General features: G+C 67.6%; 107 protein-coding genes and 3 tRNA genes (2 of these 110 only partly in view). 57 read left to right on the top strand and 53 right to left on the bottom strand.

What is annotated here, in order from left to right:
• Both uraH and ACFX59_RS01540 read left to right on the top strand, forming a co-directional pair.
• A protein-coding gene (gene uraH, locus ACFX59_RS01545; RefSeq protein WP_387428956.1) for a hydroxyisourate hydrolase crosses the window boundary here: on the top strand, nt 1-68 show its 3' end. The gene continues 274 nt to the left of window position 1, outside the view; the window shows 68 of its 342 coding nt (coding positions 275-342); the start codon falls outside the window, past its left edge; it ends in the stop codon at nt 66-68.
• Nucleotides 69-96: 28 nt separating this feature from the next.
• Nucleotides 97-1095 (top strand): bile acid:sodium symporter family protein, encoded by a 999-nt coding sequence (locus ACFX59_RS01540; RefSeq protein ID WP_387428954.1) that lies wholly within the window; start codon nt 97-99, stop codon nt 1093-1095.
• 5 nt (nt 1096-1100) lie between these two features.
• Here ACFX59_RS01540 and ACFX59_RS01535 read toward each other — a convergent pair whose 3' ends face one another.
• Complete coding sequence (locus ACFX59_RS01535) at nt 1101-2006, bottom strand: LysR family transcriptional regulator (RefSeq protein ID WP_387428951.1); 906 nt, start codon at nt 2004-2006, stop codon at nt 1101-1103.
• 77 nt (nt 2007-2083) lie between these two features.
• A complete protein-coding gene (dcd, locus tag ACFX59_RS01530) occupies nt 2084-2638 on the bottom strand; it encodes a dCTP deaminase (RefSeq protein ID WP_007405039.1) in 555 nt (184 codons plus the stop codon).
• A gap of 113 nt (nt 2639-2751) precedes the next feature.
• On the opposite strand from dcd, the gene ACFX59_RS01525 reads away from it, so the two are divergent.
• Nucleotides 2752-3531 (top strand): MerR family transcriptional regulator, encoded by a 780-nt coding sequence (locus ACFX59_RS01525; protein ID WP_387428948.1) that lies wholly within the window; start codon nt 2752-2754, stop codon nt 3529-3531.
• A gap of 129 nt (nt 3532-3660) precedes the next feature.
• Here the strand turns inward: ACFX59_RS01525 and ACFX59_RS01520 are convergent, their stop codons facing one another.
• Genes ACFX59_RS01520 through ACFX59_RS01510 form a run of 3 tightly spaced genes read right to left on the bottom strand, consistent with a single transcriptional unit; the run spans nt 3661 to nt 5272 of the window.
• The gene (locus tag ACFX59_RS01520) at nt 3661-4119 is read right to left on the bottom strand and encodes a cytidine deaminase (protein ID WP_387428945.1); all 459 of its coding nucleotides are present in this window, start codon (nt 4117-4119) and stop codon (nt 3661-3663) included.
• Entirely contained in the window at nt 4116-4790 is a 675-nt protein-coding gene (locus ACFX59_RS01515; protein WP_309701400.1) for a GH25 family lysozyme, read from the bottom strand. Before ACFX59_RS01515 ends, ACFX59_RS01520 begins: the two co-directional genes overlap by 4 nt.
• Nucleotides 4790-5272, bottom strand: a complete 483-nt coding sequence (locus tag ACFX59_RS01510) for a UPF0262 family protein (RefSeq protein ID WP_307100270.1) — start codon at nt 5270-5272, stop codon at nt 4790-4792. Before ACFX59_RS01510 ends, ACFX59_RS01515 begins: the two co-directional genes overlap by 1 nt.
• A 97-nt stretch (nt 5273-5369) precedes the next feature.
• Here ACFX59_RS01510 and ACFX59_RS01505 point away from each other — a divergent pair, with 97 nt between their 5' ends.
• Both ACFX59_RS01505 and ACFX59_RS01500 read left to right on the top strand, forming a co-directional pair.
• Entirely contained in the window at nt 5370-6863 is a 1494-nt protein-coding gene (locus ACFX59_RS01505) for a replicative DNA helicase (protein WP_387428941.1), read from the top strand.
• A 101-nt stretch (nt 6864-6964) separates the two neighbouring features.
• Nucleotides 6965-8065 carry a helix-turn-helix transcriptional regulator gene (locus ACFX59_RS01500; protein WP_387428938.1) on the top strand — a complete coding sequence of 367 codons (1101 nt, stop codon included), beginning with the start codon at nt 6965-6967 and terminating at the stop codon, nt 8063-8065.
• Between the two features lie 9 nt (nt 8066-8074).
• Here ACFX59_RS01500 and ACFX59_RS01495 read toward each other — a convergent pair whose 3' ends face one another.
• On the bottom strand, nt 8075-8713 hold the full coding sequence (locus tag ACFX59_RS01495) for a phosphoadenylyl-sulfate reductase (protein WP_387428935.1): 639 nt from the start codon (nt 8711-8713) through the stop codon (nt 8075-8077).
• A gap of 330 nt (nt 8714-9043) precedes the next feature.
• Between ACFX59_RS01495 and ACFX59_RS01490 the strand changes: the two genes are divergently transcribed.
• Entirely contained in the window at nt 9044-9664 is a 621-nt protein-coding gene (locus ACFX59_RS01490) for a hypothetical protein (RefSeq protein WP_387428933.1), read from the top strand.
• Between the two features lie 163 nt (nt 9665-9827).
• Here ACFX59_RS01490 and ACFX59_RS01485 read toward each other — a convergent pair whose 3' ends face one another.
• The 6 genes from ACFX59_RS01485 to cobA all read right to left on the bottom strand — a co-directional run bounded on the left by ACFX59_RS01485 (nt 9828) and on the right by cobA (nt 14181).
• The gene (locus tag ACFX59_RS01485) at nt 9828-10211 is read right to left on the bottom strand and encodes an STAS/SEC14 domain-containing protein (protein ID WP_387428930.1); all 384 of its coding nucleotides are present in this window, start codon (nt 10209-10211) and stop codon (nt 9828-9830) included.
• A gap of 67 nt (nt 10212-10278) precedes the next feature.
• A complete protein-coding gene (locus ACFX59_RS01480) occupies nt 10279-11016 on the bottom strand; it encodes a phosphoadenylyl-sulfate reductase (RefSeq protein ID WP_387428928.1) in 738 nt (245 codons plus the stop codon).
• Complete coding sequence (locus ACFX59_RS01475) at nt 11009-11467, bottom strand: DUF934 domain-containing protein (protein WP_309696848.1); 459 nt, start codon at nt 11465-11467, stop codon at nt 11009-11011. The genes ACFX59_RS01480 and ACFX59_RS01475 overlap by 8 nt, the downstream gene beginning before the upstream one ends.
• Complete coding sequence (locus ACFX59_RS01470) at nt 11460-13085, bottom strand: nitrite/sulfite reductase (RefSeq protein WP_307100262.1); 1626 nt, start codon at nt 13083-13085, stop codon at nt 11460-11462. The genes ACFX59_RS01475 and ACFX59_RS01470 overlap by 8 nt, the downstream gene beginning before the upstream one ends.
• Nucleotides 13086-13096: 11 nt before the next feature.
• Nucleotides 13097-13393, bottom strand: coding sequence for a DUF2849 domain-containing protein (locus tag ACFX59_RS01465; RefSeq protein ID WP_309701408.1), 297 nt, complete (start codon nt 13391-13393; stop codon nt 13097-13099).
• Complete coding sequence (gene cobA / locus ACFX59_RS01460) at nt 13390-14181, bottom strand: uroporphyrinogen-III C-methyltransferase (RefSeq protein ID WP_387428925.1); 792 nt, start codon at nt 14179-14181, stop codon at nt 13390-13392. Before cobA ends, ACFX59_RS01465 begins: the two co-directional genes overlap by 4 nt.
• Nucleotides 14182-14399: 218 nt before the next feature.
• Between cobA and ACFX59_RS01455 the strand changes: the two genes are divergently transcribed.
• Entirely contained in the window at nt 14400-17387 is a 2988-nt protein-coding gene (locus tag ACFX59_RS01455) for a TonB-dependent receptor domain-containing protein (RefSeq protein WP_387428922.1), read from the top strand.
• 41 nt (nt 17388-17428) lie between these two features.
• Here the strand turns inward: ACFX59_RS01455 and astD are convergent, their stop codons facing one another.
• Both astD and ACFX59_RS01445 read right to left on the bottom strand, forming a co-directional pair.
• The gene (gene astD / locus ACFX59_RS01450; protein WP_387428919.1) at nt 17429-18835 is read right to left on the bottom strand and encodes a succinylglutamate-semialdehyde dehydrogenase; all 1407 of its coding nucleotides are present in this window, start codon (nt 18833-18835) and stop codon (nt 17429-17431) included.
• Nucleotides 18836-18845: 10 nt separating this feature from the next.
• Entirely contained in the window at nt 18846-20222 is a 1377-nt protein-coding gene (locus ACFX59_RS01445) for a protein adenylyltransferase SelO family protein (protein ID WP_387428917.1), read from the bottom strand.
• A gap of 37 nt (nt 20223-20259) precedes the next feature.
• Between ACFX59_RS01445 and ACFX59_RS01440 the strand changes: the two genes are divergently transcribed.
• From ACFX59_RS01440 to ACFX59_RS01425, 4 genes are all read left to right on the top strand, one after another.
• Nucleotides 20260-21120, top strand: a complete 861-nt coding sequence (locus ACFX59_RS01440) for an alpha/beta fold hydrolase (protein WP_387428914.1) — start codon at nt 20260-20262, stop codon at nt 21118-21120.
• Nucleotides 21121-21354: 234 nt separating this feature from the next.
• A complete protein-coding gene (locus tag ACFX59_RS01435) occupies nt 21355-22491 on the top strand; it encodes a glycosyltransferase (RefSeq protein ID WP_309696836.1) in 1137 nt (378 codons plus the stop codon).
• A 100-nt stretch (nt 22492-22591) separates the two neighbouring features.
• Nucleotides 22592-23995: an NAD(P)H-dependent flavin oxidoreductase gene (locus ACFX59_RS01430; protein WP_387428911.1), complete on the top strand. Its 1404-nt coding sequence runs from the start codon at nt 22592-22594 to the stop codon at nt 23993-23995.
• Nucleotides 23996-24003: 8 nt separating this feature from the next.
• Nucleotides 24004-24489, top strand: coding sequence for a hypothetical protein (locus ACFX59_RS01425; RefSeq protein ID WP_387428909.1), 486 nt, complete (start codon nt 24004-24006; stop codon nt 24487-24489).
• A gap of 2 nt (nt 24490-24491) precedes the next feature.
• Here ACFX59_RS01425 and ACFX59_RS01420 read toward each other — a convergent pair whose 3' ends face one another.
• Nucleotides 24492-24683: a hypothetical protein gene (locus ACFX59_RS01420; RefSeq protein WP_307100247.1), complete on the bottom strand. Its 192-nt coding sequence runs from the start codon at nt 24681-24683 to the stop codon at nt 24492-24494.
• A gap of 258 nt (nt 24684-24941) precedes the next feature.
• The gene (locus ACFX59_RS01415; protein ID WP_387429610.1) at nt 24942-25940 is read right to left on the bottom strand and encodes a 2-hydroxyacid dehydrogenase; all 999 of its coding nucleotides are present in this window, start codon (nt 25938-25940) and stop codon (nt 24942-24944) included.
• Nucleotides 25941-26093: 153 nt separating this feature from the next.
• On the opposite strand from ACFX59_RS01415, the gene ACFX59_RS01410 reads away from it, so the two are divergent.
• Nucleotides 26094-26582 carry an SH3 domain-containing protein gene (locus ACFX59_RS01410; RefSeq protein ID WP_387428906.1) on the top strand — a complete coding sequence of 163 codons (489 nt, stop codon included), beginning with the start codon at nt 26094-26096 and terminating at the stop codon, nt 26580-26582.
• 207 nt (nt 26583-26789) lie between these two features.
• On the opposite strand, the gene ACFX59_RS01405 is transcribed toward ACFX59_RS01410, so the two are convergent.
• Nucleotides 26790-27971, bottom strand: a complete 1182-nt coding sequence (locus tag ACFX59_RS01405) for an acetyl-CoA C-acyltransferase (RefSeq protein ID WP_387428903.1) — start codon at nt 27969-27971, stop codon at nt 26790-26792.
• Between the two features lie 90 nt (nt 27972-28061).
• Here ACFX59_RS01405 and ACFX59_RS01400 point away from each other — a divergent pair, with 90 nt between their 5' ends.
• The 8 genes from ACFX59_RS01400 to ACFX59_RS01365 all read left to right on the top strand — a co-directional run bounded on the left by ACFX59_RS01400 (nt 28062) and on the right by ACFX59_RS01365 (nt 41540).
• Entirely contained in the window at nt 28062-28823 is a 762-nt protein-coding gene (locus ACFX59_RS01400) for a prepilin peptidase (RefSeq protein ID WP_387428900.1), read from the top strand.
• Complete coding sequence (locus ACFX59_RS01395; RefSeq protein WP_354295481.1) at nt 28820-29242, top strand: hypothetical protein; 423 nt, start codon at nt 28820-28822, stop codon at nt 29240-29242. The genes ACFX59_RS01400 and ACFX59_RS01395 overlap by 4 nt, the downstream gene beginning before the upstream one ends.
• 108 nt (nt 29243-29350) lie before the next feature.
• The gene (locus tag ACFX59_RS01390; RefSeq protein ID WP_387428897.1) at nt 29351-31588 is read left to right on the top strand and encodes a BamA/TamA family outer membrane protein; all 2238 of its coding nucleotides are present in this window, start codon (nt 29351-29353) and stop codon (nt 31586-31588) included.
• On the top strand, nt 31588-35820 hold the full coding sequence (locus tag ACFX59_RS01385) for a translocation/assembly module TamB domain-containing protein (protein ID WP_387428894.1): 4233 nt from the start codon (nt 31588-31590) through the stop codon (nt 35818-35820). The genes ACFX59_RS01390 and ACFX59_RS01385 overlap by 1 nt, the downstream gene beginning before the upstream one ends.
• A 71-nt stretch (nt 35821-35891) precedes the next feature.
• The gene (gene argE / locus ACFX59_RS01380) at nt 35892-37061 is read left to right on the top strand and encodes an acetylornithine deacetylase (protein ID WP_387428891.1); all 1170 of its coding nucleotides are present in this window, start codon (nt 35892-35894) and stop codon (nt 37059-37061) included.
• A gap of 319 nt (nt 37062-37380) precedes the next feature.
• Complete coding sequence (locus tag ACFX59_RS01375) at nt 37381-38661, top strand: GGDEF domain-containing phosphodiesterase (RefSeq protein WP_307100226.1); 1281 nt, start codon at nt 37381-37383, stop codon at nt 38659-38661.
• On the top strand, nt 38648-41083 hold the full coding sequence (locus tag ACFX59_RS01370; RefSeq protein WP_387428888.1) for an ATP-binding protein: 2436 nt from the start codon (nt 38648-38650) through the stop codon (nt 41081-41083). The genes ACFX59_RS01375 and ACFX59_RS01370 overlap by 14 nt, the downstream gene beginning before the upstream one ends.
• Nucleotides 41084-41150: 67 nt before the next feature.
• Nucleotides 41151-41540: a response regulator gene (locus tag ACFX59_RS01365; RefSeq protein ID WP_307100223.1), complete on the top strand. Its 390-nt coding sequence runs from the start codon at nt 41151-41153 to the stop codon at nt 41538-41540.
• A 255-nt stretch (nt 41541-41795) separates the two neighbouring features.
• Here the strand turns inward: ACFX59_RS01365 and ACFX59_RS01360 are convergent, their stop codons facing one another.
• Entirely contained in the window at nt 41796-42641 is an 846-nt protein-coding gene (locus tag ACFX59_RS01360; protein WP_307100221.1) for a class I SAM-dependent methyltransferase, read from the bottom strand.
• 58 nt (nt 42642-42699) lie between these two features.
• Here ACFX59_RS01360 and ACFX59_RS01355 point away from each other — a divergent pair, with 58 nt between their 5' ends.
• From ACFX59_RS01355 to ACFX59_RS01335, 5 genes are all read left to right on the top strand, one after another.
• Nucleotides 42700-43461, top strand: coding sequence for a ComF family protein (locus tag ACFX59_RS01355; RefSeq protein ID WP_387428885.1), 762 nt, complete (start codon nt 42700-42702; stop codon nt 43459-43461).
• Between the two features lie 31 nt (nt 43462-43492).
• Nucleotides 43493-43750 carry a glutaredoxin 3 gene (gene grxC / locus ACFX59_RS01350; protein WP_307100218.1) on the top strand — a complete coding sequence of 86 codons (258 nt, stop codon included), beginning with the start codon at nt 43493-43495 and terminating at the stop codon, nt 43748-43750.
• A complete protein-coding gene (locus ACFX59_RS01345) occupies nt 43747-44571 on the top strand; it encodes a carbon-nitrogen hydrolase family protein (RefSeq protein ID WP_387428880.1) in 825 nt (274 codons plus the stop codon). The genes grxC and ACFX59_RS01345 overlap by 4 nt, the downstream gene beginning before the upstream one ends.
• Nucleotides 44568-44999, top strand: a complete 432-nt coding sequence (locus ACFX59_RS01340) for a DUF1178 family protein (RefSeq protein WP_307100214.1) — start codon at nt 44568-44570, stop codon at nt 44997-44999. Before ACFX59_RS01345 ends, ACFX59_RS01340 begins: the two co-directional genes overlap by 4 nt.
• Nucleotides 45000-45069: 70 nt before the next feature.
• Nucleotides 45070-45146: transfer RNA gene (locus tag ACFX59_RS01335), tRNA-Arg, on the top strand.
• 95 nt (nt 45147-45241) lie between these two features.
• On the opposite strand, the gene ACFX59_RS01330 is transcribed toward ACFX59_RS01335, so the two are convergent.
• A complete protein-coding gene (locus ACFX59_RS01330; RefSeq protein WP_387428876.1) occupies nt 45242-45439 on the bottom strand; it encodes a hypothetical protein in 198 nt (65 codons plus the stop codon).
• Nucleotides 45440-45586: 147 nt separating this feature from the next.
• Here ACFX59_RS01330 and ACFX59_RS01325 point away from each other — a divergent pair, with 147 nt between their 5' ends.
• Entirely contained in the window at nt 45587-46003 is a 417-nt protein-coding gene (locus ACFX59_RS01325; RefSeq protein ID WP_307100210.1) for a DUF2721 domain-containing protein, read from the top strand.
• A gap of 28 nt (nt 46004-46031) precedes the next feature.
• On the opposite strand, the gene asd is transcribed toward ACFX59_RS01325, so the two are convergent.
• A complete protein-coding gene (asd, locus tag ACFX59_RS01320) occupies nt 46032-46892 on the bottom strand; it encodes an archaetidylserine decarboxylase (RefSeq protein WP_354295500.1) in 861 nt (286 codons plus the stop codon).
• Nucleotides 46893-46930: 38 nt separating this feature from the next.
• On the opposite strand from asd, the gene ACFX59_RS01315 reads away from it, so the two are divergent.
• A complete protein-coding gene (locus tag ACFX59_RS01315) occupies nt 46931-48607 on the top strand; it encodes an aminotransferase class III-fold pyridoxal phosphate-dependent enzyme (RefSeq protein WP_387428872.1) in 1677 nt (558 codons plus the stop codon).
• Nucleotides 48608-48764: 157 nt separating this feature from the next.
• On the opposite strand, the gene ACFX59_RS01310 is transcribed toward ACFX59_RS01315, so the two are convergent.
• The 3 genes from ACFX59_RS01310 to ACFX59_RS01300 all read right to left on the bottom strand — a co-directional run bounded on the left by ACFX59_RS01310 (nt 48765) and on the right by ACFX59_RS01300 (nt 51671).
• Nucleotides 48765-49388: a hypothetical protein gene (locus ACFX59_RS01310; RefSeq protein WP_309701458.1), complete on the bottom strand. Its 624-nt coding sequence runs from the start codon at nt 49386-49388 to the stop codon at nt 48765-48767.
• Nucleotides 49385-50038, bottom strand: coding sequence for a class I SAM-dependent methyltransferase (locus ACFX59_RS01305; protein ID WP_387428869.1), 654 nt, complete (start codon nt 50036-50038; stop codon nt 49385-49387). The genes ACFX59_RS01310 and ACFX59_RS01305 overlap by 4 nt, the downstream gene beginning before the upstream one ends.
• 283 nt (nt 50039-50321) lie before the next feature.
• Nucleotides 50322-51671, bottom strand: coding sequence for a methyl-accepting chemotaxis protein (locus tag ACFX59_RS01300; protein WP_387428866.1), 1350 nt, complete (start codon nt 51669-51671; stop codon nt 50322-50324).
• A gap of 160 nt (nt 51672-51831) precedes the next feature.
• Here ACFX59_RS01300 and ACFX59_RS01295 point away from each other — a divergent pair, with 160 nt between their 5' ends.
• The gene (locus ACFX59_RS01295; protein ID WP_387428863.1) at nt 51832-52299 is read left to right on the top strand and encodes a hypothetical protein; all 468 of its coding nucleotides are present in this window, start codon (nt 51832-51834) and stop codon (nt 52297-52299) included.
• Nucleotides 52300-52362: 63 nt separating this feature from the next.
• Here the strand turns inward: ACFX59_RS01295 and ACFX59_RS01290 are convergent, their stop codons facing one another.
• Nucleotides 52363-52623, bottom strand: coding sequence for an SWIB/MDM2 domain-containing protein (locus ACFX59_RS01290; protein WP_307100197.1), 261 nt, complete (start codon nt 52621-52623; stop codon nt 52363-52365).
• 56 nt (nt 52624-52679) lie between these two features.
• Nucleotides 52680-52883, bottom strand: coding sequence for a DUF2945 domain-containing protein (locus ACFX59_RS01285; protein WP_058734057.1), 204 nt, complete (start codon nt 52881-52883; stop codon nt 52680-52682).
• Nucleotides 52884-52990: 107 nt separating this feature from the next.
• On the opposite strand from ACFX59_RS01285, the gene ACFX59_RS01280 reads away from it, so the two are divergent.
• From ACFX59_RS01280 to ACFX59_RS01240, 9 genes are all read left to right on the top strand, one after another.
• Nucleotides 52991-54103, top strand: coding sequence for an S-(hydroxymethyl)glutathione dehydrogenase/class III alcohol dehydrogenase (locus ACFX59_RS01280; RefSeq protein WP_387428860.1), 1113 nt, complete (start codon nt 52991-52993; stop codon nt 54101-54103).
• Nucleotides 54103-54489 carry a VOC family protein gene (locus tag ACFX59_RS01275; protein ID WP_261270950.1) on the top strand — a complete coding sequence of 129 codons (387 nt, stop codon included), beginning with the start codon at nt 54103-54105 and terminating at the stop codon, nt 54487-54489. The genes ACFX59_RS01280 and ACFX59_RS01275 overlap by 1 nt, the downstream gene beginning before the upstream one ends.
• Nucleotides 54490-54511: 22 nt before the next feature.
• Nucleotides 54512-54901 carry a VOC family protein gene (locus tag ACFX59_RS01270; protein WP_387428856.1) on the top strand — a complete coding sequence of 130 codons (390 nt, stop codon included), beginning with the start codon at nt 54512-54514 and terminating at the stop codon, nt 54899-54901.
• Nucleotides 54898-55761: a formyltetrahydrofolate deformylase gene (gene purU, locus ACFX59_RS01265; protein ID WP_387428853.1), complete on the top strand. Its 864-nt coding sequence runs from the start codon at nt 54898-54900 to the stop codon at nt 55759-55761. The genes ACFX59_RS01270 and purU overlap by 4 nt, the downstream gene beginning before the upstream one ends.
• On the top strand, nt 55758-56600 hold the full coding sequence (gene fghA / locus ACFX59_RS01260) for an S-formylglutathione hydrolase (RefSeq protein WP_387428850.1): 843 nt from the start codon (nt 55758-55760) through the stop codon (nt 56598-56600). Before purU ends, fghA begins: the two co-directional genes overlap by 4 nt.
• A 190-nt stretch (nt 56601-56790) precedes the next feature.
• Nucleotides 56791-57417 (top strand): GTP cyclohydrolase I FolE, encoded by a 627-nt coding sequence (gene folE / locus ACFX59_RS01255; RefSeq protein WP_307100183.1) that lies wholly within the window; start codon nt 56791-56793, stop codon nt 57415-57417.
• Nucleotides 57414-58160: an SDR family oxidoreductase gene (locus ACFX59_RS01250; RefSeq protein WP_387428848.1), complete on the top strand. Its 747-nt coding sequence runs from the start codon at nt 57414-57416 to the stop codon at nt 58158-58160. Before folE ends, ACFX59_RS01250 begins: the two co-directional genes overlap by 4 nt.
• On the top strand, nt 58157-58510 hold the full coding sequence (locus tag ACFX59_RS01245) for a dihydroneopterin aldolase (RefSeq protein WP_387428846.1): 354 nt from the start codon (nt 58157-58159) through the stop codon (nt 58508-58510). Before ACFX59_RS01250 ends, ACFX59_RS01245 begins: the two co-directional genes overlap by 4 nt.
• A 142-nt stretch (nt 58511-58652) precedes the next feature.
• Complete coding sequence (locus ACFX59_RS01240) at nt 58653-60113, top strand: porin (RefSeq protein ID WP_387428843.1); 1461 nt, start codon at nt 58653-58655, stop codon at nt 60111-60113.
• A 3-nt stretch (nt 60114-60116) separates the two neighbouring features.
• On the opposite strand, the gene ACFX59_RS01235 is transcribed toward ACFX59_RS01240, so the two are convergent.
• Both ACFX59_RS01235 and leuA read right to left on the bottom strand, forming a co-directional pair.
• Entirely contained in the window at nt 60117-60899 is a 783-nt protein-coding gene (locus tag ACFX59_RS01235) for a hypothetical protein (protein ID WP_309701479.1), read from the bottom strand.
• An 84-nt stretch (nt 60900-60983) separates the two neighbouring features.
• Nucleotides 60984-62642, bottom strand: coding sequence for a 2-isopropylmalate synthase (gene leuA / locus ACFX59_RS01230; protein WP_387428840.1), 1659 nt, complete (start codon nt 62640-62642; stop codon nt 60984-60986).
• A gap of 303 nt (nt 62643-62945) precedes the next feature.
• On the opposite strand from leuA, the gene ACFX59_RS01225 reads away from it, so the two are divergent.
• Entirely contained in the window at nt 62946-63347 is a 402-nt protein-coding gene (locus ACFX59_RS01225; protein ID WP_307100169.1) for a BLUF domain-containing protein, read from the top strand.
• Nucleotides 63348-63397: 50 nt separating this feature from the next.
• On the opposite strand, the gene ACFX59_RS01220 is transcribed toward ACFX59_RS01225, so the two are convergent.
• From ACFX59_RS01220 to miaA, 5 genes are all read right to left on the bottom strand, one after another.
• Nucleotides 63398-64012: a YceI family protein gene (locus tag ACFX59_RS01220; protein WP_387428838.1), complete on the bottom strand. Its 615-nt coding sequence runs from the start codon at nt 64010-64012 to the stop codon at nt 63398-63400.
• A 291-nt stretch (nt 64013-64303) separates the two neighbouring features.
• Complete coding sequence (ilvC, locus tag ACFX59_RS01215) at nt 64304-65323, bottom strand: ketol-acid reductoisomerase (RefSeq protein WP_307100165.1); 1020 nt, start codon at nt 65321-65323, stop codon at nt 64304-64306.
• A gap of 126 nt (nt 65324-65449) precedes the next feature.
• The gene (ilvN, locus tag ACFX59_RS01210) at nt 65450-65965 is read right to left on the bottom strand and encodes an acetolactate synthase small subunit (protein WP_307100162.1); all 516 of its coding nucleotides are present in this window, start codon (nt 65963-65965) and stop codon (nt 65450-65452) included.
• 148 nt (nt 65966-66113) lie between these two features.
• Nucleotides 66114-67859 (bottom strand): acetolactate synthase 3 large subunit, encoded by a 1746-nt coding sequence (locus ACFX59_RS01205; protein ID WP_387428835.1) that lies wholly within the window; start codon nt 67857-67859, stop codon nt 66114-66116.
• 85 nt (nt 67860-67944) lie between these two features.
• Nucleotides 67945-68877: a tRNA (adenosine(37)-N6)-dimethylallyltransferase MiaA gene (gene miaA / locus ACFX59_RS01200; RefSeq protein WP_387428833.1), complete on the bottom strand. Its 933-nt coding sequence runs from the start codon at nt 68875-68877 to the stop codon at nt 67945-67947.
• On the opposite strand from miaA, the gene serB reads away from it, so the two are divergent.
• Entirely contained in the window at nt 68876-69754 is an 879-nt protein-coding gene (gene serB, locus ACFX59_RS01195; RefSeq protein WP_387428831.1) for a phosphoserine phosphatase SerB, read from the top strand. The two genes, miaA and serB, sit on opposite strands and share 2 nt — an antisense overlap.
• 47 nt (nt 69755-69801) lie before the next feature.
• Here the strand turns inward: serB and ACFX59_RS01190 are convergent, their stop codons facing one another.
• On the bottom strand, nt 69802-70908 hold the full coding sequence (locus ACFX59_RS01190; RefSeq protein ID WP_387428829.1) for an SPOR domain-containing protein: 1107 nt from the start codon (nt 70906-70908) through the stop codon (nt 69802-69804).
• A gap of 188 nt (nt 70909-71096) precedes the next feature.
• On the opposite strand from ACFX59_RS01190, the gene ACFX59_RS01185 reads away from it, so the two are divergent.
• Complete coding sequence (locus ACFX59_RS01185) at nt 71097-72398, top strand: tetratricopeptide repeat protein (protein WP_387429607.1); 1302 nt, start codon at nt 71097-71099, stop codon at nt 72396-72398.
• 39 nt (nt 72399-72437) lie between these two features.
• On the opposite strand, the gene ACFX59_RS01180 is transcribed toward ACFX59_RS01185, so the two are convergent.
• The 3 genes from ACFX59_RS01180 to ACFX59_RS01170 all read right to left on the bottom strand — a co-directional run bounded on the left by ACFX59_RS01180 (nt 72438) and on the right by ACFX59_RS01170 (nt 74625).
• A complete protein-coding gene (locus ACFX59_RS01180; RefSeq protein ID WP_387428827.1) occupies nt 72438-72734 on the bottom strand; it encodes a hypothetical protein in 297 nt (98 codons plus the stop codon).
• A gap of 68 nt (nt 72735-72802) precedes the next feature.
• The gene (locus ACFX59_RS01175) at nt 72803-73990 is read right to left on the bottom strand and encodes an NAD(P)/FAD-dependent oxidoreductase (protein ID WP_387428825.1); all 1188 of its coding nucleotides are present in this window, start codon (nt 73988-73990) and stop codon (nt 72803-72805) included.
• Nucleotides 73991-74163: 173 nt separating this feature from the next.
• Nucleotides 74164-74625, bottom strand: coding sequence for a GreA/GreB family elongation factor (locus ACFX59_RS01170; protein WP_387428823.1), 462 nt, complete (start codon nt 74623-74625; stop codon nt 74164-74166).
• Between the two features lie 208 nt (nt 74626-74833).
• Here ACFX59_RS01170 and ACFX59_RS01165 point away from each other — a divergent pair, with 208 nt between their 5' ends.
• Nucleotides 74834-76573, top strand: coding sequence for a DEAD/DEAH box helicase (locus tag ACFX59_RS01165; protein WP_307100146.1), 1740 nt, complete (start codon nt 74834-74836; stop codon nt 76571-76573).
• A 214-nt stretch (nt 76574-76787) separates the two neighbouring features.
• Here ACFX59_RS01165 and ACFX59_RS01160 read toward each other — a convergent pair whose 3' ends face one another.
• From ACFX59_RS01160 to ACFX59_RS01140, 5 genes are all read right to left on the bottom strand, one after another.
• On the bottom strand, nt 76788-78005 hold the full coding sequence (locus ACFX59_RS01160; RefSeq protein ID WP_387428821.1) for a dihydroorotase family protein: 1218 nt from the start codon (nt 78003-78005) through the stop codon (nt 76788-76790).
• Nucleotides 78002-78985 (bottom strand): aspartate carbamoyltransferase catalytic subunit, encoded by a 984-nt coding sequence (locus ACFX59_RS01155; RefSeq protein ID WP_294238564.1) that lies wholly within the window; start codon nt 78983-78985, stop codon nt 78002-78004. The genes ACFX59_RS01160 and ACFX59_RS01155 overlap by 4 nt, the downstream gene beginning before the upstream one ends.
• Before the next feature lie 92 nt (nt 78986-79077).
• Complete coding sequence (locus ACFX59_RS01150) at nt 79078-81447, bottom strand: TonB-dependent receptor (protein WP_387428817.1); 2370 nt, start codon at nt 81445-81447, stop codon at nt 79078-79080.
• Nucleotides 81448-81584: 137 nt separating this feature from the next.
• Nucleotides 81585-82049, bottom strand: a complete 465-nt coding sequence (ruvX, locus tag ACFX59_RS01145; RefSeq protein WP_167345377.1) for a Holliday junction resolvase RuvX — start codon at nt 82047-82049, stop codon at nt 81585-81587.
• Nucleotides 82046-83152 carry a DUF3089 domain-containing protein gene (locus tag ACFX59_RS01140; protein WP_387428813.1) on the bottom strand — a complete coding sequence of 369 codons (1107 nt, stop codon included), beginning with the start codon at nt 83150-83152 and terminating at the stop codon, nt 82046-82048. The genes ruvX and ACFX59_RS01140 overlap by 4 nt, the downstream gene beginning before the upstream one ends.
• A 138-nt stretch (nt 83153-83290) precedes the next feature.
• Here ACFX59_RS01140 and gatC point away from each other — a divergent pair, with 138 nt between their 5' ends.
• The 4 genes from gatC to gatB are packed head-to-tail and all read left to right on the top strand — an operon-like array spanning nt 83291 to nt 86947.
• Entirely contained in the window at nt 83291-83578 is a 288-nt protein-coding gene (gene gatC / locus ACFX59_RS01135) for an Asp-tRNA(Asn)/Glu-tRNA(Gln) amidotransferase subunit GatC (RefSeq protein WP_037568622.1), read from the top strand.
• The gene (gatA, locus tag ACFX59_RS01130) at nt 83578-85059 is read left to right on the top strand and encodes an Asp-tRNA(Asn)/Glu-tRNA(Gln) amidotransferase subunit GatA (protein WP_309696733.1); all 1482 of its coding nucleotides are present in this window, start codon (nt 83578-83580) and stop codon (nt 85057-85059) included. The genes gatC and gatA overlap by 1 nt, the downstream gene beginning before the upstream one ends.
• Nucleotides 85053-85469 carry a hypothetical protein gene (locus tag ACFX59_RS01125; protein ID WP_387428808.1) on the top strand — a complete coding sequence of 139 codons (417 nt, stop codon included), beginning with the start codon at nt 85053-85055 and terminating at the stop codon, nt 85467-85469. Before gatA ends, ACFX59_RS01125 begins: the two co-directional genes overlap by 7 nt.
• A complete protein-coding gene (gatB, locus tag ACFX59_RS01120; RefSeq protein ID WP_387428806.1) occupies nt 85466-86947 on the top strand; it encodes an Asp-tRNA(Asn)/Glu-tRNA(Gln) amidotransferase subunit GatB in 1482 nt (493 codons plus the stop codon). The genes ACFX59_RS01125 and gatB overlap by 4 nt, the downstream gene beginning before the upstream one ends.
• A gap of 281 nt (nt 86948-87228) precedes the next feature.
• On the opposite strand, the gene ACFX59_RS01115 is transcribed toward gatB, so the two are convergent.
• Both ACFX59_RS01115 and ACFX59_RS01110 read right to left on the bottom strand, forming a co-directional pair.
• Nucleotides 87229-87471, bottom strand: coding sequence for a hypothetical protein (locus ACFX59_RS01115; RefSeq protein WP_307100131.1), 243 nt, complete (start codon nt 87469-87471; stop codon nt 87229-87231).
• Nucleotides 87472-87479: 8 nt separating this feature from the next.
• A complete protein-coding gene (locus ACFX59_RS01110; RefSeq protein ID WP_307100127.1) occupies nt 87480-87638 on the bottom strand; it encodes a hypothetical protein in 159 nt (52 codons plus the stop codon).
• Between the two features lie 121 nt (nt 87639-87759).
• Here ACFX59_RS01110 and ACFX59_RS01105 point away from each other — a divergent pair.
• The 3 genes from ACFX59_RS01105 to ACFX59_RS01095 all read left to right on the top strand — a co-directional run bounded on the left by ACFX59_RS01105 (nt 87760) and on the right by ACFX59_RS01095 (nt 90685).
• Nucleotides 87760-87844, top strand: a tRNA-Leu gene (locus ACFX59_RS01105).
• Nucleotides 87845-87903: 59 nt separating this feature from the next.
• Nucleotides 87904-89559: a trigger factor gene (gene tig, locus ACFX59_RS01100; RefSeq protein ID WP_387428803.1), complete on the top strand. Its 1656-nt coding sequence runs from the start codon at nt 87904-87906 to the stop codon at nt 89557-89559.
• Nucleotides 89560-89752: 193 nt separating this feature from the next.
• Nucleotides 89753-90685 carry a glycosyltransferase family 2 protein gene (locus tag ACFX59_RS01095; RefSeq protein ID WP_387428801.1) on the top strand — a complete coding sequence of 311 codons (933 nt, stop codon included), beginning with the start codon at nt 89753-89755 and terminating at the stop codon, nt 90683-90685.
• On the opposite strand, the gene ACFX59_RS01090 is transcribed toward ACFX59_RS01095, so the two are convergent.
• Nucleotides 90649-91989 (bottom strand): hypothetical protein, encoded by a 1341-nt coding sequence (locus tag ACFX59_RS01090; RefSeq protein ID WP_387428800.1) that lies wholly within the window; start codon nt 91987-91989, stop codon nt 90649-90651. The genes ACFX59_RS01095 and ACFX59_RS01090 overlap by 37 nt on opposite strands.
• A gap of 216 nt (nt 91990-92205) precedes the next feature.
• On the opposite strand from ACFX59_RS01090, the gene ACFX59_RS01085 reads away from it, so the two are divergent.
• From ACFX59_RS01085 to ACFX59_RS01070, 4 genes are all read left to right on the top strand, one after another.
• The gene (locus ACFX59_RS01085) at nt 92206-92892 is read left to right on the top strand and encodes an ATP-dependent Clp protease proteolytic subunit (protein WP_307100119.1); all 687 of its coding nucleotides are present in this window, start codon (nt 92206-92208) and stop codon (nt 92890-92892) included.
• A gap of 112 nt (nt 92893-93004) precedes the next feature.
• Nucleotides 93005-94276, top strand: a complete 1272-nt coding sequence (gene clpX / locus ACFX59_RS01080) for an ATP-dependent Clp protease ATP-binding subunit ClpX (RefSeq protein ID WP_307100117.1) — start codon at nt 93005-93007, stop codon at nt 94274-94276.
• Nucleotides 94277-94351: 75 nt separating this feature from the next.
• On the top strand, nt 94352-94945 hold the full coding sequence (locus tag ACFX59_RS01075; protein ID WP_387428799.1) for a GNAT family N-acetyltransferase: 594 nt from the start codon (nt 94352-94354) through the stop codon (nt 94943-94945).
• Nucleotides 94946-95139: 194 nt separating this feature from the next.
• Nucleotides 95140-96267, top strand: a complete 1128-nt coding sequence (locus ACFX59_RS01070; RefSeq protein WP_309696714.1) for an ionic transporter y4hA — start codon at nt 95140-95142, stop codon at nt 96265-96267.
• 128 nt (nt 96268-96395) lie between these two features.
• Here the strand turns inward: ACFX59_RS01070 and ACFX59_RS01065 are convergent, their stop codons facing one another.
• Nucleotides 96396-98153 carry a M1 family metallopeptidase gene (locus ACFX59_RS01065; protein WP_387428797.1) on the bottom strand — a complete coding sequence of 586 codons (1758 nt, stop codon included), beginning with the start codon at nt 98151-98153 and terminating at the stop codon, nt 96396-96398.
• Nucleotides 98154-98290: 137 nt separating this feature from the next.
• Between ACFX59_RS01065 and lon the strand changes: the two genes are divergently transcribed.
• From lon to ACFX59_RS01045, 4 genes are all read left to right on the top strand, one after another.
• Nucleotides 98291-100717, top strand: coding sequence for an endopeptidase La (gene lon / locus ACFX59_RS01060; protein WP_387428795.1), 2427 nt, complete (start codon nt 98291-98293; stop codon nt 100715-100717).
• 200 nt (nt 100718-100917) lie between these two features.
• Nucleotides 100918-101190: an HU family DNA-binding protein gene (locus ACFX59_RS01055; protein WP_042489856.1), complete on the top strand. Its 273-nt coding sequence runs from the start codon at nt 100918-100920 to the stop codon at nt 101188-101190.
• Nucleotides 101191-101254: 64 nt separating this feature from the next.
• A tRNA-Val gene (locus ACFX59_RS01050) sits at nt 101255-101329 on the top strand.
• A gap of 420 nt (nt 101330-101749) precedes the next feature.
• Nucleotides 101750-102520: an EAL domain-containing protein gene (locus ACFX59_RS01045; protein ID WP_307100107.1), complete on the top strand. Its 771-nt coding sequence runs from the start codon at nt 101750-101752 to the stop codon at nt 102518-102520.
• A gap of 10 nt (nt 102521-102530) precedes the next feature.
• On the opposite strand, the gene ACFX59_RS01040 is transcribed toward ACFX59_RS01045, so the two are convergent.
• The 8 genes from ACFX59_RS01040 to ACFX59_RS01005 all read right to left on the bottom strand — a co-directional run bounded on the left by ACFX59_RS01040 (nt 102531) and on the right by ACFX59_RS01005 (nt 110610).
• The gene (locus tag ACFX59_RS01040) at nt 102531-103565 is read right to left on the bottom strand and encodes a c-type cytochrome (RefSeq protein WP_387428790.1); all 1035 of its coding nucleotides are present in this window, start codon (nt 103563-103565) and stop codon (nt 102531-102533) included.
• Nucleotides 103562-104140, bottom strand: coding sequence for a cytochrome c oxidase assembly protein (locus ACFX59_RS01035; RefSeq protein WP_387428787.1), 579 nt, complete (start codon nt 104138-104140; stop codon nt 103562-103564). Before ACFX59_RS01035 ends, ACFX59_RS01040 begins: the two co-directional genes overlap by 4 nt.
• Entirely contained in the window at nt 104137-104514 is a 378-nt protein-coding gene (locus ACFX59_RS01030) for a hypothetical protein (RefSeq protein WP_307100101.1), read from the bottom strand. Before ACFX59_RS01030 ends, ACFX59_RS01035 begins: the two co-directional genes overlap by 4 nt.
• Nucleotides 104511-107021, bottom strand: a complete 2511-nt coding sequence (gene ctaD / locus ACFX59_RS01025; RefSeq protein ID WP_387428785.1) for a cytochrome c oxidase subunit I — start codon at nt 107019-107021, stop codon at nt 104511-104513. Before ctaD ends, ACFX59_RS01030 begins: the two co-directional genes overlap by 4 nt.
• Entirely contained in the window at nt 107018-107986 is a 969-nt protein-coding gene (gene coxB, locus ACFX59_RS01020; protein ID WP_387428782.1) for a cytochrome c oxidase subunit II, read from the bottom strand. Before coxB ends, ctaD begins: the two co-directional genes overlap by 4 nt.
• Nucleotides 107987-108038: 52 nt before the next feature.
• On the bottom strand, nt 108039-108557 hold the full coding sequence (locus tag ACFX59_RS01015) for a TspO/MBR family protein (RefSeq protein WP_387428780.1): 519 nt from the start codon (nt 108555-108557) through the stop codon (nt 108039-108041).
• Between the two features lie 71 nt (nt 108558-108628).
• Nucleotides 108629-110071, bottom strand: coding sequence for a PepSY-associated TM helix domain-containing protein (locus tag ACFX59_RS01010; RefSeq protein WP_387428777.1), 1443 nt, complete (start codon nt 110069-110071; stop codon nt 108629-108631).
• A 95-nt stretch (nt 110072-110166) separates the two neighbouring features.
• Nucleotides 110167-110610: a hypothetical protein gene (locus ACFX59_RS01005; RefSeq protein WP_387428774.1), complete on the bottom strand. Its 444-nt coding sequence runs from the start codon at nt 110608-110610 to the stop codon at nt 110167-110169.
• 184 nt (nt 110611-110794) lie between these two features.
• Between ACFX59_RS01005 and ACFX59_RS01000 the strand changes: the two genes are divergently transcribed.
• A protein-coding gene (locus ACFX59_RS01000; RefSeq protein WP_387428772.1) for a PAS domain-containing protein crosses the window boundary here: on the top strand, nt 110795-111464 show its start. It continues 1898 nt past the right edge of the window; the window shows 670 of its 2568 coding nt (coding positions 1-670); its start codon is at nt 110795-110797; its stop codon lies off the right edge, out of view.

Raw genomic sequence — 111464 nt, 5'->3', positions numbered from 1 at the left:
AGGGGGGGCATTATCACGTGCCGCTGCTCGTCTCGCCCTACAGCTATTCCACCTATCGGGGCAGTTGATCCCGTTCCTTCCCGCCGGAGTGCCCCGATGATCCGTCGCCTGCTCGCCACGATCGAGCCCTATGTCCTGATGCTACTGGCGACCGTGCTGATCGCCACGCTGCTGCCGCCGCGCGGTGTCGGCGTGCGGGTCTTCGACCTTGCCGCCGATACCGCGATCGTCGCGCTGTTCTTCGTCCATGGCGCGAAACTGTCGCGCAGCGCCCTGCTGGCGGGGGCGCGGCACTGGCGGTTGCATGCGGCGATCCTGGCGACCAGCTTCGTACTGTTCCCGCTGCTGGGGCTCGCCATCGCGGGCAGCGGCCTGCCGTCGCCCAGCCTCGCCACCGGCCTGTTGTTCCTGACCCTGCTGCCCTCGACCGTGCAATCCTCAATCGCCTTCACCGCGATCGCGCGCGGCAATGTCGCGGCGGCGGTGTGCAGCGCCTCGCTGTCCAACCTGCTGGGTATCGCCGTCACGCCCGCGCTGGCCGCCCTGCTGCTTCCGGGCACCGGGGGCGTCGAGCTGTCGTTCGGCAGCGTGCGGGCGATCGTGCTGCAATTGCTGGTGCCGTTCGCGGCGGGGCATATGTTGCGCCCCTGGATCGGCGCGTGGATCGCGGCGCGCAAGCGGCTGGTGACGACGCTCGATCGCGGATCGATCCTGCTGGTCGTCTATACCGCCTTCGGTGCGGCGGTGAGCCAGGGCCTGTGGTCACAGGTCGGCGCGCTGGAGCTGGCGGAACTCGTCGGCTGGTGCGCGCTGCTGCTGACGGTGGTGCTGGTGCTGACCGGCGTGATGGCGCGGGCGATGAAGCTGGCGCCCGAGGATGCGGTCGTGATGCGCTTCTGCGGGTCGAAGAAGAGCCTGGCGACGGGCGTGCCGATGGCGGGCGTGCTGTTCCCGCCCGCGCAGGTCGGCGTCGTCCTGCTGCCGGTCATGGTGTTCCACCAGTTGCAGCTGATCGCCTGCGCCTTCCTCGCGCGGCGGCTGGCGGACGCGGTGGAGGCGGAGCCCGCCATGCCGGGCGCGGTGGCGTCGGGTTAAGTCGACTATTCGCCCAGCCGGGCGAACTCCTCCTTCAGCATGTCGACAAAGGTGCTGAGATAGATGGGCAGCACCCGGCCGCGTTGAAGCAGCATCGACACGCTGGCCGGGCGGACGATCCCCTCGGCCAGCGGAATCCAGCAGAGTTCGCCCGCCGCCAGCTCGCGCTCCAGCCCGATGCGCGAGAGAAAGGCGATGCCGACCCCGGCGCGCACCAGATTCTTCAGCGTATCGATCCGCTCGACCGTGGCGACCCGCTTGAGCGGCACGTCGCTCATGTCGAACAGATCGTGCAGCACGCTCTGCTTCAGCCAGTCGTCATGCGGCGTCACCACCGCATGGGGAACGCAGTCGGACAGGGTCACACGGTCCAGCAGGGAAAGGGGATGGCCCGGCGGGGTGATGACGCCGATCGGCGTCTGGACATGCGCCACCGTCGCGGTGCGCGCGGTGCCCGTCAGGTCGAAGGCGCAGATGACATCCGCCTCCTTGGACAGCAATTCCGCCTTCACCCGGTGATTGTCGCCCGCCAGCAGCGAGAATTCGATCAGCGGGAAGCGCTCCTTGTAGCGGACGATGGTGCGCGGCACGAGGTCGTCGGCCAGGCTCTCGGCGGCGGCGATCCGGATATGGCCACGCTCCCCGCCGCGCAGCCGCAGCATCTCGTGGCGCAGCGCGACGCTCTCGCGCTTCCAGCGGCGGATATAGGCCAGCAACGCCTCGCCCGCAGCGGTGGGGCGTATCCCGCGCGGCATGCGGACGAACAGTTGCACGTCCAGCTCCTCTTCGAGCTGCAACAGCTGCCGGTTGACCGCCGAGGATGCGATGTTGAGCGATTCCGCCGCCTTGCGGATCGAGCCGTGGCGGATCGCCTGATCGAAATAGATCAACCCGGTCTTGATGAGGGCCATCATCGTCCTCGTGTCGCCATCCGGGTCGCAACCGACGGTCGAGGCCCGTGAGCTTTGGGAGCGTTACGGTTGCCCGGTCACAGCCGGGGCAGGGTGACGCCGCGCTGGCCCATATATTTGCCCGCGCGGTCGGCATAGCTGGTCTCGCAGGGCTCGTTGCCCTTCAGGAACAGGAACTGGCAGGCGCCTTCATTGGCATAGATTTTCGCAGGCAGCGGCGTGGTGTTGGAAAATTCCAGCGTCACATGCCCCTCCCAACCCGGCTCCAGCGGCGTGACGTTCACGATGATACCGCAGCGCGCATAGGTCGACTTGCCCAGGCAGATGACCAGCACGTCGCGCGGCACCCGGAAATATTCGACCGTCCGCGCCAGCGCGAAGCTGTTGGGCGGGATGATGCACACATCGGTCTTGCGATCGACGAAGCTGTTCGACGCGAAGTCCTTGGGATCGACGACCGCGCTGTCGACATTGGTGAAGATCTTGAACTCGTCCGCCACCCGCGCGTCATAGCCATAGGAGGACAGGCCATAGCTGATACAGCCGTCGCGGCGCTGGTTCTCGACAAAGGGCTCGATCATCCCTTGGGTCTGCGCGGCTTCGCGAATCCAGCGGTCGGACAGGATCGACATCTTCATTCCCCTTAAGCGTTGCCGCTCATTGCCGGATCGCCCGGACAGGGCAAGCGTGGAAACGCAAAATGGGGCTTGCGGTTGACGTTGCGTCAAGCGGTAGGCTGCTCCGCATGACGAAGATGCTGGATATTGCCGAGATCGCGAAGGCCACGGGGCTCAGCAGCCGGGCGTTGCGCTTTTACGAGGCGCGCGGGCTGATCCGGCCGCTGCGCAGCGAGGGCGGGCGGCGCATCTTCGGTGCAGGGGAACTCGAGCGGCTGCACGCGATCGTCGCGCTGAAACGGGCCGGGTTCACGCTGGCGGCGATCGGGCGGATGCTCGACCTGCCCGATGCGCGGCTGGGACCGATGGTCGCGGCGCAACTGGCGGTGGTCGAGGCGCAAGCCGCCGTGCTGGCCGATACGGCGACCCTGCTTCATTCCATCCAGTCCCGCATCGATGCCGGCGAGCGCATCGACGTCGCGACGCTCTGCTCGCTGATTCGCAAGGGAAACAGCATGACGACGACCCAATGGAAGGCCGTGGCCGACCAGCATTTCACCAAGGAGGAACAGGCCCATTGGGCCGAGCGGATGGCCGCGCTCTCCCCCGATTTCGATCAGGACGCCTATCAGGCGCAATGGGCCGATCTGGGCCAGCGGATCGCCGCCGCATTGCCGCTCGACCCCGGTTCGGAGGCGGCGCAGGCTTTTGTACGCGAGTGGTTCGCGTTGCTGGCGCCGTTCCGCGCGGTGGCCTCGCCGGAGATGTGGGCGGGCGCGACGCGGCTGCATCAGAACCGGGCGGCGTGGGACGGGCAGGCCGATCCGGGCTTTTCGGCCGATGTGTGGCAGTTCATCCAGGCGGCCGCTGCCGCGATGCGGGTGCGGGGCGAAGAGCCGGGCAGCTGAGGCGAAGTGTTCGCGCGGAGGCGAAGAGACGGGGAATCCGCTCACGGCGATGAGGCAGGCAAGGCCGGAACGTCTACTCTGCGTCTCTGCGCGAACACATCTTCGTGTCTTCGCGGCGTCGCGCGAAGTTCAGCCGATCCCCAGATCCGCCGGACCAAAGGCATCCGGCAGCAATTCGGACAGCCGATAGCTGCGCACCGCATCGCCTTCCGCCGCGCCGCAATGGACGGGCAGGTCGCGGCCGCCCATCTGCGCGGCCTCGTTGATGACCTGCCGACACCGGCCGCAGGGGCCGACCGGGGCGGTGCCGGTGGGCACGCCGTTCGCGTCCATCGCGCCGCCGATCACGCCGACCGCGACGATCTCGCGCAGCCGCCCGGCGGCCGAGGCGGTGGCGATCGCGACCGTCTCGGCGCAGAGCGACAGGCCATAACTGGCGTTCTCGAAGTTCGCGCCGGTGATGACCGACCCGTCCTCCATCAACAAGGCGGCGCCCACCGCGAACCGGCTATAGGGCGCATGGGCGTGGCGCGCGGCGGCGCGGGCGGCGGCGATCAGGCGCTCGGCGGTCGGATCGATCTGGCTCATGGTGTGACGACGTCCCAGTTGACGGGGCCTTCCACCCCCTCGACCCGGCGGAAATCGCTCGCGCGCCACATCCGCCAGGGGCGGGCGGCATAATCGGGTTTGAACATATTGCCGACCGCCCAGATCGGGCGGTCGAACGCGGTGGTGATGCTGTATTCGGACTCGAACGGCTTGGCGACGCGCAGCATCACCGGCTTGCGCGTATGCGTCTCGACCATCGTCACGAACCGGGTCAGGTCGGCGACCAGCGTCGCGCGATCGGGGCGCGCGGTGCAATCGTCGTGAAAGGACAGGTCGATCGCGGCGGGCAGCGCATCCCCGGCGCGCGGCACGAAGATATTGAAGGCATCCGCCTGCGCTGCGGCGGGCTGGCACAGCGAATAGATATGGATCGCCCCGCGCCGCAGCCCCGCCTCGGGCAGCGCGGCCCAGTTCGCCTCGAACGCGGGATCGCGGCGGTCCGCACCCGAGGTGGCGACGATATAGGCGAAGTCGGCGCCGCCCGCGCGCAGCGTCCGCCACTCCACCGGCGGCGGATTTTCGGCCAGGTCGATACCCTGCAACGCATAATGGTCCGCCGAGGGGCGCCAATGCGTCGCCCAGTGCCAGCCGCCCATGCCCGCCGCACCGAGCGCGAGCAGCCCGGCACCGATTTTCCAGAGAATCGCCATCAGTTGCGGATATGCAGGACGCACAGCAGTGTGAAGAGGCGGCGTGCGGTATCGAAGTCCACCTCGATCTTGCCGGTCAGCCGGTCCTTCAGCATTTCGGCGGCGTCGTTATGGATGCCGCGCCGGGCCATATCGATCGTTTCGATCTGTTGCGGCGTGGCGGCGCGGATCGCCTGGTAATAGCTGTCGCAGATCGCGAAATAGTCCTTGATCGGCCGCCGGAACCGGCCGAGCGCCAGCACCAGCGTCTCGATATGCGTGCCGTCCTCGCGGTACATATGGATGCCCAGGCGACCTTCCTCGGACTCCAGCTTGATCCGATAGGGCCCGGCATAGCCGTCCGCCTGCGGCCGTTGCGGCGCGAAATAATTTTCCTCGATCAGGTCGAAGATCGCGATCCGTCGCTCCTGCTCGACATCGGCCGACCGCCAGCCGAGGCTGCGTTCGTCGAGATCGATGGATATGATCCGCGGATCGGCCATCCGGCAGGGATAGTCGCGAAGCGCGTGCGCCGCAAATCCCCCGCTGATCGACGCAATGCGTTTTCATCCGGCGCCACTCCGCGCTAACGCCGAAGAAATGGCCACCCTCGCATTTCCGAACACCGCTGCCGCCACCGAGCCGCAGCAGCTCCCCCGCAATATCGAGGCGGAGGCCGCGCTGCTGGGCGCGATGATGATCGACAACCGGCTGGCCGACGATTTGGTCGACCGGCTGGACCCGGACCATTTCTTCGAGCCGGTCCATGGTCGCGTCTTCGCCGCGATCAAGAATCTGCGCGCCACCGACATGCTGGCGACCCCCGTCACGCTGCGCCCGATGTTCGAGGCGGACGAGGGGATGAAGGCGCTGGGCGGCCCGGCCTATCTGGCGCAGCTGACCGGATCGGGCGCGGGGCTGATCGGTGCGCGGCAGTTCGCGACGCAGATCTATGACCTGGCGATGCTGCGCGCACTGGTGACGGTGGGGCGGACGCTGGTCGACCGGGCGATGGATACCTCGGAGGAGGTCAATCCGCGCGCGCAGATCGAACTGGCCGAGAACGAGCTGTTCAAGGTCGCGGCGGACGGCGGCTCCGAAAATGCGGTGAAGAGCTTTGCCCAGGCCACCACCATGGCGGTCAAGAATGCCGAGCGCGCGCTGAATTCGGGCGGCCATGTCTCGGGCATCACCACCGGCCTCGACTCGGTCAATGCCAAGATCGGCGGTATGCACCGCTCCGACTTGATGATCCTGGCGGGCCGTCCGGGCATGGGCAAGACCTCGCTCGCCACCAACATCGCGTTCAATGCCGCGCGGCGCTGGATGCGCGACATGCAGGACGGCATCCCGCCGTCCGAGTCGGTCGGCGCCAAGGTCGCCTTCTTCAGCCTGGAAATGTCCGCCGACCAGCTGGCGACGCGTATTCTGGCCGAGCAATCGGGGATCAGCTCCGAGGCGCTGCGCATGGGCAAGATCAGCCGCAACGAGTTCGCGCAGCTGGCCGCCGCCGCCGCCGAGCTGGAGCAGCTGCCGCTGTTCATCGACGATACCGGCGGCCTGTCCATCTCGGCGCTGCACACCCGCGTCCGGCGGTTGCAGCGGCGGCATAACAACGAGATCGGGCTGGTCGTGGTCGACTATCTCCAGCTGCTGACCGGCTCGGGCAAATCGTCGGAGGGCAACCGCGTGCAGGAAATCTCGGAGATTTCGCGCGGGCTCAAGACGCTGGCCAAGGACATGAACGTGCCGGTGCTGGCCCTGTCGCAGCTGTCCCGCGCGGTCGAGCAGCGCGAGGACAAGCGGCCGATGCTGTCCGACCTTCGCGAATCGGGCTCGATCGAGCAGGACGCCGACATGGTCTGGTTCGTGTTCCGCGAAGACTATTACATGATGCAGCGCGAGCCCAAGCGCCCGATGGAAGGCGATGACGGCAAGGTCTTCGAGGACCACGCGAAATGGGCGACCGAGGTGGAGCGGGTCTACGGCCTGGCCGAACTGATCGTCGCGAAACAGCGTCACGGTGCGACCGGCAAGGTGGTGATGAAGTTCGACCCGACGATCACGCGGTTCACCGACTTCGCGGGGTATTGATGCCCCTTTGCCCCTGACCGGGTCGGAACATGACGTAAAGGATGGACTCAGCCCTTTTTCTTACCGCATCTTAAGTCTGCGCAGGCAAGGATGCGGCCGATATGGGCGTCGATTTACGAATAGCGATTGAGGGCGCCTATGCGGCGGCGCTGGACGAAAGCCTATGGGCCGAATGGACATGGCAGACCGCGCATATGCTCGGCGGTGTCTGTGGCACTTTCTATGTGGTCGAAGCGCCGGGCCGTATCCGGCTTCAGCATATACGGCATGAAAATTCGGGTTTGGTGGAACGCTATATCTCGGAAAACATCATGCGCTTCGACCCGCAAATCTCCTATGCTGCCAGTCGGCGCTCGCCCCATATCTATACCGATACCGATCATGCCGACCGGGATGACCCGGCCACGCGGGAATATTTTGCCTGGCAGGCGTCGAATGGAAAGATGCAGCATTATCTGACGGCTGCGGCACCACTGGATGGCGGCCGTATCTATGCGGGCCTGTCCATCCACCGACATGTGGATGATGGGCCGACCCCCGATGAAATGCGCCGACGACTGGACAAGCTGTTGCCCGATATCCACAGGGCGCTCGACCTAGGTTTCGTTCATGCCGAGAAGATGGCCAGCGCATATTGGGACGGCCTTCTGTCCAGGCGGACGGAACCCTGTCTGTTGTTGGACGAACAGGGAAAGGTGCTTCGGACTACCCCCGAAATGGAGGCGTTGCTCGTTCGGGGCGACGGGTTGCGATGCGTGCGGAGGCGACTGACCTGTGGCGGCGGCATCGCCGACGCTGCGCTGGACCGATTCGTCGGCCTGCTGACGGGGGGATCGGACGTGCCGGGCCTATGTCGGATCGATCGCCCGTCCGGCAAGGCGGCCTATATTCTCAACGGTTATCCCTTGCCCGGACGAGCGCGTATCATGGCGCCGATGGAGGCGGTCGCGATGGTTACGCTGATCGATCCCGCCGCCGTGCCACCATCATCGGCGCATAGCTGGCAACTGGCCTATGGCTTGACCCCACGGGAAAGGGAAATGGCCGAGCTTATGGTGGCGGGCCAGTCCCTGGATGATGCGGCGACCATTCTCGCGATCAGCAAGGCGACCGCGCGGGTTCATCTGCGCCAGATATTCGCCAAGACCGACACCAATCGACAGGCGGAAATGATCCAGCTTCTGTCCCGGATCGGCGCCTGACGCGGCTCTTCAGGACATCGTCGTCGGCCGGTGTATCCCGCATTCCACCTTGTCGAACCCGCGCCATCTTCCCGCACGCGGGTCTTCGCCGGGCTTGACCTTGCTGGTGCAGGGCGCGCAGCCGATCGATAGATAGCCCTGCGCCTCCAGTGGATGGCGCGGCAGGTCGTGTTCGGCGAAATAGCCGTCCAGCGCCGCCTTGTCCCAATCCGCCAGTGGGTTGAGCTTCAACCGGCCATCCTCGACCTCGAACCGGGGCAGCGCACGGCGGGTGCCGGCCTGGAAGCCCTTGCGACCCGAAATCCAGGCCTCGAACGGGGCGAGGCCACGCGCCAGCGGCTCGACCTTGCGCAGGCCGCAGCAGCCATCGGGATCATAGCCATGGCGGATGCCCTCCGGGTCCTTCGCCGCCAGCAGTGCGGGGTCGGGCTGGATGACGCGCATATCGAGCAGGCCCAGCCGCGCGACCAGCGTATCGCGATAGGCGAGCGTCTCGGGAAACATCTTCAGCGTGTCGGTGAAGACCACCGGCGTCGCGGGATCGGCCTGCGCGACCATGTGCAGCAGCACGGCGGACTCGGCGCCGAAGGAAGACACCGCCACGATTTGTCCGCGCAGCTCGCGGGTTAGTAGACTGATCGTCACCATGCAATGCGACGGTGCGACCGGCAAGCTCGTGTGAGATTCGACCCGATAATCACGATTCACCGGCTTCGCGGTGTGGTGAAGATCCGTGATACACATACCGCAGTCAATGTAAGTCCTAGAACAATTTATAAATAAATTCATGCAACATAGGCTTACCTAGGCCGCAAACGGGCGCATTTCCTCGGCCGTATCGGAATGATGGGGGAAAGCATGAATTGCGTTAGGATTGCCGCCTTGTGCTCGGCATTTTCAGTTGTGATGGTCGCGGTGCCAAGCACCGCCCAGACGGTAGCGGCAGTAGGAAACTCTCCTGAGATGGAGGTTCGCCCCGTGGTTGCCCATGACGATGGTCCACGCGTGACCGCCGCATTGACAGGGGGCACATTGGGTGTCGGGCCCGAACTGGGGCTGCGGATCAGCGACCATTTCGGCGTTCGTGGCAGTGCGGCTTTTCTTAAGGTGTCGCCGAGCTTTGACTCGAAAGACATTCACTATAATAGTGATTTCAAGCTTCACTCCTATGGTGCCATGGCCGATATTTATCCGTTTGGCGGGGCGTTCCGCATCTCGGCAGGGGCGCGGATCAATCGAACGCGCGTCGGGCTGGTGGGAACACCCCTGAACAGTACGGCAGAGGTCAAGGTCGGCGGCCAGACCTATTTGGTGCCGCAGGTTGGCATCCTCACGGGCCGAGCGGAGCCGAAGCGTTTTGCACCTGCGCTGACGCTGGGTTGGGCAGGCAAGAAGCGTCGCGGCTTTTTTGTCGGCATCGAAGGGGGGGTGCTGTTTCAAGGCTCCTTCCAGCTGAAGGATTTCCGCGCCAGCGGTCCGATCAATAGCAACGCCGCGTTTCAGACGGTACTGGAACGCGAGCGTATCGATTTACAGGAAGACGTGGATAAGGTGAAAGTGTGGCCGATTCTTCAGGCCTCGGTCGGTTGGCGCTTTTGAGCCCCGACTGACGTTCTGGTGACTCCCCAACGCCAAATCAGGGCGGCATCGGTCTATCCCCACTCGATCGTCAACATGTAATGACGCATGAATGGCCGAGTAGGAACCAGACCGGTGCCGCTTTTATATGAGCGGATGATGAAAACGGATGCGCCGCACAGCTTTATGCTTGCGGCGCGAACAGCCAGGCGCGGGCTTCGTCCTTGTCGGTGAAGAAGCGGAATTCGTCGTGCTTCTGATTGGCCCGCTCCGCCTGGAATTTGGTGAGCGCGCCCTTGGTATAGACCGCGACGCGGCCGGAGCGGACGGCCGGGCTTTCCATCATCTGGACAAAGGCCGCTACGACCTCCTGGCTCTGCACCATCGCGTTGGAATAGTCACACAGGCTGACGGGCGACCGGCCGGTGGCGCGGATGCGGCGGATGGTCTGCTCCAGCTCGCGGGTGAAGTCGGCCATGGTGTCGAGGGTCCAGAACCCGTGGGTCGTGACCTCGAAATAGCCGCGTTCCAGGTCGACCGTCACCTTGTACATCGAATGCACCTTCATCCTGCCCGGTGCCTTGTGTCGCGGCGCGGTTAAGACAGGATAAATTGCGGGCCTGTTCTGACCTTGCTTATCTCGCCGAAACCGGCCGGTGTATCCCGCATTCGACCTTGTCGAACCCGCGCCATCTTCCCGCACGCGGGTCTTCGCCGGGCTTGACCTTGCTGGTGCAGGGTGCGCAGCCGATCGATAGATAGCCCTGCGCCTCCAGTGGATGGCGCGGCAGGTCGTGTTCGGCGAAATAGCCGTCCAGCGCCGCCTTGTCCCAATCCGCCAGCGGGTTGAGCTTCAACCGGCCTTCCTCGACCTCGAACCGGGGCAGGGCGCGGCGGGTGCCGGCCTGGAAGCCCTTGCGACCCGAAATCCAGGCCTCGAACGGGGCAAGACCACGCGCCAGCGGCTCGACTTTGCGCAGGTCGCAGCAGCCATCGGGGTCATAGCCATGGCGAATGCCCTCCGGGTCCTTTGCCGCCAGCAGCGCCGGGTCGGGCTGGATGACGCGCACGTCGAGCAGGCCCAGCCGCGCGACCAGCGTATCGCGATAGGCCAGCGTCTCGGGAAACATCTTCAGCGTGTCGGTGAAGACCACTGGCGTCGCGGGATCGGCCTGCGCCACCATGTGCAGCAGCACGGCGGACTCGGTGCCGAAGGACGACACCGCCGCGATCTGCCCGCGCAGCTCGCCGGTCAGCAGGGTGCGCAGCATCTCGGGCGCAGCCACGCCCGCGAAGCGCGCTTCATAAGCCGCAGCGTCCTCCGCCGTATAAGTCGGCCGAACGTCGATCCGGTCGAGCGACCGCTCAGCCATGGCGCCGCTTCCACACCGGCACGCGGGCATCGGCGGCTTTCTGATAGGGTTGCGGATAGAGGTTCAGCAGCTTGGTCAGCGTCGCCGCGTCGACCGGCTTTTCGGGCGCGAAGCTGTCGAAGCCGCAGCGGCGCATATGCGGGATTTGGTCGACCAGCACGTCGCCCGCCGCGCGCAACTCGCCCTCGAACCCCGCTTCGCGCAGGATCCGCGCCGCCGAATAGCCGCGCCCGTCGCGGAAGGTCGGGAAGCTGATCTCGACCAACGCGATCTGCCCCAGATGCGGGAGGAGCGCGCGGGCATCGTCGCCCGCCTCCAGCCGGACGGCGGTGGCGTTGGTCTGGCCCAGGAACGCGTCCAGCGTCACTGCGGGTTCGTCATGCACCACATCGTCGCGAAAGCGCAGCAGCGTCTCGCCGGCATCGGTGTTCACGGTGATCGGATCAACCATAAATGGCTTCCTTGAACGGCTGCATGCCGACGCGGCGATAGGTGTCGAGGAAGCGTTCGCCGCCCTCGCGAAGCTGGACGTAACGGTCGGTCACGCGCTCGATCGCGTCGACCACGCCGTCCTCGTCGAAACCGGGGCCAGTGATCTTGCCGAGCGACACGTCCTCCGCGCCCGACCCGCCGAGCAGCAGCTGGTAATTCTCGGTGCCTTTCTTGTCGACGCCGAGAATGCCGATATGCCCGGCATGATGGTGGCCGCAGGCGTTGATGCAGCCCGAAATCTTCAGCTTCAACTCGCCCAGCTCGCGCTGCCGCCCGGCGAAACGCTCGCCGATCTTCTGCGCCAGCGGGATCGAGCGGGCATTGGCCAGGCTGCAATAATCCAGGCCGGGGCAGGCGATGATGTCCGAGATCAGGTCGAGATTGGCCTCGGCCAGCCCGGCATCGCGAAGCGCGGTCCAGATGGCGTGCAGGTCAGCCTTGCGGACATGCGGCAGGACGATGTTCTGGGCATGGGTGACGCGCAGTTCGTCATGGCCGTAACGCTCGGCCAGGTCGGCCATCAGGTCGATCTGGTCGGCGGAGGCGTCGCCGGGGATGCCGCCGATCGGCTTCAGGCTGATCGTGACGATGGCATGGCCGGGCTGCTTGTGGCGTGCGACATTCTGGTCGAGCCAGACCGCGAAGTCGGGATCGGACCGGTCCACGCTATCGGGCGCGTCGCTGGCAAAGTCCGGTCCGGCGAACATCGCGGTGATCCGCGCGAGCTCGGCCACGGGCGGATCGATGCCCAACTCGCGGATCGCGGCGAATTCCGCCTCCACCTGGTCGCGATAGGCGTCGACGCCGATCTCGTGCAGCAGGATCTTGATCCGCGCCTTGTAGATATTGTCGCGCCGGCCATAGCGGTTATAGACCCGCAGGCACGCCTCCAGATAGCTCATCAGATGGTCGGCGGTGATGAAGTCCTTCACCTCATGCGCGATCATCGGGGTGCGGCCCATGCCGCCGCCGACGAAGATCTTCGCGCCGAGCACACCGTCCCGCTCCAGCAACTGGATGCCGATATCGTGCAGCCGCATCGCCGCGCGATCCTCGTCCGCGGCGATCACCGCGATCTTGAACTTGCGCGGGAGGTAGGTGAATTCGGGGTGGAAGGTCGACCATTGCCGCAGCAATTCGGCCCAGGGGCGCGGATCGGTGACTTCATCGGCGGCCGCGCCCGCGAACTGGTCGGACGAGATGTTGCGGATGCAGTTGCCCGAGGTCTGGATGGCATGCATCTGCACGGTCGCCAGCTCGGCCAGGATGTCGGGCGCGTCGGCCAGCTTGATCCAGTTATACTGGATGTTCTGCCGCGTGGTGAAATGGCCGTAGCCGCGATCATATTTGCGCGCGATATGGCCCAGCATCCGCATCTGGCGGCTGTCCAGCGTGCCATAGGGCACCGCGACGCGCAGCATATAGGCGTGAAGCTGAAGATAGAGCCCGTTCATCAGCCGCAGCGGCTTGAACTGATCCTCGGTCAGCGCGCCCGACAGGCGGCGTTCCACCTGGTCGCGAAACTCCTCGACACGGGCATCGACGATGCTCTGGTCATATTCGTCGTAACGATACATGCGCTATTCTCTCAAATGATCCAGGCGCCGGCATCGGCATCGGCGGGCTTCAGCGTCAGGTCGGGGCGCACCGTGGGGCCGAGCGCGCGGATACGGTCCTTGATATGCGCGGGACGGGGGCCCTGCCCGGTCGCCTCGGCGTCGATCAGATAGGGGACGTTGACCCGGCGCGCGCCTTCCTCGGCGCGCAGGATCGCCTCGCCGGATGCGCCGACATCGACCGCATCCTCGATATGGCGCGACCAGTCGCGCCCCGTCCACCAGACGACATCGCCGGTCGCCAGATCATTGCCCGTCAACAGCTTCATGCGTTCATCCCTTCCGCCACGCGGGCCCAACGCGCCAGCTTGTCCTCGGCATCCGACAATTCCACCACCTCGCCCACGACGATGATCGCCGGGCTCTGCACCTTTTCGCGATCCACCATCGGGCCGAGATCGGCGAGCAGGGTGCGGATGGCGCGGTGGCCCTCCAGCGTGCCGCGCTCGAGCACCGCGACCGGCATGTCGGGGGCGACGCCGTCCGCCATCAGCTTGTCGGCGATGCCGTTCGCGGTCGCGACGCCCATATAGATGACAAGGGTGCGGCCCTGGCCCGCCAGCCCCGACCAGTCCTGATCGGTCAGCCCCTTGCACTGGCCCGCGACGAACGACACCGCCGAGGCATGGTCGCGGTGCGTCAGCGGCAGCATCGCCTCCGCCGCGCAGCCGAGCGCGGCCGAGACACCGGGGATCACCTCGACGCGCAGGCCGGCGGCGCGGACCGCCTCCACCTCTTCGCCGCCGCGCCCGAAGATGAAGGGGTCGCCGCCCTTCAGCCGCACGACGATCGCGCCGGTCTTGACGTGCGCGACGATCAGCGCGTTGATCGCGTCCTGCGACAGGGTGTGCCGCGCGCGCCGCTTGGCCACCGAAATGCGCTGTGCCGTGCCGGGCGCGATGTCGAGCACGCGCGGATCGATCAGCCCGTCATGCACGACGACATCGGCCTGTTTCAGCGCCTCGACCGCGCGAACCGTCAGCAGGCCCGGATCGCCGGGGCCTGCACCGACAAGGATCACGCGTCCACGCGCGGCGGGATCGAGGAGACTAGCCATGATGCCCATGTGCGCCCGCTCCGCGCCTGCCACAACCGAGCGATGCTTGGGACAGGGGTAGATCAGCTTGGGTGCCGCCCAGGGAGGGACCGGACCGATAGTATATTATATTTGTGATTCGCATTTGGATGTGCTTTGATGAACGAAAGTAGAAGAAGCTGATGGGGGGCGTAGCAATGAAGACATCATATTGCTCCAAGATGGGGATTGGCGCATCTTTGATTGCGCTGGCGTGGACGGGGGTTGCGTCGGCGCAAACGACTCCGGCGGGTGACGATGACAAGGCGAAGATCGAGGCCTCCGTCGTCACGGGTGTGGCGGCATCGACCGACAGGATCGACGCCAAGCAGGAAAAGGTCGATCCCGGCGACGTGATCGTCACGGGCACGCGCATCGTGCGGCCGAACATGGAAAGCAATGCGCCGATCACCACGATCGACGCCACCTATCTGAAGGAGCGGGGGCTCGCCCGCGTCGAGGACGCGCTGGCGCAACTGCCGCAGGTCACGCCGATGCTGGGACTTCAGGGCCAGAGCTGGGACTCCGGCGCGGCGCCGGTCGGGCTGCGCAGTCTGGGGGCGGGCCGCACGCTGACGCTGCTCAACGGGCAGCGGATGGACAATGACGTCAATATCGTCCCCGGCGCGCTGATCGAGCGCATCGACATCATGACCGGCGGCGCATCGGCGGTCTATGGTTCGGACGCGATCGCGGGCGTCGTCAACTTCATCGTGAAGCGCAAGTTCAACGGCATCGCCTTCGATGGCGAAGTCAGCGGCTTCAACCACAACAATAACAATCCGTTGCTGGCCAAGGTGGCGCAGGAAGCGGGCTACACCTATCCGCGTGGCAGCTATCTGGGCGGCGGCAATTACTATGCGTCGCTGGCGGCCGGGCATTCGTTCCTGGGCGACAAGGTCAATCTCAGCGCCTTCGCGACCTACAAGCGCGCCGACCCGATCCAGTACCGCAATCTGGACACGACCAACTGTCCGCTGCTGATGTTTGACCCGAACAAGGTGGAGGCAGGCAACACCAAATGGACGTGCAACGGCACGACCTACAATCCGTACAGCTATTTCGGGATCAACAACCAGGACCTCACCAACGCACGCGATGGTTCGCGCAGCTTCCGCCCCTATGACGTGCAGGACGAGCAGCGCATCCAGCGTGTCGACGCGGTCCAGCGTCGCAACGAGCAGGTCAATGTCGGCGGCTTCCTGACCGCCGACCTGCCGGCGGGCATGCGGCTGAACGGCAGCTTCCTGTACAGCAGCATCGTCGAGCGTGGCGCCCTTTCGATCGATGGCGGCATCTGGACGCCCAGCGCCCGCGTCAACTGCGACAATCCCTTCCTGGGGCAGCAGCAGGCCCAGGTGATCTGCGGTGCGGCGGCGGGCACGACGGCGCTCAGCGATCCGATTTCGGTGTCGCTGTTCCGGCCGGGCATGATCCAGAACTTCCGCAACACCACGGCCGATTGGCGCGGATCGTTGAACCTGTCGGGCACGATCGTCGACAAGATCCGCTTCGAACTCAGCTATCAGCAGACCCGCAACATCATGCGGGGCTATGCGGACCATCTGCCGGCAGCGGACCAGGAAACCCGTATGGGGCGCGGTCTTCAGGTCCGTAACGTCAACGGCGTTCCGACCTGTCTGTCCAAGATCGACGGAAGCGATCCGACCTGCCAGCCGGTCGATGCCTTCTCGGTCAACTCGCCGGTCAGCGACGCGGTCTATAATTATCTGACCACCGATGGCAGCCGCCGCCAGCAGAACGATCTGCAGGTCATCAACGCCATCGTGTCGGGCACGCTGGAGGATTACGGGATCAAAAGCCCATTTGCCGAAAGCGGCGTCGGCTTTGCGATCACCGGCGAATATCGCAAATATCGCAACCAGTCGAAGGGGATAGGCGCTTGGTCGACCTTCACAACGTTTGACGGCCGGACTAGCGTGAAGGAACTTGGCGGCGAAATCGATATCCCGCTGATCGAGAACAAGCCGTTCTTCAAGGAACTCAGCGTCAATGGCGGCTATCGGATTTCCGATTACGACGTCTATCAGTCGCTGGTGCATAGCTGGAAGGCGGAGGCGAGCTGGGCCCCCGTGGACGGCATCCGCTTCCGGGGCAGCTATAACCGCGCGGTGCGGGTCGGCGTGCTCCCGCGGCTGGAAGGCGAGAACCGCTATCCCAATTCGCTGATGCTCGACCTGTGTGCCCCGCCCCGTGCGTCCAGCGGCGCCAACACTGTCCAGCGTTACACCTTCGATCAGTGCTCGATCGGCATGACGCGAGCACAATATGACGCGCTGACCAGCTATACGGGATGCAATTCACAGGGCTATTGCCCGACGACCCTGGTCAATGGCGGCAATGCCGGGCTGCAACCCGAACGTTCGCGCAGCAAGACGCTGGGCGTGGTGCTGCAACCGCGCGGTATCCCCGGTCTGTCCGCCACCGTCGACTGGTATGACATCGATATCCGTGGCGCCTTCGAATGGACGCGGATCGGTATGGCGTTCGACCAGTGTTACAACAACAAGGTCGAGTTCTTCTGTCAGTTCTACAAGCGTGACCCGCAATCCGGGCAGCTGCTCGTCGCCGATGCGCGGTACAACAACTCCGGCTATACCAAGACGCGGGGTATCGACTTCGGGGCCAACTATGCACTCGATCCGAAGCGTCTGGGGATTGCCGACGATATCGGCACCTTCGGCCTGAACTTCAACGGAACGCTGACTACCAAATATGAGCGCCAGTTCGCACCGGGCAACACACCCTGGTCGTGCCTGGGCTATTTCGGCTTCGCCTGCGTTGATCCGATGCCGCGTTGGCGCCATGTCGCCGGAGTGAATTGGCAGTTGCCATGGATCAAGGGCGGCGTCGGGTTCACCTGGCGCTATGTGGGGGGCACCAGCAATGCGAAGCTCTCGAAGAACTCGGTGCTGGCTGCCAAGGCGGGTGAGACCTATCCGCTGGTCCAGCGGATTCCGGCCTATAGCTATTTCGACTTCAACACCAATGTCACGCTGGTGAAGGGGATCGACGTACGCTTCAACGTCCAGAACATCTTCGACAAGGATCCGCCGCTGATCGGCGATGCCGCGACGGCTTCGAGCGGATCGTACTTCAACACCTTCCCGGCCTATTATACGGTACGGGGACGGACCCTGCGGGTCGGCATTTCCGCCCGCTTCTGATTGGGGATGGCCCGGAACCCTGGTTCCGGGCCATTTCTCCATCAGCGAAGACCGACCGGGATCGCGGCGGCGATATGGTCGGTCTCGGCGCTGGCGACCGGATAGGCGCAATAGTCGGCGGCGTAATAGGCGCTGGGGCGGTGATTGCCCGACCAGCCGATGCCCCCGAACGGCGCGCTCGACGCCGCGCCATTGGTCGGGCGGTTCCAATTGACGATCCCGGCGCGGATGCCGATCCAGAATTGTTCGTACCGCTCGCGCGAGGGCGAAATCAGCGAGGCGGACAGGCCGTAGCGGGTGGCGTTGGCCTGTTCGATCGCCTGCCCGAATTCCCGCGCGCGCGAAACCTGTAGGACCGGGCCGAACAGCTCGTCATCGGGCCGCTCCGTCCCATCGGTCACGTCGAGGATCGCGGGGGTCAGCAGCGGCAGGCCGGGGGTAAGACGCGCCAGCGGGCGGACGACCGTCGCGCCGCTCGCGATCAGCTCGTCGGCCCGTGCGAGAAGATGATCGGCCGCCGCATTGTCGATCACCGGCCCCATGAAGGGCGCCGGGGCGTCATGCGGCGCGCCGACGATCAGCCGGTCGGTCAGCCGGGTCAGCGCCGCCATCACCGGATCGTAAAGCCGATCCTCGACGATCAGCCGCCGCCCCGCCGTGCAGCGCTGTCCGGCGGTGGTGAAGGCGGACTGGACGATCAGCGCGGCGGCGGCATCCGGATCGGGATCGTCCCAGACGAGGATCGGGTTGTTGCCGCCCATCTCCAGCGCGAGGATCTTTTCCGGCCGCTCGGCGAACTGGCGGTTGAGCGCGATGCCGGTCCGCGCCGATCCGGTGAAGAGCAACCCGTCGATACCCTCATGCCCCGCCAGCGCCCGCCCCTGGTCGGGCCCGCCGACCAGCAGCCGCACGACCCCGTCCGGCACGCCCGCCGCATGATAGCATTCCACCAGGAACGCCCCCGTCGCGGGCGTCTTTTCGGATGGTTTGAACACCACCGCATTCCCGGCGAGGAGCGCGGGCACGATATGGCCATTGGGCAGGTGCGCCGGGAAATTATAGGGCCCCAGCACCGCCAGCACCCCGTGCGGCCGGTGGCGCAGCGCCATGCGCCCGCCGCCCGGCTGGTCGGTGAAGCGCTCGCCCGCACGCTCGGACTGCGCGGTGATCGAGATGGCAACCTTGGCGACCACGGTGTCGACCTCGGTCGCCGCCTCCCACAGCGGCTTGCCGGTTTCGCGCGCGATCAGCTCGGCAAAGGGTGCAGCGCGCTCCCGTACCAGTTCGGCAAAGCGGTGGAGCGTGGCGATCCTCTCCGCCAGCGGGGTGGCCGCCCAGCCCGGCCATCCGGCACGCGCGGCGGCGACCTCGCGCGTGGCATCCCCGATCGGCAATTGGGCGATCAGCGCGCCGGTGGCGGGCTCATGGGTCGACAGGAACTGGGTCATGGCGGCGAGGCTAGGCCGTGCCGGGACCCCCGGCAAGCGCCGCGCCCATCGCGCGAATCCGCTCCACCTTGTCGTAGAGCGGCGTCCAGTCGTCCCGCTCGGCGATGGGCGCCCAGATCGCCTCGACCTCGTCGATCAGCATCGATTCGGGCGAGCCCTGCCAATAGGCGTGATCGCGGGCGCGTCGCGGCGCATAGGGCTCGATCAGGTCGCGGAGCGCGTCCCACGTCTCGTCATAATGATCGGGCACCGACCCGCCGAACAGGTCGAAATAGGTCCGGTCGATCGAGGCCTGGCTGGTGCGCAGCGCGCGCTCGAACGTCTGGACCAGCGCGCGGTCCTCGGTGGCCTCGCGCGGGGTGACGCCCAGCCGCCAGAGGATCGCCGCGACGATCGCCGTCTGATAGGTGGTGGCAAAGCCGTCGAGCGCCGCGATCAGCGGCTCGCTCTCGGCGATCAGGCGCAGGCTGGAGGCGAGCTGCATCACGTCCCATTGGATCGCCTCGGGCTGACGGCCCAGCGCATAGAGGCCGCTCTGGTCGAAATAGGCGGCGGTGAATTCGGGGTCCCAGACCGGGGCGAACCGCCATGGGCCATAGTCGAAGCTCTCGCCCGTGACGTTGATATTGTCCGAATTCAGCACGCCATGGACGAATCCGGCGGCCATGTAGCGCGCCGCCAGGGTCGCGGTCCGCTCCGCCACCAGCGTCAGCAGCCGGACGGGATCGTCAGAGTCCTCGCCATAGAGGTGATGCAGGGCATAGGCGACCAGCCGCTTCATCCCGGCCTCGTCGCGCTCGAAGGCGAGCCGCTGGAAACTGCCGATGCGGATATGGCCATGGCTCATCCGCACCATCACCGCCGAGCGGGTGGGGGAGGGCTCGTCGCCCCGGTGCAGCGCCTCGCCCGTCTCGATCAGCGACAGCGTGCGCGAGGTGGGGACGTTCAGCGCCTCCAGCATCTCGGTCGCCAGGATTTCGCGCACCCCGCCCTTCAGCGTCAGGCGACCGTCGCCGAACCGGCTGTACGGCGTCTGCCCCGATCCCTTGGTGCCGAGTTCGAGCAGCCGGCCATCGGTCGCGGTCATCTGCGCGAAGGTGAAGCCGCGCCCGTCGCCCAGGTCGGAATTATACTGGCGGAACTGGTGGCCGTGATAACGCAGCGCGACCGGGCCGGGCAGCGTGTCGGGCAGCGGCTGGAACCGGCCGAGATGCGCGACCCATTCGTCGTCGGTCAGCGTGTCCAGCCCGATCTCGGCTGCCGCCCTGTCGTTGCGGAAGCGCAGGATGGTCTGCGGAAAGTCGGCGGGCGCGACGGGATCGGCGAGGATGTCGGCGATCTCGGTCAGGGCGCGGGCGGGGCGATAGGCTTGCGGGGAAACGGGCATGCCGCGATATGGAGGCGGCACCGGAGGACCTTCAAGCATGACGGCCTATGAGAATCGTTATTGGTGGTCGAAAGACGGGCTGCGGCTCCACGCACGGGACTATCCGGGGTCGGACGCGCTGCCCCCCGTCATCTGCCTGCCCGGCCTGACCCGCAACGCGCGCGATTTCGAAGGGCTGGCCGAGGCGCTGGCGGGCCGCGCGCGGGTGATCGCGGTCAGTTTCCGGGGGCGGGGCGAGAGCGCCTATGCCAAGGACCCGATGAGCTATGTGCCGCTCACCTATGTCCAGGATGTCGATGCGATGCTGGACGAACTGGGCATCGGCCGGTTCGTCGCGATCGGCACCTCGCTGGGCGGGATCGTGACCATGGTGCTGGCGGCGACCGCGCGCGGGCGGCTGGCGGGCGCGGTGCTCAACGATATCGGGCCGGAGATCGAGGCGGCGGGGCTGGCGCGCATTCGCGGCTATGTCGGCAGGGGGCAGAGCTTCCCGACCTGGCTCCACGCCGCGCGCTGCGTCCAGGAAACCAATGAGGACATCTATCCCGGCTGGGGCGTCGAGGACTGGCTGGCCATGGCCAAGCGCACCCACCGCCTGACCAGTGCGGGGCGGATCGTCCTCGACTATGACCTCAAGATCGCCGAGCCGTTCCGCGTGCCCAATACCGAGGGCGGACCCGATATGTGGGCCGCGCTCGACGCGTTGAACGGCGTGCCGACGCTGGTCGTGCGCGGCGAGCGGTCCGACATATTGGGCGCGGGCGTGGCGGAGCGCATGGCGGCGCGCCTGTCGCCGTCCGAGCTGGTGACAGTGCCGGGCGTCGGCCACACGCCGCTGCTGACCGAGCCGGAGGCGCTGGCGGGGATCGGCCGGTTGCTCGACCGGGTGGCGGGGTAGGGTGGCGCTTCAAGAACCCACCAGCCCCATCCCGGCGAAGGCCGGGATCCAGTTGGGTAAGCGCTGCTGATCTGCCCCCTCCGTGCCGCAACTGGACCCCGGCCTCCGCCGGGGTGGTTCAGGTTTTGGGGCAGGGGCCGACGATCGCGACGACGCTTGGTTGTTCGGGAAAAGACGAGTGCTGGGCGGCGCGAGTGGTTTTCAACGTTCCCGATGCCCGCTAATCCGGCGGGCATGGCCCGTCCGCTCCACATCCTCCACCTGCATTCCTCCTTCTCGCTGGGCGGCAAGGAGGCGCGGGCGGTCGCGCTGATGAATGCGTTCGGCGATGCCGCGAAGCACACCATCGTCTCGGGGCTGCCCGACGAACTCGGTGCGCGCGATGCGATCGCCAAGGGGATCCGCTACGAGATCGCGCAGGATGCGCCGCCGCTGACCGGCAAGCCCTCGGTCAAGCGCTACGAGGCGATCGCCGCCTATATGCGCCGCTTCGATCTGGTGCTGACCTATAATTGGGGCGCGATCGACGGGGTGATGGCGCGCCGCGTCTATGCCAAGGGCGCGCCGCCGCTGGTCCATCACGAGGACGGGTTCAACGCCGACGAGGCGCGCGGGCTGAAGCTGGAGCGCAACATCTATCGCCGCATCGCCCTGTCGGCGGCGGATGCGCTGGCGGTGCCCAGCCATGTGCTGGAGGGGATTGCGCGCACCACCTGGAAACAGCCCGCCGAGCGGGTGCATCGCATCCCCAATGGCATCAACACCGCGCTCTATGCCCGCGACCCCGAGCCCAAGGCGATCCCCGGCTTCGTCCGCCAGCCCAAGGAGGTGGTCGTCGGCGCGCTGGCGGGCCTGCGCGTCGTCAAGAACCTGCCGATGCTGGTCCGCGCAATGGGCGGCATCGCCGGGCGCTTCCGGCTGGTGATCGTCGGCGAGGGGCCGGAGCGCGCGACCATCCAGCAGGCCGCCGCTGCGATGGGCATCGCCGACCGGCTGGTCATGCCGGGCTTTCTCGACCGGCCCTATCGCTTCATCCGGCATTTCGACATCGTCGCTTTGTCCTCCCTGTCCGAACAGGCGCCGATCTCGGTGCTGGAGGGGATGGCGGCGGGCCTGCCCATCGCCTCGCTGCCGGTCGGCGACGTGGCGTCGATGGTGTCGGAGGCCAATCAGCCGTTCATCACCGACCATCCCAACGAGGTGCGCCTGCGCGACGTGATCCAGGCGCTGATCCTCAATCCCGATCACCGCGCGGCGGCTGGCGCGGCCAACCAGGCGCGGGCGCGGGCCGAGTTCGACGAAAGCCTGATGGTCGCGCGCTACAAGGCCCTGTACGAAAAGGTGCTGGGCCGACCGGGCGCGCTCGGCTGATCCGCCATGGAGCGTCGTACCGGGCCGTGCCGTTAATTCCCGCTCGCTAAGCGGTCCTAACACGCTATATGAGGCCCTTTCGGACAGACAAGGTAACGACGTGTTCAAAGGCTTGAGCCCCATCCTGTACAACGGCCGCGAGGTATGGCCGCTGATCGAAGGCGGGAAGGGCGTTGCCGCCACCAACCACGCCTCGGCGGGGGCCTGGGCTGCGGCTGGCGGCGTCGGCACCGTCTCGGCGGTGAATGCCGACAGCTATGATGCCGACGGCAAGATCATTCCCCAGATCTACCGCGCGCTGACCCGGCGCGAGCGGCATGAGGAACTGATCGAATATGCCATCGAGGGCGCGGTCCAGCAGGTGAAGCGCGCCTGGGACATTGCCGGTGGCAAGGGCGCGATCAACATCAACGTGCTGTGGGAAATGGGCGGCGCGCAGCGGGTGCTGGAAGGCGTTCTGGCGCGTACCAAGGGGCTGGTCGCGGGCGTCACCTGCGGCGCCGGCATGCCCTACAAGCTGTCCGAGATCGCGGCGCATCACCAGGTCAGCTATCTGCCGATCGTCTCTTCGGGCCGGGCCTTTCGCGCGCTGTGGAAGCGGGCCTATTCCAAGGCGTCGGAGTGGCTGGCGGCGGTGGTCTATGAGGATCCCTGGCTCGCCGGTGGCCATAACGGCCTGTCCAACGCCGAAGACCCGTTGCAGCCCCAGGACCCCTATCCGCGCGTAAAGGCGCTGCGCGATACGATGCGCGAGGGCGGGATTTCGGACGAGGTGCCGATCGTGATGGCGGGCGGCGTCTGGTACCTGCGCGACTGGAACGACTGGATCGACAATCCCGAGCTGGGCAAGATCGCTTTCCAGTTCGGCACGCGGCCCTTGTTGACCCAGGAAAGCCCGATCCCCGAGGAGTGGAAGCAGCGGCTGATGACGATCGAGCAGGGCGATGTCCTGCTCCACCGTTTCTCGCCGACCGGCTTTTATTCCAGCGCGGTGCGCAATCCCTTCCTGCGCAGTCTGGAGGCGCGCTCGGACCGCCAGATCGCCTTCTCGACCCAGGAAGCGGGCGACCATGTCTTCCAGCTCGACGTGGGCGTGAAGGGCAAGAATTTCTGGGTGACCAAGGGCGACCTGTTGCGCGCGCGCGAGTGGTTCGGCAGCGGTTTCACCATGGCGCTGAAGACCCCCGACAATACGCTGGTCTTCGTGACCCCGGAGGAGGCCAAGGAAATCCGCAAGGATCAGGCCGACTGCATGGGCTGCCTGTCGCAATGCCTGTTCTCCAGCTGGGCCGACAGCGAGACCAACTCGACCGGCCGCCTGGCCGACCCGCGCAGCTTCTGCATCCAGAAGACGCTGCAGGAGATCGCGCATGGCGGCGATGTCGAGCAGAACCTGATGTTCGCCGGGCACGCGGCCTATAACTTCAAGCGCGATCCCTTCTATTCCAATGGCTTCGTGCCGACCGTGAAGCAGCTGGTCGACCGCATCCTGACCGGCGACTGATCGCCGTCATGACGCCGGAGCTTCGCGCGACATTGCAAGGTGTCGCGCGGGCGATGGCGGTGTTTCCCGAAGGCTGGTGGATCATCGGCAGCGCGGCGGTCCTGCTGCACGGGGTCGAGGCCGGGCGGGTGAACGACATCGATCTGCTGATCGATGTGTCGCTGGCCGAGGCGGTGCTGGAGCGGCTGGGCATCAGGTCGCTGACCCTGCCGCCCGATCCGCTATTTCGCTCGGCCGTCTTTGCACGGTCCGAGGCTTGGCCCGTTCCGGTCGAGGTGATGGCGGGATTTCAGGTCAAGGCCGGGGGGCGCTGGCGGCGGGTCGAGCCGCTTTCCCGGGATCGGGTCCCGGTCGACGATGGCGTGCTGTTCGTACCCGACCAGGACGAACTTCTGTCGCTGTTCCATCTCTTCGGGCGGTCCAAGGACGCCCCGCGCATCGCGGCGCTCGAACGGGCGGGAGCCAGGCCGAGCGCGGCCTCTCCCGCCCGATAGGATCAGTCGGCGACGGTGCCGACCACCGCGCCCGCGGTGCCGCCGACGGCCGCGCCCTTTTCCACGCTCCCCCCGGTCGCCGCCGCGACCCCTGCGCCCCCGGCACCGCCGATCGCGGCACCCTTCAGCGTCGAACAGGCCGACATGGAGAAGGCGGTCGCGGCAAGGGTCAGGCCAATAGCCAGCTTTTTCATAGGGGTAGCTCCTGTTGTGATGACAGGAGGGGAATGCGGCGACCCGACGACGGTTCCGCGCCGCAACATTTTGATATGGATGGCGAGAGGCGGGCACCGCCGGTCCGAATGGGTGCGGGTGAAGGACATGAGCCGCATCGGAGCAATCGAGTCCGGGCAGGCTCACAGGAATCGAACAGATCGGCGCGATATGCCGTCATGCCTTTCCTTCCCTCGCCCCTCGCAGAGGGGAGAGGGGAGAGGGGAGAGGCCCGAGGCCTAAAGCCACCCCTCCAACACCTGATCCGGCGGGCGGTGGCCGTCGGCCCAGCTTCGGATATTGGCGATGACCCGATCGCCCGATGCCATGCGGCCCTCCAGCGTCGCCGAGCCCATATGCGGGGTCAGCACGACATTGGGCAATGCCAGCAGCCGCGGATCGATCTCGGGCTCGTGCCGCCACACGTCCAGCCCCGCGCCCGCCAGCCGCCCGGCCTCCAGCGCGTCGACCAGCGCGTCCTCGTCGACGATGCCGCCCCGGCTGGCGTTGATGAGATAGACATGGCTGCGCATCAGGCCGATCCGGCGGCGGTCGATCAGGTCGTGGCTGTCGGCGTTGAGCGGCGTATGGATCGACACGATGTCGACCGCGCCCAGCATCGTGTCGAGGTCGCCATACCAGCTCGCGCCCAGCTCCGCCTCGATGCTGGCGGGCAGGCGGCGGCGGTTGTGGTAATGGATAGACAGGCCGAAGGCCCGCGCGCGCCGCGCGACCGCTTGTCCGATCCGGCCCATGCCGACGATGCCCAGCGCCTTGCCGCCGATCCGGTGGCCCAGCATCCCGCCGGGGCTCCAGCCCTTCCACGCGCCCGAGCGGACCAGCTTTTCCCCTTCGGGCAGGCGACGCGGCACCGACAGGATCAGCGCCATCGTCATGTCGGCCGTATCCTCGGTCAGGACGCCCGGCGTGTTGGTGACGATGATGCCGCGCGTGCGGGCGGCCTTCAGGTCAATATGGTTCACGCCCGCGCCGAAATTGGCGATCAGCTTCAATCGGGGCCCGGCGCGCGCGATCAGATCGCCATCGATCGCGTCGGTGACGGTCGGGACCAGCACGTCGCAATCCGCCACCGCCTCGGTCAGTTGCGCGCGGTCCCACTTCTCGTCGCTGCGGTTGAGGCGCGTGTCGAACAGCGCGGCCATCCGGTCCATGATCGGATCGGGCAGTTCGCGGGTGACGACCACCCTGGGGTTCAGGCAGCGGCGCGGATCGACCATGGCCAAGGGATTGGGCCAAGCCCGCCGGTCCGTCAACCGGCGATCCCGCGCCAGCCGTCCCTCGCCACTCGTGCGAACAAGGTTGAAGCGCCCCCCCGCCTCGGCGTAGAGCCGGGGGCGGGGCGAATTGAAGGAATTATGATGCGCAGGTCCATGTTCGGACTGGCTTTGATGGCGGTGTTCCTGTCCGCTGGACCGATCGCCCCGGCGGCGATCGCCGCGCCCGAAAAGCGTGCCATACCCTATTACGGCTCGATCGGCGCGTCGCTGGCGCGGATGCGGACCGGCCCGGCGCGCGCCTATCCCGCCAGCTGGACCTATCGCCGCCCCGATTTGCCGGTGAAGGTCGTCGCCGCGTTCAAGGAATGGCGCAAGGTGCAGGACCCCGACGGCACCGAGGGGTGGATGCTGGCGGTCCTGCTGCGCAACACCCGCACCGCGATCGTGCGCGGTACCGAACCGCTGCCGATGCGATCGGCCCCCAATGAGACCGCCAAGACGCTGTGGCGCGCCGCGCCGGGCGTGGTCGGGCGGATCAGCGAGTGCAATGGCGGCTGGTGTCGGCTGGACGTGAAGGGGCAGGCGGGCTTCGTGCCGGTCGGGTCGATCTGGGGCGTCGAGCCGGGGGAGGTCGTTCCTTAAGGGCAGTCTCTGCGAGGCACCTGGCCCTCCCCCGGCCCCTCCCGCTTGCGGGAGGGGAGAAGAAGAGGGGCGGTGACGGGGGCGATCTGGCCCTGCCGATGCACCAGGCACGCCCCTCCCGCAAGCGGGAGGGGATGGGGGAGGGCAGGCCGCAGGCGATGATCTCGGTAGGATTCCGGTCCCGCTTAGCGATCGACCCCGGATCGCCTACATCAACTCCACCGCCATCGCGGTCGCCTCGCCACCACCGATGCACAATGACGCGACACCTCGCCGCGCACCCTGGGTTTCCAGCGCCGAGAGCAATGTCGCCAGCACCCGCGCGCCGCTGGCGCCGATCGGATGGCCCAGCGCACAGGCGCCGCCATGGACGTTCAGCCGGTCGTGCGACAATCCCATGTCGTGCATCGCGATCATCGCGACGGCGGCAAAGGCCTCGTTGACCTCGTAGAGATCGGCATCGCCGGTCGACCAGCCCGCCCGCTCCAGCACCTTGCGCATCGCAAAGACCGGCGCGGTGGTGAAGCGGGCGGGGGCATGGGCATGGGCGGCCTGCGCCACGACCCGCGCGATCGGGGTCAGGCCCAGCCGCTCCGCGACGCTCGCCCGCGTCATGACCAGCGCCGCCGCACCGTCCGAGATGGACGAGGCATTGGCCGCCGTGATCGTCCCGTCCTTGGAGAAAGCGGGCTTGAGCGTCGGGATCTTGGCGGCATCGCCCTTGGCGGGCTGCTCGTCGCGCGCGACCTGTTCCTCGCCCTTGCGGGTCTTGACCGTGACCGGCACGATCTCGCGGTCGAACGCGCCCGAGGCCTGCGCCGCCTTGGCGCGTTCCAGCGAGGCGATGGCGAAATCATCCTGCGCCGCCCGCGTGAACTGATAATCCTGTGCGGCCTCCTCGGCGAAATGCCCCATCAGCCGCCCGCGCTCATAGGCGTCCTCCAGCCCGTCGAGGAACATATGGTCGTAGAGCGTATCATGCCCGATCCGCGCACCACCGCGATGCTTGTGGCTGAGATAGGGCGCGTTCGTCATGCTCTCCATGCCGCCCGCGACGATCAGATCGGCCGAGCCCGCCGCCAGCGCCTCGGCCGCCATGATCGCGGCCTGCATCCCCGATCCGCACATCTTGTTGACCGTGGTCGCCTCGACCTGCTCGCCCAGCCCCGCGAAGATCGCCGCCTGCCGCGCGGGCGCCTGGCCGAGCCCGGCGGGGAGGACGCAGCCCATATGGATGCGCTCGATCGCCGAGGGATCGACGCCGGCACGCTCGACCGCGCCCTTGACGGCGGCGGCGCCCAGTTGCGTCGCGGACAGGCCCGACAGGCTGCCCTGGAACGACCCCATGGGGGTGCGGGCATAGGACAGGATGACGATGGGATCCGTCATGGCGGCATGCTCTCCGTGATCTGTGTTTTGCTGCGGCCTTACGCCTTTTGCCCGTGGCGCGCAAAGGGGCGGGCGGTTAGGGGCGGGGCCATGACGTTCGGGGCGGCATCGGGGCTTTGGGCCGGTATCTATGGACTGGCGGGGGCGATCGCCGGGTCGTTCGTCGCGGCGCTGGTGCTGCGCTGGCTGGACGACCGGTCGGTGTTGCGCGGGCGATCGGCCTGTGACGGCTGCGGCGCGCCGCTGCGTCCCTGGGAACTGGTGCCGATCCTGAGCGCGCTGGCGCTGCGGGGGCGTTGTGCCCGGTGCGGGACGCGGATCGATCCGGTCCATTTTCGGATCGAGTCGCTGGCCGCGCTGATCGGGGTGTCGGCAGGGTGGGTCGCCGGGCCGGATGGCTGGACCGGCGCACTGCTCGGTTGGTCGCTGCTGGCGCTGGGCGCGCTCGATGCGATGGCGCTGTGGCTGCCCGACCGGTTGACCGCCTGGCTGGCGGGGGCGGGGCTGCTGACCGGCGCGCTGGGCTTCGCGCCGTCACTGGGGGACCGGATCGTCGGCGGGCTGGCGGGGTTCGGGACGCTCTGGGCCATCGCCGCCTCGTATCGCCGCTGGCGGGGGCGTGAGGGGATGGGGGGTGGCGACCCCAAGCTGATGGGCGCGATCGGGCTGTGGCTGGGCTGGCGGATGCTGCCCGCCCTGCTGCTGGCGGCGTGCGTGATCGGGCTGGGCCATGTCGCGTTTCGCCGCCTGTCGGGCAGGCGGATCGCGGGGGACGATATGGTGCCGCTGGGGCTGTTGCTGGCCATCGCCGCTTACCCGAGCTGGCTGTTGATGATAGCATCGGCGCCATGATGTCGCCGCTCCTCGCCCTGGCGCTGATCCAAGCGCCGCCAGCCGCCCCGCCGGTGCTTGGCACCCTGCCGCGCCAGCAACTGCCCGAACGGGGATGCGCCGCCTATCTGTGGACGGTGCAGGATCAGCGGCTGGTCGCCATGGCGGAGCCCGCCCGGCTGCGCATCCTGGTCGACGGGACAGTCCGCGACCTGCCTGCCGCCGAGGGAAGCGGGGCGGGGACGCTGGGCTTCGCCGACAGCACCCGCTTTGCCGGGGGCGGATGGACCGCCACCCTGTCGATGACCATCGCACAGCGCGAAACGCTTCAGGACGGGGCGATCGTCTCCGATGCGACGCTGCGGATCGGCCGCGACGGACAGGATGAGATCGCCGTGCCGGTCGGCGGGTTGGTGGGATGTGCGCCCGCCGCGCGGTGAGAAGTGAACTGTAGGGGGAACTCCAACTGACCTTCCGGCGTTGACGGGATAGTGGGGGATCGATCCGAATGACGGAAGGCCCTGTCGGATAAAGGGGCTTTGAACGGCGTGGCGGGACGGATCGGCAGACATACCTGGCTTGCGTTCGCGCTGATCGCTCCACCGCTTTCCCTTCCCGCTCAGGCACAATTGTCCAAGCCCGGCACCGCGCCCGCCCAGGGCCCCAGCCTGTCCGACGCGCAGCGCCAGGGTGGCGACAATGCGACCGCCGGCGATCCGCAGGGCAATGCCCCGATCGTCCCCGATGCCGAGTTCAACGCCGCGCTGCCCCCCTTGAGCGGCGACATCAACGCGCCGCTGGAATCCATGTCCTCGATGACCAAGGGCCAGCCCAAGGTCGAGGCGATTCCCGTGCCGCAGACCGCGCCGCCGCTGCCTGCTGCGCAGACGGCGCAACCGCTCGCCACCGGCGACACCATCGGCCCGATCGCGCCCGAAGATCCGCAGCTGGCGCAACCGCTGACCCCGCTGACCGGCTTCGACTCCACCCCGCTCCAGACCGCCGCCGACATCAAGGGGACGCGCGCCCCCGAAATCCGGTACGACATGGACGTGCGCGGACTGGCCGAGCTGAAGCTGGAGGACGAGTTCCGGGGGCTGTCGGCGCTGCGCGAAGGCAAGGGCAAGGCCGCGAACGCGACCCAGGTCGCCGCCCGCGCGCGTGAGGACGAGCAGCTCGCGATCCGGCTGATGAAGTCGCTCGGCTATTATGACGCCACCGCCGTCTCGACGCTGCAACGCGAAGCGGCGGGCGATGCCGAGGGAGACGCGCAGGCGGGCCGGTTGAAGGTCGTACTGACCGCGACGCCGGGGCGGCTCTATCGCCTGTCGTCGATCACGGTGAAGGCCGATCCCACGGTCCCGCCCGACCTGATCCGATCCAACCTGCCGCTCAAGGTCGGCGAGCCGATCGAGGCGGCGCGGATCCAGGGCGCGGAGGCCAATGTCAGCCTGGTCCTGCCGCAGCGCGGCTATCCCTTCGTCAAGGTCGGCGACCGCGACATATTGCTGGAGGATCAGGGGCCCGAGCCGGTGGGCGCCTATACGCTGCCGGTCGATACGGGGCCGCGATCCGCGTTCGGCAAGCTGACCACGGTCGGCGACCGGGTGTTCGATCTCGACCATCTGAACGTCTTCCCGCGCTTCGTCGAAGGCCAGCTTTACGATTCGCGGCTGACCGACGATCTGCGCAACGCGCTGGTCGCGACGGGTCTGTTCAACGGTATCGCGGTCGAGCCCAAGCGGACCGGGCGGATGAACCCCGACGGGACCGAGCAGATCGACCTGCAGGTCACCCAGACCAAGGGCCCCGCGCGCACCCTGTCGGGCGAGGGCGGCTATTCGACCGGGCAGGGCGTCCGGTTGCAGGGCAGCTTCACCAACCGCAACGCCTTCAAGCCCGAAGGGGCGCTCATCGCCTCGGTCATCGCGGGCACGCAGGAACAGGGACTGAGCGGCACCTTCCGCCGTTCCAATGCCGGGCGGCGCGACCGGACCTTCCAGGTCATCGGCTCGGCCAGCCACCAGAATTACGACGCCTTCGATGCGTTCATCGGCACGGTGGCGTTCCGCTGGAGCTACGACTCGACGCCGATCTGGCAGAAGAAATTCACCTATGCCTATGGCGGCGAGCTGACCGGCACCAACGAAAGCGTCTATGACTTCGCCCGCGGCGAGCGGCGGCGCGCGACCTATGGCATCGCGGCCATCCCGGCGCAGGCGGTGTTCGACCAGTCCAACGACCTGCTCAACCCGACGCGCGGCTATCGCCTGAAACTGAACCTCAGCCCCGAAACCTCGGTGCGCGGCGCGGTGCGGCCTTATGTCCGGACGATGGTCGAGGGGACCTTCTACTATCCCTTCAACGACAGCCTGGTGCTGGCGGGACGGGCGCGGGCGGGCGCGATCTTCGGGATCGAGCGCGACGATCTGGCCCCGTCGCGGCGCTATTATGGCGGTGGCGGCGGTTCGGTGCGCGGCTATGGCTTCCAGCGGCTCGGGCCGTTCGATCCGCAGGGCAATCCGGTCGGCGGGCGCAGCCTGAACGAATTCTCGCTGGAGGCGCGCTATCGCTTCGGCAATTTCGGCATCGTGCCGTTCGTCGATGCGGGCAACAGCTATGAAAGCACCTTGCCGACGGGCAAGGACCTGCGCTTCGGCGCGGGCATAGGCGGGCGCTTCTACACCAATTTCGGGCCGTTGCGCGTCGATGTCGCCACCCCGCTGAACCCGCGCCCGGGCGACGGCAAGGTCGCGCTGTATATCTCGATCGGACAGGCCTTCTGATGGCGGACGAACAGACCATGGTGCCTGAGCCCGCGACCGAAACCGTCGTCGTGCGCCGCCCGCTCTGGCAGCGTGTGCTGAAATGGATCGGCTTCACGATCCTGGGCCTGATCCTGCTGGTCGGGGCGATCCTGCTGGGCATCAACACCGATCCCGGCCGCCGCTTCGTCGCGGACCAGCTGGGCGGCTATACCACCGCCTCGGGCCTGAACATCCGGGTCGGACGGATCGAGGGTTCGCTCTATGGCCGGATGAACCTGATCGACCTGCGGGTCAGCGATCCCAAGGGCGTGTTCCTGTCCAGCCCGAAGCTGGCGGTCGACTGGCGCCCCTTTGCCTATACGCGCAATCATGTCGATGTCCGCTCGCTGAGCGCCGATCTGGTCACGCTGGCGCGCAAGCCCGAGCTGAAGCCGACGCCCAGCGACCCCAATGCGCCGCTGCTCCCCGATCTCGACATCGATGTGAACCGCCTGACCATCAAGCGCTTCGTCCTGGGTGCGCCGGTGACCGGGCAGCGTCATATCCTGGCGATCGACGGCAAGGTGCATATCGCCGACCGCCGCGCGCAGGTGACGGCCAGCGCCGATGCGCTGCGCGGACCCGGCATCGCGGGCGGCGACCGGTTGCGGCTGGTGCTCGACGCGGTGCCCGATGCCGACCGGCTGGCGGTCGACGTCAAGCTGACCGCGCCGACCGGCGGCGTGGTCGCGTCGATGGCGGGGCTGAAGGCGCCGCTGACGCTGTCGGTCGACGGGCGTGGCGGCTGGAAGGCCTGGCAGGGCCGCGCCATCGCGACGTTGGGCGGCGGCGAGCTGGCCAATCTGAACGCCACCGCGCGCGACGGGCATATCGAGGTGCGCGGCGTGACGCGGCCCGGCCTGTATCTGGAAGGGCCGGTCGAACGGCTGACCGCGCCCGCGCTCCAGGTCGCGATCGACACCACGCTGAACGAACGCCGCGCCGACACGCGGATGAAGCTGCGCTCCTCGGCGCTGCTGGTCGATGCGGGCGGTCTGCTCGATCTGGCGAACAGCCAGTTCGGCAATTTCGCGGTCGACGCCAAGCTGCTGACGCCGGGAGCCATCGCGCCCAACCTGACGGGGCGCGACGTGCTGGCGCGCGTGGTGCTGAACGGCGCGTTCGCGACGCCGACGGTGGATTACAAGATCCGCGCGGCGGCGCTCGGTTTCGGCGAGACCTCGGTCCAGAGCCTCTATGCCGAGGGACTGGCCAAGGTGAATGCCGACCGCATCCTGGTGCCGGTCAAGGCGCGGGCGAAGCGGATCGCGGGGCTGAACGCGGCGGTCGGCGGGCTGACCAACAATGTCGCGATCGAGGGCGATTTCGCGATCGCCATGCCCAATATCCTGTCGGACAATCTGCGCATCCGCTCCGACAATATCGACGCGACGGCGGTGGTCGTCGCGAACTTGTCGACCGGGCGCTATACCGGCGCGCTGAAGGGCCGGGTGAACAATTACCGGGTCGAGAGCATCGGCATCATCAACCTGACCACCGACGCCAATCTGGTGGCGACGCCGGGCGGGTTCGGGATGAAGGGCCGCGTGGTCGCGCGCACCTCGCAGATCTTCAACGAGGGCGCGCGCAACTTCCTGGGCGGCAACGCCGTCGTCCGCGCCGATGTCGAATATAGCCCGCAGGGGATCGTGACCTTCAGCCGCCTGAGGCTGGCCGCGCCGCAGTTCCGCGTGACGCGAGGCAGCGGTCGCTACAATCCCGCAAACGGCGCGCTGGCGGTGGAGGCGGATGCCTATTCCAACCAGTATGGCCCGCTGACCGCGCGCGTGTCGGGGTCGCAGACCAATCCGGTCATCGTGCTGCGCGCGGCCCGGCCGGGCGTCGGGGTGGGGCTGGCCAATCTCCAGGCGCGGATCGTCGGGCGGAACGGCGCCTATGCGGTCAACGCCAGCGGCGACACCAATTACGGCCCCTTCACCGCCAATGTGCTGGTCAGCACCGGGCGGCAGCTGGCGATCGACATTCGCAGCCTGGTCTTTGCCGGGATCAACGCCACCGGCCGCGTCGTCCAGACGGCGGCGGGACCGTTCGCGGGCGCGTTGCAGTTCGCCGGGCAGGGGATCAGCGGGCGCGTCCAGCTGGCCGACCAGGGCGGCAACCAGCGCGCCGACATCGCCGCGCGCGCCTATAATGCCCGCGTGCCGGGCATGGTCGACTTCACCATCGGCCGCGCCATCGTCAACGCCAGCATCGTCATGCTGCCCAAGGCGCCGCAGATCGTCGCCGACGCGCAGCTGGCCGACACCCGTTATGGCGAGGTCGTCATCCAGTCGGCGCGCGCCAAGGTGAACTACACCGGCGGGCGCGGTACGGCGCAGGCGGTGCTGACCGGATCGTCGAGCATTCCGTTCAACGTCGCGCTCAATGCGCGGCTGGCGCCCAACGACTATCTGGTGGCGGCCAAGGGGCAGGCCAACGGCATCGGCTTCCGGACCACCAATCCCGCGCGCATCCGGCAGGAGCAGGGGGCTTGGCGTCTGGCGCCGACCCGGATCAATTTCGATCAGGGATCGGTGCTGATGGCGGGTTCCTATGGCAAGGGGCTGAACGTCCAGACGCGGCTGGACAAGCTCCAGCTTTCGATCCTCGACGCCTTCATCCCCAATCTGGGCATCTCGGGTCAGGCGAGCGGCGCGCTGGATTTCACCCAGGCGCAGGGCAGCAGCTTCCCCGCGGCCGAGGCCCGGCTGACCATCAACAACTTCCGGCGCACCGGCCTGTCGGCGGTGTCGGAGGCGGTGGACATCGTCTTTGCCGGACGGCTCGTGTCCGACGGCGGCGAGGCGCGCGCGCTGATCCGGCGCGGACAGATGGTCGTCGGCCGGATGGTCGCGAACCTGCGTCCGCTGGCGCCGGGCAATGGCGGCTGGGTCAACCGACTGATGCAGGCGCCGCTGTCCGGTGGCCTGCGCTATAACGGCCCGTCCTCGGTGCTGTTCTCCTTCGCGGCGCTGCCCAACCAGCAGTTGAGCGGACCGATCGCGATCGCCGCCGATTTCGGCGGGCGGGTATCGGCGCCGCAGCTCAACGGCCTGATCCGCGCGGACAACCTGACCTATGACAATGAGGCGTACGGCACGCGGCTGAACAACATGCAGCTGGCGGGACGCTTCAACAACGACCGGCTGGAGATCACCCGGATGCAGGCCAAGGCGGGCGAGGGCAGCATCCAGGCGCAGGGCACGATCGGGCTGGCGGCGGACAGCGGCTATCCCATCGATCTGCGCGCCAGGCTGGATAATGCGCGGCTGGCGGACAGCGATGCGCTGGCCGCGACGACCAGCGGCACGATCCGGCTGACCCATGGCCGCGACGGCGGACTGATCCAGGGCGACCTGACCGTGCCCAATGCGCGCTATCAGATCATCCGCCAGGGCCAGGCCGAGGTGCCCGAGCTGACCGGCGTGCGCCGTCGCAGCGAGATCCGCACCCCGCGTCCGACCGACCGGCCCGCGCCCACCCCGCCGCCGGGGCTGTTCCGCCTCGACCTGCGGGTCCATGCCGACAACCAGCTGTTCGTCTCGGGCATGGGGCTGGAGTCGGAATGGGAGATGGACCTGCGCATCGGCGGCACCAGCGCGGCGCCGACGATCAATGGCGGGCTCGATCTGGTGCGCGGCACGTACAGCTTCGCCGGCAAGCGGTTCGAGGTGAATCGCGGCACGATCCGCTTCCGCGGCGGCGCGCTGACCGATCCGGACATCAATATCCAGGCGACGACGACCACCGACGGCATCACCGCGGTCATCAACGTCACCGGCACCGGCCAGCGTCCGCAGATCAGCTTCACCTCGACGCCGACCCTGCCGCAGGACGAGGTGCTTAGCCGGTTGCTGTTCGGCACCAACCCCGAGAATCTGTCCGCGACCGAGGCGATCCAGCTGGCCGCCGCGCTCAACTCGCTGCGCGGATCGGGCGGCGGCGGGCTCAATCCGCTGGGCAAGCTGCGCTCGGCGGTCGGCTTCGACCGGCTGCGCGTGCTGGGCGCCGACGAGGCGACCGGCCGGGGGACCAGCCTGGCGGCGGGCAAATATCTGACCGACAATATCTATGTGGAGATCGTGACCGATGCGCGTGGCTTTACCGCCACCCAATTGCAGATCGCGCTGACCCGCACGCTCAGCCTGTTGACCCAGACCGGCTCGTTCGGCGGATCGGCGGCCAGCCTGCGCTATTCGCGCGATTTCTGATCGAGGGCGAAACCCCGCCGGGCGGTCCCGGCGGGGTTTCATCGAAGTGAAACATCCGGCAGGATGGGGCCATGACCCCGGACCGCCTTGCCGCCGATGCGACCGCCATCCTTGCCGATCTGATCGCGATCGACACCACCTCGCGCGAGTCCAATCTGGACCTGATCGCCTATGTCGAGCGGCATCTGGCGGGGTTCGGGGTGACCGGGCGACGGGTCTTCAACGACGAGGGGACCAAGGCCAATCTCTATGCCAGCATCGGTCCGGCGGTGCCGGGCGGCGTCGTCCTGTCGGGGCATAGCGATGTGGTGCCGGTCGACGGCCAGCCCTGGACCAGCGACCCGTGGCGGCTGACCCGGCGCGGCGACCGGCTGTTCGGGCGTGGCACCTGCGACATGAAGGGATTTCTGGCGCTGTCGCTGGCGATCGCGCCGCATGTCGCCGGGGGGCGGATGGTCCGCCCGCTGCACCTGGCGATTTCCTATGACGAGGAGGTCGGCTGCCTCGGCGCGCCGTCGATGATCGCCGAAATCGCGCGCGAGCTTCCCGCGCCGGCGGCCGTGGTGGTGGGCGAGCCGACCGACATGGTGGTGGTCAGCGGTCACAAGGGCATCGCGACCTGGACCGTGACCGTCACCGGGCATGAGGCGCATTCCAGCCTGATCCATTTGGGCGCGTCGGCCAACATGGTCGCGGTGCGGCTGATGCAGGAGCTGGCCGATCTGGCCGACCGGCTGGCGGGCGAGGGCGATCCGCACGGCCCCTTCTGCCCGCACCATGCCACGTTGACCATCGGACAGATGGCGGGCGGCACGGCGGTCAACATTCTGGCGCGCGAATGCCGGTTCGCCTTCGATCTGCGGACGCTGCCGGGGCAGGAGCCGGAGGCGTTGCTCGCGCCCTTCTTCGCGGCCTGCGCCGACGCCGATGCCGCGCTTCGCGCCCGGTTCCCCGAGGCGGGGGTGCGTGTCGAGCGGCGCTCGCGCACGCCGTCCTTCGCGCCCGAGGCGGACGGAGCGGCCGAACGGCTGGCGCGGCGATGGGCGGGGGACAATGGTCCGGCCCGTGCGGTGCCCTATGCCGCGGAGGCGGGGCAGTTTCAGGGGGCGGGATTTTCGACCGTGATCTGCGGACCGGGCTCGATCGCTCAGGCGCATCAGCCGGACGAATATATCGAGGTCGCGCAGATGGAGCGCGGGGCCGCCTTCATGCTGCGGCTGGCGGACGATCTGCTCGGCTAGACCGGCCGATATGCGCCCTGAAGCGAGCGGATGCCGCGCATCCGACCCGCTTCAGGGGCGGATATGATTACCAGGGGCGAATCTGTTCGCCGTAGATCAGCGCGAGAATGAAGTTCAGCATGGGTACCTCCCTGAGAGCGCCCCTTTTGTTGGCGCGACGCCATGGTTAATACGCTGTTAACCATGGCGCAATGGCATTGCGACGAATTGCCAAGCGATTGAGATCCCCACGCAAAGGCGGTTAACACCTTGTTTAAGGATCGCCCTTAGATCCAGGGGCGTGAGTAAAGGATTGTCCCGAACCCCACCCGGTGACGCTATGTGCCTCACCCCCGACGGCCACCCGGCGGACGATCGCGATTCGCCCTGGCAGTTCCTGGTCCTGATCGGCCTGAGCAACTTCAACGCGCTGCGCCGTCGCCTGGGACGCGCGGGAAGCGCCACGCTGATCGAGGCGATCGCGGACCGGATCGCCCGGTGCATTCCCGATGCCGTCGCCCGCCCGTCCGGCCCCTCGCAGGTCGAGGTCATGCTGCACGCCCCCGCTCGCGTCGGGCTGGATGCCTATCTGGCGACCTTGAGCGAGGTGCTGGTCCACCCCTTCGCGCTGGGCGACGCGTCCTGCCGTATCAAGCCCATGCTGGGCGTCGCGGCCGCGCGGATGCCGCATGACGATGATATCCGCCTGCTGGAAGAGGCCGAGCAGGCGCTTGCCGAATCGCAGGTCGAGGGGCGGACCGTCATCCGCGACATGGCGACGCGGACCGACCGGCTCGACCGGCTCACGCTGGCGCAGGAGCTGAGCGAGGCGATCGAGCAGGATGCGCTGTTCATCGAGTATCAGCCCAAGGTCCATGTCCGCCAGCAGCGCGTGTCGAGCCTGGAGGCGCTGCTGCGCTGGCGTCACGGCACGCACGGCCTGATTTCGCCGGTCGAGTTCATTCCGGTGGCCGAGGAATCGCGGATCATCGCGCCGCTGACCCTGTGGGTGCTGCGCCGGGTCATCGCCGACCAGCGGCGTCTGGCGACGCTGGGCCATGCGCAGCGCATCTTCATCAACATCTCGGGCATGTTGCTGGGCGATCAGGATTTCGTGCGCGAAGCCTGTGCGATCGTCATCGACAGCGGCGCCAGCATCGGGTTCGAGATCACCGAAACATCGGTCATCCGCGATCCCGACAGCGCGATCGCCAATCTCCGCGCGTTCGCCGCCATGGGCATCGCGGTCGCGATCGATGATTATGGCGCGGGCCTGTCCTCGCTATCCTATCTCAAGCAGCTGCCAGCCTGCGAGCTGAAGATCGACAAGCTGTTCATCACCCAGCTGACCAGTTCGCACCGCGATCCCCTGATCGTCCGCTCGACCATCGACCTGGCGCATGCGTTGGAGATGGAAGTGGTCGCCGAAGGGGTGGAGACGCCCGCAACGCTCGCGCTGCTCAGCGTGATGGGCTGCGACATGGTGCAGGGTTATCTGATGAGCCGCCCGATCGCGCTCGATGCGCTGATCCCGTTCCTCGACGCCCAGGCGCATCAGGCGACGGTGGCGCCATCGCCGCCCATGCCCTTTGCCCGGCTCGCTACCCGTGCGCGTGCTTAGGGTCCTGCTGGTCGCCGCGGCCCTTCTGGTGGCGGTGGTAGAGGCGAAGGGGCAGGGGGCGGCGGTCGCGCCATGGCCGCCGGGCTTCGCTCATGCGATCGACGCGGCCAGGGCCGAGATGCTGCGCGACCCGGCCCAAGCCATGGACCAGGCCGAGCGCGCGCGGGACCAGGCGCAGGCCATGGCGCAGGGCGATCGCCGCCTGCTCGCGCTGGCGACGGCGGACTGGCTGCGCGGCGAGAGCATGATCCGGCTGGGGCGGGGCGAGGATGCCTATCCGATCATCGCACATGCGCTGACGACCGCGCGGCGGCTGGCGCCGCGATCCGATCTGTTCGGCAATCTCCTTTTGTCCAGGGGCGGGCTGGACCGCGACCGGGGCGATATCGCCGATGCGCTCAAAGCCTATCAGGTCGCGCACCGGGGCTTCCAATATCTGGACGACACGCGCGGACAGGCCCGTGCTCTCGTCCAGATTGCGGGCCTTTACAGCGACGGCAAGGACCTGACCTCGGCGCTGCGCTATCTGGAGCAGGCGCGCACCGCCTATCGCGGTGACGATGCGCTGCGGCTGGCGATCCTCAACAACCGCGCGCTGACGCTGGTCGAGCTGACGCGGTTCGACGATGCGCTGGCGCAGCTGCGCGAGGCGCGTCGTCTGGCCGAGGCGATGCACAGCCCCGGCCTCCAGGCGCTGATCTGGCGCAACATCGCCCGCGCCCGGCTGGAGGCGGGGCGGATCGCCGAGGGGCAGGCGGCGCTCGCCAGCGCGACCAGGGCCGATCCGCAGGCTGGCGAGGAGGATCGTCGCGCGCTGGACAGCATCGCGGCGCAGGCGGCGTTCCAGCGCGGCGATCTGGCGGGGGCGACGCGGCTGATCGATCGGAGCTTTGCGGGCGTCGATCCGAGCGGGACGCCGATGACGCAGCGCGACGCGCACCGAAGCGCCTATCGCATCTATGCCGCCGCCGGGCGGACAGCCGATGCGCTGCGCCATCTCCAGGCGCTCAAACGCATCGATGACGAGGCGACGCGGCTGGCGACCTCGACCAGCCTGGCGCTGATGGGGGCGCGGTTCGACTTCGCCAATCAGGAATTGCGGATCGCGCGGATGAAGGCCGCCGACCTGCAACGCAACATCGCCTTCGAGCGGGAGCAGTTGCGGACCGAGCGGCTGATCCTGATCGGGTCGGTCGCCGGGATCGTCGTCGTGCTCGCGCTGCTCGGCATCTGGCTGGTCACGCTGGGGCGCAGCCGCAACCGTATCCGCGCGGCGCATGGCGATCTGGCGATCACCAACGACCGGCTGGAAAAGGCGCTGGCGGTCAAGACCGAGTTCCTGGCGACCACCAGCCATGAGATCCGCACGCCGCTGAACGGCATATTGGGGATGACGCAGGTCATGCTGGCCGACCGGGCGCTGGCGCGCGACCAGCGCGAGCGGGTCGAGGTGATGCATGGCGCCGGGCTGACCATGCGCGCGCTGGTCGACGACCTGCTGGATGTCGCCAAGATCGAACATGGCGGCCTGACGCTGGAAAAGGCGCCGTTCGATCTGGTTGCGACGATCCGCGACGCCTCGCGACTATGGGAGGATCAGGCGGCGGCCAAGGGGCTGGGCTTCGCGCTCGATTTGGCGGACTGTCCGCACAGGGTGGAGGGGGATTCTGCGCGGATTCGCCAGATCGTCTTCAACCTCCTGTCCAACGCGTTGAAGTTCACCCCCTCCGGCCGCGTCGACCTGACGGCGCGGCGCAGCGGGCAGGGTGTCGAGGTCCAGGTCCGCGATACCGGAATCGGCATCGCGGCGGACACGCTGGAGGATATATTCGAGGCGTTTCGCCAGGCCGATGCCAGCACGACGCGCCAGTTCGGCGGCACCGGGCTGGGGCTCGCCATTTGTCGGCGGCTGGCGCGCGCGATGGGTGGCGACGTGACCGTCGAGAGCGAGCCGGGGCGCGGCACCCGCTTCACCCTGACCCTGCCGCTGACCGAGCTGGCGGCGGTGCCGCAGGAGGAGGGCGAACGCCCGCATCTGCTGCTCGTCGACCGGAACCCCATTCGCCGCGCCATGTTGGCCAAGCTGTCCGCGTCGCAGGCCGCCATCGTCTTTGCCGCCGACGTCGCGGAGGCGGTGGTTCGGCTGGGCGAGGGGGGCATCACCCATGTCCTGATCGACGACAGCGCGATCGACCGGGACGGCGTGGCCGCCGCGATCGCCGCGATCCGGGGCGCTGCTCCGGCGAACCTCCCGCTTCATCTCTTGTGGCCGAAAACGGAGTCGTTGGCTGGGAACGATTTTACCGAACGCGACTTGATCAGGGTTATCGCCAAACCGATCTCCGGGGGAGAGGTGATGCGCATGTTGTTCGGCACCTCATCGCAAACCGCTCCGTCGCCTCTTGTAACGCAAGCGGCATGATCGTTAGGGCGGACCCCATGACCTTGAGCATCAACGCATTCGGGCTCGACGTGGCAAAAGGACGCGGATGAACGTTCTTTTCATCGAGGATGACCGCATGAACCGCCGGGTCGTGCGCGACATGCTGGACGTCGCGGGCGCAACCATGGCCGAGGCCGAGAGCGCGGAAATCGGCCTGGAGATGATCGACCGCGATACCTATCACATGATCCTGATCGATCTGCGGATGCCCGGCATGGACGGCATCACCGCGATCCGCCACATCCGCGCGCGCGGCGACGACAAGGCGGAACTGCCGATCATCGTCGTCACCGCCGACAGCGGCGTCGACCTGCGCGAACGTTGCATGACGGCGGGGGCGGACGATGTGATCGTCAAGCCCGTCGCGATGGACCAGCTGTTCGAGGCGATCGGCCGCATCCTGGCGGGCGATCGCGGCGGGGCCATGATCTCCTAAGGCGGATCGACATTCAACGATGCCTTTCCTTCCCTCGCCCCTCGCAGAGGGGAGAGGGTTGCGCAGACTTGGTCGTTGCGAAAGCAAAGGCATAGTCGAAGCTGGGTGAGGGGTGGGCGCTCGCTTGGCGAGCGCGCGAGCCTTTGGGCTCGCTCAACCCCTCACCCAAGCTGCGCTAGCCAGCAGGCTGGCAAGCTTCGCTAACCCTCTCCCCTGTCTAGGGGAAAGGGGAAGAAAATGTCGATCCGACCTAGCTTATTCGGCCGGGGGCTTGGCCTTCAGCGCATCGGCCAGCGATGCGGTCGCGCTGCCCCGCTTGGCGGGTACGGGCTGCGACGGATCGGGGGCCCAGCCGGTCAGGAAGATCAGGCTGAACTGCTCGCTGGTCCGGCCGTCCTCGTCGGCCATGTCGGCAAAGGCGGCGGCGGCAGAGGCCAGAGCGGTCCGCCCGATCGGCCGCCGCTCGGCCAGCAGGTTGCTTGCCGCCATGCCGCGCAGATCGCCCAGCAGCCGCCCGAAATCGCGGTAGCGCACCTCCAGCGTCTCGATATCCGCGACCGGCAAGGTGAAGCCGGCGCGCATCAGCAGATCGCCCGCCGAGCGGACATCGACCTGCGGGTGAAGCCGCGCCACCGGTCGCTCCGCCTCCGCCACGCGCAGCGCGGCGCGAAGCCGGGGCAGCGAGCCGCCGCCGACAAACGCCCCCAGGAACAGCCCGTCGGGGCGCAGCACCCGCCGGATCAGCGTCAGTACGCCGGGCAGATCGTCGATCTGGTCGAGCACGCCCGCGCTGACCACCAGGTCGAAGCTGCGATCGGCGAAGGGCAGCCGGTCCTCGTCCGCCTGCACGCCGCCCGCCGCGCGGGCAAAAGCGAAACCGGGGTCCAGCCGCGCCACATGCGCGCCCGGCGGAACGGGAAACCCCCCGTCGAAACAGCCCAGGTCCAGAACGTCGCGGAACGGCCGCGTCACCGCATCCAGCCGCTCCGCCAGCCCGTCGAGCATCGCGGCGCGCAGAAAGTCGTGCGCGGCATAATCGGGCTGGGCGCGGTCGCGGCGGTGGCGGCGGGCGCTACGGTCGAAGATGGTGGTGGGGGTCACGGTCGCGCTTGTGCGCGCTCAACCGATCGGGGACAAGTCGGATCATGGGGCGGGGGACATGACGCGGCCGGGATTTGCGGCGGGGCGGGCGGCGTACAGGCTGGCCGGCTCGCTGATCCGCCTCGTCGCCGATTGGGCCTTGCCGCCGCGCTGTCCCGGCTGCGGCGAGCCGGTCGAGGCGGATCATCGCTTCTGCGCGGGCTGCTGGGGGCAGTTGCGCTTTCTGGATGACATGGGATGCGCGAGTTGCGGGCTGCCGATCGTCCCGGAAGCGGGGCGGGGCGCGCGCTGTGCGACATGCCTCGCCTCGCCGCCGGTCCATGCGGGGATCCATGCGGCGGTCGCCTATGGCCCGATCGCCCGCGAATTGCCGATCCGGCTGAAACATGGCGGGCGGATCGGCGTGGCCGAGACGATGGCCGGGCCGATGGCGCGGCGGATGCCGGAAGGGGCCGAACTGCTGGTGCCGGTGCCGCTGCATCGCTGGCGGCTGTGGCGGCGCGGCTTCAACCAAGCCGTATTGATCGGCGCCAGCCTGTCGCGGCGGACGGGCGTGCCGATGCTGCGCGACGGGCTGGTGCGGGTCAGGGCGACCCCGTTGCTGCGCGGTCTGTCGCCCCGGCAGCGGCGGGCGGCGATGACCTCGGCCTTTCGCGTGCCCGATCCGGCGCGGATCGCGGGGCGGCGAGTGGTGCTGGTCGACGATGTCTATACCACCGGCGCGACGACGGGGGCGTGCGTCCGCGCGCTGCTGGCGGCGAGGGCGGCTTCGGTGGCGATCCTGTGCTGGGCGCGGGTGGTCGAGGGGGCGGACGATTGACAATAGGGCCCGCGCGCCACACCTGAGGGGGATGGCAAAGGTCGAAATCTACACCAAGGCGTTCTGCCCCTATTGCACCCGGGCCAAGGCGCTGCTCGCCTCCAAGGGCGTCGAGCCCCAGGAATATGACATCACCATGGGCGGGCCGCAGCGCGCCGAGATGATCGAGCGCGCAGGGGGGCGGACCACCGTGCCGCAGGTCTTCATCGACGGCCAGCATATCGGCGGATCGGACGATCTGGCCGCGCTCGACAAGCGGGGAGGGCTCGACCCGCTGCTGTCGGCATGACCGACATCGCCGTCCTGCAGATGACGGCGGGGATCGACCCCGCCGCCAATGCGGCCGTGCTGGAACAGGCGATCGCCGAGGCGGCGGCGCGCGGCTGCGCCATGGTGTTCACCCCCGAAATGTCCGGGCTGATCGACCGCGATCGTGCGCGGGCGGCCGGGCATCTGGTGGTCGAGGCGGACGATCCGGTGCTGGCGCGTGTCCGGGCGGCGGCCGCCGCGCATGGGCTTTGGGTCCATCTGGGTTCGCTGGCGGTGCGCGGAGCGGACGGGCGGCTCGCCAATCGCGGCTATGTCATCGACGATGCGGGCGCGATCCGGGCCCGCTATGACAAGATGCATCTGTTCGACGTCGACCTGCCCAGCGGCGAGAGCTGGCGCGAATCCGCCTCCTACGCGCCCGGCGAGCAGGCGGTGGTGGTCGACACGCCGGTCGGGCGGCTGGGCCTCGCCATCTGCTACGACCTGCGCTTCCCCGCGCTGTTCGCCGCGCTGACCGAGGCGGGGGCGACGATCCTGTCGGTGCCCGCCGCCTTTACCCGGCCGACCGGCGCGGCGCACTGGCATGTGCTGTTGCGCGCGCGGGCGATCGAAGCGGGCGTGCATCTGGTCGCCGCCGCGCAGACCGGCGAGCATCAGGACGGCCGCGCGACCTATGGCCATTCGCTGGTCGTCGGGCCCTGGGGCGAGGTGCTGCTCGACATGGGCGAGGCGGCGGGGCTGGGCGTGGCCGCGATCGACCCCGCGCAGGTGGAGGCGGTGCGCGAGCGGCTGCCCGCCATCCGCCATCGTCGCGCCATTCCGCCGGTGGCCGTGGCATGATCGTCTTCGACCTGCGCTGCGGCCAGGCGCATGTGTTCGAGGCATGGTTCGCCTCGTCCGGCGCCTATGCCGAACAGCGCGAGAGCGGGCGGATCGAATGCCCGATATGCGGCGACCGCGACATCGAAAAGGCGGTGATGGCGCCGCAGATCGCGGCCAAGGGCAATAGCCGCCCCGACGCCCCGTCGCCCGAAGCGATCAAGGCCGCGCTCCGCCATCTGGCCGGAGAACAGGCCAGGATGCTGGAGAAATCGACCTGGGTCGGCACCGCCTTTGCCGACCGGGCCCGCGCAATGCATGACGGCGAGGCTCCCGTCGCCCAGATCCATGGCCAGGCCAGCCTCGCCGAGGCCAAGGCGCTGGTCGAGGAGGGCGTGCCCGTCGCGCCCTTGCCCTTCCCGGTGCTGCCGCCCAAGCTGACCAACTGACCGGCGCGCATGGGGGCGGCAAACGCTCTGGACCGGACCCCGCGTCCCCTGTATCACCGCGCCCGCATGGGGCCCCGTAGCTCAGCAGGATAGAGCATCAGATTCCTAATCTGAGGGCCACTGGTTCGAATCCAGTCGGGGTCACCATGTCAGATTTTCCAATGCCTTGGCCATCCCTGCCGGGTACGGAAGAAGAGCCGCAACCGGGGGCTGCGGCTCCGCTGCCGGACAGGCCGACCGGCTTATTTCTGCTTCTTGGCCTTCTTGGCATAATGATGGTGCGCCAGCGCGCAGCCCGCCGCTGCCCCGGCGACGCCATGCCCTTTTCCGACCATATGGCCCGCGACACCGCCCGTCACCGCGCCGCGGATACAGCCCTTGGCATAGACCGGGCTGGCGAGCAGCGTGGTACCGGCAAGGGCGATTAGAGCAATCCGCATGACATCCTCCTGGGTTGTTCGATCGCCTTCCAAGTATCGGGACCGATCGCCTGTTCCATGACAAATATGTCAGGGCGGTGTCGGGGACATGGCGGGGAACATCGCGGCGGCTTGATCGATCGGGGATCGGTGTAGAATGGACCCGATATGACCGAACCCTTGAACGCGGCCGCCCATGTCATTCAACTGGCGCTGACGCCAATCTTTTTGCTGACCGCCGTGGGATCATTGCTCAACGTGTTCGCCACCCGGCTGGGGCGGATCAGCGACCGGATCCAGGCGCTCAAGCGCGACGGACGGGCCAAGAGCTTCGAGATGCGCCGGTTGCGCCTGCGCTCGAAGATCCTCGACATTGCGGTGACGATGACGGCGGCGGCCGGCGCGATGACCTGTTGCTCGGCGATTACGCTGTTCCTGGGGACGTTGCGTGAATCGGGTCATGCCTCCCTGCTGTTCTTCTTCTTCGGCGGCGGCCTGCTGTTCGCGGTGGCGGGGCTGGCCTGTTTCGTCGGCGAGATCACGATCGCCGGACGCGCCCTGCGCGACGAGAACGACAGCCAGTGACCGGCGTTCGGAAGAGCCGCGCGCGCGATCACGCCGTCCGCCCGATCGCCTCACCCGCACGGATGGCCTGTCCCTCCGTCAGCGTGTCGAGCAATCGCATGCCCCGAGGCAGGAACAGGATGATGGTCGAGCCATGCTCGAACCAGCCCATCTCCTCGCCCTTGCCGATCCGCGCGGTGCAGGCGCGGCGGCCGGGGCCATGTTCGCGCAGGGTGCGTTCGGTGTCGAGGCAATGGAGCCGGATGCTCGCCACCAGGATCGCCGCGACCGGCACGATCAGCAGCGGCTGGCCCGACACCAGGGTCCGCGCCTCGATCACCGCGCGTTCGTTGCGACAGAAGAGCCGCTCGACCCGCTTGAGCGCGATCGGATTGACGTTCCAGCAATCGCCCGAGAGATAGGTCACGCCCTCGACCGCAATGTCGGTCGGCGCATGAAAGCGGTGATACATGCCCGCCGTCAGCCGCAATGTGACGAACGATCCGTTGCGGAACCGCTCGACCAGTTCGGGGTCGGGGATCAGGTCGCCCAGCCGATAGGGAAAGCCCTTTACCTGATAGAGTCGATCGTCCGCGATTTCGCCATGCGCGCCGACCAGCGCGTCGCAGGGGGATGCGACCGTGTCGGGATCGCCGTCGAACGGGCGGGCGCCGTCGCGCAAGGGACGGACGAAGCCGTCGCGCAACGACCGGAACCGCGTCGTCCGCGCGTCCGACAGGTCGACGCCCGCGAAGAATTTCCACAGGGCCAGGCAGGGCCGGGCGATCAGCGGATGCTCGATCCGTGCGATCCGACCGACCAGCTTGGTCGCGAACCGCCGCGGCAGGCGGTTGGTGACGAGGAAATTGATGTCCTCGTTCAGAAAGAACCGCATGATGGGTCCGCGCATTGTCATGCCTCCGTCATGGGCACGCGGTCAAAGGCCGCATGAACCCGATTCTCACTGGCCTGATGGCCGTCTCCGCCGGTGCGGTCGCCCTGATGAAAGGGCATCGCCGCCTGACCCTGTCGCGCGCCAAGCATCCCGGACTGGGCGGCCATGTCCGCATGGCCAAGCGGATCGCGGGGCAGATCCCGTTCTACAGCTATGGCGAGGATCGCGTCTTCCGGGTCGATGGCGCCCCCGACGCGGTGGCCGGGCAGCGGCGCGCAGGCTTCGAGCGGCTGGGCGCCTTGTTCGCGCAGCGTTATGCGCAGACGCTGGCGCTGACCCGCGAGACGCGGCCCGGCCTGTCCGACCTGCAATTCACCGGCGCGTACCGCGTGCCGTTCCAGTTTCGCGAGAAGGTCCGCACGACGCTGGCGACCGGGGCCTTTTACCAGCGATCGGAGGGGCCGATCCTGGTCGATCTGGACGGCAACAGGCTGATCGACTTGACCGGCTCTTATGGGGTCAATCTGTTCGGCAACGACTTCTACAAACGGACCATGGCGGAAGGGGCGGCGACCGTCGCCGATCTGGGCGGGGTGCTGGGGGCGTTCCACCCGGTCGTCGCCGACAATGTCCGTCGGCTGACAGTCCTGACGGGGATGGACGAGGTGTCCTTCCACATGTCGGGGACCGAGGCGGTGATGCAGGCGGTGCGGCTGGCGCGCTATCACACCCGCCGTCCGCGCCTGGTGCGGTTCGCCGGGGCCTATCATGGCTGGTGGGGCGATGTGCAGCCCGGCATCGGCAACCCCGTGCCCGCCGACCGCACGCTGACGCTGGCCGACATGTCCGAGCGGACGCTGAAGGTTCTCGCCACGCGCAAGGACATCGCCTGCGTGCTGGTCAATCCGCTCCAGGCGATGCACCCCAATGGCTCGGCACCCTCCGACGGGCAACTGGTCGATGGCGGGCGCAAGGCGGGGGCGGACATGGCGGCCTATCGCGACTGGCTGCACCGGCTGGCGGATGTGTGCCGGGCGAACGGCATCGTCCTGATCTTTGACGAGGTGTTCATGGGCTTCCGCCTGGCCAAAGGCGGGATGCCCGAATATTTCGGGGTGAAGCCCGACCTCATCACCTATGGCAAGACGCTGGGCGGTGGCTTGCCGGTCGGCGTGCTGTGCGGCCCGGCGCATCTGATGAAGCGGTGGCGCGAGGATCGCCCGGTCGACATCTGCTTCGCGCGCGGCACGTTCAATTCGCATCCCATGGTGATGGGGGCGATGAACGCATTCCTGCGGCGGCTGGAAACGCCCGAGGTGGCCGCGCTCTATGACGGGCTGGACGAGCGGTGGAATGCGCGGGCCGCGATGTTCAGCGCAGCGATGGCGGCGGCGGGGCTGCCCCTGTCGGTCGCGCATGTCCAGACGATCTGGACCATCCTCTATTCGGTCGCTTCGCCCTATAACTGGATGCTGCAATATTATCTCCGGGCGCAAGGACTGGCATTGAGCTGGGTCGGAACCGGGCGGCTGATCTTCAGCCTCGACATCGACGACACCCTGTTCGCCGAGATTTGCGACCGCTTCGTTGCAGCGGGGCAACAGATGCGTGACGATGGCTGGTGGTGGACCTCGCCCGATGCGCCGAAGGAGTTGAAGGCGGCGAACAAGGCGATCCGGCGGCGGGTGTTGAAGGAGTCGCTGGCGGTGCGACTGGGGCGGCGGGGGTGACGGATAGCGTTCGTCCGGCCCCAGCCCCTCACCCCGACCCTCTCCCCGGCGGGGAGAGGGAGTAGGAGACGCAAAAGCCCTCTCCCCATCGGGGAGAGGGTTGGGTGAGGGGCAGGGGCCGGGCGACCCCCTTTGAAAACGTGGCTTTGCGGTGGGCTTACGCCGCTTTCAAATCCTCGAAATCATCGACATCGTGATGATCCATCCGCTCGCCCTTCATCAGACGGCGGGGGGCGCTCTTGTACATCTTGAAGTCGTTGAACGGGTCGGTGACGATCTTGGTCGCCCAGACGAGGCCGGTCTCCAGGTCGCGCTTCGCCCAGAGCTGAAGGACGCGCACCACGATCGCGCTGACGCCCAGGCCCAGCCAGCCGATGCCGACATGGCGCAGATAGCCCATGAAGCCGTCCGGATAGTCGAGCGTCCCGAACAGGGTCGGCTGGACCAGCAGCACCAGCGGGATCGCGCCCCAGATGCCCATCAGCACATATTTGCGGACGAGGTTGTAGCCGACCTTGATCTCTTCCTTATGCTCATGCGTCGCCTTGTTCACATGGTCATAGCCCTTGGGCTCGAAGAAGAAGTGCCCGGCCTGGCGGCTGGTCATCGCCACGCCCCAGGCGAGGAGGCTGGCCACCGCCGGATCGATGAACAGCAGCACATAGGCGGTCAGGAAGGTGCAGGCGCTGACGAAGTGCAGGCTCTGATTGACCAGGCTGTGATGATAATAGCGATGATCGTCCCACCGCTGTTCGGCGAGTTGCGCACGAAAACCAGTCATTGGGCATGTCCTTGGGCGGAAGGCTGGCGCTTGGCGAAGCGGACCAGCGAGAAATGGCCGAGCGGGGGCAGGGGGCGGCTTTCGACCAGTTCGACATCGCCGCGCGTCGCCGCCCAGTCGGTATAGCGTTCGAACGGGAAGTCGGTGCGGAAGCCCAACCGGCTGGTGATCGGCATCAGCGTCTTTTCGATCGTGCCGCGAAGCCCGTCGCCCGCGCCCACCCGCGTCGTGATGACGATCTCGCCGCCGGGGCGGCAGATGCGCGCGAACTCGTCCAGCGCCTTTTCCGGGTTCGGCACGGCGGTGATGACATATTGCGCGACCACCACGTCGAAGCTGTTGTCGGCGAATTGCAGCGCCTCGGCATCGCCGTAAGCGATCTGCTCGACATGGCTCAGCCCGCCGCGCGCCACCCGTTCGCGCGCCTTGTCGAGCATCGGCTCGGACAGGTCGACGCCGACGATGCGGTTGTCGCGCGAATATTGGGGCAGCGATATGCCGGTGCCCACGCCCACGTCGATGATCCGGCCGCCGATGCGTTCGGCCGCGACGATCGCGGCGGAGCGGCCCTTTTTGAAGACGGGGCCGAAGACCAGATCATAGACAGGCGACCAGCGATCATAGGCCTTGGTGACGCTGGCGGTACTCATCTGCGTTGCCATCGAAGGGGCATCCCGTTGAACGACGATGCGGCCCCTGTTCGCAGCAGGCGGTGACAATTTGACGACAAGTGGCGAGTCTTTTGCGACGATTTCGCAGATCGGAAACCGAAGTGTCACATGGGTGGAATGAATATGTCGTAATGCGGTGCTAGAGGTTATTCTGAGATATGCTGTTCCCGACGAAGATCATCGCCGGGCAATGCTTTGTCTGTCGGTGACAGGTCTTCGTTGTCGGGGCAATATCTGTCGGCTGCGCGGCGAATCGTCGGGATTACGCGGCCCGGCGGGTGGGGCGGGCGGACTGTGCCCAGGCTGCCGCGTGCAGGGCGCTGCCATGGTCGAACCGGCCGACCGTATCGGCCATGCCCGTCGCTTCCTGCGCGAGTTCGCGCGCGGCGGCGGTGGCTTCCTCGACCATCGCGGCATTTTGCTGGGTCATCGAATCCATGTCGTTGATCGCCAGGTTGATCTGCGAGAAGCCGGTCGCCTGTTGTTGCGCCGAATTGGCGATGTCGGCGATCAGCCCGCCCATCTCGCGGACCTGCGCGGCGATCCGGTCGAGCGCGGTCCCGGCGGCATGGACATGCTCGACGCCCGCGCGGACCTGTTCGGCGGAGGCGCCGATGCGGCTCTTGACGTCCTTGGCGGCATCGGCGGACCGCTGCGCCAGAGCGCGCACCTCACTGGCGACCACGGCAAAGCCCTTGCCCGCGTCACCGGCGCGCGCCGCCTCGACCCCCGCATTCAGCGCGAGGAGATTGGTCTGGAAGGCGATGCCGTCGATGACCGCGATGATCTCCGAAATCTCGGTCGAGGTCCGCTCGATCCCGCCCATCGCATCGATCGCGCGGCGGACGACGGCGCTGCTTTCGGCGGCGTTGGTCTGGGCCGCCGTGGCGACGTCGGCGGCGCGGGCGCCGCTGACCGCCGATTGCTGCGCGGTCGTGTTGATCTGATGCACGGCGGCGGCGGTTTCCTCGATCGAGGCGGCCTGCTGCTCGGTGCGCATCGACAGGTCGTCGGCCGCCTTGCGAATCTCCCCCGCCCCGGCGAGCACGCGCTGTGAGGCGGCATCGATATCGCCGATCGACCGGCGCAGCATCGCGGCGGTGTCGTTGAAGCTGTTGCGCAGCGGTTCATAGTCGCTGCGAAAGGGCGTATTGATGCTGTAGGTCAGATCGCCCGAGGAGATGGTGGCGAGGCCGGTGCGCAGCGCATCGACGACTTGGCTGGTCTCGTCGAGATCCTGTATGATGACCAGCAGGTCGTCGGGCTTCACCACCGGCGCGGGCAGCAGCATGACCATGAAGCGGCGAAGCTGGCCGTTCGGGCTGGTGTTCATCCACTCGAAACGGGCCGAGCCGTCGCGCAGCGCCTGTTGGACGCGTTCCTGGATATGGATCGCGGTCGGCCGCCCGTCGCCCTGGGTGGGGGCGGAGAAGACCAGCGGGTCCTGGCCGATTACGTCGGCGCGGGGACGCTCATAGATGCGCTCGGCGGCGGCGTTGCAGGCGATGAAGCGACCTTCGGACAGCAGCATGATGGCATCGGGGGATCGGTCGAACAGGGCGATGGCGACGCGATCGTTCAAATTCGTATTTTCGCGATGAAACCACTTCATCCTGTCGCCTTCCATCCGGTCCTGTCCTGACGGTCGGCTTAGGATGATTCGCTTAACATAGCTTTAGGAAGACAGGGATTTTTCCGGCGGGCCCACAGGGGCTTTTCCCGCCGGGGGGCAGGGGATAAGCCGTCGCCTCCTCTTGTCCGGACTGTCGCCCATGCGTCGCGTGCCTGCCCTGATCCTTTGTCCGCTGGCGCTGGTCGCCTGCCAGCCGTCCGGCTCCGACGGCCGTACCGATGCGGTGGATGCGGCGGAAAGCCGGGAGCGCGCACGCCAGGAAAAGGCGGCGCGCGAGATGGTCGCGCAGACCGAGGATCAGGTGCGGGTCAAGATGCTGGAACAGCGGATCGCGACGCTGGAGGCGCAGGTCGCGGCGTTGCAGGGGGATCGCAAGCTGCTGGATGCGCAACTGGTCGAGCAGCGGCTGAACCAGATCGAACTGGAGCGTGTCGGGGCGGAGGCGGCGCCGGGCAATGTGCCCGCACCGACGGCGGCATCCGCATCGTCGTCCGCAAGGGGAGCGGCCAGAGCCGCCGGATCGGCCGTGTCCCGGCCCGCGACACCCCGGCCGACGCCGTCTGCGACACCGCCCGCGCGCAAGCCGCTGGTCCTCGACCTGCGATAGCTGGCACGCGGGCGGCGCGAGGGGGATTCCCCGGCGCGGTGGCCGGGGGCCCGGATAAGAAGCTTACTTCTTCAGGTGCGCCGAGATGAACTTGTTCATCTCGAACATGGTGCACTTGTCCTTGCCGAACACCTTCTTCAGCTTGTCGTCGGCCAGGATCTCCCGCTTGTTCTCGGGATTCTGCAGGTTGTTGGCCTTGATGTAATCCCACACCTTGCTGATGACCTGGCTGCGCGGCAGCTTATCGTTGCCGACGATCGCGCCCAGTTCCTCGGACGGCTGGACCGGCGCGTGGATGCCGGTGCCCGTGGTTGCGGTGGCCATGATATTCCTTCCCTTAATCCTTCAGCATCCCAGCCGCTTGGCGGGACGCGCGTGAATCACGCCTTCTTCAGCGCGTCCGCCTTGTGCGCCGCCTTTCCGCCATTGTCACTCTCTACTATGTATTGCGGCTCGTCCTTCGATGCGCGGACGGTGTGACCCTTGATGCTCGTATCGCTGGTCTGCTTCTTCACGACCTTGCCCTCGGCGGTGCCGCCATGGCTGTTCCACTCGACATGGTCGCCCTTCTTGAATTCGGTCATCGTCGCTCTCCCGGTTTGTGCAGCCCCATCAATCCGCCGGGGCGTTCGTTGGTTGCACATGCGGGCGCATCGGGGCATCAGGACGCCATCTGAGGAGACTGGAATTCATGAAGACCCGCGCCGCCGTCGCCTTCGAAGCGAAGAAGCCGCTCGAAATCGTCGAACTCGATCTGGAAGGACCCAAGGCCGGAGAGGTCCTGGTCGAGATCATGGCGACCGGCATTTGCCACACCGACGCCTATACGCTGGACGGCCTGGACAGCGAGGGCATCTTCCCCAGCGTGCTCGGCCATGAAGGCTGCGGCATCGTGCGTGAGGTGGGCGCGGGCGTGACCAGCGTCGTGCCGGGCGACCATGTCATCCCGCTCTACACCCCCGAATGCCGCCAGTGTAAGTCGTGCCTGTCGGGCAAGACCAACCTGTGCACCGCGATCCGCGCGACGCAAGGCAAGGGGCTGATGCCCGACGGCACGACCCGGTTCAGCTATAAGGGCCAGCCGATCTTCCATTATATGGGCTGCTCGACCTTCTCGAACTTCACCGTCCTGCCCGAAATCGCGGTCGCTAAGATCCGCGAGGACGCGCCGTTCGACACCAGCTGCTATATCGGCTGCGGCGTGACGACGGGCGTGGGCGCGGTGGTCAACACCGCCAAGGTCCAGCCGGGCGAGAATATCGTCGTCTTCGGTCTGGGCGGCATCGGCCTGAACGTCATCCAGGGCGCCAAGCTGGCGGGTGCGGGCCGGATCATCGGCGTCGACATCAACCCCGACCGTGAGGAATGGGGCCGTCGCTTCGGCATGACCCACTTCCTCAATTCCAAGGGCTTGTCGCGCGAGGAGACGATCGCGAAGCTCCTGGAGCTGACCGATGGCGGCGCGGATTACAGCTTCGACGCGACCGGCAATACCGAGGTGATGCGCACCGCGCTGGAGGCGTGCCATCGCGGCTGGGGCACCTCGATCATCATCGGCGTGGCCGAGGCGGGCAAGGAGATCAGCACCCGGCCGTTCCAGCTGGTGACAGGCCGCAACTGGCGCGGCACCGCGTTCGGCGGCGCTCGCGGGCGCACCGATACGCCCAAGATCGTCGACTGGTACATGAACGGCAAGATCGAGATCGATCCGATGATCACCCACCGGCTGACGCTGGAGGAGATCAACAAGGGCTTCGACCTGATGCACAAGGGCGAAAGCATCCGCAGCGTGGTGATCTTCTGATGTTCAGCCATGTCGTGCTGGGCGCGAACGATATTGCCGAGGCCAAGCGCTTCTATGACGCGATCCTGGGCGTGCTGGGCGCGCCCGAGGGGGTAATCGATCCCTGGGGGCGGCTGGTCTATAGCCATGAAGGCTCGCGCTTCCTGCTCACCCGGCCGTTGAACGGCGAGCCTGCGACCCATGCCAATGGCGGGACGCTGGGCTTCGCGGCGACGTCGATCGAGCAGGCGGACGCCTGGCATGCCGCCGGGCTGGCGCATGGCGGCACCGCGATCGAGGACCCGCCCGGCTATCGCTATCCGCCGGTCGGCAAGATCTATCTGGCGTATTTGCGCGATCCGACCGGCAACAAGCTGTGCGCGCGCTATCTGGTGCCCGCCGCCTGACGGTCCCGAGGGGGGAATGGACATGTACACCCATATCATGGTCGGATCGAACGACATCGCGCGGTCCAAGACCTTCTATGACGCGCTGTTCACGGCGCTGGGCGGCCAGCCCGGCATGCAGGACCCGAAGGTCGAGCGTGTCCTGTATCTGCACAATGGTGCGGTGTTCATCGTGACCCGGCCGATCGACGGCCAGCCCGCCACCCATGCCAATGGCGGCACGATCGGGCTGGGCGCGGTCGATCCGGCGCAGGTCGACGCAGCGCATGCCGCCGGGACCGCGCATGGCGGCACCGCGATCGAGGGGCCGCTGGGCGAGCGGGATACCGGGCTGGGCAAGGCCTATCTGGGCTATCTGCGCGATCCGGACGGCAACAAGCTCTGTCTCGGCTGTCGCCTGCCCGCCGCATGAGCGAGGCCGACTATATCCTGACGCTGGCGTGCCAGGACCGGGTCGGCATCGTCGCCGCCGTGTCGGGCGCGCTGGCGGGGATTGACGGGTTCATCCTCGACAGCCAGCAATATGCCGATCTGGAGACGGGGCGCTTCTTCCTGCGCATCGTCTTCACCGGCCAGGGCGCGCGTTTTCCCGCCTCGGTCGAAGGGGTGAGGGCGGCGCTGAACGAACCGGCGGTGCGGTTCGGCTTCGACTGGCATGTCGCACCCGCCAGCGAACGCCCCCGCATGCTGATCGCGGTGTCGAAGGGCTCGCACTGCCTGAACGACCTGCTCCATCGCTGGCGGACCAACACGCTGCCGGTCGAGATCGTCGGCGTGGTGTCCAACCATGACAGCCTTCGCCCGCTGGTCGAGTGGCATGGCCTGCCCTGGCATCACCTGCCGGTCAGCGACGCCAATCGCGCCGAGCAGGAGGCGGCGATGCTCGCCCTGATGGACGAAAGCCGGGCCGATTACCTCGTCCTCGCCCGCTATATGCAGGTGCTGGGCGAGCGGCTGGTCGCCGCGCTGCCGGGGCGGTGCATCAATATCCATCACAGCTTCCTGCCCGGCTTCAAGGGCGCGCAGCCCTATCACCGCGCCCATGCGCGCGGGGTGAAGCTGATCGGCGCGACCGCGCATTTCGTGACGGCGGACCTCGACGAAGGGCCGATCATCGAACAGTCGGTCGAACGCGTCGACCACCGCGCCAGCGTCGACGACCTGATCCGCATCGGCCGCGATATCGAGGCGCAGGTGCTGGCCCGCGCGGTCGCCTGGGTGGGCGAGCGGCGCGTTTTCCTCAATGACAACCGGACGGTGGTGTTCCGATGACGATCGAGACGATTTCGACCTCCAAGGCGCATGGCGGCGTGCAGGGCGTCTATGCCCATGACAGCGAAGTGACCGGAACGCGCATGACCTTCTCGGTCTTCGTGCCGGAGCATGAGGAAGGGGAGAAACTGCCCGTCCTCTGGTATCTGTCGGGCCTGACCTGCACCCATGCCAATGTCACCGACAAGGGCGAGTTCCGGGGGGCGTGTGCGGAGCATCGGGTGATCTTCATCGCCCCCGACACCTCGCCGCGCGGCGAAGGCGTGGCGAATGACGACGCCTATGACATGGGGCAGGGCGCGGGCTTTTATGTCGATGCGACGCAGGAGCCCTGGGCGAAGCACTTCAGGATGCGGAGCTATATCGAACAGGAGCTGCCCGCGCTGATCGCCGCGCATTTCCCCGTCGCCGATATGGGCGCGCAAGCCATTACCGGCCATTCGATGGGCGGCCACGGCGCGCTGACCATCGGCCTTCGCAACCCCGATCGCTTCCGCAGCGTCTCGGCCTTCGCGCCGATCGTCGCGCCGGGCCAGGTGCCATGGGGCGAGAAGGCGCTCGGCGGCTATCTGGGACCGGACCGCGCCGCATGGCGACAGGCCGACGCGGTCGCGCTGATCGAGGATGGCGCGCGGGTGCCCGACCTGCTGGTCGATCAGGGCGATGCCGACCAGTTTCTGGCGGAGCAGCTTCGCCCCGAATTGCTGGCGGACGCGTGCGAGAAGGCGGGAATCGCGCTGACCCTGCGGATGCAGCCGGGTTACGACCATAGCTACAACTTCATCTCCACCTTCATGGGCGACCATGTCGCCTGGGCGGCGCAGCGGTTGCGCGGGTAAATCCGGAGCGCCGTTTGGCCTGAGCATCGTCGAAGGCCATGCTGTATCGCCTGAACCTGGGTGGATTCCCTTGGCCTTCGACGTCGCTCCGGCTGAACGGAATGCGGGGCCATGGGTTACGGGGGGGACGGAGTTTTGCACCCCGACAATCGATCCGCTATCGCACCGGCTTTGACGTGAAGGACATGATATGAGCTGCGCGCATGGCGACCCGGAGGATGGCGACCTGATCGGAGAGGACGGCAAGGTCGTTGTGCCCGATCATGTGGCGCAGGCCATCCGCACGCTGATCGCCTGGGCCGGCGACGACCCTGCGCGGGAGGGGCTGGTCGATACGCCGAAGCGCGTGGCGCGGGCATGGCGCGAATATTGCGCGGGCTATGGCGATGACCCGGCCGTCCACCTGTCGCGCGTATTCGAGGAGGTCGGCGGCTATGACGAGATCGTGCTGCTGAAGGACATTCCCTTCCAGTCGCATTGCGAGCATCACATGGCGCCGATCATCGGTCGCGCGCATATCGCCTATCTGCCGCGCAACCATGTCGTCGGCATCTCGAAGCTCGCCCGCGTGCTGCACGGCTTCGCGCGCCGGTTGCAGGTGCAGGAGCGGCTGACCGCCGAGGTCGCCGATTGCATCTGGCAGAACCTGAAGCCGCTGGGCGTCGCGGTGGTGATCGAGGCGACCCATGCCTGCATGACCGCGCGCGGGGTGCGCACGCCGGGCGTGTCGATGGTGACCAGCCGGATGATGGGCGTGTTCCGCGACGACGACCGCAGCCGCAAGGAAGTGCTGTCGCTGATGGGCCTGGGCGGATGACGACCCGCACCGTCCTGGTGACCGGCGCGGCCAAGCGGCTGGGCGCGGCGATCGCGCGCCGGCTGGTCGCGGACGGACACCGGGTGGTGGTGCATTATAATGGCTCGGCGGACGCGGCGAAGGCGCTGGCGGCGGAGCTGGACGCGCCCGTCGTGCAGGGCGACCTCGCCGAGTTGGACGGGATCGACGCGCTGTTCGCCCGTGCCCGTATGGCGGCGGGGGGGGCGATCGACGGGCTGGTCAATTCGGCGTCGGCCTTCGTCTTCGACCGTCCGCCGGGGGTGGATGCCGCGCTGATGGCCAGGCTTTATGCGATCAACGCCGCCGCCCCGGCCCTGCTGGCCTCGGCCCTGGCGCGGCAGGACGATGTGGCGGACGGCGCGGTGGTCGATATCCTCGACCAGAAGCTCGCCAATCCGAACCCCGATTTCTTCGCCTATAGCTGCGCCAAGTTCGCGCTGGCGGGGGCAAACACGATGCTGGCGCAGGCGCTCGGCCCCCGCATCGCGGTCAATGCGGTCGCGCCGGGACTCACGCTGCAAAGCGGCGACCAGTCGGATGCGGAATTCGCGGCGGCGGCCAGCAAGAACCTGCTCGGTCGCCCGATCGGGGCGGCGGCGGTGGCGGAGGCGGTATCCTTCCTGCTGACCGCCAGGGGGATTGTGGGCCAGACGCTCTATGTCGATTGCGGCCAGCGTTTCTGCCGCCGCGACGGCGACGTGATGTTCGAGGGGCGGGGATGAGCGCGACCTATACGATCCTGCTCGACGATCTGCGGGTCGCGATGCGCCTGGGCATCCATCCGCACGAGGCCGAGCCCCAGCCGGTCACCCTGTCGGTCGCGATGACCGTCACCTATCCCGCCGCCCCCAGCGCCGACCGGATTGAGGAGGTGCTGGACTATGATTTCCTGCGCGAGTCGATCCTGGCGATGGCAGGAGGGCCGGGCTTCGCGCTTCAGGAAAGCCTGTGCGAGGCGGTGGCGGCGCTGTGCCTCGCCGACCGGCGGGTGGTGAGGGTCCGGGTGCGGTCGATGAAGACCGGCATCTATCCCGATGCGCGGGTGGGATGCGAGATCGAGCGGACGCGCTGATCGCCGGGGCTTGCGTGTCACGGATTTATCACCGAACTGTCATCAATCTGTTGCGGAACCGGCCGTCGCTGGCCTAAGCCGCCGCCGCATCAGCGGGTGCCGCAGGCATCGCGGCGAACAGGGCGGAATCAGCACGGTGAGCATGTCGAAACCCCATCGGGCCCGGTACCGGGTCGCCGTCGCGATGATGCTGGCGGCCTGTCCGGTGCCCGCCGCCGCGCAGACGGTGCAGGAATTGCAGCGCCAGATCGACGAGTTGAAGGCGCAGATCAAGGCGCTGACCGCCGCGCAGCAGGGCGGGACGGCGGCCGTCCCGGTATCGGCCGCGCCATCCCCCCAGCCATCGCCGCCCCCCGCGCCGCAGGTCGCTGCTGCTCCGCCCACCGCGTCGGCACCGGCGGCCAGCGCCCCGGCTCCGCGCATCGCGATCGCCAAACCGCCATCGGCGCGCGCGCCCTGGTATGAGCGGCTGCGCCTGCGCGGCTATACCCAGTTGCGCTATAACGGGATTCTCGACGAGCAGGATGCGCCCTCCGACACCGGATCGCGGCTACGTTCGGTGCATGACAGTTCGATCAACGAGGATGGCGGGTTCCTCCTGCGCCGCGTCCGGCTGGTGCTGCAAGGCGACATCACCGATCGGTTGCAGCTCTATTTCCAGCATGACTTCGGCACGGCGGTGAACAACCAGTCGAGCACCGAGCGGCGCGAGAATTTCGGGCAGCTGCGCGATGTCTATGTCGACTGGTTCCTCGACCCCGAACGGCGGCTGCGCCTGCGCTTCGGCCAGTCGAAGGTGCCGTTCGGCTGGGAAAATCTGCAATCCTCGTCCAACCGGCTGACGCTGGACCGGTCGGATGCGATCAACAGCGGCGTGCCCGGCGAGCGCGATGTCGGCATCAACGCCTATTACACCCCCGATGCGGTGCAGGCGATCTGGGACCGGCTGTCGAAGAAGAAGCAGAAGCTGTTCGGCAATTACGGCGCGTTCGGGCTGGCGGTCTATAACGGCCAGGGCACCAACCGGCCGGAGCGCAACGACCGGCTGATGAAGGTCGCGATGGCGACCTGGCCCTTCGCGCTCGACGGGCTGGGGCCGTTGTTCCGGGGGCAGGTGCTGGAGGTCGGCGGATCGGCGATGTTCAACCGCTATCGCCCCGAATTGCGCAGCGGCGGGATCAGCCCGATCAGCTATCGCGACGACCGGGTCGGCGTCCATGCCATCCTCTATCCGCAACCCTTCGGCATCCAGACCGAATGGATGACCGGCCATGGCCCGCAATATGACCTGGGGTTGCGCGCGGTGCGGAGCAGCCCGCTGGGCGGCGGCTATGTCCAGCTGATGATGGATGCGGGCAAGACCCCGGTCGGCCGCATGATCCCCTATGCGCGGTGGCAACATTATCGCGGCGGGTGGAAGGCCAATGTCGATGCGCCGCGTCTGGAAACCGACGAGTGGGAGCTGGGCGCCGAGATCCAGCTGGTCGAGGCGCTGGAGCTCACGCTGGCCTATGCGCGGATGGAGCGGCGCGAGGCCGATGCCCGGCGCACCGGCCGCGCGACCGGCGACCTGATCCGCACCCAGCTGCAATTCACCTATTGAGGATCAGTCCCCGCCGCCGGAGCTGTTGAAGTCGATCCGGATGCGGACCCATTCGCCGACCATCACCTTGCCCCCGATGCGCGGCGCGCGGACGCGGAACTGCCACGCCGCCTCGCGCATCGCGCGGGCCAGGCCCAGTCCGCGCGGCGATTCGCCCAGGATCTGGCAATTCTCGACCCGATAGTCGGGGATCGTCCGGCACGCGATCAATGCCCAGCTGTTCGGCGGCGGCGCGCTGTGCAGATAGCCGTTCAACTCGGCATTGCTCGGGCGATGGGGATACCATTCGGCATTGTAGAGCCGCTGGCCGCCCGGTCCCTCGCCGGGGCCATAGGCCGATGCGCTGTCCTGGCCGCGATCGTCGCCGTTGCTCGATCCCACGCCATTGCCCGCCCCCTTGGGCATGGCGGAAATATCGCCCGCCGCGAATAGCGACTTGTCACCCCATTGCCACGGCGTCGGCGCGGAGGTGTCGGCGGGCTTCTCGGTCGGCGGATTGGGGGTGTCGGGTTGCTTGGGGGTGACGGGGGCCTTGGAGCCGCCCGCCGCTGCGGGCTTGCGCGTGGCGATGCGCGTCTCGGGCACCGGCGCACCCGCCTCCCGGTCCGACGGGGTGACGGAAAAGGTGCTGAGCGAGGAGGATGGCTCGGGCGCGATCAGCCTGGGCGCCAGGTGGAACAGCAGCCAGGCGAGCAGCAAATGCGCCAGCACCGTCAGCGTGATCGAGGCGCCCCGCTCGCGCAGGGTTTCGCGATATCGCTCGGGCAGCCGGGTCAGCACCGCCATGTCGGGGGCCTTACGCCGTAAGAGCCGAGACCGCCCCGCTCTCCACGAACGTCATGGGGAAGAGCGGGGCGGGGACCATGGGCGTCAGGCCCGGTTGGCGGCGGACAGCACCGCGCGGACGCTGGCGGTGGCGATGTCGGTATCCAGCCCGACGCCGAAGACGGTCCGGCCATCGGCCGTCCGCGCCTCGACATAGGCGGCGGCCTGCGCATCGGCACCGTGGCCGATCGCATGCTCGTTATAGTCGACCACCTCCAGCGCGGGGCCGGTGGTGTCGGCCAGCGCCGCGATCACGCTGGAGATCAGGCCGTTGCCGCGCCCCGAGATCGACTTCTCCTCGCCGTCCACCTGAACGCGACCGACGAAGATACGCTGCCCGGCCGAGCCGCTCTCCTCATAGTCGCGCAGGACGAAGCGGTCGCCCTCGCGCGGCAGATAGGTCGCCTCGAACCCGCCCCAGATGTCGGCGGCGTTCAGCTCGCGGCTGGTCGCATCGGCCATCGCCTGGACATGGCGGCTGAAATCGGCCTGGAGCCGCTTGGGCAGCTTCAGCCCCTTGTCCTGCTCGATCACCCAGGCGACGCCGCCCTTGCCCGATTGCGAATTGACGCGGATGACCGCTTCGTAAGAGCGGCCCAGATCGGCGGGGTCGATGGGGAGGTAGGGGACTTCCCACAGATCATCATTGCGCGCGGCCTGCGCGGAAAAGCCCTTCTTGATCGCGTCCTGATGGCTGCCCGAAAAGGCGGTAAAGACCAGGTCGCCCGCATAGGGGGTGCGCGGATGGACGGGCAGGTTGGTGCAATATTGCACCGTGTTCACCACCTCGTCGATGTCCGACAGGTTCAGCCCCGGATCGACCCCTTGGGTGTACATGTTGAGCGCGACGGTCACCAGGTCGCAATTGCCGGTCCGCTCGCCATTGCCGAGCAGGCAGCCCTCGACCCGGTCCGCCCCCGCCATGACGCCCAGTTCGGCGGCCGCGACGCCGGTGCCGCGGTCGTTATGGGTGTGGAGCGAGATGACCACCGAATCGCGGTTGGGGATGTTGCGCCCAAACCATTCGATCTGGTCGGCATAGACATTGGGCGTCGCGCATTCGACCGTGGCGGGCAGGTTCAGGATCAGCGGATGGTCGGGCGTCGGCTTCAGCACGTCCATGACGGCGGCGCAGACCTCGACCGAGAAATCCAGCTCGGCGGTCGAGAAGGTTTCGGGGCTGTATTCGAAGAACCAGTCGGTGTCCGGGCGCTTGGCCGCCTCGTCGCGCAGGATCTTGGCGCCCTCGACCGCGATCTGGCGCACCTCGTCGCGGGTCATGCCGAACACGATCTTGCGCCAGGCCGGGCTGACCGCGTTGTAAAGATGGACGATCGCGGTGCGCGCGCCCTCCAGGCTCTCGAAGCTACGCTCGATCAGGTCGCGGCGCGACTGGGTCAGCACCTGGATCGTCACGTCGTCGGGGATGCGATCGTTCTTGATCAGGCCCGAGATGAAGTCGAACTCGGTCGCGCCCGCGCTGGGGAAGCCGACCTCGATCTCCTTCAGTCCGACCTTGACCAGCAGGTCGAACATCCGCGTCTTCTTCTCGGCGTCCATCGGGTCGATCAGCGCCTGGTTGCCGTCGCGCAAGTCCGTCGACAGCCAGCGTGGCGCCTTGGTGATCGTGCGGTTCGGCCATTGCCGGTCGGGCAAGGCGATGGTCGGGAAGGGGCGGTATTTGGTCGAAGGGTCGCGCAACATGATCGGGTCTTCCAGCATTCTCGGCCGCGTCTGGCCAGGAGGCACGGCGGGGACAGGCTTATCGGTTCATTCAGCCCTTAGGGAAGTCGCGCATGGCCACGCCGATCCTCCCCTAAGGGCGGATAAGTCGAAGCGAACGAAGCGGCAGCACGGCGATCATGATGAAGCGGTTCATGCCGCGTCGCGGCGGGCTTGTCCATATCCCGCCGCACCGCGTGAACGCTTTGTTAAAGCCGGGCGCGGCATCGACGGCCGGAATACCGGCGCCGCCGGGAAGAGGGGCCGGGAAGAGGGGGGACCGCGATGTTGCGCCAGCTCGTCTATATCAGCAGCGTGAAGGGCCCGGCGGCGGCGATCGATCCCGAGGCGATCCTGCAGGCGTCGCGCCGCAACAATGCGCGGGCGGGGGTGACGGGGCTGCTCTATTATGACGGTCGGCGTTTCCTCCAGGCGCTGGAGGGCGAGGCGGCGGCGGTGGAGCGGGTCTATCGCCACATCGCGGCGGATTCGCGTCACCATGCCCTGGTGATCCTGTCCGACCGGACGGTGGACGCCCGTGAGTTCGGCGACTGGGCGATGGGCTATGCGACCAAGGGCGAGGACAAGGCCAGGCTGGTCGCCCGCATCGCCGGCATGGCAGCGACGGCGTCGCCCGAGATCCGGGCCACGTTCGAGAGTTTCGCGGGGTTGAAGCGTCTGTTCTGATCCGGCCCCGACCGCCCGGTCTCGGGCGGCCGGAACCGGACGGCAATGGCTTATTGCGCGGTGAAGGCCGCGTTGATCACCAGGTCCACATCGTCACCCACGACCGGCACATAGGCGCCGACGCCGAAGTCCGAACGCTTGATCTTGGCGGTCGCGCGGAAGCCGATGTTCAGCTTCTTGGACATCGGGTTGGTGCCCGCACCGAAGAAGGTCGCGTTCAGGGTGACCGGCTTGGTCTGGTCCTTGATGGTCAGGTTGCCGGTGATGACCGCCTTGGTGCCTATGACCTTCACGCCCGTCGAGACGAAGCGCGCGGTCGGATAGGTGGCGGCGTCGAAGAAGTCCTTCGACTTCAGGTGATTGGCGAAGGGGGCGGCGGTGACCGACAGATTGTCGATCTTGAAGGTGACGTCGACCTTGGCCGCCTGCGGACGGGCCGGGTCGAGGGTCAGCGTGCCCTCGGACGCGCCGAACTGCCCCTCGAGCATCGAGAAGCCCATATGGTTGAGCGACCAGGTGACCTGGGTATGCGCGGGGTCGACGGCATAGGTGCCCGCGACGACGCGCGAGGCGACCGGCGCGCCGGGCGTGCCCGCCGGAGCGGTCTGGGCGATGGCCGGGGCGGCGAGGACGAGCGCCATGGCGGCGGGAAGGACGAAACGCATGGGTGGGTACTCCCTGTTGAACGGCGGCCTTTGTGGGCCGTGCGGTTAACGCACGTCAAAGGCCAAGGTCGCAACGATGCGTTTCCGGGGTGGGGCTCTGCGAGGCCCCTTGCCCTCCCCCATCCCCTCCCGCTTGCGGGAGGGGAGAGGTTTGGGGCAGTCGTTTTGCTTTTGTCGCAAACTGCGGGCTAGCCGAAGCGCTTGCGGCTTCCGCTTGGCGCACCCCTCCCGCAGGTGGGAGGGGATGGGGGAGGGCAAAGGTGTCTCACCGAGCCCACCCCCCGACAAAAATCAGTTTTTCGCCTTGTCCACCAGCTTGTTCGCGCCGATCCACGGCATCATCGCGCGCAGTTCGCTGCCGACCTGTTCGATCTGGTGGCGCTTGGCGGCGATGCGGCTGGCCTTCAGTTCGGGCTGGCCAGCGCGGTTGTCGAGCACGAAGTCCTTCACGAAGCGGCCCGACTGGATGTCGGCCAGGACGCGCTTCATTTCCTTCTTGGTCTCTTCGGTGATGATGCGCGGGCCGGTCTTGATGTCACCATATTCGGCGGTGTTCGAGATCGAGTAGCGCATGTTGGCGATGCCGCCCTCATACATCAGGTCGACGATCAGCTTCAGCTCGTGGAGGCACTCAAAATAGGCCATTTCGGGGGCGTAGCCCGCCTCGACCAGCGTCTCGAAGCCCGCCTGGACCAGCGCGGTCGCGCCGCCGCACAGCACGGCCTGCTCGCCGAACAGGTCGGTCTCGCACTCTTCGCGGAAGTTGGTCTCGATGATGCCCGAGCGACCGCCACCGACGCCCGAGGCGTAAGCGAGCGCCACGTCATGCGCATTGCCGCTGGCGTCCTGATGGATCGCGATCAGGCAGGGCACGCCGCCGCCGCGCACATATTCGCTGCGCACCGTGTGGCCGGGGCCCTTGGGCGCGATCATGATGACGTCGATGTCCGCGGGCGGCTCGATCAGGCCGAAATGCACGTTCAGGCCGTGCGCGAAGGCGAGCGCGGCGCCGGGCTTCATCTTGCCCTTGATGTCGGCGTCATAGATCGCGGCCTGATGCTCGTCGGGGGCCAGGATCATCAGGATGTCGGCCCAGGCGGCTGCTTCCTGGTTCGACAGGACCTTGAAGCCCGCCGCTTCCGCCTTGGCGGCCGAGGCCGAACCGGGGCGCAGCGCGATCGCGACATTCTTGACGCCCGAATCGCGCAGGTTCTGCGCATGGGCATGGCCCTGCGAGCCGTAGCCCAGAATGGCGATGTTCTTCTCGGAGATCAGGTTCAGATCGGCGTCGCGATCATAATAGACACGCATTGGTTTCTTCCCTTTCGATGAGGTCCGTCATGCCAGCGCAGGCTGGCATCTCTTGCGGTCAGAGCCAGTGCCCGGCCAGGAGACCCCAGCCTTCGCTGGGGTGACGATGGTGGTTGTGATGATGTTTCAGGCCGCGTCCTTGCCCCGCGAAATGGCGGCGATGCCGGTGCGGGCGACCTCGACCAGGCCGACTTCGCCCATCAGCTCGACGAACTTGTCGATCTTGGCGATGGTGCCGGTCACCTCGAACACGAAGCTGCCGATCGTCGCATCGACCACGCGGGCGCGATAGACTTCGGCCAGGCGCAGCGCCTCGATCCGGCGTTCGCCGGTGCCCGCCACCTTCACCAGCGCCAGCTCGCGCTCGACATGGTCGCCCAGCACCGACAGGTCGGTGACCTTGTGGACCGGGACCAGCCGGTCGAGCTGGGCGATGATCTGCTCCATCACCGACGGCGAGGCGCTGGTGACGATGGTGATGCGGCTGACGGCCTTGTCGGCGGTGATCTCCGACACGGTCAGGCTCTCGATATTATAGCCGCGCGCGGTGAACAGCCCGGCGATCCGCGCCAGGATGCCGGGTTCGTTGTCGACGATCACCGCCAGCGTGTGGCGTTCCACCTTCTCGGTCTTGATGTGCATATTCAATTCCTCCCCGGAACGGGGAGGGGGACCATGCGGAGCATGGTGGAGGGGGCTCTCCACTCATGCTGTCCTGCGCGGCGATCCCCCTCCACCGTGCCGCTTCGCGTCACGGTCCCCCTCCCCGTGCCGGGGAGGAGCTTTAAGGTCAGACCAGCGCCTTGGCCTCGTCGTCCATGGTGCCCGATACCTCATTGGCCTGCAGGATCATGTCGGTATGGGCCGCGCCGCTCGGGATCATCGGGAAGCAGTTGGCGAGCTTGGCGACGCGGCAGTCGACGATCACCGGGCCGTCATGGTCCAGCATCGCGGCGATGCCGTCCTCCAGCTGGTCGCGATGCTCGATGAGGATGCCCTTCCAGCCATAGGCCTCGCCCAGCTTCACGAAGTCGGGCAGCGAGTCCGAATAGCTCTCGGCATAGCGGCTCTCATAGGTCAGTTCCTGCCACTGGCGGACCATGCCCATATATTCGTTGTTCAGGATGAAGATCTTGACCGGCAGGCGATACTGGGTCGCGGTCGCCAGTTCCTGGATGTTCATCTGGATCGAGGCTTCACCCGCGATGTCGATGACGAGCGCACCCGGATTGCCGAGCTGCGCCCCGATCGCGGCGGGCAGGCCGTAACCCATGGTGCCCAGACCACCGCTGGTCAGCCACTTATTGGGCTTTTCAAAGCCGAAATGCTGCGCGGCCCACATCTGGTGCTGGCCGACCTCGGTGGTGATGATCGGCTGGCGCGCCTTGGTCGCATCGTACAGCGCCCGGATCGCCCGCTGCGGCATGATCGCGTCGCCATTCTCCGGGAAGGAGAGACAGCCGACCGCACGCCAGCCCGCGATGCGGCGCTGCCATTCGGTGGTGTCGGGCTTGGGATGCTGGCGCGACTTCCAGATGCGCACCGCATCCTCCAGCGCATGGCCGACATCGGCGATGATGGCCAGGTCGACGCGGACATTCTTGTTCACGCTCGACCGGTCGATATCGACATGGACCTTGCGGCTGTTCGGGCTGAACGCGTCGAGACGGCCCGTCACGCGATCGTCGAACCGGCTGCCAAGTGCTACCACCAGATCGGCCTGGTTCATCGCCATATTGGCTTCGTAGGTGCCGTGCATGCCCAGCATGCCCAGCCATTGCGGGTCGCTCGCCGGGAAGGCACCCAGACCCATCAGGGTCGAGGTGACCGGCGCGCCGGTGATGCGGGCCAGTTCGCGCAGCAGCTGCGACGCGGCCGGACCCGAATTGATGATGCCGCCGCCAGTATAGAGGATCGGACGCTCGGCCGCGGCCAGCATGTCGACCAGCTGCTCGACTTGGGCTTGGTCGGCCTTCACCTGCGGGCGATAGGTCTTGTGACGGATCGGACCCGGCTTCTGATAGCGGGCGGTGGCGACCTGCACGTCCTTGGGAATGTCGATCACGACCGGACCGGGGCGGCCCGAGGTCGCGATGTGGAAAGCCTCGTGCACCACCTCGCCCAGGCGTGCGGGGTCCTTCACCAGATAATTATGCTTGGAGCAGTGGCGCGTGATGCCGACCGTGTCGGCTTCCTGGAACGCGTCGGTGCCGATCAGCGCGGTGGGCACCTGGCCGGTGATGACCACCATCGGGATCGAATCGAGCAGCGCGTCGGTGATGCCGGTGACCGCATTGGTCGCACCGGGGCCGGAGGTGACGAGCACCACGCCGGGCTTGCCGGTCGAGCGGGCATAGCCCTCCGCCGCGTGCGTCGCCGCCTGTTCGTGGCGGACCAGAATGTGGCGGATGCGCTTCGATCGGAACATGGCGTCATAGATCGGCAGCACCGCACCACCCGGATAGCCGAAGACGACCTCCACGCCGAGATCGCACAGCGCCTCGACCAGGATATCGGCTCCGCTCTTCTCGGTCATCGTCTTTGTCCTTCTGCGTCCGTGCCCACTGACGGGGCTTGTCGGGAAAGGCGCGGCTACAAGTTTAAAAAGTGCGCGTCAACCGTCAACGGCGCAATAAAGTTTCTATTATGTTGCGACGCACATCGGTGTCAGGGTCCGGAATCACGGTCCAGTCGGGCCCCGGCTGGTGGCGGAACCAGGTAAATTGCCTTTTGGCATAACGCCTTGTTGCCAGCGCGCCCGCTGCCTCCGCCTCGGCGCGGGTCATGCGGCCTTCGAGGAGCGCGGCGGCCTCCGGCACGCCGATCGCGCGCCGGATCGGGGCGTCGGCGGGCAGGTCGGGGCGGGCGAGAAGCGCGGCCGCCTCGTCCAGCCCCTCGTCCAGCATTTCCTCGAAGCGTCGGTCGATGCGGGCGTTCAGCCAGTCCCGGTCGGGCAGCAGGATGACGGCGGACAGCGCGATGCGATCGCCGATCCCGCCTTCCTTATGTGCCTGCCATGCGTGCAGCGGACGCCCGGTTGCGCGCACCACCTCCAGCGCGCGGGCGACGCGGGTGGTGTCGGCAGGGTTCAGGCGCGCGGCGGACACCGGGTCTTCGCGGGACAGGGCGGCATGGGCCTCGGCGACGGGCAGCGCGCGCACCTCGGCGCGGATGGCGGGATCGATCTCCGGCACTGGCGCGATGCCGTCGAGCAGTGTGCGCATATAAAGGCCGGTGCCGCCGACCAGGATCGGTAGCGACCCCGCCGCCACGCAATCTTCGATCGCCCCGCGCGCCTCCGCTGCCCAGCGTGCCGCCGAATAGCCGGTGTCCGCGCCGTCGACATGGCCGAACAGCCGGTGCGGCGCCTGCGCCACCTCTTCGGGGGCGGGGCGGGCGGTCAGGATGGAGAGGTCGCGATACACCTGCGCCGAATCGGCATTGATGATGGTGCCGCCGGTCGCCTTCGCCAGATCGAGTGCCAATGCGGACTTGCCGCTCGCGGTCGGCCCTGCGATGAGCGCGACCTTTGGACGGTCAGAGGAGTTCGCCATGTTCATCGCCACGCTGATAGCAGCCGAATCGATCGCCGAGCGCGATATTTCGGAGGCGGTGGCGCAGGTGACGCCGCGATGCGCGGTCGCCGACTGGAACTGGATCGACCAAGGCCGCGCGGCCGATATTTGCTTCGCCGAGGACCCCGACTTTGCGGCGGGCGTGCTGCATGGCCGGTTTGACCGGACCGATGTCATCATCCAGCCCGCCGCGCACCGCCAGAAGCGGCTGTTGGTCGCCGACATGGACTCCACCATGATTACGGTCGAGTGCATCGACGAACTGGCCGACTATGCCGGGATCAAGGAGCAGGTCGCCGAGGTGACCGAGCGGGCGATGCGCGGCGAACTGGACTTCGCCGCCGCGCTGGACGCACGGGTCGCGCTGCTCGAAGGGCTGGACGAGCGGGTCATCGAACAATGCCTGGCCGAGCGGGTGACGCTGATGGCGGGTGCCCGCGCGCTGGTCCGCACGATGAAGGCGCGCGGCGGCCATGCGATCCTGGTGTCGGGCGGCTTCACCCGCTTCGCCGAGCCGGTCGCGGCCGAGATCGGTTTCGACCGCGCCATCGCCAATTACCTCGAGATCGCGAACGGCAAGCTGACCGGCACGGTGCGCAAGCCGATCGTCGGCTCGGACACCAAGGAAAAGACGCTGCTCGCCGCGCTCGACGAACTGGGCATCGGTGCGGTGGAGAGCATGGCGGTGGGCGACGGGGCCAACGACCTGGCGATGATCCGTCGCGCCGGGCTGGGCGTCGCCTATCGCGCCAAGCCGATCGTCGCGGGCGCGGCGGCGGCGCGGGTCGATCATAACGACCTGACCGCGCTTCTCTATGCGCAGGGCATTCCGCGTTCGGAGTGGGTGGTCGGTTAAGGACCATGATGCCCTTCCTTCCCCGGATAGGGGGGAAGGGGCGTCGTTTACGGGACGACCACCACGCAGGGCTGGCCCGAGCGGGTGCAGGCGGCCTGGGCTGCATTGCGATCGGCATAGCCGCCCGCCTGCAAGCGGATGACCCCGCCGGCGCTGACATAATGCGGCTGTGCGCCCGCCAGTCGCCCGCGCACCCGCTGCCATAGTCCCTCGGCATTGCCCCGGTCGCGGAAAGCGCCCAGCTGGATACGCCATGCGCCCCCGGCCGCGCGGGGAGGCGTAGGCTTGGCGGCATGCGGCGCGGCGGTGCGCGTCGACGCCATGGGCTTGGGCCGTTCGACCGGGGCGGCGGCCGTCTCGCGGACCGGTGGCGTCGGGCTCGGAGAGGTGCCGGGCGCCGGATAGCTGGCCCCGTAACCGGAAGCTGCGGATCGCGAGGGCGGGACCGGCACCGGCTGCACCGCCGGGCGCGCCTGTCCGGCGGTGCGGACCGGGGCGTCGGCGGCCTTGCCCGGCGACGCTTCGCTTCCCACCGTCACCCGCTTCGGCCCGGTGGTTTCGGGGGCGGGCAGGGCCGCCAGCCGGGCGCGATATTGCTGGGCCAGCTCGACGCCGCGCTGGCGATCCGGCGGGGTGATATACTGGTCCATCTGTGCCAGCGTCTGCGAAGCGGCTTGCAGCCCCGCCTGCGACGCCAGCGTCATCAGCGCATAGGCGCGCGGATAGTCGCGCGTCACCCCGTCGCCGTTGAACAGCATCGTGCCGAGCACCAGCTGCGCGCGCGGCTCGCCCCGCGCGACCGACTTTTCGAGCCAGGGCAGCGCCTCGGCCTTCTTGCCCGACTGGAACAGCGCCAGGCCATAATTGTCGGCGGCCTGGGCATGCCCCTGCGCGGCGGCCTTGCGGAACCAGCTTTCGGCCAGCGCGGGGTCGAGCGGTACGCCGCGCCCCAGCTTATAGGCCTGGGCCAGGTTGAACTGCGCATCGGCGTCGCCCGCAATGGCGGGGCCGCGCCACTCCTCCACCGCCTTGCGATAATCGCCCTGCGCCCAGGCATCGACGCCCGCCTTCACATCGGCCAGCGCAGGCGCGGCGAGGAGGCAGGTGGCAAGCGTGGCCAGCGCCGCGCCGACGACCGGGAACCTGCGCATCATCCTTCTTCCCCCAATAGCTGTCGCGTCCGTCATGCCCCGAGGCGGGGCGCGGGTAAAGCGTTCCTCAAGGCTTAACCGTTCCTTAGCGCGTCGCCGGATAGCGTCGGCCCCGATCGGGGAAACGGATAACGCCATGGGCGCGGCGGCGTGCCCGGCGCCCGCGACCCCATGGCTTTTGGCTGGTGACGATGATGACCACGATCCGCACTCTCATGGCCTGCAGCCTCGGCGCGCTGATGATCGGCGGCACCCTGACCGGCTGCACATCGGCGGATCGCCGTACGGCGCGACTGGCCGAAGGGGCAGCGCATGGCGGGGAGGCGCAGGCGACCGCCGCGCTTGCCGACCGGACGCGCCGCGTGCTGGCGCAGCGGGACGGCGAGGGGGCGGTGGCGCTGGCCGAACGGCTGGTCGCGGCCGACCCGCATCAGGCGGGCTATCGCGCGCTGCTGGGGCAAGGCTATCTCCAGGCGGGGCGCTTCGCATCGGCGCGACAGGCCTTTACCGACGCATTGCAACTGGACCCGAAGGACGGGCGCGCCGCGCTGAACCTGTCGCTGGCGATGATCGCCGGGGGCAATGGCGCGGGCGCGCGCGCCATGCTGGAGCGCCATGCGGCGATGATCCCCGCCACCGATCTGGGGCTGGCCGTGGCGCTGGCCGGATCGCCCGGCGACGGCATACGCATCCTGACCGCCGCCGCGCGCGAACCCGGTGCGTCGGTCAAGACCCGGCAGAATCTGGCGCTGGCGCTGGCCTTGGCGGGGCAATGGGACATGGCGCGCATGGCCGCCTCGGCCGATATGGCGCCCGCCGATGTCGAGGCGCGGATGCGCGAATGGGCCGATTTCGTCGCCACGACCAGTCCGGCGGATCAGGTGTCCGCGCTGCTCGGCATCCGCCCGGCGGTGGATAGCGGCCAGCCGCTGGCGCTGGCGCTCAACGCCGCACCCTCGGCGGCGGTGGTGCAGGACATGGTCCAGGCGCTGCCCCGCCCGGCCGACGCCGACGTGCCGGTCGCGATGGCCGCCAAGGGAGAAGACGTCCCGCCGCCGCCCGGCCCGCTGGTGGAACAGGCCGCGATCATCGATGCCGAGCCGACGCCGTATAAGCGCGCGACCCGCATGGCGGCAGCGCTCGTCACCACGCCCGCGCTGCTCCGCCGGGCCGAGGAACGCCGCGTCGCCGCACCCAAGGGCGAGTGGAACGTCCAGATCGGCGCCTTTGGCCGCGAAGATGGGGCCCAGCGTGCCTGGGGGCTGCTGACCCGGCAATTTGCGGGGCTTTCCGACTATGCGCCGCAGAGCGGCACGATCCGGCATTTGGGGGGCGACCTGCACCGCCTGTCGGTCGGGGGGCTCAGCCGGGAGCAGGCGGATGCGCTGTGCGGGCGCTATCGCCGGACCGGGGGCGCCTGCTTCGTGCGCCGCCAGGCCGACGACCGGATGGCGCATTGGGCACGGCCGGGGATCGGCCTGGCCTCGCTATAGGGCCGATCGACCGTCCGGGCGGGCGGCGCCGGACAGGGTTTAGTCCAACAGGCCGACGGCGGCATCCGCCCATATCGTGAGGACCAGCAGGGTCGAGCCAAGGACGATCAAGGCGCGGATGGGGGCTTGCGCGGGCAGGCGGGCCGCCACTTCGCACGCGACGCCGATCGTCCCCATCAGGACCGCCGCCATCAGGAAGTCGGCGGCGTCCCATTTCACCTCGCCAGTGAAGCGCATCGCGACGGCGGGGGCGAGGACGATAAGGGCCAGCATCGACCAGAGCGGGATCCGCCAGTGGCGGATGGGGCGCGCGCGGGACAGATCAAGCAGCGGCATAAGGATCCTTTCGTCCGGCAGGATAGACCGCCCGCGCGCGACGCGCCAGTCGGCGGACCGGACGCGGATCAGACGGCCTCGCCGGCGGCGCGCCCGCTCGCCCAGGCCCATTGGAAGTTGTAGCCGCCCAGCCAGCCGGTGACGTCCACCGCCTCGCCGACGAAATACAGCCCCGGCACCGCCTTCGCCTCCATGGTGCGCGAGGACAGCCCGGCGGTCGACACGCCACCGACCGTCACCTCGGCCTTGGCATAGCCCTCGCTGCCATTGGGGTGGAACGGCCAGTCGGCCAGCCGGGCGGCGGCGGCGGACAGCGCCTTGTCGGTCGCCGCGCCCAGCTCGCCCGGCAGCGCGAGGCGCTCGGCCAGCGTCTCGGCCAGCCGGTCGGGCAGATGCTGGCCCAACAGGCGGCGGGGCGAGGTGCGCGGGGCGGCGCGCTTGGCGGCCAGCAGCCAGTCGGCCGGGCAGTCGGGCAGGAAGTCGATCCCGATCGCCTCGCCATGCCGCCAATAGGAGGAGATTTGCAGGATCGCCGGACCCGACAGCCCGCGATGGGTGAACAGCGCGGCCTCGCGGAAGCGGGTCTTGCCCGACCGTGCGACGACCTCCGCCGCGACGCCCGAGAGCGAGCGGAACAGCGTCTCGTCGCCGCCCAGCGTCAACGGCACGAGCGCGGGGCGCGGTTCGACCACCTTCAGCCCGAACTGGCGCGCCAGATCATAGGCATAGCCGGTCGCACCCATCTTGGGGATGCTGGGCCCGCCGGTCGCGACGATCAGGCGGGGGGCGGTATAGGCCCGGCCGCCCCGCGTCACCCGGAATTGCGTGCCGTCATGCGCGACCGCCTCGACCGGCTGGCCCAAAGCGATGTCGACCATGCCGCCCGCCCGCCCGGCCTTGTCGCATTCGTCGAGCAGCATCGCCACGATCTGCCGCGCCGACCCGTCGCAGAAGAGCTGGCCCAGCGTCTTTTCATGCCAGGCGATGCCATGCGCCTCGACCAGCTCCAGGAAATCGGCCGGGGTGTAGCGGCCGAGTGCCGATTTGGCGAAATGCGGGTTCGCCGACAGGAAACGGTCGGGCACGGTGCCGATATTGGTGAAGTTGCACCGCCCGCCGCCGGAGATCAGGATCTTCTTGCCCGGTGCGTCGGCATGGTCGAGGACCAGCACCCGCCGCCCCCGCTGCCCGGCGGTCGCCGCCGCCATCAGGCCCGCCGCGCCCGCGCCCAGGATGATCACGTCATGATGTTGCATGGCGGAGCTTTAGGGGGATTTGGCGGGGCGGGATAGGGGACACGGCCTCCTCTTGGCGTTCCTCTCCCGCGGACGATGGTCTCTGTGAGACTCCAGGCCCTCCCCCGGCCCCTCCCGCCTGCGGGAGGGGAGAATCGCTACTCCGGTCCCTCCCGCCTGCGGGAGGGGGAGATTCAGGCGCTTGCCACGTTCAGAATTTCCACCGCATCCGCCTTGCCCCCGAACGCGACGGTTTCCCCTTCCATCGCGCCCATCAGCGCGCGGGCCAGCGGCGCGGCATAGGCGATGCGGTCATGGGCGGGGTCGGCTTCGTCGTGGCCGACGATGGTCAGCGTCTTTTTCTGTCCGTTGAGGCGGATCGTCACCACGCTGTCGATCCCGATCTCGTCCTCCGCTGGGGCGGGGGCCAGTTCCAGCGTCGCGGCGCGCGTGTTCCAGTAGCGCAGCTCGCGCTGGAGCCGGGTGCGCTCGTCCTCGTCCGACGCGGCGGCGAGCGCGGCCTCGACCTCCGTCACCTTGGCACGGGTCAACTCGGCCCCGCGCGGCGTGACTAGATTGGGGCCGGGCGGGATCGGCAGCTCGAACTTCGGTTCGAGATGCTCCTCATCGGATTCGCGGCGAAAGGCGACACTCATCGGGGATCAACGCATCGGGTCATGGCGCGGCTCCATGGCGGGGCGATCGGTTCGCCGCAAGCCCGGTTGAGTTTTCCGGCAATGCGTGTATAGGGCCTCGCTTTCACGGAACGCAAACATTCACCCGTGCCGCATGGGTGTATCCGCCAACCGAGAGGGATGGGTCCCTTGGTTCGGCGGTACGCGCTCCTTTTTCGTTGGAGTCCCCATGCCTTTCTCTGCCCTGCCCACGGTCCTTTCGACCGCTCTTTCCGCGCGTGGTTATGCCGCGCCCACGCCCGTCCAGGCCGCCGTCATCGAGGCGGATGCCGCCGGTCGCGACCTGATCGTCTCCGCCCAGACCGGGTCGGGCAAGACCGTCGCCTTCGGCCTGGCCATGGCGAACGACCTGCTGGTCGATGGCGAGAATCTGCCCCATGCCGGGGCGCCGATGGCACTGGTCATCGCGCCGACCCGCGAACTGGCGCTGCAAGTCAGCCGCGAGCTGGAATGGCTCTATGCCGGTGCACGCGCGCGCATCGCCACCTGCGTCGGCGGCATGGATGCCTCGCGCGAGCGGCGGGCGCTGAACCACGGCGCGCATATCGTTGTCGGCACCCCCGGCCGTCTGCGCGACCATCTGGAGCGCGGCGCGCTCGACCTGTCCTCGCTCAAGGCGGTGGTGCTCGACGAGGCGGACGAGATGCTCGACATGGGCTTCCGCGAGGATCTGGAGCAGATCCTCGACGGCACGCCGTCCGAGCGTCGCACGCTGCTGTTCTCGGCGACCATGCCGCGCCCGATCGTCCAGCTCGCCAAGCGTTATCAGAACAACGCCAAGCGGATCGAGACGATCAGCGAGGAAAAGGGCCATAGCGACATCGAATATCAGGCGGTGACGGTCGCCCCCGCCGATATCGAGGCGGCGGTGGTCAACCTGCTGCGCCTGCACGAGGCCGAGGTCGCGATCCTGTTCTGCGCCACGCGCGACAATGTCCGCCACCTGCATTCCAGCCTGGTCGAGCGCGGCTTCTCGGCGGTCGCGCTGTCGGGCGAGCATTCGCAGAACGAGCGCAACCATGCGCTCCAGGCGCTGCGCGACGGTCGCGCGCGTGTCTGCGTCGCGACCGACGTCGCGGCGCGCGGCATCGACCTTCCCGGCCTGACGCTGGTGATCCATGTCGAAATCCCCCGCGATGCCGAGGCGCTTCAGCACCGTTCGGGCCGCACCGGCCGCGCGGGCCGCAAGGGCACCGCGATCCTGATCGTTCCCTATCCGCGCCGTCGCCGGGTCGAGGGCATGCTGCGCGGCGCGCGGATCGACGCCCAGTGGCGGCGTGCGCCGACGCTGGAGGAAATCCGGGCGCAGGACCGCGAGCGCCTGCTGACCGCGCTGCTCGCGCCGGTCGAGGTGGACGAGTCCGATCGCGAACTGGCGACCCGCCTGCTCGCCGAGAAGTCGGCCGAGGACATCGCCGCCGCGCTGGTCCGCGCGCACCGCGCCGCGCTGCCCCAGGCCGAGGAACTGATCGAGGGCGACGCGCCCGCCCCGCGCGAGCGTCGCGAGGGCTTTGACGACACCGTCTGGTTCCGGATGAGCGTCGGGCGCAGCCAGAATGCCGATCCGCGCTGGCTCCTCCCGCTGATCTGCCGTCGCGGCCACATCACCCGCAACGAAATCGGCGCGATCCGCATCCAGCCCAGCGAGACGCTGTTCGAGATTCCGGCCGCGCTGGCGTCGCGCTTCGTCGCCGCGCTGAAGCGGACCGAGGCGGATCATGCCGAGGACGATATCGCGATCGAGCAGGCCGACGGCCCGCCCGCCGGCGGTTCGGGGCATGGCGGCCCGCGTCGCGGTCCGGGCGGCAACCGTCCGATGGGCGGCCGTCCCGCTGGCGGCCCCGGCGGCCCGCGCCGCTACTCGCCGCGCCCCACCCAGGGCGGCCCGCGCGGTCCCCGTCGCGGCTAAGCCAGGCACGGTCCAGCAAAAAGCCCTCCCCGAGACGTCTCGGGGAGGGCTTTTTTTGTTTCCCAGATCCTCCCCAAGCTGTGCTTGGGGAGGGGGACCGCCGGGCGTCAGCCCGGTGGTGGAGGGGCAGGGGGCCCTCGCTGACCTTGCCGGCCCCTCCGCCACGCCCTGCGGGCGCGGTCCCCCTCCCCATCGGTGATGGGGAGGATTTGGTTTAGAGGATTTCCCGTCCCGCCTTCCACAGCCGCTGCGCGCGGCCCTGGACGGGGAAGCCGTCGAACGGCGTGTTGCCCGCCGAGGCGAAGGCGTCGCCCGACACCATCCACGGCGTTTCGGCATCGAACAGCATCAGGTCGGCAGGCTTGCCCGGCTCCAGCGTGCCGGTGTCGAGGCCCAGTACCCTGGCCGGATTGGCGGCCAGCAGCGCGAACAGCCGGGGCAGGGTGATCCGCTCGTCGCGCACCAGCATCAGCGCCAGCGGCAACAGCGTCTCCGCCCCCGCCATGCCCGCCTCGGCATCGACGAAGGGCAGGCGCTTCGCCTCCGGGCCATGCGGGTCGTGGCCCGATCCGATGACGTCTACCGTCCCGTCCGCGACCGCCGCCAGCGCCGCCTGGCGGTCGCTTTCGTCGCGCAAGGGGGGCGAGAGGCGGGCGAAGGTGCGGAAATCGGTGATCGCGATGTCCGACAGGTGGAGATGCGCAGGCGTGATCCCACACGTCACCTTCACGCCCCGCCGCTTGGCCGCGCGGACCAGGTCGAAGCCCGCCGTCGTCGTCACCTGCCGGATGTGCAGCTTGGCCCCGGTTTCCTCCGCGAGCATCAGGTCGCGCGCGATGGCGAGCGACTCGGCGATGGCGGGGGCGGAGGGCAGGCCCAGGCGGCTCGCCGTCTCGCCCTCGGTCGCGACCGCGTCGGCGGCCAGGCCGCCATCCTCGGCATGGGCGATGACGGTCAGGCCCAGATCGCCCGCATAGGCGAGCACCCGGTGCATCACGCCCGAATCGGCGATCCAGCCGCGCCCGGTGCCGACCGCCTTCGCGCCCGCCGAGACACAGACGGCCATTTCCGCCAGATCGGTGCCCGCCAGCGAACGGGTCGCCGCCGCGATGGGGTGGATCCACAGGTCCGGCCGCCCGATCAGCGCGGCACGCTGCACCACGCCGGGATCGTCGAGCACCGGCGACTGGTCGGGCATCAGGCCGATGCGCACGATCCCGCCCGCGCGGAAGGCGGCATTGTCGACCTTGAACACGCCCAGATCGACGATGCCGGGGGCGAGCATCTTGCCCCCGCAGTCGATCACGGTCGCGCCCTCGGGCACGTTTCCGGTGCCGGTGATGACTCCGTCCTCGACCAGCAAAGCCTGGCCCCTGGTCTCGCCGCCGACCGGGCAGACCAGCACGGCGTTGGTGAAGGCGGTGACGCTCATGCCCAGCCCTCCAGCTTGCGCGCTCGGCGGGTCAACACGTCCAGGCACGCCATGCGCACCGCGACGCCCATCGCCACCTGCTCGGTGATCGCCGATTGCGGACCGTCGGCCACCTCCGAGTCGATCTCGACGCCCCGGTTCATCGGGCCGGGGTGCATCACCAGCGCACCGGGCTTGGCGCGCTTGAGGCGTTCAGGCGTAAGGCCGTAGCGCAGGCGATATTCGCGGGTGGAGGGGATATAGCCGCCCGCCATCCGCTCGTTCTGGACGCGCAGCATCATGACCACATCGGCGTCCTCGATGGCTTCGTCGAAATCGGTGAAGGGGGTGACGAACATCCGCTCGATCCCCTTGGGCATCAGCGTCGAGGGCGCGCAGACCCGCACCTCGGCCGCCAGCGCGGTCAGTGCGAGGATATCCGAACGCGCGACCCGGCTGTGCAATATGTCGCCGCAGATCACGACCTTCTGCCCCGCCACGCTGCCGCGACGGCGGCGAATGGTCAGCATATCGAGCAGCGCTTGCGTCGGATGCTCGTGCCGCCCGTCGCCCGCGTTCAGCACCGGGCAGTCGACCTTGTCGGCGATCAGGCGGACAGCTCCGCTCGCCATGTGGCGGATCACGATGACGTCGGCGCGCATCGCGTTCAGCGTCATCGCCGTGTCGATCAGCGTCTCGCCCTTCTTCACGCTCGACTGGGCGGCGTGCATGTTGACCACGTCCGCGCCCAGGCGCTTCCCCGCGATCTCGAAGGACAGCAACGTCCGGGTCGAGTTCTCGAAAAAGGCGTTGATCTGGGTCAGTCCCGCCAGCCGCGTGTCGGGCGTGTCGGTCGCGCCGCGATCGAGCCAATGTTCCGCCTCGTCGAGCAGGAACATGATCTCATGCGGTTGAAGGCCGTCGATTCCGGTCAGATGCCGGTGCGGGAAAACGGCGCCACCCTGAATGAGCGTGCCGGGGCGATGATCCGAGGTCTGCATTAAAGCCGCCGGGTAGCGAGCGGCGGCGCGATGGGCAAGCGGGCAGTTGGTCCCGACCCCGATAATCCGGGGCCGGGACGCGACCATCGGCGTCAGAATGCGCCGGACAGGGTGATGAAGCCCATGCGCGGCGGCTGGGCATAGCTGTTCCAGGTCCTGGACGCCGCACCGACGACCAGTTCGTAAATGCCCTTGCGGTTGGTGACGTTGGAGACGTTGACCGACAGCTTCAGGTCCTTGACGCCGAACCCGTCGATCTGCGGCAGGCTGTAGCTGGCCTGGAGGTTGACCAGATAGCGTCCGCCAATGCCCTGGTCATTGGTATAGGTGGCGAAGCGCGGGCCGACATAATCGCCGATCGCCTGAATCTCGAACGGGCCGTCATTGATCGAGACGACCGTTTTGTTCAGCCACTTGGCGGTGTTGGGGACATATTTGCCCGCGGTCAGGATGGTGCTGGTGCCGCTGACATAATTGTCGCGATATTTCGAACTGTTGTACGACAGCGCGTTGTAGATCGACAGAGGCGGGCCGAAGCGCAGCGTGGCGGCGGCGTCGACACCGTTGGTCTGCACCCGCCCGACATTCTGCAGGATCGATACGCCGCCGATGACCGAGGCGATGACCGGCGTCGCGCTGATCTGGAGCAGGCGATTGTCGAAATCGACATGATAGGCGCTGACCTGTCCCTCGATCGCGGTCAGCGGCCCCAGGTCGAGCGCATGGCGCGACCGCAGGCCCGCCTCATAGGTCCAGGAGGTTTCGGGCGAGGTGTTCGCCTTGATCTGGTCGAACGCCTGCTGGCTGCCCACCGCGAAGGGCGACAGGCCCGCCGCGACCGAGGCCTGGAACTGGCGGACATTCTTCTGGATATGGCCGAACAGCTGATCGTTGGTGGTGATGTCCCAGATCGCGCCGATGGCGGGCAGGAACCACTTCTTCGTGTTCAGCCGCCCCTCGGGATAGCCGGTCGAGGTACCGGGTAGCGCGCCGGGCAGCGGCTGGGTCGGCACGCGGCCGTCGGCGAATTGCAGGCTGGACTTGAAACCCGCCTCGACCGTCACCGCCGGGGTGACGTGCCAGCGATCCTGCACATGCGTCTGGATCAGGTCGTATTTCGTGATCGCGGCATATTGGGTCAGGCGGCGCTTGGCGGGATCGGCCCATTCATAGGGCGAGGGCGGGTTGTCGATGGGGGCCGCATACCAGCGGCGGAAGATGGTGTTGCGGTTATGCTCGTACCAGCCGCCCAGCTCGATCTCGTGATCGCCCGCATGGATGGCGAGCGTCGAGATCGCGCCCTTGCGGTCGATGCCATATTCGGTGGTGCGGAGCGCATAGCCCGATCCGCCGAAGACCTGCTTCAGATCCTGCCCCGGATAATAGATGCGGAACAAGCCCGGCAGACCCGCCGCCGCGATCGGGCCGGTGATCTGTCCCTGACCCTCGTCATGATGATAATAGACCTGGTTGGTCCAGGTCACCGCATCGCCGAAGCGGCGTTCATATTTGATATAGCCCAGATAGTCGGTGCGCTGCGCATCGCCGAAATAGTTCATGTAATTGTTGGGGTTGTTCGACGGCGGCGCGCCATTGGCGTCGACATAGGCGAGCGCGGCCTGCCAGTTCGGATAGAGCAGCGAGCGGTAATAGGGCTCGATCCCGCCCGCATTGTGCGCGACCGAATCCTGATTGGGCTCGGCCTTGTCTGATATGTCGAAATAGCCGGTCAGCGTGCCGTTCTCGCCCTTGTGAACGAACTTGGCATTGCCCTGCCACCCGCCCTGCTTGGCATTGAATTCCCAGGCGCGGGCCTTTTGCCGGACGACCGAGAGGTATCCGCTATTCGTGCCGCCCAACCCCTCGACCTCGCCGCTGTCGATGCGCAGGAAGGTGCGGCTGGCGTCATAGCTGCCCAGCGTCTGCGCGAAGCGGACGCCCATCGTCGCGGCCGGGTCGCTCGAATAGGTTTCGATGCCGCCGCCCAGATTGCTGGCCGAGGCAGTGCCCAGATCGGCGGCGCCGGCGGTCAGGCGGACGCGCGCGACATTCTCGCTGATGACCGCGCGCTGCGGCGTCAGGCCGTTGTAATTGCCATAGGACTGGTCGCCCAGCGGCACGCCGTCCATGGTGAAGCCGAGCTGGTTCTGGTTGAAGCCATGAACGAACAGCGCAATATTCTGCTCGTTATTGCCCCAGGGATCGGCGGTCTCGAACTGCACGCCGGGCAGCGTCTGGATCGCCTTGACCGGATTGGCGCCGGGCAGGACCTTCTGAATCTCCGCCGCGCCCAGCTCGACCGAGGAGCGGGTGGTGCGGGTCGCGGTCACGACGATCTGGTCGCCATTGGTCGCGGCCTCGGGCACCGCCGTATCGGACTGCTGCTGCGCCCGGGCGGGCATGGCGATGACGGCGGCGCCGATCATCAGCATCGAACGGGACAGAGTGGAAAAACGCTGCACGGCTGGGCCCCCCAAAGGCTTCGTAGGAAGCGGCGCAGCTAGGGGGCTTGAGTGACGGGTCGGCGACTGGTCGGAGACCGATATGTGACATTTGGCCGGTAAATGATCGTTTTGCGGTCAGTCGATGGGGATTGCGGTCAGGCCATCACCAGCGCGTCGATCGCCGCCTGAAGGATGTGCGCGGCGGCGAGATTGTCGATCCGCTCCGCCCGCTTGGCACGGCTCATATCCTGCTCGATCATCGTCCGCTCGACCGCGACCGTCGACCAGCGTTCGTCCCACAGCAATATGGGGCCCAGATCGGCGCAGTTGCGGGCAAAGGCACGGGTCGATTGCGAGCGCGGGCTCTCGCTGCCGTCGAGATTGAGCGGCAGGCCGATGACCAGCCCCTGCACACCCTGTTGCGCGATCATCGCGATCAGCTGTTCCTTGTCCTTGGTGAACTTGGTCCGGCGGATGAGTGTGGCGGGGCTGGCGAAGCTCCATCCGGCATCGCACAGCGCGGTGCCAACGGTCTTGGTGCCGACGTCCAGCCCGATCAGCCGCCCGCCCGAAGGGAGGGCGTTGCGGAATTCGGTACGGTCGGTGGTGATCAGGCTCATCGAAAGGCTTTCAAACGGCGCTCCGCATCGGCGCGGACATTCGCCCAGAACAGGCTATAGTCATAGACATGGTAATTGTTGCCCGGCAGCACATAGGGCCCGACATTCGGCCCTTCGCCGATGGTCAGGATGCCGCGCCCCTCGCACTTGGCGGGAACCTTGCCCGCCGTGATGTCCGCGCTCTTCAGATCGGCGGACGGATAGAGCGTCCCCAGATTGGCGGTCGCGGGCGCCGCGACGTCCGGCGTGCCGGTCAGCGGATTGGTGCACAGCATCGCCGTGTCCTTGCGCGGTGCCCCGGTATAGCCGTCCGTCTTGTCGAACACGTCGAGGATCAGTGACGGATCGGCGGGCTCGCCAAAGCTCTGCCAGCTCAGGATGCAGCCGGTCTGGTCGGCCCGCTCGCAGGCGGGCAGCCCCATGGCGGGCAGGTCGGCGGTCATCGAGATCGGCCAGCCCACGACATAGGCCGCGACGATCCGCCGCTTGAGGGCGGGGTTCTTCGCCACCCGGTCGGTCAGCAGGCGCGACAGGTGCAACGCGCCTTGGCTATGCCCTGCCAGGATCAGCGGGCGCTTGGGATCGACCTGCGCCAGAAAGGCGGTGAAGGCGGCATCCACGTCCCGGTACGCCAGGTCGAGCGCGCGTTCGGCATCCTGGACGCTGGTCAGGAACGCCCCGAAGGTCGCCTGTCGATAGCGGGGCGCCCAGATGTCGCCCGCCGCATTGAACGCGCTGGCCTGTCCGCGCAGGAACAGTTCGGCGCGCGCATTGGTGTCCGCATCGTCGATCGGCGCATTCCAGTGCGACTTGTTGATGTACGAGGTGGGGTGGATGAAGAAGATGGCGGCCCCGGTGCCGGGCTTGCCGGGTGCGTAGCCCGCCGGAACCCACAGGGCGGGATTGCCGGGGATGTCGGGTCGCGCCAGCCAAAGGACCTTGCGCTCGTACAGGTCGGCCGGGGGCGCCGCCTGGGCCTTGAACGACTCGGACGGCACCGTCGACCAGCGGAGCAGCTGGTTGCCGAACAGGCGATAGGCAAAGGCGGCGGCGATCGTCAGCATGATGAGTGCCGCCACCACATACAGGAATTTGCGCGCCAAATCCTCACTCCATTGTGCGTTGCAGCAAAATTGGGCGGCCCGCAATTGCTATCCATGACGCCTGACTTGCCCCCGTTGCAATCGCCGAGACGGCAAAAGCGTTGCGCGAAGCCGCGCGGCGATGCTAGCCGCAAATCCATGTCCGTAGATACCGCAACCGTGAAGAAGATCGCGAGCCTCGCCCGCATCGCGATCACCGAGGAGGACGCGACGCGCCTCGCCCCCGAGCTTGGGAATATCCTGGGCTGGATCGAGCAATTGGGCGAGGTCGACACCCAAGGGGTCGAGCCGATGACCGCGGTGATCCCGAACCAGCTTCGCCTGCGCGACGACGTCGTCAATGACGGCGGCATCCGCGACCTCCTCATGCAGAATGCGCCGCAGGCCGAACATGGCTTCTTCACGGTGCCCAAGGTGATCGAATAATGACTGATCTCACCACACTCGGCATCGCCGCCATTCGCGACGGCGTGCGCGACGGCCAGTTCAAGGCGCGCGAAGTCGCCGAGGCCTTCAACGCCAAGGTCGCGGGTGCCCGTGCGCTCAACGCCTTTCTGGTCGAAACCCCCGACCATGCGCTCGCCGCCGCCGATGCGGCCGACGCCGCGCGCGCGGCGGGCGAGACGCTCAAGCCGCTGGCAGGCGTGCCGATCGGCATGAAGGACCTGTTCGCGACCAAGGGCGTCGCGACCACCGCCGCCAGCAAGATCCTGGAAGGCTTCGTGCCGCCTTACGAGTCTACCGTTTCGCAGAATCTGTGGAACGCGGGCGCAGGCATGCTCGGCAAGCTGAACCTCGACCAGTTCGCCATGGGCTCGTCCAACGAGACCAGCGCGTTCGGCAATGTCATCTCGCCCTGGCGGCGTCCGAACGACACCGCCGCGCTCGCCCCCGGCGGCTCGTCGGGCGGTTCATCGACGGCAGTATCGGCGGGTCTGGCGCCGGGTGCGACCGGCACCGATACCGGCGGTTCGATCCGTCAGCCCGCCGCCTTCACCGGCATTTCGGGCATCAAGCCGACCTATGGCCGCTGCTCGCGCTGGGGCACGATCGCCTTCGCCTCCTCGCTCGACCAGGCGGGTCCGATGGCGCGCGACGTGCGCGACTGCGCGATCATGCTGGAGGCGATGGCGGGCTTCGACGCCAAGGATGCGACCTCGCTCAAGCTCGACGTGCCCAATTGGGAAGCCGCGCTGTCGGCGGACCTGAAGGGCAAGCGCGTCGGCGTGCCCAAGGAATACCGCGTCGACGGTATGCCCGCCGAGATCGAGGCGCTGTGGCAGCAGGGCATCGACTGGCTGCGCGATGCGGGCGCGGAGATCGTCGAGGTCTCGCTGCCGCACACGAAGTACGCGCTGCCCGCTTACTACATCATCGCGCCGGCCGAGGCGTCGTCCAACCTCGCCCGCTATGACGGCGTGCGCTACGGCCTGCGCGACCTGCCCGAAGGGGCGGGGTTGCAGGACATGTATGCCGCGACCCGCGCCGCCGGTTTCGGCGACGAGGTGAAGCGCCGCATCCTGATCGGCACCTATGTCCTGTCGGCAGGCTTCTACGACGCCTATTATACCCAGGCGCAGAAGGTCCGCACGCTGATCGCCCGCGATTTCGAGCGGGCGTTCGGTGAGTGCGACGTGCTCCTCACCCCGACCGCGCCGTCGGCGGCGTTCGCGTTGGGCGAGAAGCAGGCCGATCCGCTGGCCATGTACCTCAACGACGTGTTCACGGTGCCCGCCTCGCTGGCCGGGCTGCCCGCCATGTCGGTGCCGGGTGGGCTGGACAAGGACGGGCTGCCGCTCGGCCTCCAGATCATCGGCAAGCCGCTGGACGAGCAGGGCGTGCTGAACGCCGGGCTCGCCATCGAACAGCGCGCGGGCTTCACCGCCCGTCCGCAGGCCTGGTGGTAAGCGACCGCGCCTTCACGGCCCGCAACATCGCGGTGTTGCGGGAAGCACAGGGCGCCCTGAACGTCGCGTTCGGGGCGATCCTCAGCGCCTATGTCGGCGTGTCGCTCAGCCATATGGAAAGCCAGCCTTTCGACCATCACACGCTGGCGCGGTTCTTCCTGGGCGTGGCCGGGTTCATCCTGTGCCTGTGCGTGGGCAACAGCGTGATCCTGCGCGGCGAGGTGCGGCTGGGCATCCTGTTCCTCGTGCTGGGCGCGGCCGCGGCCTATATCGGGTTGCGGGAGGCGCGGCATCTCGGTTTCGAGACGTCGGTCCTGCGCATCCTGTCGACCTGCTGGATCGTCGCCCTGCTGGGCAGCAACGCCGTCCTGACGGCGATCAACTATCTTCATCATCGAGATCGAACATGAGCGAATATCGCATCCAGGGCGCGACGGGGGAATGGGAGGTCGTGATCGGCCTGGAAGTCCATGCCCAGGTCACCTCCAACGCCAAGCTGTTCTCCGGCGCGGCGACCGCGTTCGGCGCGGAGCCCAACACCCAGGTCTCGCTGGTCGACGCCGCGATGCCCGGCATGCTGCCCGTGCCCAATATGGAGTGCATTCGCCAGGCGGTGCGCACCGGCATGGCGATCGACGCGCAGATCAATAAGTGGTCGCGTTTCGACCGGAAGAACTATTTCTACGCCGATCTGCCGCAGGGTTATCAGATCAGCCAGCTCTACCATCCGCTGGTGGGCGAGGGCGCGATCGAGATCAGCCTGGACGAGAAGAACCCCGATGGCCCCACCAAGTCGATCGGTGTCGAGCGTATCCATGTCGAGCAGGATGCGGGCAAGCTGATGCACGACCAGCATCCGACGCGGTCGTATGTCGATCTCAACCGCTCAGGCGTGGCGCTGATGGAAATCGTCAGCCGCCCGGACATGCGCTCGCCCGCCGAGGCCGGGGCTTATCTCCGCAAGCTGCGCGCGATCCTGCGTTATGTCGGGTCGTGCGACGGCAATATGGAAGAAGGCTCGATGCGCGCCGACGTGAACGTGTCGGTCCGCAAGCCCGGCGACGAGTTCGGCACGCGCACCGAGACGAAGAACGTCAACTCGGTCCGCTTCGTCATGGCCGCGATCGAATATGAGGCCAAGCGCCAGGTCGCGGTTCTGGAGGATGGCGGCAAGATCGTCCAGGAAACGCGTCTCTTCAACGTCGAGAGCGGCACCACCCGCTCGATGCGGTCGAAGGAAGATGCGCATGATTACCGCTACTTCCCCGATCCCGACCTGCTGCCGCTGGAGCTGACCGACGCGTTCGTCGAGGAATGCCGCGCCAGCCTGCCCGAACTGCCCGACGCCAAGCGTCGGCGTTACGAGGCGCTGGGCCTGACCCCGTATAATGCGGGCGTGCTGACCGCCGAGGTCGAGACGGCGCGCTGGTTCGACGGGCTGCTGGAGGCGCTGGAAGGCACGAGTGCCAAGCCCGCACAGGCGGCAAACTGGGTTGCAGCCGAACTGTTCGGCGCGCTCAACCGACTGGGCAAGGACATCACCGAGAGCCCGGTTTCGCCCGCCCAGGCGGCTGAACTGCTGGCGCTGGTCGCCGACGGCACGCTGTCGGGCAGCCTGTCCAAGCAGGTGTTCGAGATCATGCTGGAGACGGGTGACGGTCCGAGCAAGATCGTCGAGGAGCGTGGCCTCAAGCAGACCAGCGACACCGGCGCGATCGAGGCGGTGATCGCCGAGGTTCTGGAGAAGAACCCCAACCAGCTGGGCCAGTATCGCGCGGGCAAGGAGGCGTTGTTCGGCTTCTTCGTCGGGCAGACGATGAAGGCGATGGGCGGCAAGGCCAATCCGGCGGTGGTCAACGACCTGCTGAAGAAGGCGCTGGCGGGGTGATCCGGCGCTCCCCTTCCTGAGCTTCACCCCCTCCCGCAAGCGGGAGGGGGCCGGGGGGAGGGTTTGGTGTCTCGCAGAGGTCATCGCCTGCGGCTTTCCCTCCCCCATCCCCTCCCGCCTGCGGGAGGGGCGTGCTTTCGGCGAGCGACATGCGCTGTCGTGAGCTCCGAATCTAGCGAACGGCCTTCGAGAATCTTCTCGCCTTGCCGCAAGCTTCTCCCCTCCCGCAGGCGGGAGGGGCTGGGGGAGGGCAAGGGTGTCTCACCGAGACTGGCGCCCTGCTATTGCGCATCCAGATCCTGGTTCCGCACCACGCCGCCGGTCCCGCCGACGCCGTCATGCTCGCCGCTGCTGGTAAACGTCACCGGCTCCTCGCCGCCCTCACCACGCTTGACCGCATCGGAGCGCGCTTCGACCGCCTGTTCGATATCGCTGCGCTCGTCTTCGCGCGGCGGGCTGTCGGGGTTGTTCTCCGGCGCCTCGGCGGGCGGGCTGTCGGGATGGTTTTCAGGGTTGGTCGCCATCGTCTTCCTCAAATCTGCGGGGGCTGCTGCGTGCCGGGATCGCCGGGGCCGGTGCCGGGGGCGGGCTGGTCGATATCGGGGCCGGGCGGCACGATTTCGGGCGGGGGCGCGTCGGGCTGCGCGGGCTGGGTCGGCTGCGGGCTTTCGGGCGGGGGCTGGGTGGCCATTCTCGCTCTCCAATTCGGACTGGGAGGGGATAAACGCATCGCGACCGCACATGTTGCCTGTTGTCCCTTGCCGAAGCCGCCCATGGTGATATAGACGCGCGCCCATCGGCGGTGTCCTCGTGCGGGCGTGGCGGAACTGGTAGACGCGCTGGATTTAGGTTCCAGTATCGTAAGATGTGGGGGTTCGAGTCCCTTCGCCCGCACCAGTCCCCGGTCACAACGGGGCGACAGCCACACGGAATTTCTCCAGATTGAAGGCCTTTAGATGCAGACTGTCGAGACGCTGAACGAGGGGCTGAAGCGCGCCTACACGCTCACCATCACCGCCCAGGATATCGAGGGCAAGGTCGATGCCGAACTGAAGCGCATCGCTCCGCAGATGAAGATGCCCGGCTTCCGCCCCGGCAAGGTGCCCGCCAACCTGGTCCGCAAGATGCACGGCCCGGCGCTCCTCCAGGACGCGCTGAACACCGCGCTGCAGGAAGGCGTGCAGTCGCTGATCGTCGAGCAGGGCCTTCGCCCCGCGATGCAGCCGCAGGTCGAGCTGGTCGGTGAGTATGAGCAGGGCAAGGATGCCACGCTGAACGTCACGCTCGAAGTGCTGCCGCAAGTCCCGACCCCCGCGATCGACGCGCTGAAGCTGGAGCGTCTGACCGTGGCTGTCGCCGACGAGGCGGTGGACGAGCAGCTGCAGAAGTTCGCCGACCAGCAGAAGCGCTGGGACGATGCGGGCGACAAGGCCGCCGAGCAGGGCGACCAGGTCACCGTCGACTTCGTCGGCAAGACCGCGGACGGCGTCGCCTTCGAGGGCGGCTCGGGCGAGGACATGGCGGTCGAGATCGGCGCGGGTCGTCTGATCCCCGGTTTCGAGGACCAGCTGGTCGGCGTGAAGGCCGGTGAAGAGAAGCAGATCTCGGTCACCTTCCCCGAGGACTATCCCGCCAAGGACCTGGCCGGTCAGCCCGCGACCTTCGACCTGACGATCAAGTCGGTGAAGACTGCCGGCGAAGCCAAGATCGACGACGAGATGGCGAAGAATCTGGGCCTCGAGAGCCTGGAGCAGCTGCGCGGCCTGCTGAAGGGGCAGATCGAGCAGGAGCATAACGGCCTGACCCGCACCTACATGAAGCGCAAGCTGCTCGACCAGCTGGCCGACGGTCACGACTTCGAAGTGCCGCCGTCGATGGTCGAAGCCGAGTTCTCGCAGATCTGGGCGCAGCTCGAGCATGAAGCGACCCATGAGGAAGACCCCGAGGCCGCCAAGGCCGAGATGGAGAAGGAGCGCGACGACTATCGCAAGATCGCCGAGCGCCGCGTCCGTCTGGGCCTGCTCCTCTCGGAGATCGGCCAGGCGAACGGCGTCGAAGTGACCGCGCAGGAAATGAACCGCCTGATCGCGCAGGCCGCGCAGCAGTACGGCCCCGAGGATCGCCAGCGCTTCATCCAGTATATCCAGCAGGAGCCGATGGCCGCCGCCCAGCTGCGCGCCCCGCTCTATGAGGACAAGGTCGTCGACTTCCTGTTCGGCAAGGCCGAGATCACCGACCGCGAAACCACGCGCGAGGAACTGGAAGCCGCGATCGAGAGCGAGGACGGTTTCGCGACCGGCACGCACGTCCACAATCATGACCACGACCATGATCATGACCACGGCGCCAAGAAGTCGAAGGCGAAGGCCAAGAAGGCCGACGTGACCGAGGACGCCGCCGCCGAGGAAGGCGCCGAGGACGCGCCGAAGAAGGCGACCCGCGCCAAGAAGGCCGCTCCGGCCGAAGGCGAGGCGGATGCCGCCGAGGCGACCGAGGAAGCCCCGGCCAAGAAGCCGCGCGCCAAGAAGGCCGCTGCTCCGGCGGAAGGCGAGGCCGAGGCCGAAGCGCCCGCCAAGAAGCCGCGCGCCAAGAAGGCCGCGCCGACCGAGTAAGGATGGCATCGGACTTCGGTTCGTGAACGAACGGGGAAGGGCGGTCGCGCAAGCGGTCGCCCTTCCTGCGTGAAGGCCTTTTGTTCCTCCCCTTGCAGGGGTGTACGGGCTGTCCCGCCCGGCCGCGTTGGCGCATAGGGGCTGTGGGTAGTGACGGGGGGCCGGATCGCCCGCCTTTTGACGAGGATAGGTTGTGAACGAACCCCGGATCGCGGTGCTGCTGCCCTGCTATAACGAAGAGGCCGCGATCGCGCAGACCATTGCGGGCTTCCGCGCCGCGCTGCCCTCTGCGACCATCTATGTCTATGACAATAACAGCCGGGATCGCACCGTGGAGGTGGCGCGCGCCGCCGGGGCCGTGGTCCGGTCGGAACGGATCCAGGGCAAGGGCGCGGTCGTGCGGCGGATGTTCGCCGATATCGACGCCGATATCTATGTCATGGCGGATGGCGATGCGACCTATGACGCGGCCTCCGCGCCGGGGCTGGTCGCGCGCATGGTCGACGAACAGCTCGACATGGTGGTCGGCCAGCGGGTGAGCGAGGCCGAGCTCGCCTATCGGCGCGGGCACCGCTTCGGCAATGCGATGCTGACCGGGATGCTGGCGCGGCTGTTCGGGCGCAGCTTCTCCGACATTCTGTCGGGCTACCGCGTCTTCTCGCGGCGCTTCGTCAAGAGCTTCCCGGTCCTGTCGGTCGGCTTCGAGATCGAGACCGAGATCAGCGTCCATGCGCTGGAACTCAAGATGCCCTGTGCCGAGGTGGCGACCCCCTATTTCGCGCGGCCCGAGGGGTCGGCGTCGAAGCTGAGCACCTATTCGGACGGCTGGCGCATCCTGCGCACCATCATCAAGCTGTACCGGATCGAGCGGCCGCTCTGGTTCTTCGGCGCGATCGCCGCGCTGTTCGCGGCGGCGGCGATCCTGCTCGCGGTGCCGTTGATCCTGACCTATCTCGACACGCATCAGGTGCCGCGCTTCCCGACTGCGATCCTGTCGACCGGGCTGATGCTGCTGGCGGCGCTGAATGTCTTTACCGGGCTGATCCTCGACACCGTGGTGCGCGGTCGGCAGGAGGTGCGGCGGCTGGCCTATCTGGCGCAGCCCGCCCCCGGCTCGGCGGGCTGAGCGGGCAGCGCCAGCGCGAACAGTGCAAAGCCGCTGGCGATCGTCCAGACCAGGGTCCGCTCCATGAACCAGGCGTGGATCATGGTATGCTGCCAGAACAGGACGAGCATGGCGGCGATGGCGCCATTGGACAGCAGCAGCGCGACCACCCGTGCGCGCATCGCCGGGTCGGGACAGGCGAGCAGCCGCCGCGCGCCCCACATACCCGCCACCAGCGCGATCAGCACGACCGCGCCTGCCATCAGCGGCATTCCGGCCGCCAGCCCGTCAATGCCCTTGGCCAGTTGCCTTGCCATATGGACGATGCCCAGATCGGACGTCTCGCCATGCGAGGCGTCCAGCCCCAGCCGGACCTGAAGCTGCCCCGCATCCGCGCGTAACGCCCGGACGCCGAACACCTGCGCGACCAGCGCGATCTTGAGCGCCGCCATCGTCGCGATCGCGCCGAGATAGGCCGCCAGCGGTGCGACGGGCAGGGGGGCGAAGGCGCGTTCCTCGCCCGGCCTGGCGGCAAAGGCCAGGCCGCCGATCACCGCCGCCAGCCCCAGCGGGATGCCGCCGGTCAAGAACTCGAAGGCCAGGGTCAACGCGCCGAACAGCCCGGCGGTCAGCATCGCCAGGCCCGGCCCGATGCCGCGCCCCGTGCCCAGCACCGCCAGCATCAGCAGATAGCCGATCAGCACGATGTCCGCCGGACCATGGCCCAGCGACTGGCCATAGCTTTCCAGCCCGAACCCGCGTGCGAAGGCGAGGAAGACGATCAGCCAGAACAGCCCCTCCGCCCGCCGCCGTCCCCGTGCCAAGGCGAGTAGCCCGGTGACGATCCCCGCCAGCACCAGCAATGTCGACAGGCCATGATAGATCCCCCGGATCGCCGCCACCGACAGCCGGGGCAGCAGCAGCCGGGCGAGCAGCGTGTGACCATGGATATAGCGGTGATAATAGCCGGTCGTGCCCGTCCGCTCGCCCGCCAGGAAACCGCGCAGGCTGCTGCACTGCGTCCGGGGTTCGATGGGCGGCGTGACCAGCGGGCTGACGGTCAGGGCGGTCGCACCGGCGCGCTGGTCGAGCGCGAGGCGAAGGATCAGGCAGTCATTATATTGATGCCATCCGATCGCGGTATCGCCCTTCAGATAGTCGCGGTCCTGCAACGCACCCTCGGCAAAGGCCTGTCGGACATGCGCGTGTGCGGCGGGCAGATCGAGTCCGATCGCGGCGTGATTGGCCAGCAGGAACAGCAGGAACAGGACCGCGCCGATAACCGCCCCGCTCGCCGCGCCGAGAAGCAGCGCACGCGGTCGCATGACGCGAAGCGCCGTAGTCAGGGCTGGAGACGGCGTTCGTGCCAACGTCATGATTTTGCCGGATACCGCCTCTCGCGTCCTTACGCATCGGTCTAGCGTGCGGGCGCGTAAAAAAGGGTAAACGCTGCATCGCGGCATGCGGGGCGGTCGCCGGGGCTTGAATATGCGCTGGCATCACGCGACATAGGGGCTCTTCTGGGCATAAGAGAGATATCCATGCACAATCCGTTCGAGACCGGCGATTTCGCGAGCCCGCTGGCACAGGCCGGCGTCGGGCTGCGGCAGACGCAGGCCGGTCTGGTTCCGATCGTCATCGAACAGTCGAACCGCGGCGAACGGTCGTTCGATATTTTCAGCCGCCTGCTGCGCGAGCGCATCATCTTCGTCACCGGCGGTGTCGAGGACGGGATGGCGTCGCTGATCTGCGCGCAGCTGCTGTTCCTCGAGTCGGAAAATCCGAAGAAGGACATCTTCATGTACATCAACTCGCCGGGCGGTGTCGTCACGGCGGGCATGGCGATCCATGACACGATGCAGTATATCCGGCCGCGCGTCGGCACGCTGTGCATCGGCCAGGCCGCCTCGATGGGCAGCTTCCTGTTGTCGGCGGGTGAGCCGGGCATGCGTGTGGCGACGACGAACAGCCGCATCATGATCCACCAGCCTTCGGGCGGGGCGCAGGGCATGGCCGCGGACATCGAGATCCAGGCGCGCGAAATCCTGCGCATGCGGCATTTCCTGAACTCGCTCTACGCCAAGTACACGGGCAAGCCGCTGGAGGAGATCGAGCGTGCGATGGACCGCGACAAGTTCATGGGCGCCGAGGAGGCCAAGGAATTCGGCCTGATCGACCAGGTGTTCGACAAGCGTCCGGTCCCGGCCGACGACGCGACGTCCGCGTAAGACGGGTCGTTCCGCGTGAACGGTTTATTTCGATTGTGACTTTATCGGGGTGCGGTACGATGCGCACCCCGGCAACGGTAGCGCACCGTTTGATGGGTGCGAGAGGTGATTGATGGACAAGGTGAGCGGTGGCAACTCGAAAAGCACCCTCTATTGCTCGTTCTGCGGCAAGTCGCAGCACGAGGTGCGCAAGCTGATCGCGGGGCCGACCGTCTTCATTTGCGACGAGTGCGTGGAGCTGTGCAACGACATCATCCGTGAGGAGACCAAGTCCGCTTTGGTATCCAAGAAGGATGGTGGCGTGCCGACGCCGCAGGAAATCTGCAACGTGCTCGACGATTATGTCATCGGGCAGAAGCAGGCCAAGCGCGTCCTGTCGGTCGCGGTGCACAACCACTATAAGCGCCTGAATCACGGCGCGAAGGGCGCCGACGTCGAGCTCGCCAAGTCGAACATCCTGCTCGTCGGCCCGACCGGCTGCGGCAAGACGTTGCTCGCGCAGACGCTGGCGCGCATCCTCGACGTGCCGTTCACCATGGCGGACGCGACCACGCTGACCGAGGCGGGCTATGTCGGCGAGGATGTCGAGAACATCATCCTGAAGCTGCTCCAGGCATCGGATTACAATGTCGAGCGGGCGCAGCGCGGCATCGTGTACATCGACGAGATCGACAAGATCAGCCGCAAGGCCGAGAATCCCTCGATTACCCGCGACGTGTCGGGCGAGGGCGTCCAGCAGGCGCTGCTCAAGCTGATGGAAGGCACGACCGCCAGCGTTCCGCCGCAGGGCGGCCGCAAGCATCCGCAGCAGGAATTCCTGCAGGTCGATACGACGAACATCCTGTTCATCTGCGGCGGCGCGTTTGCGGGTCTGGAAAAGATCATCGGCGACCGCCTGCAGGGCAAGTCGATCGGCTTCGGCGCCTATGTCGCGGCTCCCGAGGAGAAGCGGACCGGCGAATATCTGCGCCAGACCGAGCCCGAGGATCTGCTGAAGTTCGGCCTGATCCCCGAATTCGTCGGCCGTCTGCCGGTCATCGCGACGCTGGAGGACCTCGACATCGCGGCGCTGGTCAAGATCCTGTCCGAGCCGAAGAACGCGCTGGTGAAGCAGTATCAGAAGCTGTTCGAGATGGAGAATGTCGAACTCGACTTCACCGACGAGGCGCTGACCACGGTCGCCAAGAAGGCGATCGAGCGCAAGACGGGTGCTCGCGGGCTTCGCTCGATCCTGGAGGGCATCCTGCTCGACACCATGTTCGACCTGCCCGGCATGGACGGCGTCGACGAGGTGATGGTCGACAAGGACGTGGTCGAGGGCCGCAAGGAACCGATCCGCGTCTATGCCGAAAAGTCCAAGCAGAAGGACGGCGCGGCGGCCTGAACGCCGGCCCTGTGACCGATGCGAGAAAGCGGGCGCTTCCGAAAGGAGGCGCCCGTTTTTCATGAGGATCATGCGATGGCCGTGATGCGCGATGCGGTGGACGGGGACCGAGTGGCGGTGGCGCGGATGCTGGGCCGCGCCTTCGCCGACGATCCGGCCATGTCCCATATCTTCCCCGATGCGGCCGACCGGGCGAAGCGCCTGCCGCGCCTGTTCGCGCTGCTGTTCGACAGCGATGCGGTCGGGATGCGGCTGGTGAGCCAGGGGGCAGATGCGGGCAGCTTCTGGCGGCCGCCCGGACAGGCGCAGGTGCCGACCATGGCCTTTGTCCGGCGGCTGATCCCGGTGCTGCACGCGCTGGGGGCGTCGCTGCCCCGCGCGATGCAGCTCAGCGATGCGGTCGAAGCGCATTTCCCGGCCGATCCCTTCTGGTATCTGCACATTGCGGGCGTCGATCCGGCGAGGCAGGGGCGGGGCCTGGGCGGTGCGTCGATCCGGGCGGGACTGGCCAGATGCGACGCGGACGGCGTGCCCGCCTATCTGGAGACCGCGACCGAGGGCAATGTCGGGCTCTATGCCCGGCTGGGGTTCGAGCTGACCGGGCAATGGTCGGTCCCCAAAGGCGGCCCGCGCTTCTGGTCGATGATGCGGCCGGTCGGGGGAAAGTGAAACCCGTCGCCTGAAGGGGTGGCCCTGTAAGGCCAGCCATGTCGTCCGCTGTGGGTGGACAATAGCGGCCGGTGAGTTCGGCAGTTGGTTGCGATCTCGCAATGAATCCCGGTCGGATCGGGAGCTAACAGGGTGGTTGGCGCATTGGCATGACAGGAATGTCATCATGCCATGACGAGGAGACCCGACCAGCCATGAGCGAACCCGATGCCATCGTCTCCCCCGGACAGAAGCGCGCGCTGCTCCAGCGTCTGTTGATGCCCTGGTGGACCCTGGTGTTCCCGTTGCTGGGCCTGCTCGCCATTGCGGTCTCGCTCTACAAGATGGGGACGGTGGGGGTGGTCGTCGCGGCGATCATCCTGGTCGGCTGCGTGCTGTCGGCGGTGCATCAGGCCGAAGTCGTCGCGCACCGGGTCGGCGAGCCGTTCGGCACGCTCGTCCTGGCGGTCGCGGTGACGGTGATCGAGGTGTCGCTGATCGTCAGCCTGATGCTGTCCGATGCGGGCGATGCCTCCAGCCTGGCGCGCGATACCGTGTTCGCGGCGATCATGATCATCCTCAACGGCATTGTCGGCCTCTGCCTGCTGGCGGGTGGCGTGCAGCATGGCGAGCAGCGCTTCTCGCTGCGCGGGGCCAGTTCGTCGCTGAACGTACTGAGCGCGATGGTCGTGCTGTCGCTGGTCCTGCCCAATTACGTCTCGTCCGCGCCGGGGCCGACCTATGCGACCTCGCAACTGGTCTTCGTCGCGATCGTCAGCGTCATCCTGTACGGGACTTTCGTGATGGTGCAGACGGTGCGGCACCGCGACTATTTCCTCCCCGCGCACGAGGACATGCCCGCCGACGCCCATGCCGAGCCGCCGACCAATGCGGCCGCCTGGGCAGCATTGGGGATGCTGCTGGTCGCGCTGGTCGGGGTGGTGCTGCTCGCCAAGGGGCTGTCGGGGATCGTCGAGGCGGCGATCCTGAACGCCGGGCTGCCGCTCGCCATCGTCGGCGTGGTCATCGCGGCGCTGGTCCTCGCGCCCGAAAGCCTGGCGGCGTACCGGGCGGCCAAGCGGAACCGGTTGCAGACCAGCCTCAACCTCGCGCTGGGATCGGCGCTGGCGACGATCGGGCTGACCATTCCGGCGGTGGCGATCGTCTCGCTGATGCTGGGCCTGCCGCTCGCGCTGGGGATCGGGGCCAAGCAGATGATCCTGCTGGTGCTGTCGCTGTTCACCATCACGCTGACGCTGGGCAATGGCCGGACCACCGTACTGGGCGGCGCGGTGCATCTGGTGATCTTCGCGGCCTATCTGTTCGTGACGGTGGTGCCCTAAGTCGGGGCCCTCCATCCGTTCAGCCTGAGCGAAGTCGAAGGCCAAGGGAATCCGGTCGGACCGGGCACGCCTGGAACGTCGTTCCGCCCGTGGCCTTCGACTTCGCTCAGGCTGAACGGAGCGGGTGTTTAGTTCGACTTTTTCTTCGCCGCCTGTTCCGCCTTCCACGCGCGGAACTGCTCGATCGCGACCGAGCGTTTCAACACCTTCGCCCAGGGATCGACCACGACGTGCGCGTCTTCGGGAAGGGTCAAGGTGCCCGTCCCGTCCGTCATCGGCAGCGTCTCGACCCTGTCGCCCACCTGCACCTCGACCGGCATCGGGAAGGGCCCGCCGCCCGGTACCTTCCATGTCAGCGTCAGCTGGTTGCCCGCCCGCGTCTCGACGATCTCGGGCAGCGCTGCCTGGCGCAGATAGACGTTGAAGAACCAGCCATAATCCTTGCCCGTGACCTGCCGGACAAAGCCCTCATATTCCTTGGTCGAGCCATAGCGGGGCGTGAAATTCCCCGGCTTGGGATCGGTGCGGCCATAGACGGCAAGCCGCGTCACGTCCCAAAAGGCCTTGTCGCCGATCAGGTTGCGCAGGGTGTGGAGCATCCACGACCCCTTCATATAGATGTCGAGACCGGGGCCGCCCTTGGCGTCCTCATAGACGTCCTGCTCGGTCATGCTGCGATCATGGACGATGGGCGACTTGTTAGCGATCTGGCCGCGCTGCGCATCCATCATCACCGCATAGCGTGCCTCGCCCTCGCGCCAGCGGCCATAGCTGGGCTGCATGTAACTGCCATAGCCCTCGTGCAGCCAGAAATCGTCCCAGTCGACATTGGTCAGCTGGTTGCCGAACCATTCATGGCTGAACTCATGCTGGAACAGCCAGTCGAACCCCTCGGGCGCCTTGGCATATTCATTGCCGTACGCGTTGATCGTCTGGTGCTCCATGCCCTTGTGCGGGGTTTCGACCACGCCCAGCTTCTCGTCGCCAAAGGGGAAGGGGCCGACCGTCGATTCGAAGAAATCCAGCGTCGGCGCGAATTCGGCGAACAGACCTTCGGCCTTCTCCTTCTCGCCGGGCAGATACCAGTAGAACATCGGGATCGTGTTGCCGAAGCGGCTCTTGTACGAACCCTCGACCACCTCATAGGGCCCGACGTTCAGCGCGATGGCATAGGTGTTGGGATGCTTGGTCCGCCAGTTCCAGCGGGTGCGTCCGTCGGGCAGCGTGTCGACGCCCAGCAGCACGCCGTTGGACGGCGCCTTCAACCCCTTGGGCACGGTGATGTGCAGGGTGACGACGCCCGGCTCGCCCATCGGATAGTCGAGGCAGGGCCAGAACAGGTCGCAGCCATAGCCCTGCGTCGTCGTCGCGAACCAGGGCCGCCCGTCGGGCGTCTTGGCCCAGACCACGCCGGTATCCCAGGGCGCCCGCACCGCGACATGCGGGGTGCCGCCATAGGTGATCCTGGCGCTGACCTTCTGTCCGGCGCGAAGCGGGCGGGGCAGGGTGACGACCAGCTGTCCTTCCGGATTGGACCATGCGGCGGGCTTGAGCGGCTTGCCGTCGATCGCGATCGCCTTGACCGGCAGATTGCGGTCGAGATCGATCACCAGCCGCGCCAGCGGCGACTTTGCGGTAAAGTCCAGCACCGCAATGCCGTTCAGTTCCCGTGTGTCCGGCAGAATCTCGAACGACAGGTCGGCGCTGTCGAACCGCATGGCCCGTTGCTCGGGCGGACGAACGCCGCCCGACACCATGGTCTGGGCGGTCAGCGGCGGCTCGCCCTTGCCGGGTAAGCCCTTGGGGCTCTGGGCAAAGGCGGTGGCGGCCCCACAGAGCAGCGAGGAGGCGAACAGCGCAGCGACGACATTCCGTATACGATTCATGCGGCATGGTGTCGCGCAACGCCGACGGCTTGGCAAGCCATCGATCGATCCACTGATCGCACCGACGATTGATGGAACGGCAACCCTCCCCATATAGTGTGATGAAGAGGCCCCGGTCGGGGCCGACCGGAGTTTGCATGAACCAGTCCTATCCCGTCCTTCCGCTGCGTGACATCGTCGTATTCCCGCACATGATCGTCCCCCTGTTCGTCGGTCGCGACAAATCGGTCGCGGCGCTCGAGGCGGCGATGGCGGCGGACAAGGAGATTTTCCTGGTCGCCCAGCTCGATCCCGCCGAGGACGATCCGGCGCGCGAGGATCTGTATGAGATCGGCGTCACCGCCACCGTCCTGCAACTGCTCAAGCTGCCCGACGGCACCGTCCGCGTGCTGGTCGAGGGCAAGGTGCGCGGCCGCCTGGCCGAGCTGGACGAATCGGGTGCCTTCCTGACCGCCACGATCGACGCGACCCCGGTAGAGGCCGACGAGGCCGCGCTGGAGGAGCAGGACCATGACATGAAGGCGCAGATCGCCGCCCTCATGCGCTCGGTGGTCGACCAGTTCGAGAATTACGCCAAGCTCAACCGCAAGCTGCCCGCCGAGACCGCGGTGCAGCTGGCGGAGATCGAGGATGCCTCGCAGCTGGCCGATGCGGTCGCCGCCAACATCTCGGTCAAGGTCGCCGACAAGCAGGCGCTTTTGGTGGAGACCGATCCGGCCAAGCGGCTGGAGATGGCCTATGCCCTGATGGAAGGCGAACTCGGCGTCCTTCAGGTCGAGAAGAAGATCAAGAGCCGCGTCAAGCGCCAGATGGAGAAGACGCAGCGCGAATATTATCTCAACGAGCAGCTCAAGGCGATCCAGCGCGAGCTGGGCAATGAGAGCGAGGACGGCGACGGCGACGAGATCGCCGAGCTGACCCAGAAGATCGCGACGCTCAAGCTTTCCAAGGAAGCACGCACCAAGGCGACCGCCGAGCTGAAGAAGCTGAAGACCATGGCGCCGATGAGCGCCGAGGCGACCGTCGTGCGCAACTATCTCGACGTGCTGCTGGGTCTGCCCTGGGGCAAGAAGTCCAAGGTCAAGAAGGACATCACGGCGGCGCAGGCGATCCTCGATCAGGATCATTATGCGCTGGAAAAGGTGAAGGACCGGATCGTCGAATATCTCGGCGTCCAGGCGCGCACCAACAAGCTGAAGGGGCCGATCCTGTGCCTCGTCGGCCCGCCGGGCGTCGGCAAGACCTCGCTGGGCCAGTCGATCGCCAAGGCGTGCGGGCGCGAGTTCATCCGCCAGTCGCTGGGCGGCGTACGCGACGAGGCCGAGATTCGCGGCCACCGCCGCACCTATATCGGCTCGCTGCCGGGCAAGATCGTGACCAACCTGAAAAAGGCCGGCACGTCCAACCCGTTGTTCCTGCTCGACGAGATCGACAAGCTGGGCCAGGATTTCCGCGGCGACCCCGCCTCGGCGCTGCTGGAGGTGCTCGACCCCGAACAGAACGCCAAGTTCAACGATCACTATCTGGAGATCGATATCGATCTGTCGGACGTGATGTTCGTGTGCACCGCGAACACGCTGAACCTGCCGCAGCCTTTGCTCGACCGCATGGAGATCATCCGGCTGGAGGGTTATACCGAGGACGAGAAGGTCGAGATCGCCGAGCGCCATCTGGTCGCCAAGCAGGTCGAGACGCACGGGCTGAAGGACGGCGAATTCACGCTGACCCAGGACGGTCTGCGCGCGCTGATCCAGCGTTACACCCGCGAGGCGGGCGTGCGTACCCTGGAGCGGGAGATCGCGCGTCTCGCCCGCAAGGCGCTGCGCCAGATCCTGGAGGGCAAGGCGACCTCGGTGACGATCACGCCCGAAAACCTCCACGAGTTCGCGGGCGTGCAGAAGTATCGCCACGGCCTGTCCGAACAGGAGGACCAGATCGGCGCGGTCACGGGCCTCGCCTGGACCGAGGTGGGCGGCGAGCTGCTGACCATCGAATCGGTGACGGTGCCGGGCAAGGGCCAGGTGAAGACCACCGGCAAGCTGGGCGATGTGATGAAGGAATCGGTCCAGGCCGCCTTCAGCTTCGTCCAGGCGCGCAGCCCCAGCTTCGGGATCAAGCCGTCGCTGTTCCACCGCAAGGACATCCATATCCACCTGCCCGAGGGCGCGGTGCCCAAGGATGGTCCGTCGGCGGGTATCGGCCTGGTCACCTCGATCGTCTCGACGCTGACGGGGATCGCTGTGCGCAAGGATGTGGCGATGACCGGCGAGGTCACGCTGCGCGGCCGCGTGCTGCCGATCGGCGGCCTGAAGGAAAAGCTGCTCGCGGCGCTGCGTGGTGGGATCACCACCGTCCTCATCCCGCAGGAGAATGAGAAGGATCTGGCCGACATTCCGGCCAATATCCGCGAGGGCCTGAAGATCGTGCCGGTGGCGCATGTCGACGAGGTGCTGCGCCTGGCGCTGGTCGGGCCGCTGGAGGCGATCGACTGGACCGATGCGGACGAGCTGGCGGCACTGCCGCCCGCGCCGATCCCGGCGGTCGGGGGCGAACGCCACCACTGATCGTCGCATCGCAGGGGCCGTCCGTCGAAGGAGGGGCGGCCCTTGTCATCGTCCTGACACGGGCTTCTGTTTGCGCGATCCTTCGCTTTGCGGGAAACGGGGGTTTGACAGCGCCGCCGGGGCCGGCATTATCGGCACTTTGATATTCGGGCGTCAGCAGTTAGGCTCGTTTTAATATCGGGATCATAGGGGGTTATGGAATGAACAAGCAGGAGCTGATCGCCACCGTCGCCGACTCCTCGGGGCTGGCGCGCGGGGATGCGGTCAAGGCCGTGGATGCCGTGTTCGAATCGATTACCGCCGCCCTGAAGAAGGGGGACGAGGTTCGCCTAGTCGGTTTCGGCACCTTTTCGGTGTCCAAGCGCAAGGCGTCGACCGGCCGCAACCCCCGCACCGGCGAGCCGATGACGATCAAGGCGTCGTCGCAGCCCAAGTTCAAGCCGGGCAAGCTGCTCAAGGACTCGGTGAACTGATTTTCTCGATTTTGGGGCTGGACAGGCGGTTCGCCGCCGCCTAAAGGCGCCTCTCCCGGTTACCGGGCGCGTAGCTCAGCGGTAGAGCACACCCTTCACACGGGTGGGGTCACAGGTTCAATCCCTGTCGCGCCCACCATGCAAATGGCAATGGCCGCCCGTCTCTTCCCCGCCGGAAGATGACCGGGCGGCCATTTTGCATTGGCGGAAACGCCGCGCGCGATCCTGTCGGCAACGCGCCTCGACCGTGACGGCATTGCGCCGCGCCCATGCAAGCCCTCCCCTTCAGGGGAGGGGTTGGGGTGGGGCATCGCCACGAACCGGAGGCTGGCGAAGGCGCTCCACTCCGGGCCGTCATCCGAAGAGGGTAATCTCCCTGTCATCCGCATCCGGAGAACAGAAAATATCGCCGCATCATAAGATGATGCCGACCGCGGTCGATGATTCCCCCCAAGCATTATGAATATTCCAGCCGCTCGCATGGCTATGTCGGCAAGGCTCCGACAATTAACGGCGATTTAGTGGCTTTGTCCTATGCTTTCCGGCGAAGGAGATTGCCATGCAGCCGGGGTATCGCCGCTCTCACACCGAATATGCCGTCTTTCCCATGGCCATGGCGTTTCAGCCGATCATGGACGTCTCGACCGGCCGACCCATGGCCTATGAGGCGCTGGTCCGGGGCAGCAAGGGGGAAAGCGCGGCGAGCATTCTCGCCAAGGTGACGCCGGACACGCTCTATGCCTTCGACCAGCAATGCCGGGTGACCGCGATCGAGGGGGCGGTGGCCGCCGGGCTGCTCGACGGCGATGCGCGGCTGGCGATTAACTTCCTGCCCGCCACGGTCTATTGCCCGATCGCCTGTCTTGAGCCCACGCTGGAGACCGCGCGGCGGCTGAACCTGCCCCCCGAGCGGTTGATCTTCGAATTTTCGGAGCGCGCCGATCCGGGCGACGGTGCGGCGTTGAAGACGATCCTCGACACCTATTCGCATATGGGCTTCGGCACCGCGATCGACGACTTCGGCGCGGGGCAGGCCGGGCTGACGCTGCTCGGGCAGGTCAGGACCGATTATATCAAGCTCGACATGGCGCTGATCCGCGGGATCGACGAGGCGATGCCGCGCCGCATGATCGTGGAAGGGGTCATCCGCATCGCCGACAAGATGGGCATGGCCGTCATGGCCGAGGGGGTCGAGACGCTCGGCGAATATGACACGCTGCGCCGCCTGGGCGTCCGCTATATGCAGGGCTATCTGTTCGCGCGGCCCGGCTTCCGGTGCCTGCCGCCCGGCATGGTCCCCGAGGAACCGTCCTGGGCGGCGATGGGCTGAGCCGCCCCGGTCAGCGGGGCTCGCCTTCGCCAGCCAGATACCGGGCCAGCGGGTCGATCATCTCCTTGGGGATGCGTCGCGCGATGACGGGCATGGTCGCATGGCTCTTGCGCGCATCGACGACATTCTTGTCGCCCTGCCAGTGGCGGAGCCGCGCGGCGATATAGCTGGCGCGTTGTCCGGCGATCACCGGATAGGGCTTGCCGGCCGCGTGGCAGCTGGCACAGGCGGGCAATTGGCGCTCGGGCAGGCCCTGCGTCACGATCCGCGCCGCCGCCGCGTTACCGGAAGGACGACCGCCAAGCCCCGGCATGGCGGCGAAACGGCGCGCGGCGGCCTGCATCGCGGCGGGGTCCATCCGCATCGCGACCTGCTGCATCACCGCGCTCGACCGGGTGCCGTTCGCATAGCCCTGAAGCGCGGCGAGGAGATAGGCGGGGTTCTGTCCGCCCAGGATCGGAATGTCGCGGCTCCCGCGCCCGCGACCGTCGGTGCCGTGGCATCCGGTGCAATTGTCCGGATCGACCGCCGGCGACGCGTCGGCGACCAGCGCGCGATACTGGGCCGGGGTCATGTCGGGCAGGCGACGGACAAAGGCGACCATCCGCCGCACCTCGTCCGGCCGGTCCTGCACCGCCCAGGCAGGCATGCCGGTATATTTGACGCCGTGCTGCAGGATCCAGAACAGCTGCCTGTCGGTCCATTCGCGCGCATTGACCGCCAGATCGGGGGCGGGCGGGGTGGCCGCCTGCATGACGGGGGCGGGCTTCTGGCCGGGGGCCCCGTGGCAGACCGCGCAGGCATTGGCGAAATGTCCCGCCGCGCTGACCAGCCCGCTGGGGTCGGCGGGGTCCTTGGGCGAGGAGAAGGCCGCATGGGTGCGCACCGAGTTGCGCATCGCCCAGTGCAGGAACCAGTCGGTGATCGCCCAGTGTCCGCTCGACGCCGCGAGGTTCATGACCCCCGACCAGGCAAAGGCCATGCCCAGCGCGAACAGGCCGATCAGCGTCGCGACGACGCGTTTCCAGGTGATGCGGATCGTCATGCGTGCGCCTCCTGCCGGACCTGAAGCAAGCGGCCGAGCATCGCGAGACCTCCGCACAGATAGGCGATGCCGCCGACCAGCAGCATGATGACGCCCGCCAGCTGCTGATCCTCCAGCGCGCCCGCGCCGTGATGGCTATAGAGCGGGCGCGGGGCGAGCCCGATCAGCGCGCCGAGCAGGGTCATGTGCATCGAGGTGACGAGCAGCGCGGCCACCCCGCTCACGCGGTGACGCGGCGCCAGAACGGCGGACCAGAGCCAGAGGCCCGCGATCAGGAAACTCGCCTGCTCGACCGCCAGCCAGACCGGCTGGTGATCCGCCAGCCGCCGGAGCGCGGGAACGTGCCAGCCCCAGACCACGACCGCCTCGACCAGTGCGGCGACCATCGGGCTGGCCAGGCGCGGCCAGCGCTCGGCGGGGTCGAGCGCATGGCCCTGAAGCCCCAGCGCGACGAGCGGCGCGGCGATCGCCACCGCGATCATGTGCGCGGCCATATGCCCGGTCATGCCCAGCGGGCTGAGCATCCAGCCCAGCGGCAGCAGCGCGAGGCCCGCGATCAGCACGCCGCGCCTCACCGGCAATCCCCCAGCATGAGGACCGGCAGCGCGGTGAAGACGACCGCGATGAAGCTCAGCCCGGCCAATAGCAGCGTCGAATAGGCCAGGAAGCGCAGCCGATCGATGTCGGTGCCCTCGTTATGCGGCGGCGGATCGCCCGGCGTGCGCGACTGCTGCCACGCGATCAGCCCCGAGGCGACGATGATCACCAAGGCGACCGCCGTGGCGATGGCGAAGACGGTGGGGAACAGCGCCCATTCGCCGATCTTGGCGCAGGAGACGGCCGCCCAGAGATAGGAGAGCAGGAAATGCACCGCCCAGACGGTCGGCGGCACGATCAGCGTCCATAGCGTGACGCGCAGCCGATGCGCGCGCTTCAGCCAGCGCCTCACAGCCCCGTCTCCGGAAACAATCCGACCGTCAGATAGGTGACGATCGCGGTCAGCGCGAAGAAATGCGCATAGACGGTGATGTTGCGGATGTCGGCGTCATGGGTGGTCGTCATCCGACCCGCCAGGCTGCGCGCCAGCGTATAGAGCTGCATGACGACCATGACGGCGGCGTGGACGACGGTCCAGACGACCAGGACCCAGACGATCGCCGGATAGACATTGGCCTCGGGGTCGAGCCCGCTCAGGCTGGCGAGCCCGGCGAACAGGCTGGCCCCCGCCGCGCCCGCGCCGACCAGCAGCATCAGGCGCGCCGCCGTGACGCCGCCCCGCGCATGGACCTCGCGCGCCGCCAGCGTCGCCACCCAACTGCCCAGCGACAGTCCCAGCGCCAGCATCGGCCCGCCGACCCCGGGCCCGTCGAACCCGGCCCCGAAATCGGGATGGATCGTCCAGTAGAAATAATAGCCGAAGACGAGGCCTGAAAAGGCGGTCGCGTCGGCCATCATCGTGATGAACATCGCCCACCATCCCGGCGCGGCGGGCCCCGAGATATAGAGCGGCATGCGCATGCCGTGACCGATCGGCTTTTCGGGCTTTTCGGGAATTTCGGCGGTATCCCACAGCCACCAGACGATCGCCGCCAGCGTCACCACCCCGAACAGCGCGGCCAGCCAATAGAGATGATAGGTGGTCAGGATGAACACCGCGCCCAGCGCCACGGCGGTCGCCATCGGCTTGACGCTGGGCGTGCCCAGCCGGATTACCGAGACGGGCTTGGCATCGAGGACCGAGGTGATGATCGTCTCGCGGCGGCCTTCCTCGGCATCGGGCAGGAAGAAGCGGCCCTCATCGACCTTGGCGACGAAATCCTTCTGGTCCCAGATCGGATAGCGGCTCTCGATCAGCGGGACCGAGCGGATGCCCCAATCCTCGTCATCCGGATGCGCCAGCCATTCCAGCGTGCCCGCGTTCCACGGATTGCGCGGCGCCTTGGCGCGGGTCGGCGACAGAGCCAGGTCGATGACCAGCACCAGGACGCCCGTCGCGAACAGATAGGAGCCCGCCGTCGAGGCGAGGTTGAGCCAGCCGATATTGAGCTCGGCCGGATAGGTGAAGACCCGGCGCGGCATCCCCTCCAGCCCCGACAGGTGCATCGGGAAGAAGGTCAGGTTGACCCCGACGAACATGATCCAGAAGGCGGTCCGCCCCAGCCGGTCGGACAGCTTCTTGCCGGTGATCAGCGGCCAGTAATAATAAAGCCCGCCGAACAGCGGCAGCAGCGTGCCGCCGATCAGCACGTAATGGAGATGCGCGACGACGAAATAGGTGTCATGCGCCTGCCAGTCGAACGGCGCGACCGCGACCATCACCCCGGTCAGCCCGCCGATGACGAAGATGGCGAGGCTGCCGCTCGCATAGAGGAGCGGCGTCGACCATTTGACCTTGCCCGCCCATAGCGTGGCGATGAAGGCAAAGATCTGCACGCCGGTTGGGATGGCGACCGCCTCGGACGCGGCGGAGAAGAAGGCCAGGCTGATCTTGGGCAGGCCGGTCGCGAACATGTGGTGGACCCACAGGCCGAACGACAGGAAGGCGGTGCCGACCGCCGCCAGCACGATCCATGGATAGCCGAGCAGATGCCGCTGCGCGAAGGTCGGGATCATCATCGCGAACAGCGCGATGGAGGGCAGGAAGACGATATAGACTTCCGGATGGCCGAAGATCCAGAACAGGTGCTGCCACAGCAGCGGATCGCCCCCGCGCGCCGCATCGAAGAAGGGCCAGTTCAGCAGCCGCTCCATCTCGAACAACAGGTCGCCCGCGATTAATGGCGGGAAGGCGAACAGGATCATCACCGCCACGACCAGGATGTACCAGGCATAGAGCGGCATCAGGTTCAGCCGCATCCCGGGCGGGCGGCACTTCAGCACGCCGACGATCAGCTCGACCGCGGCGGCGACCGACGACACCTCGATGAAGGACAGGCCCAGCATCCAGATGTCCGCGCCCAGCCCCGACAGGTCGGTGCGGGTGGTCAGCGGCGGATACATGAACCACCCGCCATCCGGCGCGGCGTTGAAGAAAATCGAGCCGGAGACGAAGACGCCGCCGATCAGGAAGCTCCAATAGCCAAAGGCCGACAGGCGGGGAAAGGGCAGGTCGCGCGCGCCGAGCAGCTGGGGCAGCAGGATGATCGACACCGCCTCGAACATCGGCACGGCGAACAGGAACATCATCACCGAGCCGTGCAGCGTGAACAGCTGGTTGAAGGTGTTCGCCGAGACGAGGTCGTTGTCGGGCACCGCCAGCTGGGTGCGCATGATGAGCGCCAGCACCCCGGCGAACAGCATGAAGCCGAAGGCGGTCAGCGTGTACCAGACGCCGACGCGGTTGTTGTTCGTGTCGGTCCAGCGCAGGAACAGGCCGCTCGGCGGCTTCCATACCGCGCGAAGCCTCTCCTCCTGCGCGGCGCGGAGGGCGAGATCGTCCTGGGCGTGGAGACTCATTTCAGGCCTTGCAGATAGCGGGTGAGGGCCATGGCCTGATCCTGCGACAGTTGCGGGAAGGACGGCATACGGACGCCCGGCTTGGTCTTTTCGGGGTGGCGGATGAAGCCTGCGACATTGGCGGGGGTCATCGGCAGGATCCCCGCCGCCAGCGTCCGGCGCGATCCGAAATGGGTGAGGTCGGGGCCGATCCGCGTCCGCGCGGTCACGCCCGCGATCGTATGGCAGCCGCCACAGCCATTGGCGGCGAACAGCCGCGCGCCCTCGCTATCGCTTGCCACCGCCGGGCGGCGCTGCCCGGCCAGCCAGGCGTCGAAGGCGGCGGGCGGCATGGCGATGACGTCGAACGCCATCAGCGCATGGGACAGGCCGCAGAATTCGGCGCATTGCCCGCGATAGCGGCCGGGCTTGTCCGCGCGGACGACCAGCGTGTTGGTGCGGCCGGGGATCATGTCCATCTTGCCCGCCAGCCCCGGAATCCAGAAGCTGTGCACCACATCGCCCGCGCCCAGCCGGAAGGCGACGGTGCGGCCGGTGGGGATGCGGATCTCGTTGGCGCTCTCGACCGGGGTCCCGGCGGCGGGGCGATAGGTGACGCGCCACCAGAATTGCTCGCCATCGACCGCGATCTGCAGGTCGGCGGGCGCGACCGGGCGCGGGCGCATATAGGGAAGCGAATAGGCGAGTAGCCCCAGCAGGACGATCGTTGGGATGATCCCGCCCAGCCACAGCACGATCCGCATCCCGCCACGATGGCTGATCGCCCCCTCTGGCGCGCGGACGGCATGGCGCATCAACAGCGCGACCGCCGCCGCGATCACCACCGCGCCGACCAGCATGATGATGAAGAGATGGCGAATATCGATCGCATCCGCGCCGAACGGGGCCAGGGTCGACTGATGCACATTGCATCCGGTCAGAAGGCTGGCCGCCGCAATCGTTCCGATGATGCTAGTCCCCCGCATCCCGCCCGAACGCTTCGGTCGCGAAACGGTTCATGCAATCTTCATCTAAGCGTCATTTTTCCGGCGGGTTGCGACGCGCGACCTCGCTCGCCAGCACGGTGGCGAAGCCCAGCCAGGCGGCCAGCGGCACCACGCTGGCGGCGGCTGGGCGGTCGATCTTCCACGCGGTGGCGGCCAGCGTGGCGGTGCCCAGGGTCATCGCCCCTGCCGCGACCGCGCTGGGACCGGGGCGGCGGGCCCGGAAGAACAGCTCGGTCCAACCGCCGATCATCGCGCTGTTGCCCAGCCACAGCGCCACCGCCGCATTGCGACGCGGAGAGGCAGGCGCGCGCAGCAGGCGATAGCCGCCCACGCCCGCCAGCGTCTCCAGCACCGGCCAGACCGCGCCGAACAGCCTGTCGGGCGGGGTGAAGCCGGGCTTGTCGAGCCGGGCATACCAGCGGCGGATGCCCGGATGCGACCGGTCGGGGGCATTGCGCCGCCCGACCAGCGCGCTCAGCCCCAGTATGGCGGCCGCCGCGCCGCCCGCGATCAGCGGCGACAATCCGGTGGAGCGGGTGGCGTTCATCATCGTCTCTCCGAAACTCATGCGATCGGAGCGACAACGAGCAGGCGCCCCCGCCGTTCAGCGGACCTGCGAATTTACGCCCGCGCCATTCCCCGCCGCATCGCCACCGCGATGCGGTCCAGCAGCGCGACGACCAGCAACGACAGGCCGAACAGCGGCAGGATCACACCCGCGGCGACCAAAGCGACGACCAGCCCGCGAATCCGCGCGCCCGACAGTCGCGGCGGCGCGCCCAGCCGTCCCGCCGGACGCCGCTTCCACCACATCGCGACCCCGCTGATCGTCAGCCCCCAGATGGCAAGGCAGGGGATCAGCATCAGCAACTGGTTCGCCAGCCCGAAATACTGGCCCATGTGCAACTGCACCCCGGACTCCACCGCACGGCCGACAATGCCATATTGGGCATAGCGGACCTCCGGCCCGATCGGGCGGAACGTGTATCGGTCGATATAGAGCGTCTTCTGCCCCTCCGGCCGGCCGGGATAGGTGAAGATGGTATAGACGCCGCGCGGCCCCTTGGGCAGGAACAGGCGATAGCTGCCCGACCAGCCATGAGCGGCCAGGATCGCCGTCACCCGGTCGGTCCCCCGGATCACCGCCGGATCGCGCGTCGTGCCGGGGGTGGCGGGGCTGTGATCGGCATGGTCGCCCGACATGGCGGCCATGCCCGACTGCGGCATCGGCGCATCCTCCAGCGTCCAGGGTGCCTCGCCCAGCGCCGCCTTCATCGGGACGCTCCGGGGGATGTTGTACTGGCGGAAGGAGGGCGGATAGCCGATTCCCGCCGCCGCGCTGACCCGGTGGAGCAGCGGGCCGCTGATCCCCGCCCAGGGCAGGCCGGTGACGATCAGGAAGCCGATCAGCGCCACGCTCCACAGGCCCAGGGGCGCATGGAGGTCGCGCCAGAAACGCCGGCCGCGCCCCGACAGGCGCGGATAGAGGGTGCCCGCCGCGCGCCAGTTCCCGCGCGGCCACCACAGGATCGTTCCCGTCACCAGCAGGACCAGCGCCCAGCTGACCGCCAGCTCGACCAGCCGCTCGCCCGCCACGCCCATCAGCATCGACCGGTGCATGGCGTCGGCCCAGCCAACCAGGGTGCGGTCATAGACCACGCTGCCCAGCACGCGCCCCGTGCCGGGATCGACCGCGACGCGCAGCGGTTCGCCATGGTCGGGCGTCACGAACACGACTGCGGCGCGATCGGCGGTGTCGGGCATGTCGACCCGCGAGGCGGAGCCGGGATGCGCCGCCAGCGCCGCCGCGATCATCCGCGACATCGGGACGTCGCCGCGATGCGGCGCGACGAACCGCAGCCCGGGGTAGAGCGCGTCGTTCAACGCGCCGTTGAACAGATAGATGGCGCCCGTCGCGCTGAGCATCAGCAGGACGGGCGCGACCAGCAATCCCGCCCAGAAATGCCATCGCCAGATGGTGCGGTGAAAGGCGGCGTGCGACGCGGGGTAGGCGGAGGGGGCGCCGGACGGGAACCGGTCCGGCTGCGGGGACGATATCAGCATGAAGGCGCTTTCGACCGGCCCGTATCGGCATGGCCGATAACGGGGCGAGGATCGGAAAGGGGCATCGCGTGCGTGCGACACCCGACGAAACGCGGTCAGCGTTGTGCGGGCGGTCCCCGAAGCGGCGGGCGGAGATGGAGCGGCTCAGCCGGGCGCGGTAGGGCTGGCGCGACCAGCCCCGTCGCCATGACGAAGGCGATGAACGCGTCCAGCAGGACCGGATCGACCGCCGCCAGCCCGGCCGTGGACAGCCCCGAAAAGGCGCATGGCAGGTCGGCCCCATGCTCGCGCCCGCGATGGTCGTGCGAACCATGGGCGGGGGCGGTCGCGGCGGTCATGCCATGGCCGTGGCCATGCGTCATCGGCGGGGCGGCATGGGCGGGCGGAGCGGCGCTGCCCGGACACAAAGTGATCGCCATATGCCCCCCGACAGCGCCGATCATATAGCCGGTCGGCACGATCAGCCTGAGCAGCAACGCCGCCGCGCACAGCAGCACGGCCCCATGGCGTTGCGCGAGCAGGCTTCGGATCGCCGTCACCCGACCGGCCTAACCGCCCCGGTCCGGCCTGTCACCCGGACAGATCGACTTTGGCGCGCGACCGGGCCGCCTGACGACGGTTCATGGGGAAAAGGCTAACGATTTCTGAAGACTGTTGCTTCTATACCGTATTATGGCACCCGGCGACGCATCGTTAGACAATGGCATGATGGCGCAATCATCTTTGGAATTCCTACGCGGCCTGTCGGGCCAGGTGGTGGAGGAGATCACCGCCTTCGACTGGGGCGCGACGTCGCTCGGCGCGCCGGGCACATGGCCGGTCGCGCTGCGATGCCAGCTGGCGACGATGCTCGCCTGTCCGGTGCCGATGTATCTGGTCTGGGGGCCGGACCTGATCTCCTTCTACAACGACGCCTATCGTCCGATCCTGGGCTATCGCGCGGCGACGGCGATGGGCATGCCGTTCCGCATCCTGTGGGGCAGCATCTGGGACGACATCTCGCCGCTGGTCGACAAGGCGCTGTCGGGCGGGGTCGCGCAGGTCACCGACATGCGGCTCGACCTGGCGCGCGAGGGGCGGCCCGAGGAAAGCTACTGGACCTTTTCCTATTCGCCGGTCTTCGATGACGACGGCGGGATTGCGGGCATGGTCTGCGTCACGGGCGAGACGACCGCGCGGGTGCTGGCCGAACGGCGACAGCGCGAGGCGGACGAGCGGCTGGACCTGGCGCTGAGTTCGGGCGCGCATGTCGGCCTGTGGGACTGGGACGTGTGCAACGACTCGGTCCGCTCCGATGCGCGTTTCGCGGCGATGTACGGGGTCGATCCGGCGGCGGCCGAGCGGGGCATGCCGATCGCCGAATTCTTCCAGGGCATCCACCCCGACGATCGGG

The sequence above is a fragment of the Sphingomonas sp. NCPPB 2930 genome (assembly GCF_042867205.1).
Classification (GTDB): domain Bacteria; phylum Pseudomonadota; class Alphaproteobacteria; order Sphingomonadales; family Sphingomonadaceae; genus Sphingomonas.
The sequence above is the reverse complement of the archived record's forward strand: the minus strand, read 5'-3'. Positions and strand labels throughout refer to the sequence as shown.

Coding starts and splice junctions, on each gene's coding strand:
- ACFX59_RS01540 (WP_387428954.1), top strand. CDS start 97: ATGATCCGTCGCCTGCTCGCCACGATCGAGCCCTATGTCCTGATGCTA.
- ACFX59_RS01535 (WP_387428951.1), bottom strand. CDS start 2,006: ATGGCCCTCATCAAGACCGGGTTGATCTATTTCGATCAGGCGATCCGC.
- dcd (WP_007405039.1), bottom strand. CDS start 2,638: ATGTCGATCCTGTCCGACCGCTGGATTCGCGAAGCCGCGCAGACCCAA.
- ACFX59_RS01525 (WP_387428948.1), top strand. CDS start 2,752: ATGACGAAGATGCTGGATATTGCCGAGATCGCGAAGGCCACGGGGCTC.
- ACFX59_RS01520 (WP_387428945.1), bottom strand. CDS start 4,119: ATGAGCCAGATCGATCCGACCGCCGAGCGCCTGATCGCCGCCGCCCGC.
- ACFX59_RS01515 (WP_309701400.1), bottom strand. CDS start 4,790: ATGGCGATTCTCTGGAAAATCGGTGCCGGGCTGCTCGCGCTCGGTGCG.
- ACFX59_RS01510 (WP_307100270.1), bottom strand. CDS start 5,272: ATGGCCGATCCGCGGATCATATCCATCGATCTCGACGAACGCAGCCTC.
- ACFX59_RS01505 (WP_387428941.1), top strand. CDS start 5,370: ATGGCCACCCTCGCATTTCCGAACACCGCTGCCGCCACCGAGCCGCAG.
- ACFX59_RS01500 (WP_387428938.1), top strand. CDS start 6,965: ATGGGCGTCGATTTACGAATAGCGATTGAGGGCGCCTATGCGGCGGCG.
- ACFX59_RS01495 (WP_387428935.1), bottom strand. CDS start 8,713: ATGGTGACGATCAGTCTACTAACCCGCGAGCTGCGCGGACAAATCGTG.
- ACFX59_RS01485 (WP_387428930.1), bottom strand. CDS start 10,211: ATGAAGGTGCATTCGATGTACAAGGTGACGGTCGACCTGGAACGCGGC.
- ACFX59_RS01480 (WP_387428928.1), bottom strand. CDS start 11,016: ATGGCTGAGCGGTCGCTCGACCGGATCGACGTTCGGCCGACTTATACG.
- ACFX59_RS01475 (WP_309696848.1), bottom strand. CDS start 11,467: ATGGTTGATCCGATCACCGTGAACACCGATGCCGGCGAGACGCTGCTG.
- ACFX59_RS01470 (WP_307100262.1), bottom strand. CDS start 13,085: ATGTATCGTTACGACGAATATGACCAGAGCATCGTCGATGCCCGTGTC.
- ACFX59_RS01465 (WP_309701408.1), bottom strand. CDS start 13,393: ATGAAGCTGTTGACGGGCAATGATCTGGCGACCGGCGATGTCGTCTGG.
- cobA (WP_387428925.1), bottom strand. CDS start 14,181: ATGGCTAGTCTCCTCGATCCCGCCGCGCGTGGACGCGTGATCCTTGTC.
- astD (WP_387428919.1), bottom strand. CDS start 18,835: ATGACCCAGTTCCTGTCGACCCATGAGCCCGCCACCGGCGCGCTGATC.
- ACFX59_RS01445 (WP_387428917.1), bottom strand. CDS start 20,222: ATGCCCGTTTCCCCGCAAGCCTATCGCCCCGCCCGCGCCCTGACCGAG.
- ACFX59_RS01440 (WP_387428914.1), top strand. CDS start 20,260: ATGACGGCCTATGAGAATCGTTATTGGTGGTCGAAAGACGGGCTGCGG.
- ACFX59_RS01435 (WP_309696836.1), top strand. CDS start 21,355: ATGGCCCGTCCGCTCCACATCCTCCACCTGCATTCCTCCTTCTCGCTG.
- ACFX59_RS01425 (WP_387428909.1), top strand. CDS start 24,004: ATGACGCCGGAGCTTCGCGCGACATTGCAAGGTGTCGCGCGGGCGATG.
- ACFX59_RS01420 (WP_307100247.1), bottom strand. CDS start 24,683: ATGAAAAAGCTGGCTATTGGCCTGACCCTTGCCGCGACCGCCTTCTCC.
- ACFX59_RS01415 (WP_387429610.1), bottom strand. CDS start 25,940: ATGGTCGATCCGCGCCGCTGCCTGAACCCCAGGGTGGTCGTCACCCGC.
- ACFX59_RS01410 (WP_387428906.1), top strand. CDS start 26,094: ATGTTCGGACTGGCTTTGATGGCGGTGTTCCTGTCCGCTGGACCGATC.
- ACFX59_RS01405 (WP_387428903.1), bottom strand. CDS start 27,971: ATGACGGATCCCATCGTCATCCTGTCCTATGCCCGCACCCCCATGGGG.
- ACFX59_RS01400 (WP_387428900.1), top strand. CDS start 28,062: ATGACGTTCGGGGCGGCATCGGGGCTTTGGGCCGGTATCTATGGACTG.
- ACFX59_RS01395 (WP_354295481.1), top strand. CDS start 28,820: ATGATGTCGCCGCTCCTCGCCCTGGCGCTGATCCAAGCGCCGCCAGCC.
- ACFX59_RS01385 (WP_387428894.1), top strand. CDS start 31,588: ATGGCGGACGAACAGACCATGGTGCCTGAGCCCGCGACCGAAACCGTC.
- argE (WP_387428891.1), top strand. CDS start 35,892: ATGACCCCGGACCGCCTTGCCGCCGATGCGACCGCCATCCTTGCCGAT.
- ACFX59_RS01375 (WP_307100226.1), top strand. CDS start 37,381: ATGTGCCTCACCCCCGACGGCCACCCGGCGGACGATCGCGATTCGCCC.
- ACFX59_RS01365 (WP_307100223.1), top strand. CDS start 41,151: ATGAACGTTCTTTTCATCGAGGATGACCGCATGAACCGCCGGGTCGTG.
- ACFX59_RS01355 (WP_387428885.1), top strand. CDS start 42,700: ATGACGCGGCCGGGATTTGCGGCGGGGCGGGCGGCGTACAGGCTGGCC.
- grxC (WP_307100218.1), top strand. CDS start 43,493: ATGGCAAAGGTCGAAATCTACACCAAGGCGTTCTGCCCCTATTGCACC.
- ACFX59_RS01345 (WP_387428880.1), top strand. CDS start 43,747: ATGACCGACATCGCCGTCCTGCAGATGACGGCGGGGATCGACCCCGCC.
- ACFX59_RS01340 (WP_307100214.1), top strand. CDS start 44,568: ATGATCGTCTTCGACCTGCGCTGCGGCCAGGCGCATGTGTTCGAGGCA.
- ACFX59_RS01330 (WP_387428876.1), bottom strand. CDS start 45,439: ATGCGGATTGCTCTAATCGCCCTTGCCGGTACCACGCTGCTCGCCAGC.
- ACFX59_RS01325 (WP_307100210.1), top strand. CDS start 45,587: ATGACCGAACCCTTGAACGCGGCCGCCCATGTCATTCAACTGGCGCTG.
- asd (WP_354295500.1), bottom strand. CDS start 46,892: ATGCGCGGACCCATCATGCGGTTCTTTCTGAACGAGGACATCAATTTC.
- ACFX59_RS01315 (WP_387428872.1), top strand. CDS start 46,931: ATGAACCCGATTCTCACTGGCCTGATGGCCGTCTCCGCCGGTGCGGTC.
- ACFX59_RS01310 (WP_309701458.1), bottom strand. CDS start 49,388: ATGACTGGTTTTCGTGCGCAACTCGCCGAACAGCGGTGGGACGATCAT.
- ACFX59_RS01305 (WP_387428869.1), bottom strand. CDS start 50,038: ATGAGTACCGCCAGCGTCACCAAGGCCTATGATCGCTGGTCGCCTGTC.
- ACFX59_RS01300 (WP_387428866.1), bottom strand. CDS start 51,671: ATGAAGTGGTTTCATCGCGAAAATACGAATTTGAACGATCGCGTCGCC.
- ACFX59_RS01295 (WP_387428863.1), top strand. CDS start 51,832: ATGCGTCGCGTGCCTGCCCTGATCCTTTGTCCGCTGGCGCTGGTCGCC.
- ACFX59_RS01290 (WP_307100197.1), bottom strand. CDS start 52,623: ATGGCCACCGCAACCACGGGCACCGGCATCCACGCGCCGGTCCAGCCG.
- ACFX59_RS01285 (WP_058734057.1), bottom strand. CDS start 52,883: ATGACCGAATTCAAGAAGGGCGACCATGTCGAGTGGAACAGCCATGGC.
- ACFX59_RS01280 (WP_387428860.1), top strand. CDS start 52,991: ATGAAGACCCGCGCCGCCGTCGCCTTCGAAGCGAAGAAGCCGCTCGAA.
- ACFX59_RS01275 (WP_261270950.1), top strand. CDS start 54,103: ATGTTCAGCCATGTCGTGCTGGGCGCGAACGATATTGCCGAGGCCAAG.
- ACFX59_RS01270 (WP_387428856.1), top strand. CDS start 54,512: ATGTACACCCATATCATGGTCGGATCGAACGACATCGCGCGGTCCAAG.
- purU (WP_387428853.1), top strand. CDS start 54,898: ATGAGCGAGGCCGACTATATCCTGACGCTGGCGTGCCAGGACCGGGTC.
- fghA (WP_387428850.1), top strand. CDS start 55,758: ATGACGATCGAGACGATTTCGACCTCCAAGGCGCATGGCGGCGTGCAG.
- folE (WP_307100183.1), top strand. CDS start 56,791: ATGAGCTGCGCGCATGGCGACCCGGAGGATGGCGACCTGATCGGAGAG.
- ACFX59_RS01250 (WP_387428848.1), top strand. CDS start 57,414: ATGACGACCCGCACCGTCCTGGTGACCGGCGCGGCCAAGCGGCTGGGC.
- ACFX59_RS01245 (WP_387428846.1), top strand. CDS start 58,157: ATGAGCGCGACCTATACGATCCTGCTCGACGATCTGCGGGTCGCGATG.
- ACFX59_RS01240 (WP_387428843.1), top strand. CDS start 58,653: ATGTCGAAACCCCATCGGGCCCGGTACCGGGTCGCCGTCGCGATGATG.
- ACFX59_RS01235 (WP_309701479.1), bottom strand. CDS start 60,899: ATGGCGGTGCTGACCCGGCTGCCCGAGCGATATCGCGAAACCCTGCGC.
- leuA (WP_387428840.1), bottom strand. CDS start 62,642: ATGTTGCGCGACCCTTCGACCAAATACCGCCCCTTCCCGACCATCGCC.
- ACFX59_RS01225 (WP_307100169.1), top strand. CDS start 62,946: ATGTTGCGCCAGCTCGTCTATATCAGCAGCGTGAAGGGCCCGGCGGCG.
- ACFX59_RS01220 (WP_387428838.1), bottom strand. CDS start 64,012: ATGCGTTTCGTCCTTCCCGCCGCCATGGCGCTCGTCCTCGCCGCCCCG.
- ilvC (WP_307100165.1), bottom strand. CDS start 65,323: ATGCGTGTCTATTATGATCGCGACGCCGATCTGAACCTGATCTCCGAG.
- ilvN (WP_307100162.1), bottom strand. CDS start 65,965: ATGCACATCAAGACCGAGAAGGTGGAACGCCACACGCTGGCGGTGATC.
- ACFX59_RS01205 (WP_387428835.1), bottom strand. CDS start 67,859: ATGACCGAGAAGAGCGGAGCCGATATCCTGGTCGAGGCGCTGTGCGAT.
- serB (WP_387428831.1), top strand. CDS start 68,876: ATGTTCATCGCCACGCTGATAGCAGCCGAATCGATCGCCGAGCGCGAT.
- miaA (WP_387428833.1), bottom strand. CDS start 68,877: ATGGCGAACTCCTCTGACCGTCCAAAGGTCGCGCTCATCGCAGGGCCG.
- ACFX59_RS01190 (WP_387428829.1), bottom strand. CDS start 70,908: ATGATGCGCAGGTTCCCGGTCGTCGGCGCGGCGCTGGCCACGCTTGCC.
- ACFX59_RS01185 (WP_387429607.1), top strand. CDS start 71,097: ATGATGACCACGATCCGCACTCTCATGGCCTGCAGCCTCGGCGCGCTG.
- ACFX59_RS01180 (WP_387428827.1), bottom strand. CDS start 72,734: ATGCCGCTGCTTGATCTGTCCCGCGCGCGCCCCATCCGCCACTGGCGG.
- ACFX59_RS01175 (WP_387428825.1), bottom strand. CDS start 73,990: ATGCAACATCATGACGTGATCATCCTGGGCGCGGGCGCGGCGGGCCTG.
- ACFX59_RS01170 (WP_387428823.1), bottom strand. CDS start 74,625: ATGAGTGTCGCCTTTCGCCGCGAATCCGATGAGGAGCATCTCGAACCG.
- ACFX59_RS01165 (WP_307100146.1), top strand. CDS start 74,834: ATGCCTTTCTCTGCCCTGCCCACGGTCCTTTCGACCGCTCTTTCCGCG.
- ACFX59_RS01160 (WP_387428821.1), bottom strand. CDS start 78,005: ATGAGCGTCACCGCCTTCACCAACGCCGTGCTGGTCTGCCCGGTCGGC.
- ACFX59_RS01155 (WP_294238564.1), bottom strand. CDS start 78,985: ATGCAGACCTCGGATCATCGCCCCGGCACGCTCATTCAGGGTGGCGCC.
- ruvX (WP_167345377.1), bottom strand. CDS start 82,049: ATGAGCCTGATCACCACCGACCGTACCGAATTCCGCAACGCCCTCCCT.
- gatC (WP_037568622.1), top strand. CDS start 83,291: ATGTCCGTAGATACCGCAACCGTGAAGAAGATCGCGAGCCTCGCCCGC.
- gatA (WP_309696733.1), top strand. CDS start 83,578: ATGACTGATCTCACCACACTCGGCATCGCCGCCATTCGCGACGGCGTG.
- gatB (WP_387428806.1), top strand. CDS start 85,466: ATGAGCGAATATCGCATCCAGGGCGCGACGGGGGAATGGGAGGTCGTG.
- ACFX59_RS01115 (WP_307100131.1), bottom strand. CDS start 87,471: ATGGCGACCAACCCTGAAAACCATCCCGACAGCCCGCCCGCCGAGGCG.
- ACFX59_RS01110 (WP_307100127.1), bottom strand. CDS start 87,638: ATGGCCACCCAGCCCCCGCCCGAAAGCCCGCAGCCGACCCAGCCCGCG.
- tig (WP_387428803.1), top strand. CDS start 87,904: ATGCAGACTGTCGAGACGCTGAACGAGGGGCTGAAGCGCGCCTACACG.
- ACFX59_RS01090 (WP_387428800.1), bottom strand. CDS start 91,989: ATGCGACCGCGTGCGCTGCTTCTCGGCGCGGCGAGCGGGGCGGTTATC.
- ACFX59_RS01085 (WP_307100119.1), top strand. CDS start 92,206: ATGCACAATCCGTTCGAGACCGGCGATTTCGCGAGCCCGCTGGCACAG.
- clpX (WP_307100117.1), top strand. CDS start 93,005: ATGGACAAGGTGAGCGGTGGCAACTCGAAAAGCACCCTCTATTGCTCG.
- ACFX59_RS01075 (WP_387428799.1), top strand. CDS start 94,352: ATGGCCGTGATGCGCGATGCGGTGGACGGGGACCGAGTGGCGGTGGCG.
- ACFX59_RS01070 (WP_309696714.1), top strand. CDS start 95,140: ATGAGCGAACCCGATGCCATCGTCTCCCCCGGACAGAAGCGCGCGCTG.
- ACFX59_RS01065 (WP_387428797.1), bottom strand. CDS start 98,153: ATGAATCGTATACGGAATGTCGTCGCTGCGCTGTTCGCCTCCTCGCTG.
- lon (WP_387428795.1), top strand. CDS start 98,291: ATGAACCAGTCCTATCCCGTCCTTCCGCTGCGTGACATCGTCGTATTC.
- ACFX59_RS01055 (WP_042489856.1), top strand. CDS start 100,918: ATGAACAAGCAGGAGCTGATCGCCACCGTCGCCGACTCCTCGGGGCTG.
- ACFX59_RS01045 (WP_307100107.1), top strand. CDS start 101,750: ATGCAGCCGGGGTATCGCCGCTCTCACACCGAATATGCCGTCTTTCCC.
- ACFX59_RS01040 (WP_387428790.1), bottom strand. CDS start 103,565: ATGACGATCCGCATCACCTGGAAACGCGTCGTCGCGACGCTGATCGGC.
- ctaD (WP_387428785.1), bottom strand. CDS start 107,021: ATGAGTCTCCACGCCCAGGACGATCTCGCCCTCCGCGCCGCGCAGGAG.
- coxB (WP_387428782.1), bottom strand. CDS start 107,986: ATGCGGGGGACTAGCATCATCGGAACGATTGCGGCGGCCAGCCTTCTG.
- ACFX59_RS01015 (WP_387428780.1), bottom strand. CDS start 108,557: ATGATGAACGCCACCCGCTCCACCGGATTGTCGCCGCTGATCGCGGGC.
- ACFX59_RS01010 (WP_387428777.1), bottom strand. CDS start 110,071: ATGCTGATATCGTCCCCGCAGCCGGACCGGTTCCCGTCCGGCGCCCCC.